Raw genomic sequence first — 106,171 nt, forward strand, 5'->3', positions numbered from 1 at the left:
TTGTTTAGCTAATGGCGTTACAACTGTGAAAGTACCAAGAATTGGACTATCCCCCTTATTAATAGCAGAAGCAAGTGCACCTAGTGAAGATGGATCTGCATTGACATGCTTAGTTTCACTCATGCGACCAGATAATTGCTTTCCTAATACTATATTACCATATACAGCATAGTTCATTTCATTTTCGTTTTTAATATTCAATGTATATACATTAGCAGAGGTAGCACCCGCTTCTATAAGCACAGATTTAATATCTTTTTTTGCATCGCCTGCAAAAAGTGCTTTAGGATTATTTTGATACATTGTAACACCTTCAGGTAATTTAACACCTTGATATGTTACAGTTTGACTTTTATTCAAAACGGACTTAATGTTTGCTGCAGAACCTATTGCTGGAACAGATACTAATACAGCAGCTGCAGTAGCAAGTAATACTAATTTTTTCATATGTCTCCTCTAATGAAATGTTAATGTCACAAACTCTCAACATTTATAGTAACAACACAGTAGTAAAGAACCGCCTTTAGTGGAGCGGTTCTTTATCATTATCTTAGCAACGTATATGCCTGACTAAATTATTTTTTTTGTGCCTTAGCCCAGCTATCGCGTAAACCAACAATACGGTTCATTACGATATGATTTGGTGTACTATCTTTATCAGTTACAAAGTAACCTTGGCGCAAGAATTGGAAATGGTCTCCTGGTACAGTATTAGCAAGACATGCTTCCCCTTTACTATGGAATACTTGTAAGGAGTCATGGTTGAAATCGCCCAAGAAGTCTTTACCATCGGAATCTTCTTTAAGTAAATAATCATATAAGCGAGATTCAATATCTACTGCAGTAGATGCTTCAACCCAGTGCAATGTACCTTTTACCTTACGAGTGCAACCGCTGCCGCTCTTAGTTTCTGGATCATATGTACAGTGTATTTCTGTAATATTGCCATTTTCATCTTTGATAACATCAGTACATGTAATGAAGTATGCACCTTTTAAGCGTACTTCTTTACCTGGTGCCAAGCGGAAGAATTTCTTAACTGGCTCTTCCATAAAGTCATTGCGTTCAATGTAGATTTCACGACCGAATACAACTTCACGATTACCCAACTCTTCATTTTCTGGATTATTTTCAACTGTGCATAGTTCAGTTTGACCTTCTGGATAGTTCGTAATAACAACTTTCACAGGATCAATAACTACCATAGGGCGTGTAGCTTTGAGTTTCAAATCTTCACGGATACAGAACTCAAGCAAAGCAATATCAACAACGCTATCTGCTTTAGCGACGCCAATACGATCACAGAAATCACGAATCGCTTCTGGCGTGTAACCACGACGACGCAAGCCAGAAATAGTAGGCATACGAGGATCATCCCAGCCAGCTACGAGACCAGCTTCCACAAGTGCACGTAATTTACGTTTGGACATAACCATTTTAGTTACATTTAAACGAGCAAATTCAATTTGTTGCGGAATTTCAGTATCATCCCAATCCTCAAGTACCCAATCATACAATGGACGATGAACTTCAAACTCTAAAGTACAGATAGAGTGTGTAACACGTTCGATAGCATCTTCAATAGGATGAGCAAAGTCATACATAGGGTAAATCTTCCACTCATTGCCTGTGTTATGATGTTCTGCATTTACAATACGATAAAGAACAGGGTCACGCATAACGATATTAGGATGGCCCATGTCGATTTTTGCACGCAATACCTTTTCACCATCAGCGTATTGACCATCTTTCATTTCTTCGAAGAGTTTCAAGTTTTCTTCTACGCTACGATCGCGGTATGGGCTATTAACACCAGGTGTAGAGAAATCGCCACGGGTTTGTTTAATTTCATCAGCCGTTTGATCATCTACATACGCTTTGCCAAGAGTAATTAATTTCTTAGCATATTCGTACATTTGACCAAAATAGTCAGATGCATAACGTGGTTCATCAGCCCAATCAAAGCCGAGCCATTTTACATCTTCCATGATGGAGTTTACGTATTCAACATCTTCTTTTGCAGGATTCGTATCATCAAAACGAAGATTTGTTAAGCCATTGTACTGTTTGCCAATACCAAAGTTAAGACAAATAGATTTAGCATGACCAATATGTAAGTAACCATTTGGTTCTGGCGGGAAGCGAGTTAACACACGACCACCGTATTTGCCAGTTTCGTTATCTTTGTTGATGATAGCTTCGATAAAGTTAACAGACACAACTTCTTCAGGAGCTACAGTTTTTTCAATATCTTTATGTTCCAACGTTCTAACCTCCATAGGATAAATATTCTTTTATTTTACCATATTTTGCATAATACCGCATATCTTTTGAGGTCTTGTGATATTAGTCGAAATCAGCTAAGTCTATACCAGCTTTTTTAAGCTCTTCTAAGGCAGACTCTACATCCATTTCTGGTTTCTTATAGTTAACTTCTTCATTAACACAGGTCTTTAATGGTTTCTTATGAACGCCAGCAATAATATTGTCAGCCGTCAAAATAGACATATCATAACGCGTACGATCAGTATAAGAACCAATATGTGGTACGATAAGACAGTTCTCAACATCCAATAATGGATGATCTGCTGGCAATGGCTCTGGATCAGTTACGTCAAGTGCTGCGTAATCGATTTCACCTGTTTTTAGGGCATTAATCAAAGCATCTGTATCAACGATAGGTCCACGGCCAACATTAACAAACAATGCAGTATTCTTCATTTTTTTGAAGAATGCTTCATCACACATGTGATATGTTTCATCTGTTAGTGGAGCCATCACACAAACTACATCACTAGTAGCTAACAAGTCATCTAATTCCATATACGTAGTTTTATGAATCTTGTCATCAATACGCTGATTACGATTATGGTATACCACAGTCATACCGAATGCACGGGCACGACGAGAAATAGATACACCAATAGCCCCCATCCCAATAATACCAAGGGTACGGCGACTCAAATCAAAACCTTTAATATTAGATGGTCTTTGAGCCCAACGTCCTTCTTTTACGAAATTAGCATTTTCCAGAATACGACGACTAGCAGTGGCAATCAATGTAAAAGCAAGCTCTGCTACGGTTTCATTAAGAACACCTGGCGTATTGCCATAAGGAATACCTGCTGCCGTTAATTCATCAATTTTTACATTATCATAACCCACAGCTGCTTGAGCAATAACCTTTAAATTAGGTGCATTTTTTACAAGATCACCGTCTACATCTAAAGGGCGAACACACCACAAACCATCCGCATCAACGAGCCATTCCTTTAAGGTCTCACGAGGCATTACAGTCTTTTCAGTCCATTGGCGCACATCTACGTGCTCTTTTAAATAAGCAATTGCATCTTTACGGACTAAACCGTTTACAACAACTAGAGGTTTTTTTTCCATATGTATAAGTCCTCCAAAAGCGTCTTATAATACACGCACAAGAATTTCGCGTTAAAGTTAATATTATATATTTCTACTATATACTTATATTTTATACTAGAAAGCTGGCGTAATACAACAAAAAGGAGTAAGGCCTAGGCCTTACTCCCTTTATGTAGCTTTAAATTTGAATTATTTCAAATCTGCTGTACAGTTAGGACATTTAACTGCATCAATGTGAATTTCTGTTTTACAGAATGGACATTCTTTAGTTGTAGGTGCTTCAGCAGCTTCTTCTTCTTTCGCGTTTTTCATCATTTTAGCTAATGCGCGAACCATCAAGAATACAACGAACGCCAAGATTAAGAATTGAATCAAATCAGTAATAAATGTACCGTATGGCAATACAGAACCAACTGCACGAGCTGTATTAATATCAGCACCAGACATAAATGCATCTTTAGATGCAGCATTTAATGGCAAGTACAAGTTACTGAAATCAATACCGCCTGTGAACAAGCTGATAATAGGCATGAACAAGTTGCTTACAACGGAGTTAACCAACGCTGTGAAAGCAGCCCCAATAATCATACCAATAGCAAGGTCCATCATGTTACCTTTGAATGCAAAAGCTTTAAAATCGTTCAAAAAATCTTTCATGTTCTCACTACTCCTAGATACACTTAATTGAGAATGCGTTAATAACTGTACTAATCATAAAGGAAAGATGAAGAGATGTCAAGAATTTTCGATGTAGTCTTTCGAATTTATTTAATATAGTTTTTCATAATCCTATCTATTATTGTAACAAACCAGTAATCATGCGTATTTTTCGCACCATATTGATATATGCTTCTTCAAAAATTCTATTTAAAATACGTAAAAAATAGAGCCTAATCCTACATCGGTTAAACTCTATTAATTAGAAAAAATAATTTATAGTCCTATATATTATATATACTATTATATGTTTATACCTAAGGAAATAGCTTTAGCCCGTTCTATAACTGAAATAAATGCCGGCGGTATCATTTCGGCCTCTAAGAATTGACTAATACGACGCCCTACAATAACGCCTTTATTAGCATAGAACCAGGAGAAATAATAGACATGTAAATCATCTAATTTGCGATCTGAAATATTTGATAAACATCGTTGTCTAATTTGCTTTTTCGTAATTCCTAGCTTGGCATAACCTCGTCGGGCCATATCCTTTGTCACCATTGGTCTAGCATCATCGATTATATCCTTGATAATAGCATCTATAATGGAACGTTTACGCAAGGATAATAGATGAGTAACAAAGTCCATTTCAAAACATATTTCATCCGTATAGAATATATTGCTATGTGCTTTAGAATATTTCCCTTCTACATCGCGATCATAGAGAGCGACTGTAGGTATGGCAAATCGATTAAACAGTTTTTGTAGTTTACTAATAGAGGACTCACCACGTGCATTGATAAGACATATGCCAAAGTAATCAAAATCTACACCTAATTTTTTCCCAAAGCCAGCAAAACTGCCATACTCTGTTTCACCCTCTACAAGAATGATACACCGTGCATAGAGCGCCTGTTTAGCCTCAGGGAAATGCATAATCAAGTGCTTTTCTACTTCCTTAGGAAAATTAAAGGTCACTCCACAAGCTGTACAAACCATATTGTTCTCATCACGGTATAGACGAATTATATGACGATAGTCGTCAACTAGCGCATCCGTACTATGAGTAACTACAAAGAGCTGCCCTAAAAGTCCATCAATGTTAAATATATCTCTTAGCAACGCCAAAAATTCTTCGTTTTCATTCGTTGCAATTTGGCGATAATAATTTAGCACGGCTCGTTGCAAGTACGGACTTAAGTGTAACTCTGGCTCATCGACACTAATAAAAATAGGTAAATACTTACGACCTTTTTCATCATATACGAGAAGAGATTCTAAATTTGTTGTTGCACTATTAATCTTCATATAAATTTGCGCCAAAATCTTAAGAGCCACCGCCATAATTAAACGCACATTATCAGCAGAGTATTTATGTTCCATTGCGGATGAAGTGGATAACACTTCTATGAGGTGTTGAATATTGAGCATACAATAGGGATCTAAATCCTTACGCAAACTGACGATTTTACGTTGTAAATCATCAGTTACCACTTCCAATCTAGACACATAGTCTTCTAATAGTTTTCCTAGCTCTACATAAACTGAGGATGGAATAGTAAACAACTCTTGTTCAGAAGTATCTCGATGACACATATATAAAGCATGACGAATCATAGAAAGCGCCATAGGCTCAATACCTTTATCAGTCATGCTATACAGGCGTGGATATACCTCTTGTACCACTTGTTCTAATCGTAACCGATAAATTGGCCCCTCATTAGGGGTAAACATACTTTTATAATTTAATTCACCAAGTGATAGTTCAAAATCTATGCGAATCGGTTTATGTACATCTGTAAAATCATGTTCATTAAAACCGTGACACTCCATGACAATTTCTAAGAGATCTAAAAAATTAGACTTACCTACTGCATTTTCACCAACGAAATAATTAATATCATTGTGAAAGCTCAAGGTCACATCAGCCAAGTTGCGATAGTTTTCAATATGCATCCATTTTATATACATAGCCCCTCCTCCTGTAGCTACTTTCAAAATGAAAGAGCCCTAGTATATTTTTAATAACAACCCGATACATCATTATCTTAGATATTTTTCGCACCTATATGTAAAAAGGTGCCAATCACGAATGTGATCAGCACCCCCACTGTCATACAACGTTTGATATTGTATATATTCGACATTTATTTAATTTTATCCTCTATAACCTTGCCTTCACGCAAAGTACCACTTTGCTCTTTAAGGCGTGCTAGCATAACAGAGGACACAAACATGGCAATACCAGCCCCAACGGTTTCAATGGATAAGGTTTCACCAAAGAACAGGAATCCATAGAAGGAACTAATGAATACGCCAACATATTGTAGAAATTGAGCCACTACAGCGTTAGTTGTAACAAAGGCACCAGTCAAGAAGAACTGAGCCACTACACTAATACCACCAATCGCCAAGATGATAAGCCAATCTGTACCTTGAGGCATAACGAGTTTGTCAGTTGTAACAAGCCCTGCAATCATACCAGTAATCATAAAATACGCCATAATTTCGAAATTACTATGTTTACCTCGCTTAGATATAAGGCGAATCGTTGTATACGCAGCCGCAGATAAAGCAGCCCCTAAAATAGCTACTAAGGCAAACCAAGTAAAGCCAGTAAAGCTAAATGGATTTACCATAACCATTACAGCTACAAAGATCAAAAGAAGCCATTTTCCAGCCCCTTTAGGTACCCGTTCTTTAAGAAATAAGGCGCTAAATATCAATACAAATATACCTGATGTTTGAAATAAAATCGTTGCATCAGATAACTTTAAATGCACTAAGGCAATAAAGTTACAAACCATTCCAAAGCCGCCGTATAAACCGCGCATTAGTAGATGTCCTCTATCTTCTTTAGAGAATCGGATGCCTTGGGTATACATAACGATAAGAACCGCTACAGTACCAAATAAGCCACGGAAAAAGGCAATTTCCCCAGAAGGAATATTAGAGCCAAGCATCTTTACGAATAAATTCATCGTACTCAACAAAAGAGCCGATAACAATGCGTACATAAGGCCTTTTTTAGCCATACTACCTCCCTATACACTTCTACTATAATGTTACTACATAGTTACTGTCCTGTATTATCTATATAAGCAATCCGATATACAGGAGATACATAGTTTACAAAGCCAAAATATATGCCGCCCTTCTAATGAAAGGCGGCATCATATTATTTAGAGAATGTATCTACAAAATCAAGAATTTCTTGTTTCATATCCTCTTTATCGATTGCTTTTGTAAAACGCAATGGTTTAGATTTCAAAGCTTCCAATTGTTTAGGGAATGCTACACCCGTTACAGCAGAAATATTATCTAAGCTTTCATACGGTGTGTCACCCACTTTGATATCTAAAGCCTCGCAAATGGCTGTAGGGAATTTAAATGGATGTGCAGTAGACGCAATAATTGTATGGCGTGCACCATCTTCAGGATGTTTTTCTAATTCCTTCATGTATGCACCCATAGCTACCGCCGTATGAGGGTCCATTACATAACCATAGGAGTTGTACACTTGTTCAATGATGGCTTTTGTTTCTTCATCATCAACGTAGGCACCTGCGAAATTAGCTTTAACACGACAGAACTCTTCTTCGTTGACAGTCAATTTACCGGTTGCTTTAAGATCTTTCATCCAACCAGCGGTACGTTCACTATCTTCACCAGAGATATAGTACAAGAAACGTTCAAAGTTGGAGGATTCAAGAATATCCATGGACGGAGAAATCGTTGTATAGAATGGGCGGTTCATATCGTATGTGCCAGTTTCAAAGAAATCAGTAAGCACATTGTTTTGGTTGGATGCACAAATCAATTTACCAATAGGAATACCCATTTTTTTAGCATAGTAAGCAGCCAAGATATTACCAAAGTTACCTGTTGGCACTACTACGTTGAAAGCTTCGTCTTCGTGAATAGCACCTTGTGCTACGAGCTCAGCATAGGCATTTACATAGTACACCACTTGAGGTGCTAAGCGGCCGATGTTAATGGAGTTCGCACTAGAGAACATAACACCTTTTGCAGCAACCTCTTCTGCTGTAACCTTATCAACGAATAAGCGTTTCAAGAATTGTTGAGCATCGTCAAAGTTACCATGAATAGCTGTTACATTAACGTTCTCCCCTTCTTGCTTCTGCATTTGTTCTGCTTGCATAGGACTTACCCCATCTGTTGGGTAGAATACTTGAATATGTGTACCAGGTACATCTTTAAAGCCTTCAAGGGCTGCTTTACCAGTATCACCAGATGTAGCCGTTAAGATAAGAACCTCTTTTTTCTCACCTTCTGCTTCTTTTGCCGCCACTAATAGATATGGGAATAAGGACAATGCCATATCTTTGAAAGCTTGTGTACGGCCGTGGAATAATTCCAATACAGAAACCTTTTCTAATAAGGAATGTAACGGCGCAATATCACGAGTACTGAAATTAGCATCAGAGTATGCAGAATTGATCATTTCATTTAAATGAGCTTCAGAGAAGCATGGGAACAACTTAGATAATACAATAGCTGCTACCTCTTGATAGTTTTTATCTTTCACATCATTGTAAGTTAAGCAGTTTGTAGGAAATAAAGATGGTACATATAGACCACCATCCTCTGCTAAGCCGTGCAATAATGCATATGTTTCATTTACCGCAACGGTACCGCGGGTGCTAGTATAATTCATGGAATACCTCATTCATAACTACAATGGATTTTACGAGTTTAATAGATTTATTATAGCATAAAAGCGCCCCTAAAAGGAGCGCTTCTATAGAGTTTATATGATATTTTCACTCAAATTATATGCTGCTAACAAAACTGAGCATCACAAACCATATAAATCATGCATAAACTAGCTATGCGGATTATAATTCGCCTTCTGCAATAGCATCCAATGTATCAAGGGATGGAATGAAGAAGAGCATGCCTGTAATAGGTTTGGAATAATCAAGCAATTTATCATTTTGCGTAAACATATTAGTAAGCATTGTTTTAGTTACATCCCAGTAACGAGCATAGCCAATAAAGTATGTACCACGTACACCTTGACCCGGTTGAGCAAACGGTACATTCATGCGCACGATTTTATGTTCTTTATCATCGCGATTATCTTGTGACACTACATTATGAGCTGCTGGATCTTTTTCATCATCTTCTAACTCAATATCGCTGAATTTACGACGGCCAATGAACTTTTCTTGCATTTCTGTAGGAAGCGCACGCCACGCATCAAGATCGTGTTCATATTTTTGAGCAAATGCATAAGAACCATTAGTGAATTCAGGATCTTCATCACCAATAACGCCCCACTCTACAGCTTCTTGACCAACAGGGTTTTCAGTACCATCTACAAAATCAATGATGGCGCGACCTTGTTCATAATGGAAGCCATGAGTTTCATCTACTACAGATGTAATAGGACGTAAGAACTCCATAATTTGATCCACTACAGTATATTTAACGGACTCATCATTGGAACGTACATGCAAGAATAAATCAGCTGCTACAGCTGGTACATCTTGTTTATCACCTTTAATACCTTGGAAGTCTTCTAACTCTTTTGGTACAGGTGCATTAGGGAATAAATAATCCCATGCTTTACGGCTGAAACCAAAAGCAATGCCCAAACCTTCACCATTTGCACGAATGCTAACAGAGCGTTTAATAGCTTGAATGCGGTCCGCCATATCTTGAATCACTTCGAGTTCAGCGTCACGATCTTTACGATTTAATAATAATGTTGTAAAATTTACACTTTGTCCAGCATCTTTATACACATCTTGTGTTCTAGAAACATCTACTGCCATTGGGTGCCTCCTAATGAGAAAAATTATTATATAGTAATCATAAGCTATTAAGCCCGTATTGTCTATAAGATATAAAATATTCCAATAATTAATCCTGTTATCCTACAAACACAGTGTTTTATTCCATTTCATATTCTCTTACTCACCTATATTTCTATATATTTTTTTATAAAATGATGTCAAAATGATGTCAAAAATATATACATTATATGTGACGATCCATTTCTTCACCATATAGTCTTTCCATTCCTTGACGAGTTACAAGCCAATTTTTGCCCGACTTTCTAGCTTCATCATCGGTAAATTGTTTATTTGCATATCTTTTTAAACAGCATTGCTTGATAGAATCAGCTGGTACATTCCATCTTTCACCAGCCTCTTGTGTAGTCATAACGTCATCTAGTTTCATTACAGTACTCCCAATATTACTAATAGATTATAGACGGATAAAACAAAGGCAATAACAAGAAAAACCCGCACCAAAGTGCGGGTTTATTTTGGTGGACCACCAGGGGTTCGAACCCTGGACACCCTGATTAAGAGTCAGGTGCTCTGCCAGCTGAGCTAGTGGTCCATGACACGACTAATTATATGCCTATTTTATAGGAATGTAAAGAATATTTATTACATTCCTATAAAACATATACATCAATATCGTCCTAGCCAATCCTTCATCGTATTACAAGCCTCCGTAGGGAGAATATCACTAGTTCCTACGCAGTCAGTACCACTATATAGTTGAAGAACACTATGCGTACGACTTACCTCTTTAATAATAATGTTTGTCACATCAGCCTTTGGCACATTAAATTGCAATCCATAACGTCCCTTGTAGGTAATGACAGCAGATTTTGTATCGTATTCTATATGGACTTGAAGCATCTTGCCACCAGGCCAACATTCTTCAATATGTTCCTTTGATCTTGGTTTTAGAAAATCAAAAAATCCCATATTATCCTCCAATGCGCCACATAGGACGTTCTGGTTGTTCCATACCTACGCCATCATGACGTTCTTGCTTTCGTTGCAATGCACGTTCAATATGCAAAGCTAAATCTTCCTCGGTCGCACCATTGCGCACAAGAGATACAAGATCAGCCTCATCATCACGCAACAAGCATAAACGCATTTGCCCATCCGATGTAAGACGAACGCGATTACATGTATCGCAGTAGCTATGAGACATAGAAAAGATGAATCCTACAGCCTTTCCACTTGGTAGCGCTAAATACGTAGCAGGGCCAAAGCCATAAACGGAATGTACTTCTGTAAGCGGACCTCCACTAACACGTTCTAATTGAGCCTTCCATTCATCAAAGGTTGGACCATGGAACGCATCGCCTTGGAATGGCATATATTCAATAAAACGCCATACAACAGGCCACTTTTCTACATACTGTAATAAAGATTTAACTTCATCATCAGACCAATGGCGAGATAATACGGTATTAATCTTTACTGATTTAAAATTCTCGCTAATAGCACTGCGAATACCATCTAATACGGAATCTAGCTGCCCCTCTTTACCTACACAAGTGGCAAAGGCATCACTTTCAAGAGAATCTAGACTGATATTCACTCGATTCAAACCAAGTTTTTTCAATCGTTGTGCTCGAGATGCAAGCAAGCTACCATTAGTAGTCATAGATATATCTTCAAACCAACCAGTATCCTTGATACGAGTTAAAAGCTCTTCAATATGAGGATATAGTAATGGCTCGCCACCAGTTAAACGTACCGCTTTCACGCCGATACGATGGAAGGCACCTAAAATAGTCATCCATTCATCAACTGATAATAATTGTGTCTGACTTTGAGGTGTAATTTCAGCAGGTCGACAATAGGGACAACAAAAATTACACGCATCTGTCAATGACAGACGTACATATTCAATTGTACGGCCCCATGCGTCTTTCATAACACACCTCGTTTATCCGACTAAGTTATTTGATAATAGATACTTCATCACCTACGTGAATCGTACCATTTTTAAGGACTTTGCCAAAGATGCCTTGTGTAGGCATGATACAAGATCCTACTTGTTTCATGATTTCACAGCCATGATGACATTCCTTACCAATTTGAGTAATTTCAAGAATTACATCCTTACCAACTCGTAATTGTGTGCCTACAGCCAATTCGTAAAGCACCATACCTTCAACAGTGATATTTTCTGCAAAATCACCAGGTTTTACATCCGCTCCTTGGGCACGCATATGATCGATGCTTGCAATACCAAGCAAGCTGATTTGACGATGCCAATTGCCTGCGTGCGCATCACCTTCCATACCATGATCTACGATAAGATTAGCGGATTCAATATTATGTTTCTTTTGCCCTTTTCTCTCACTAATGGAGATAGCAATAATTTTTCCGTCTGCCATGTAACCCTTCCCTTCTTATGGGAACATACCATATATACATAACTTTATTTCAACATGTAATTGCAGTCATTTTTATAATTTTCATGTTACTGAAAGCATCACAAAATTATTCTACAATTATCTATCTATTATAGCATAGTATTCACACAAATTTCCTGTGAATTTAATCACTAAAAAAGAACTCTGCTCCAAGGAACAGAGTTCTTTTTTAGTAATTTTTATCGACGACCCATTTCTTTAATTTCGTCACCACGATTAACACCATTAAGTAGTAAATTAAGCAATATTGCCATAATACTACCGAAAGTGATGCCAGATTTTAAAATAATTTGTGCCCACGCAGGGAAATTAGCATAAAAGTTTGGCGCTGCAATTGGAATCATAGCTACACCAATACTGATAGCTACGAGCATTAAATTATGATTGCCTTCAAAGCTAACCTTGCCTAAGGAACGAATACCGCTAGCAACGATCATGCCGAACATGGCAATACCAGCACCACCCAACACGGCATTCGGAATGCTAGCTACGATAGCCGCTAATTTAGGGAATAACCCCAATAAAATCAAGATTACACCCGATGCAGCTACAACAAAGCGGCTCTTAACACCTGTTACGGCAATAAGACCAACGTTTTGAGCGAATGCTGTATAAGGGAAGCTATTAAGAATACCACCAATAATTGTAGATACCCCATCAGCACGAATAATAGAAGCAAGTTCTTTACGACCAATTGGCTTATCTACGATTTCACCAATAGCGATACTATCACCAGTTGTTTCTACCATAACTACGAGCATTACGATAATCATGGAAAGTACAGACGCCCAATCAAAGGTTGGTAACCCGAAATAGAAAGGCTCAATAAACGCAATCCAGTGGGAATGACCAACTTCATCAAAGTTTGTAACACCCATGGCAAACGCAATCGCTGTACCTGCAATCAAACCAATTAGTACAGAAAGATTACTAAAGAATCCTTTGGCAAATTTATAAACAAATACGACGATTAAGAAGGTAAGAAATCCTAGTCCAATATTGGTAAAACTACCAAATTGAGGATTACCTACACCGCCACCCATCCAATTAATAGCAACTGGCATCAAGTTAATACCGATAATGGTAATAATTGTACCTGTAACTACAGGTGGGAATAAGCGAATAAGACGACTGAAGAATGGCGCTATCAAAAAGGTAAATAAACCGGCTACGATAATAGCACCATAAATAGCAGTCATACCATGCTGAGCGCCAATCATGGCCATAGGTCCAACAGAAGCAAAGGTAACACCTTGGATCATCGGAATACGTCCACCAATTTTACCAAAACCTAATGTTTGGATTAATGTGGCAATACCGCAGGTAAATAAGTCCGCCGTAATTAATCGAATCAAATCTTCCATAGGTAAGTTCATGGCCTGTGCCACAATAATAGGTACAGCAACGGCACCTGCATACATGGCCAGTACGTGTTGTAAACCAAAGGCAAAGAGCTGTGGTATTGGCAACATACTATCGACCGTATTCATTTGTTTTTGATCTGTCATAATGTCTCCTACATCAAACCTCGAAATAACACCCATTCATTTTACACTATCGTTCGGATTTTAACAATAGAAAAAAGAGAACTCATTATTTTTAAAAGAAATAATAAGTTCTCTTTTAAATTTTTCCGAACATTAGGTTTTTAAAATCCTCAATAGTTCGAATTCACTTAAAGTATTATTTAAAAGTATTATTTATTAGTATATACAGTCGTATATCTTGTTATTTTAATCTGCTATTTTAATCTGCTATTTTGAGCTGGCTATACATATAACGCTATAATTGCCGCTTCTTTATCATCTAAACCTGTTTCAATAGCCTTCATTTTTGTGGTTATATCAGCTACAAATGCTTCGTCTTTAATACCGGATAAATTAATACGTACGTTTAGGAATGCCGCCTTTACTGCAGCACGAGCATTGATTGCAGCAATAATACCATCAGTAATAAGATTTTGATTACCTTTTTTAGATGCTAACGCTGCTAAATCAAAGATTTGATAAGCTAACTCGCCGATTTCAAAGGGAACCATCGCAGCATCTTTATAAGCTTGTTGAATAGCGGCAATACGTTTAGACTTTTCTTCATCTGTATTCTTTGGCAAACCTAAGGCATTCATAAAGATATTAAATACATCTGCATCAGCTTGAGATAATTCGAGCATGCGATTACGAATAGATTCCGCTTTAGCTTGAAGATCTTTCATTTCAGATTGAACATCTTCATATCCCTTTTTACTAAAGGTTAAATTCGCCACCATTTCAGCTAATGCTGCACCAGTTGCAGCCGTTAAGGCCGCAATGGCCCCACCACCTGGAGTTGGTTCTTTAGATGCAGTAGCTGCTACAAAATCTACAACACGTTGTTCTACTAAATTCATAACAAGACCTCATGTAAAAGCGATAACAAGCTATCCTTGTTATCGCTTTGTCATTTCTATAAAAATATACAGGTAACACAATATATAAACTAGTGAAAGTAGACACTACCAATCGGCAGTAAAAAAATTGTCTACTACAAGGAATTTATATTAGAATAAACCTTTAATCGTACCATCTGCTTCGATATCCATATTAAGAGCGGCAGGACGTTTAGGAAGACCAGGCATAACCATTACATCGCCCGTACGGCATACGATAAAGCCTGCTCCATTAGCAACACGAATATCGGATACGGTGATAGTAAATCCTTTTGGCGCACCTAATAAAGCTGGATTATCAGATAAGGAGTATTGTGTTTTTGCCATACATACAGGTAAACGATCAAGGCCCCAATCAGCTAATTGTTTAATTTGCTTTTTAGCTTTATCTGTAAAGATAACGCCATCGCCACCATAAATGGTTTTAACGATTTTATTTACCTTTTCTTCTAAGCTATCTTCTAAAGCATATACAAATTTAGGTGTTGGTTTAGAACCTTCAAGCAATTCAACGACTTTTTTAGCCATATCAATGCCGCCTTCGCCGCCTTTTTCCCAACATTCATTGAGCTCTACAGGTACACCAAAGTCATCACAGAGACGAGTCAATTCAGCAATCTCTGCATCGGTATCGGTAGCAAATTTATTAATTGCTACCAATACAGGCACATTGAAGTAACGCATGTTTTCAATAGCTTTTTGCAAATTGCTGAAACCTTTCGTAACGGCCTCAACATTTTCAGTGCTAAGTTCTTGTTTAGGCACACCACCATGCATTTTAAGAGCACGCAATGTAGCTACGATTACAATTGTATCAGGGAAAATTTCACCGTAACGACATTTAATGTCGAGGAACTTTTCAGCCCCTAAGTCAGCACCGAAACCAGCTTCAGTAACTACGATATCGCCTAATTTAAGGCCAAGCTTTGTAGCTACGATGGAGTTACAACCATGAGCGATGTTAGCAAATGGACCACCGTGAACGATAGCTGGTGTATGTTCTAATGTTTGTACTAAATTCGGCTTTATGGCATCTTTCATAAGAAGGGCCATCGCACCTTGGCAACCAAGTTGATGAACATAAACAGGCTCACCTGCTAAATTACAGCCGATAACGATACGACCAAAGCGTTCTTTTAAATCTTCTAGATCTTTAGCCAAGCAAAGAATAGCCATGATTTCAGAAGCAACAGTAATCATGAAGTGATCTTCTCGTGGGAAACCGCACACTTTGCCACCAAGTGCTACAGTTACGTTGCGAAGTGCACGGTCATTCATATCTAAAACACGAGTCCAAGAAAGTTGACGCAAATCGATTTGCAATTCATTACCTTGATGGATGTGATTGTCGATCATCGCGGACAATAAATTATTAGCTGCTGTAATAGCGTGCATATCACCTGTAAAATGAAGATTAATATCATCCATCGGTACAACTTGAGCGTAACCGCCACCTGCTGCACCACCCTTAATGCCAAATACAGGACCTAAGGATGGCTCACGCAATGTGGCAATCGCATTTTTGCCAATTTTTTGTAAGCCTTGTACAAGACCAATGCTCGTTGTAGACTTCCCTTCACCTGCTGGCGTCGGTGTAATAGCCGTAACGAGCACTAATTTACCATCAGCTTTAGATTCTAAGCGACGAATAGCATCAAAAGAAATCTTCGCTTTATAATGACCATATTGTTCAATATCATCAGGTGTTAAACCACATTTATCGGCAATAACCTGAATCTTCTCCATCTCATTCTGTTGGGCAATCTCAATATCGCTTAACATAAAGCCTCCTCGGCACCATGGCCATCTATCAACTATATAACAACTATAAACATATTATCTAATATTTACTATTTAATGTTAATTGTCTACTGCAGATGTATATTTGTACAACTACAGTAATCTATTATATATGAAAGTATTACGTATGTCTAATATTAATCCTTAACAATTTTAGCAATATATCTAATAGATCTAAGATGCCTAAGACGTATAGAAAATCTAATACGTCAAATACGTATAATACGTATAATACATCTAAAACATCTAATAGCTAAATTATATTATCTAATACGTTTATCACTACCTATTGCACATATGAGAAAGAGCCCTAATGCAGCATACATTAGAGCTCTTTCTAAAAAACTTATATTATCTCATTAAAATGGGAATAAGATTGGTAATAATACGAGTGCTACTATACTAGATACAACAATAAGTGGTAAACCAGCTTTCACATAATCCATGAAGCTATAACCAGCAATGTTGTATACCATAGTATTCGCAGGCATACCAATTGGGGTAGCATACGCTAAGGAGCTAGCAATTACGATAGCTGCAAGCACCGCTTTTGGATCGAATCCCAATTGAGATGCTAAGCTAAGACCGATTGGTACCAATAATGCACAGGTAGCAGTATTAGACATGAAGTTCGTCATGAATACACCAAGCACAAAGATTACTACTAGAACAACAATTGGAGATGGACTAGCACCAAGGCTGTTTACGATAAGATCTGCAATTACAGAACCAGTACCTGTTTTAACCATTGCGTCCCCAAGGGCCATAGAGCCAGCGAAGAGCATGATTGTTTTCATATCTATAGATCTAACAGCTGCACTTTCACTAATAACATTAGTAGCAACTAATACAAGAGCACCTATCCAGGCACTTACATAAAGTTTTACACCTAATTGTTTTTCAAAGATCATAGCAACAACTGTCAAAATTAATACAATTGCAGCAGTCCATTTTTTCCAAGACGGTACATGGCTATAATCGTCATTGCCTTCAAAGGCTCCATCTGGTTGATGACTTGGAGCATCTGGTAAGAAACGTTTACCAATTGTAGCATAGAATATAGTACCTACGATAAGGATTGGTAAGCCTACTAGACCATAATCAAAGAAACCAAAGGAGCCTAAGCCTGCCTGTTGTAAACCTGCTTGCGCAATCATATTACCAGGCGCACCGATAAGAGAAATATTACCACCCATAGCTGCAGCAAATACAAGAGGCATCAATAATTTAGTTTGTTTAAAACCACTCTTTTTACAAATACCGATAATTACAGGAATCAGTACAGCAGCTGTACCAGTATTAGATAAGAAACCAGATAAAATACCTGTAATCATCATAACTGCAACAAGTAAAGATGTTTCAGTTTTAGCAAACTTATGAACTACATTACCTACACCTACAGCAACACCTGTTGCAAAGAAGGCTTCACCAATAACAAACATGCCCATAAATAGTAAAACGTTTGGATCTACAAAACCGGCAAATGCTTCTTTAGCAGATAAAACTCCACTTAGATGCAAGCCTACAGCTACGATCATAGCGGTAATAGACAATGGAATTTTCTCCCACGCAAACATGACGATGGCAAATACCAAGAAGCCAAGAGTTATCATTACACTCGTATCCATATATACCTCCTAATACGTGTAATATACCTAAAAAAGGGTGCAAAAAAGGAGGATTGTACAAAATCCGTATAATCCTCCTATTTAGTTACATTTCACAATGCAATTATTTAATGAAGCCTACGTGTTTATAGAGTTCTTCTAACACCTCTTCTTTTTTCGCATTGTATTCTACTTTTTTATTTTCAAAGTAGTTATTGCCATCTGCATCAATAGATACGATAAGCGGACCAAATTCTTTTACCTTAAAAGTCCACAAAGTCTCACACATACCTAATTCACGCCAATTAGCAGATTCTACTTTTTCGACTTCTGTAGCAGCAAGAACTGCATTGCCTGCAGGGAATACACAGTGTAGTGCGCCAAAGTCTTTACATGCACGTGCTGTTTCAGGGCCCATCCCACCTTTACCTACAATGAGACGGACACCGGTCTTCTTAACAAAGTCATATTCGAATTTTTCCATTCTCATAGATGTAGTAGGTCCTACAGATACTACTTCAAATTCATTATCGCTTATAGTACGAATAATTGGGCCCGCGTGAAGGATAGCACCATCTTTAACGTCAACTGGTAACGTTTGACCTTCTTCCACCACACGACGATGCCCCATATCACGACAAGTTGTAATATGCCCAGTCAAATAAATCACATCGCCGGGCTTAATGCCTGCTAAATCAGATTGTTGAATAGGTGTAGTTAATATTTTCTTAGCCATTATAATGTCACTCCTTTATGAGATTTAACTGTGCAATTACCATCCTTGTCAAATACGAGATCGCCGCGACGATGATTCCAACAACCTACACTGACAGCACAAGAAATAACAGATGGATGACGTGTACCATGTTCAATGTTAACACCTAATACAGTTTTATCCCCACCCATACCTTGAGGTCCAATACCAATCTTATTAATTCCATCCTCTAACAATTGTTCCATATAAGCCGCTTTTTCATTAGGTGCTTTTGAAGATACAGGACGCATTAATGCTTTTTTAGATAAATCAGCCGCAGTATCAATAGTTGTAGCAATACCTACACCTACCAATAGTGGAGGACACGCATTCAATCCATAGCTTGTCATCAAATCAAGAACAAACTTAGCAACACCTTCATAGCCTTCGCCTGGCATCAATGTTTTACCTGACCCTGGCAAGGAGCAACCGCCGCCAGCCATGTAAGGGAAGATTTCTACATCATCGCGATCAGGAATGATATCCCAGTGAATATAAGGTGCAGTGAGGCCAATATTTTTACCAGTATTAAATTCATCAAAGGTTTCTACACAATTCAATCGTAATGGAGCTTCTTGTGTAGCCTTATAGGTTGCTTCTCTTAGAATATCTTCTAATTCTCCTAGTAATGGATAATTAGATCCAACCTTTACCCAAAATTGTAAGACCCCTGTATCCTGACAAGAAGGACGATTAAGCTGAGCTGCTAAATCCATATTATGTTGCATTGTCTCATAAATAGATTTGGCCATAGGATTTTTTTCATCCTGCGCCAATTCATGAATTTTTTCTTGTACATCATCAGGCAATACCTTTGCCATATAAGAAATGAAATTAGCTATCTTATTAGTCATTTCTTGTACTTGTTGTTCCTTCGTACTCATCGCAAACCTCCAAAAGGACTTCATTATTTAAGACTCAATAACTTCTATTTCGGAACCTTAGTTCCTTTCGATGATTTCATTGTACTCTTTTTTCAGAATATAACTATCCAATTTACAAGTTGTTTTTGCTTGTAAAAAAACAGTAATTTCATACAAAACCATCTATATGATTATATTTTCACCCCTCTAAAATATACAATTACACCTATCTAGAAATACAAAAAAGAGCACTACCTATCAAAAGGAAGTGCTCTTTCATCATTTATTTTTATATGCTTATCAAATATACAAAATCACCTATACCTAATGATTGTATATCTACCTTAATTTTAATTTTCAAAATCATAAAATTATAACTAACTACAAAGTATTATAACAATGAAAATTATGATTGTAAATTTCTTATAACCAGCTCAAGTTGTTCTCTAACAGCCTTTAACTTTTGATTAGCCTCCTCTAATCTATCCTTATTGATAGATTCATCTTGGTAGGGTAAACAAGTTTGTAAAATATCTATAATATCTTCTTCCTTTGTAGAAATAATTTCCTTCCAATCATGTAATTTTGTCTTACGTCCCATCTCTTTTGCTTGCTTTCTATATTCAGATGGTGTTGTATGGAAATGTTTCTTGAAAGCTACATTAAAGGCTTTAATATCTGCGAAACCACAGCTACTTGCAATATGTGCCACTCCATCTTCAGAGTTAACCAAACGAACTGTAGCCTCTCGTAATCTCAACCGCAATAAATACTCTAAAAAGGAAACCCCTAATTGGCGTTTAAAAAACTGAGATGTATAGTTCACATTATAACCGCCAATTTTAGCAATATCTTCTAACTCAATCTTTTGCTGATAGTTTTCATCAATATAAGCAATCATTTTATCAAAGGTAGCTACAGTCATATCAACAGGCTTTGTATGTACAGGGGTAGTCTTAACCGTATCAATTTCACGATATATATCACTAATCAAGGCTAAATAGTGACTCTCCAACCGTAATTGACAATCAGGCCTTTCACCATTCACCATTAGTAACATCATTTGCGCTGCATGATGACGTAAGGACGTAAATAATTGATTATACCGATTAGTTTTATCTGAGCGCAATACAAATTGGTACATTCCAAAGTTAGGATCAAAATATTGGAAAAACTCCTTACTTACATGAATAACAAGAGCAGTCGTATCCTCCTCTAAGGCCAACGTAGCATGACCTACTTGAGGAGAAATAATAATTGTATCAAGAGGCTCCATAGTAAAAACCTCACTATTACAACTCATATCAATTCTACCCTTTAACAAAATTAGGATTTCCACACCACTGTGCCAGTTGTAATGATATGTACTAACCTTATATATATCACTATTAAAATCTATATGATTATGTTTATAGGTATAGTGAAAGTAATCCATAACAACGTAACACCCCTTATAAAGTCAAACAAGTACCTATCAATTATTTACATAAAAAATGCATCCCTTAGAAATTCAAGGGATGCATTTATTATGATATATATATTTAACTAAGGTCAACAGTAACTTAATTTTTATCTATTAAGCCTGCTAAAATGTTGATATACACATTACTGTTACTATTACACTTAATTAAAAATTACATAAGAGCTGTAATTGCTGCTGCTAAACCGAAGAAGATACCTGGTGCATTGGCTAATGCTACTGGAATATCTCTATGTTCTTTAAACAAACCATATAACACCCATAATGTACAGTTGATAGCTGCTACTAAAGGTTGGATCCAATCACCAGTACCTGGATGTGCTAAGTTGTTCATAATTTGTGGGAAGTAAGATACATACATAGCTACAGCTGTAACTGTTGCAACTTTACCTACGTTTTCCATAAATTTTACTTGATTCATTATATCCTCCAAAATGATTAATTTACGATTGTTTGTAATACCTGATGAAGTATATTCTACTCATTTTAAGGAATCTAACTATCCAAATTAAAAGATAATTTTTCTAGTAAACCTTACATAAAACGATGATTTTCTTTTGATTTATTATATTTTGATTTCACGACAATCTATAAATCCGCCCCCATAAAAGGTACAAAAAAAGCACTACTTATCAACAGTAGTGCTTTTTAGGTAACTATTTGATGATTTTTTATATAGAAAATCACCCAATTCTAACGTTTATATATGTATCAAAAATATTTGCTAATATTTTGCTAATGCGCCCTAGGCTATGAAGATATATATTCTATCAAAATATACGGAATTAATTATAAGTCTTTTACAACATCAGCTAACTTCTCTTTCAAATATTCTAACTTTTTACTCATGAATTCTAACTCATCCTTCGCTCGTGAATCATCTTCATAGGATAAGAATGAGTGCAGTAGATTTAGAACATCTTGATTTTCTACAGAAATAATTTCCTTCCAGTCTTGCAATGTCGTTTTACGCCCAATATTCTTTACTTGTTTGCGATACTCTGTTGGTGTTATGCGGAAATGCTTTTTAAAAGCCACATTAAAAGCTTTAACATCGGCAAAGCCACAATCACTCGCAATTCGTGCCACAGCCGTATCGGTGTTAATTAAACAAAGGGTAGCCTCTCGAAGTCTCAAACGCAAAACATATTCAACAAAAGAAATACCCATTTGCTTTTTAAAGAACTGAGATGTATAGGCAACATTATAGCCCCCAATTTTTGCAATATCTTCCAACTCTATTTTCTGCTCATAATGCTCATCAATATAGGCAATCATTTTATCGAACGTTGCTGGTTTCATATCACCAGGTCTAGCATTTTCATGAATCTTTTTAATGGGATCAAACTCTCTAAATACATCCCCAGCCAATGCTAAGTAATGATGCTCTATCCACATTCGATGTACCGGGCTTTCACCTTTAGTCATCAACAACATCGTCATAGCTGCATGATGCCGTAAGGTTGTAAAGAATTGATTATGACGAGTACTATTATCTGAACGCAATACAAATTGATAGGCACCAAAATCTGGATCATACTGTTGGTAAAATTCATTTCCTACATGCATGACAAAGGCAATGACATCCTCTTCCAAAGCTAATGTGGCATGTCCCACTTGAGGAGAGATAATGACCACATCAAGTGGTTCCATCGTAAATGCCTCACCATTACAACTCATTTCCATTTGGCCTTTTAATAAAATAAGAATCTCCGTCTCACTATGCCAGTTGTAATGATATGTGCCAACTCTATATATGTTACTGCTAAACTCTATGTAATTATGTTTATATGAATAGTCGAAATAATCCATAATTTCTGAAGTCCTTTAATATAACTGCTTTTGCAGCTTTTGTTCTTGTGCTCTACCTACCGCCAACAAATCCTTTTCTGCTGAAGTCCAATCACCAAATAAAATTTTATCTACCACAGTTCCAATTGATTCAGTACACAGTTTTGAGTTATATACTTGTTCTAAATCACGTTTATACACTTGAATACTTTCAAAGACTCCACTCTGTTCTAGTTCAGTAATATTAGCGACCAAGGATTTTACAATTCCATCATGATGCTCTTTAGGTGTCGCTCTAGCTTGCAACGGATCTACTAGAAGCATTTCTAGATAACGTAATTGTGTCGTCAAATAAGATAACTCTGGCTTGGTGGCAATCAAACAAAAGTCGACGGTATAGCCTTTAGATTTTAATAATGTAGCTGTATTAATTGGTACTGCAGCTGAACGTAATGTGCCTTCAATAATTAAATTGTATTTTAAAGAGCTTAATTTATCAATTACAGCCTCTACCATCTTACCTGCAAACATTTTTGTGTAATCTACACTATCAACACCATATTTTTCTTGAAGTGCTCTAAAATGTGGGTGCTGCGCACGATAAGTGTCGCCATCTATAACAATATAGTCGCCCTTCGACTCCACCATTTTCACACGATGAATAGTTGTTTTTCCTGCCCCACTTTGACCACCTAAGATGACAGCATGAGGTGCACTAGATATATTCTTATTAAACATTAACAAATCAATGGTACGTTCTAAGGCCTTATCAAAATCGTCAGAGCTATAGGCCTCAATATCGAGTACATCACTATTCTCCTTAAAACATTTTTCATCACTTACTCCGTGAGAGATTTGTGCTAATGACTCTTTAATATTGCTTTCAAGTTCTGCCATATCTGACTTTAGAGCTTCTAACTCATTGATAGATGTAGCTAAATATAACTCTGTATTTACGATATGAGAATATGCCTTTATTACCTCTATGCAGTCACTAGTACCACTTCTGTCTACTAACTTACAAAGACGAGCTAGTGTTTCTGCACTTTGTTCTTTTAGAACCTCTATTTTTAACGTTAAATTATACTGTTCAACGACGTTCATACATTAGACCTCTCTCAACGCATAAAAAATGCATCCCTTATAATCCAAGGGATGCATTTATTATGATATATTTATTTAACTACGGTCAACAGCATCTTGAAGTTTTCTCGAGCATCTAAACTATGCGGCACTTCAGATGGCAGGTAGTAATCCTAATAGATACACATCAAAGGTATCGCCCGGATGTACTTCATGTACCCCACGAGGAATACATGCGAGGGCGTTCACAGTATATAAACCTAGCATACTACTACTGTTAAAATGACGATTTGCCACAAAACGTGGTGCACCACCGCCAAAGATTACTTTGCCTTGTACATACCGATCAAAAGCATTGCGTTTAAAGATTTCTGAATCCATTACGCAGGCTACTACTGGTGTGGTCCAGTTTTTTAAGCCTTTATATCGTTTCAATGTTGGCGCTACGATTAGATGCCATCCATTGAATGCAGCCCCTGGATTACCAGATAGACCAAAGATGATTTGACCTTTCGGCGTTACTGCACCATAGGATGCAGCACCTGGACGCATTTGAATGCGTGCATAAATGGATTTAGCTCCTAGTTTTTCATAAATAAGAGGCATTGTATCAAACAGCCCTACTGATACACCGCCAGAGCTAATGATAATATCGGCATCTTCACTGAGCTGTAACACATGATTAATTTCAGACTCTAATTCCTCTGGAGCATCACTGACATGATAGTGCGTAATCTTATGAAAGCCTAAATCTTCCAAGAGTCCACAAATCATAGCTCGATTAGAGTTGTAAATCTTGCCAGGTGTTAAACTTTCACCAGGTTCAATCACCTCATGTCCTGATGTAAGAACTAACACGCGAGGCATCGCATTTACAGTTATTTCAGTAAACCCTAGACCAGTCAAAATAGTTTGTACTGTAGAGGTTACCTCTGTACCACGTGGAATCACAGTAGTTCCAGCACTACATTCCTCGCCTTGTGGAATAATATGATCGCCACATGTATATTTACCTTGAATGGTAATTGTTGTGCCTGGTTCTCCGGAACCAACCACCTGTTCTTGCATAATAACGGTATCACATGTATCTGGTACGGGCGCACCAGTCATTATGCGTACCGCATGGCCAGTTTCGACAGAATGTTCCCATACGACCCCGGCACCTATAATACCGTCAACAATATACTCATTACAATCTGCTTTGTAGGTAATGGCATACCCATCCATGGCAGATTTAGGAAAGGCTGGTACATCTGTAGGGGCAATAATATCCTCTGCCAACACATATCCTTTAGCAGCCTTAACATCAATGGTTTCTACTTTATGAACTTGCGTATCTAAGGCTTTCTCCCATAATTGAAGGGCCTCCTCAACAGTAACGACGGCCATTTAAACACCTCATCATTTCCTGTATGTGACGTACTAATCCTGGTACGTCTTGGTCTAACTTGCTAATTTCGATTATAGCTACTCGATCGATAGAATCTGAGATAAGCTCTTCTGTATGGCCTTCTTGCGTAACCTCTATAATAGGGGCAATGCCTTGGGACCTTGTTTCTAGTATAACTATATCCACAGGCATAAACTGTGATATTTCATACAGATTTGATTGTTCTTTAGTGCGTATACGAATCGCTGTTTCATTAGGACCTGCAATAGCCACCGCATCAGCACCAGCTTTATAAGAAAGGTCTGTATCGGTTCCTTCATGATCCATTTGAAAGCCATGTTTATCACTCTTTACAACGCCTACAGAAAATCCCGCTCGTTGTAACTCATCTACAAGACGGGTTACTACCGTAGTCTTACCTGTTTTACGTTTTGATGCTACTACACTAATAAGCGGCACACGACGGAACTCATTTTCTGCTAATGCACGAGCCCATTGGTAGTCATCATAATGATTTACATTACTTAGCTCCCAATCATAATCACTGGCATCAATAGATTCAACATGACCAATCGTATCAAGGGCATGCTGCAACGATACGTCTTTACCGGCTAGAATAGATGGAAGTAATGATACAATATGAAGTCTATAAATTCCCGCCATAGGTTCTGGCTTACCTCTAGAACCAGTAGGAACTATAACATTCCAATTGTTATGATTCACTTGATATAACCAATCATAATATAAATCCATAGGCATAAATGGCATATCTACAGCCATCACCGCATAGGCAGGACTCATTCCAACAGCTAGAGCACTATAAAGTCCCCCTAGAGGACCACGTCGCTCAATAGAATCCCGAACAATAGAAACTTTTTTCTTCTCATCGTTCGATAACGTATCAATGATATGAGTCTGAATGGCATGTCCTAACTGATCATCATCACCAATGGAGATGATAATATCATCCACATCCGCTTCTAATCCCTTACGAAGTGCATGAGATATGAGGCTTTCACCATTAACCCAAGGTAATAATGCCTTAGGTTGCCCCATGCGAGAACTCAAACCACCAGCCAAAATTATTAAACCTAATTTATCCACGACGTCCTAAACCTCGTTTAACACCTTGGTAGATGAATAGTAAAACAACAATATTTAAAATCCCATCTGGCACCATATAAGAGGCATTATAAATCATGGAGTAAATCCATGGATTTTGACCTTGCGGAGCATAACTAGCAAAGACAACTGCACCACTCGTAACAGAAGCAGCCCAGCGGAATACAATGGCCACAATGGATCCAGAGATAAGTCCAGACATAGAATCCTTGAAGTAACCACAAACACCGATAGCACCATATGCTACCAAGTAATCTAAAATAATACTTAAATAGTGAATCGATGATTTAAAACCTAAGATAAAATGTAAAATACCATATACAACACCTGCAAAGATACCTCTTGTTCCGCCCCAGCGATACGCATAAATCATGAGCGGTACTAAAGCTGCTGCTTTAATAGAGCCACCTTGTGGCATGTGGAAAATCGTGATAAATGACAATACTTGTGCAATAGCAATTGCTACGCCAGCTTCAGCAAGCATGCGTGTTTTTGACTGGTCCATTTCAATCGACCTCCTCTTTAGTATAACTTTTAAAACTGTAGTTTTATTTATACATCCTACTTGTATTGTACTACAGTTCTCACATGACACCAAACAAAATATTCGGAACGTATTGAAAATTTTACGAGTCTCTTGTATAATGGTACAGGTTCATTATGTAATACTCGAAGGAGATATAGAAACTATGATTAATACAACGAACATCTTTGATTACGAAGACGTGCAATTGATTCCTAATAAATGTATCGTCACTAGCCGTAGCGAATGTGATACACATGTAAAATTAGGTAAACGCACATTCCGTTTACCAGTGGTTCCTGCAAACATGCAAACTATCATTGACGAAGAGTTGGCTGAAAAATTAGCACGTGAAGGCTATTTCTATATCATGCATCGTTTCCAACCTGAACGTCGTATGGACTTTGTAAAACGCATGCACGACCTTAACTTATATTCTTCTATTTCTATCGGTGTAAAAGCTGAAGAATTTGCTTTAGTTGATGAATTCAAAAAAGCAAACTTAACACCAGAATATATCACAATCGATATTGCACATGGTCACTCCAATGCAGTAATCGAAATGATTCAATACATTAAAAAGAATTTACCTGAAACTTTCATTATCGCAGGTAATGTGGGTACGCCTGAAGCAGTTCGTGAACTTGAAAATGCTGGTGCTGACGCTACTAAAGTAGGTATCGGTCCTGGTAAAGTTTGTATTACTAAATTAAAAACTGGCTTCGGTACTGGTGGTTGGCAATTAGCTGCTGTACGCTGGTGTGCAAAAGCAGCTACTAAACCTATCATCGCTGACGGCGGTATTCGCGACCACGGCGACATTGCTAAATCCATTCGCTTTGGCGCTACTATGGTTATGATTGGTTCCCTCTTTGCAGGTCACGAAGAATCCCCAGGGGAAGAAAAAATCGTTGACGGTAAAGCAGTAAAAGAATACTTTGGTTCCGCATCTGAGTTCCAAAAAGGGGAACGCAAAAACGTAGAAGGTAAAAAAATCTTCATCGACTCCAAAGGTTCTATCTTTGATACATTAGTTGAAATGGAACAAGATTTACAATCTGCTATCTCTTATGCTGGTGGTACTACTTTACAAGCAATTCGCAAAGTAGACTACGTACTTGTTAAAAACTCCATCTTCAACGGCGATCGCTAATATAATAGGTAAAAGCCACAGGATTTATCCTGTGGCTTTTTTGTATCCCCTCTACATCCACTATAAGGAATGACATATGTTTAATTGAGTATTACTATGTTAAGAAATAAGCCCCAAAGACAGATTGTCTCTGAGGCTATTATTTAAATTTATGCTTCAGCTTCTTTTGATTTGTCCATTAACATATAAGCGTATTTACTAATACCTGCACTCACTACAAGTAATGCTGTTAATACGATAAATGCAACAGTAAGACTTGTGCCATGAGCAATGAAACCAATCAATGCTGGTCCCATCAAAATTCCCATATAACCAAGCATAGTAGACGTTGCCACAGCTTGTGTCATAGGAATAACATTTTGTTCCCCCATAGCAGAGAATAGATTTGGTACTACCATAGCTAAAGAAATACCAAGTAATAAATAAGTATACATGGAGCCATATCCTGGTAAAAATACGATAAGCCCCATTGCAATAGCACCTAACAAATAACCACCAACAACAACTTGTTTAGATGTCAAATGTTTACCAATTGTATTCCCAAGCAAACGGCCAATACACATGGTACCATTAAATAACATAACGCCCATAACGGCTTCTTCGATAACGATACCTTTATCTTCGAATAAGTATAATGCACTCCAATCCCCTACTGCACCTTCAACTAAGTAAGATACAAAGGACAAGAGACCAAAGATAATAGCAATTGGATGGAAAGATAATGGACTTTTCGATTTCTTAGTAACCTTTGCATTTGGATCACTACCAAAGGTTAGCATAAATTGACTGACTATAACCATGGCAATGAACAATACGATGAGAAGTCCCCAAATACTTTCATTAACAGGTAGGGACAATATTTTTAAAAGAATAAGCAAAACGCCAGCACCGGCAAAGCCACCTAAGCTCCACCCACCATGATAGGCACCCATTAAGTGCTTTTTACTCACCTTTTCAGTTAGGATAGCTTGTAAATTAGCAGAAGCACCACTAAGGCCGACGCCTATGCCAAAGAAGAATAAAGCCGCTGTGGTCGTAGCAATAGTAGAGCACATGGTGACAATGGCAAGAGATAACATACCAATAAAACTAGCCAATAAAACGACTTTTTTGCATCCAAAGGTCTCTACAAGCTTACCTGCTATAGCCATGGACAAACAAGAACCTAAACCAAGCACTAAAATCATAGAACCTAATACATCTTCACCAATACTAAGCTTCGCTTTTAAATATGGTACAAAACCAGCCCATAAAGCTGTATACATACCGGGGATAAAAAATGCCCCAAAGGCACCACGAATATTTGCTGTTGAAATAGAAACTTGATTGTTCATTACATCCTTTCTGGCTTCTAGAACCGTCCGGCGAAGAAAGGCCCTTTTTATCCGCAATCCGCTAAAACTTGCACCATTGCAGGAAACCATTTTAATTACATATGATTTAATCTTGGAATATAATAACCCTCTTTACGTTACATGTAAAGAGGGTTTTCTAAATTTAAACTAAACTTAAAAAGCGATACAAAATATATCTGGTTAAATATAACTAATTAGTCTTTTAAATGACATTTAGTAAAGGATCCATATTCCCACACAGCTAGTAAGCAAGGCCACAAGAACAGGTACAGCTGTGCGTTTAAGTAAGTCTACTGACTTAATATGCGCCACGCCTGCTACACCGACCATTACTGGACTAATAGGGCTAAGGAATAAGCCTAGACTCGCACCGTTTTGCATACCAAGCATAGTAGTAATTGGATCAAGGCCTAGATGAGCTACGATATTGGGTACTAGTGGAACTAATGTAAATAATGGTGCCACATTGCTGCCGGTCACCATGCTAAGACCCAACATACCGCCCCCTAGAACAGAGGTAAGTCCAATGGAGTTAAGAGATAGTGTTTGAAGGGCACTAACTAAGGATTCAATAATTCCTAAGCTCACTAAGCCTAGTGCAAAAATCTGTCCCCCTATAATTAGTGTTACAGCATAGGAAAATTGATTTCCCATCCCCTCAAAGAATATAGTCGTACTCTTAAGGACTGTCCGTAAATTACGGTGTCGAATCAGTTCCGCTAACAAGGCAATACCAAACGCAAGCATCATAGCCAACGTTACATTCATCTTCACCCCAGGTAAACCATATTGACTAAATCCCAAGATAAAACACAATGGTAATAATGGGAATAGCATATACGGCTTAGGGCCTATTGGCGCCTCTGGAATACTTTCACAAGCATCTATAGCCTTAGGTTCCTCCACCCGATCACGATATTTCTGCCAGAAAAAGTGTGCTATAGCTGTCACAATAGCGACTAAGAAATACAGACGCAACTGGTAGCCTACAAAATAGTTTGGCACAGGCATATTCAAGGTCTTTGCAATGAGTAAGGTAGATACCGCACCAGGTCCTACGTCCATAAGATGACCCGTAGCAATAACCGCTGCAGCCCCCACGGGACTCACGCCAAGGCGAAGCAATACGGGATACATAGTAACCATCATAAGAAGGGCAAGACTCAATGGATTAGGTACACAAATAGACAGTCCCATATTAAGAAGAAACATTAGGGCCAGTACAATATATGGGCGATTCACACGATATAGGGGTCGGATAAATGTATGTGCCAATCTTGTCCCTGCCCCTATGTACTCCATATATTTTGCATAACCAGCACAGGTCATAATCATGAGACCTAAATTCACGATATTCTCGGACGTAGTAATTCGCACAATATCCATCGCATCAAATACCAAGACACCAGTAGATTGAGACCCAACGAGTATAGCATCAATCCAATTTGCTTCATACGCAATAAACATCATGAGGATTCCCATACCAATTAAAATAGGCTGTGGTTGATAGCGCTTCATTAACAATATACCTGTAATAGCAATAATAGTGATACATATAACTATATTCATAAATAAGCACCTCTCAACTAGAGAATATATATTAGATTTATATTAGACTTATATCAGACTTACATTACACTTCTATTATAGCTATATTATACCTATATCATACACCAAATATAAATAAAAATACAAAATCATAACCAACCGTAGAACGGGTGGTTTGCTCTGACCCTATAAGGGTCTTTCTTTAGTGGTGGCCCTCTAAAGAGGGCATTGAATGATCTGATAACCACTCTATTACCACTGGCTGCCCCCTACTTTGGGGCTTTTATTTTACCTATTTTACTGGCTCACCCATAAACGGGTCGGTATATTCTTTAAAGTTTAATATATCTTGCGCTATATCCTCTTGTAGTTGATTGCGAATGTACTCTTTTATCGCTCCATCATATCGTCCTACCGTATCCACATAATATCCTCTACACCAGAAATGTCTATTTCTATACTTATATTTTAAATTTTCGTGTTTATCGAATATCATGAGGCTACTTTTTTAATAGCCCATAAAACTTGATACGCTTAAATGTGGTAGTATAGTTACTAGCATATGAATATGATCCGGACAGCATTCCGCTTCTATAATCTCTACATTTTTTCTCTTACATAAATCTCTTAAAATTTTACCTACATCAGCTTTTATCCGACCATAAATTATTTGTCTTCTATACTTTGGAGCAAAACAATATGATATTTACATCTCCATTTACTATGTGATAAACTCTTTACGTCATTCATTGACATTGAACCTCCTATATTAAAATATTGTGGTTGCCAGACCAACTTCATTTTATCACTAGGAGGTTCTTTCCTTTTCTCTAAGAATTTTTACTGACCCCCAGTTTAACTGGGGGTTTAGTCATGCCTATTCGGCGTACAATAAAAAAAAGGGTGTAACGATAATTGAATAAATAATAAAGAGCCTGTAACGATGTAAAACAATCATTATAGGCTCTAATTTTATCAAGCGAATTAATAGCTACTATTTAGTTTTGTATAATCTGTTCGACCAACAGTTTACTATTTTCAAGTAACTTTTCAATATCTAATATATCAGCATCATCTACATGAACACCAACACTTACAGTTACAGTAGTATTAAAATGCCTTGATAGTTTTATCGCAGCGTCCTTGGCTAATACATCATCTTTATGTCCTAATACAGCCATGACAGATGTGGTAATTGTAGTCTTTCCTGGATTAATGATACTTTCAGACGGAGTAGCAATAGCTACTGCACCTATATGATATCTATTACCACCACCAATCGTAACAGATATATCCTGCCCAACAAATGTGACTATAGCTTGAATACAATATGGTGTAACCCCATAAGTATATCGTTTTACTTTCATCTCATCATAACTATTCATAATACTCCTCAGCTTTTTATCATATTACGCCCAGTCCAAGAAACAAAATCTTTTGTCTCGAACCCAAACTGCATTAAAATTTTTCCAACAATATGATTGATTTGTTTTTCAACCGAATTAGAATCATTATAAAAAGTTAATAATGGAGGAATAATTGAGCATCCGTATTCAGATAGTGTAGTTAAATTACGCAAATGAATACGACTAAACGGCATTTCTCTCGGTACAAGCACAATCTTTCTATTCTCTTTTAAGCAAACATCTGCAGCTCTCAATAATAGATTATCTGCAAATCCACAAGCCATTCCAGCAATACTTTTCATACTGCAAGGAACTACAATCATCCCATCGGTCTTATACGATCCGCTAGAAATAGTGGCAGCCATATTTTTATTATCATGAACTACATCTGCCAATGCCTCCATTTCTTCTACGGTAATAGAACTCTCATATTGCAAAGTGATCTTTGCACCCTCAGTCATGACCAAATGAATTTCCATTCCAGATATTTGACGCAACGCTTTAAGTACATAATAGCCAAGTATTACGCCACTCGCACCTGATACACCAACTATTAAACGCATACAATCACCTCATAGCACTAACCCTTACTTACCAAAGGCCAATAAATTTCCACCATGGTAATTGAATTGCACAAGTAATAACAAATAATACTAACGTATATGGTAAACCAAATCGTATGGTTTCTTTTTCACTATACATACCATTATCTTCACCTTCACCCACTAATATTGCTAAATTATGGAATGGTAAAATAAAGTGAGCATTAATGGCTGTATATGCAATCATTACCGGAATAATTGGAGAAATTCCAAGTGTTTCCGTGAAAGCAAGCATTGCTGGAATAACAATTCCCATAACTGCAACTACACTACCAAAGCACATATGAATAGCAATAGAGATAACAGTTATAAATGCACCGAGAATGAACATATTTTCAGGAACGGCAGATGGCAACAATGTTTGTGCTAACCATGTGTTCATCCCAGTTTGGCCCCCAACACGACCAATTGCAACAGCAGCTGTTAAGAATAGTAATGTTTGTACAGGCACAGCAGACCAACTAGCAGGTGTTAAAATATCACCAATCTTTGGCATAGCCATCATTACAGCGATAAACAATGTTACCCAACCAATATCAATTCCATGAATACTATCAGTCATCCATAAAATAATTGCTAAGATAACCCAAAATGCAGTACGAATTTCTTTACCTGTCATCGCACCTAATGATTCGCGCTTTTCCAAAATAGCTTGTTGATTAATAGAAACCTCTTTTGTAGGTTTAAACATCGTCATAAGCATAAACATAGTTATGATACTAGTTAGAATCATTGGGATACCCATTACTTTAAACCACTCAATCCAACCCACCTCTGTTGGTAGGCAGTACTGTGCAGCCAATGGATTAATAGACGCATCCCCAGTTAAAAAAATCATTGAAACCGGAATAGATGCCGTAAACACTGTAAATCCAATTTTCACAGCATCATCTCTAGGCATATCAGCACTTTTAATAACCACAGCCATAACAGACATAATTAAAAATGCCCGTGGCCAAGGATGTGGAATTAGTAACGACAATATAAAAGTTAATGCAAATATAGAAATAATAATACTGTTGTAATTAGTTACATATTTAGAGATATACCAATAGGCGATTCTTTCCCCTAGCCCTGACTCACGTACTGCTGTAGCAATGAGATATGCACCAATAATAAGATACATCATTGATGTAGTCCAAGTAGAAAAAATCAACGTTTTAGGTGCTACATCAAACACTGCTAAACCTAATAGGTATAGCCCAGAAACATAACCTGGTTGAGCAACACCAAACGCCCAAAATATAACGGTTCCCAAAGATAATGCCAAACAAGCATGACCTTGTGGACTTAATCCGGCTAATGGTACAAACCAAATTAAAAGCCCTAATAAAATCCCTAAACAGAATCCTATAATCCGTTTATATTTCCCCATATAATCACCTTCTTAACTTATCCTTTATGATTAGGAACCCAATGTGTGGGATCTACATCCATAAATTTAGCACGTTGGAATCGTTTCTTTTCACTATATGGCACAGTAGCATCAAAAATTGTTTTGCATGCAATACCATGATCACGAATAGTATAACTACAAGATGGATCATTAGACGGGTCTAATGGATGACAACGAACGCCTGGGATATTTATAATATCAATGTCCCCTTGCATTCTAGTAATCATAGCCCACATAACATCATTCATATCAAAGATATCAACATCTTCATCGACAAGAATAACTTGTTTTAATTCAGAAAATGCAGAAAATGCTAGCAAAGCCGCTTGCCTTTGGCGACCTTCATCAGATGGTACCGATTTTTTAAACTGCATTACTGCCAAGAACTTTCCACCGCCAGGGCTTGCAGCATAAACATTTAATAATCGACCAGGCATAGCGCGTTCAACCATATCCATAATAGAAGCTTCTGTTGGAATCCCCGCCATATTAACGTGTTCTTCAGATGGGCCAATACAAGTTTGCATTATTGGATTTTTACGTGTTGTAACAGCTTTTACTTTGATAATAGGAACCTCCGGATTTGCAGGTCCTGTATAACCAGGGAACTCTGGCATTGCTTTTCCTGTATTAGTATTAATATCTTCACGTAACCGTTTTCCTACCAAGAGTTCACCTTCAATAACATACTCAGCATTCGCTATACAATTCTCTTTAATTGTTAAGCATGGTGTTAGTTCAACAGCCTTTCCTCGAATGGCACCCGCAACAGCTAATTCATTATATCCAATAGGTGTTGTAGGTGGTTCAAAGCACGCACCTATTTCAATTGCAGGGTCTACACCAATACTAATAGAAATTGGTAGTGGCTTACCGAGAGCTTCCGCTTTTTCTCTAAAAGCACCTAGATGACGTGCACCTGGAGTAAAGAACATTGTGATTTCATCTTTCGACTGTAAACAAAGTCTGTGAATCGTCACATCAGAGTCACCATTTTCCGTATCTGATGCATAACACATCCCTAACGTAATATAAGGGCCCGCATCTTCTGGTGTATTAGTAGGTGCTGGTAATATTTTTCTAATATCAAAATCTGGATCTGTTGCCAAATGAACAACCTCTTGGCATTGAGCTTTTGAAGAATCAATTACAATTGGTTGTATTGGATTTTTTACAGAATCTCGAAGTAGTTGACCTAGTTTATCTGGTGTTGTACCAAGTAGTAATGCTACGCGAGCACGGTCAGATAACATACCAATTACAACTTTAGAATTAGGGTGACCCTTTACATTGTTAAACATCATGGCTGGACCTAATTTTGTTGGCCGTGCTACAGTACCACCGACACCAATATGGCGATAAACCCCCGCTAACTCAGCTGAAGGGTCAACCTCTACATCTGTACTAATTAATTGTCCAGGTGTGTTTTCCAATAACTTTAGTGCAGAACGTAAATCAATAACAGAGTTTCCCATAAAAAATAACCTCCTAACATACTGAAATAATTCATATTCATAACAGCTATTTATTGCTTGCCATAAGAATACGCTTTATAGTTGCTATACAGTCAAGAGGCTATTTATACAATTTTTTATTTTCTTTTAAATGGGGCCTGTAAAAGGCAAAAATCTTCTGTTCTATCTTGCTGATAAAATGTTGTATCTAACAAACATACATCAATAATATTTCCTGTCAATTCATAGTTGTTATCATTCATCCATTGAAGCAAATATTGTGCATCTGAAATATCATATGGCATACCAAATTTATAAAGACAAATATACTCCCCTGCAGGAATTGTAATTAAATTATCTAAATTTTCCGTATTCACGGGAACAAATATACAACTACCACTCTTAAATCGACCATCAGATTCACATGCTGTATCACTCGATTCACAGCCTAAACACTCCTTAGTTTCAAGTGTCAAAATAGTTCCAAACCCTGCAGCTGGTCTAATTCGTAGAGGCTCTAATTGTCTCCATAAATTCATCAATGTAAGATGTAATTTTTCTTTTGTCACATTTTCAGGAAATTCCTGATAAATCACTTTTCTCAATGGATAATATTTTATAAATGGTTCTGTTAAATTCATTTCATAGCCATCAACCGCATCATTAAGTATAGCTATTTGCTGATTTAGCGCTTCTCTAATATCATTCAACTCTGCAATCTGTTGATTAACCTTAGTTTTATATGCTGAATAAAACTCAAGAACTTTTTTAGGATTTGTATTTAGTAATACTTCTTTTATACTATCTAAACTTAAACCTAAAGATTTTAGAAAAACAATTTTTCGCAAAAAAGGAATTTGAGCTCTACTATAATAGCGATACCCCTTTTCATCAACTTCAACAGGTTTAAAAAGATCAATATGGTCATAATGTATTAATGTCTGTCGACTCAAACTATGGAGTCTGGCCATAGAACTAATTGATATTAAAGAATCCATAATAGTCTACCTCGCTAGAATAACTATAACACATCCCTATCTATAGATTAATATAACCTGTATAGTTACTATACAGGCTATATTAATACTTCATTTCTCTCAATAAAGCTATAATTCTACTTATTTTCCTTCAACCATGCAATGGCATATTCTGCATATACGGCTGATGCAGCAGATAGTACAGAATCATCCATATTAAATCTGTTATTATGATGATCGTAGGTAGCCTCTACATCAGGATTTTGAATGCCAATAAAGGCAAAGCATCCTGGTTTATCTTGTAAATACCATGCAAAATCTTCTCCTGGCATTACTTTACGCATTTTGGAAAGCTTGTCTTTACCTAATGTATCAATAACGACACGTTCCGCCAATTCACTGGATGCAGGATCATTAATAGTAGGTGGTACTTTTTTTACATACTCCAATGTAGCAGTAGCACCATAGGCCTCTGCCGTATGTTCTACTACACGGCGAATAGAGTCTACATAATATTCTTCTTGATCAGGATCAAAGAATCGAATGGTACCACCCATTTTAGCTTCCCCAGGAATAACATTCCATTCCGAACCGGAGTGAATATTCCCAATAGTGAGCACTAAAGAATCTAATGCACTAACATTGCGAGACACTACGGTTTGCAAATTCATAACGATGGCACTAGCTACCACAATGGCATCAATCGCTTGATGCGGCTGTGCACCATGGCCTTGCTTACCTTTTACATTGATAGTAATTTGGCTACTTGCAGCCATCCGCGGCCCTTCTTCAACAGATACGAGACCTGCTGGCAAATCGATCCACACATGACCGCCAAAGATGGCATCCACCTTATCGTACCAGTCACCAAATTTAATGAAATCTGGTGCCCCTGCCCCTGTCTCCTCAGCAGGTTGGAATGCTAAATACACATCGCCTTCGATGCGGTCTTTCATAGACATTAACATCTTTGCAGCACCCAGCAAAATAGCCATATGACCATCATGACCACAGGCGTGCATTTTGCCTTCAGTTTCTGATTTATAGTCAACTGTATTATGTTCGTGAACAGGTAAAGCATCGATATCGGCGCGCAACGCGATAGCCTTGCCAGGTTTATCACCGTGGATGATACCAACTAAGCCGATGCCACGCTCTGTATCAACATGAACCTCTACGCCTATAGATTCTAATTCTTTAGCCAGTGTCTTAGTTGTTTCAAACTCTTCATTACTGAGCTCTGGATGTTTATGGAAATATCTACGCCAATCTTGAACGTAGCCTTTATATTGTTCGATTAAATCGCGACTATGCATGGTATCGCCTCCTTATAAAATCCCATAATCAAGGGGAATAACAGGGTAAAAGTAAAAGAAAACGACAGGCATAGCCATGTCGTTTTCTTTATGTCTTATCGGTTGCGTAATACTGCTTGTACCGCTAAGGATACAACAGCTGTTGCAACTGCCACAGCAGCAGTAATTTTTGCTGTTGTGAAAAGTTCTTCTTTTGTAGGTTTTGCTTTACCGGCAATATCCAAAGTTTTTGCTACAGCAGGAACCAATACTTCGTTACGTAAGGATTCTGTATTCATATTTACTCCTCCAATATAAACTGTTTCTTCTAGGGTAACACGAATGAGAACTAAAGTCTATATATTCATCGACTTATTTCAATGATTATACGGTTACGCAACTATTTTAAATGATATTTATGAAAGTTATCCTTAAAATTATTTTGCTGCTAACTCTTCAATAGCTTCAGCTACAATAGTGATGGCTTTTTCCAATTGGTCTTGAGGAATATTAAGAGCTGGTAAAAGACGTACTTTATTTTTAGCAGACAAGCATACAACACCCTTTTCAAGACATTTTGCAATGACTGCTTTTGGATCTACTGTAGTTTCAATACCAAGCATAAGGCCCATGCCGCTCACACCTAGAATACCAGGTTTGCCTGCTAAGGTAGCTTTTACATACTCCCCTTTTGCTTTTACAGAATCTAAGAATTCTGGTGTTAAACGATTAATGATAGTAATGCCTGCTGCCGCACAGATTGGATTGCCACCAAAGGTTGTAGCATGGGCACCAGCATTTAACACATATTGCATCTTTTCATTGAATAGTGTAGCCCCCATAGGAAGGCCACCTGCTAAACCTTTTGCAGTAGATACTACATCTGGCTCGATGCCAAATTGTTGATATGCATACAAACTACCAGTACGGCCATTACCAGTTTGTACTTCATCGATTAACACGAGTTGATCGTGTTCATGAGCATATTTTGTTACTGCTTGTACGAACTCTTTATCTAGTGGCATAACACCACCTTCACCTTGAATAGGTTCCATCATAATGGCACAAACTGCAGGATTATCAAGAGCTTTTAAGGCCGCATCAATATCGTTGGCTGGTGTATGAATAAAGCCTTCTGTAAACGGGAAGAAATGTTGATGGAATACATCTTGCCCCGTAGCAGATAAGGTAGTGATGGTACGACCATGGAAGCTATTCACTAAGGTAACGATGACATGACGACCTTCGCCATACTTATCATGACTATATTTACGAGCTGCTTTGATGGCACATTCATTGGACTCTGCACCAGAGTTGGAGAAGAATACCTTCTTCATACCCGTTTTAGCGCACAATTGTTTTGCCAATTCAATTTGTGGTAAAGAATAGTACAAATTTGAAATGTGGTTCAACGCATGAGATTGTTTTGTCACAGCCTCTGTCCATTCATCGTCATCGACACCAAAAGCTGTTACGCCGATACCAGATCCAAGATCGATGTATTCTTTACCATTTACATCCCATAAAAGGGAACCTTTACCTTTTTCAAAACATACATTGAACCGGCCATACGTATTGGCTATATATTCTTTATCTTGTTGTTCAAAATCGATTGTATTACTCATTACATCCTCCGAACGTACGGCCTAGCCGTCGTCTATCTATGTGAAAGGTAGCGATAGTAATAAACAATTACCATCGCTATACCTACTATATTACTTTACAAACATGGTGCCAAGACCTTCATCAGTCAATAGCTCAATAAGAATAGCATGTGGGATTTCACCATTGATGATAAATACCTTTTGAGCTCCTGATTTAATGGCCTCTAAACAGCAATCCACTTTTGGGATCATACCGCCAGCAATAATACCCTCTGCTTTTAATTGATCCGCCTCTGCCATTGTAATCTTTGAAATTAAAGATTCCGGATCATGCACATCTTTTAGTACACCATCAATGTTAGTCATGGCCACCATTGTTTCCGCCTTAAGGGCACCGGCAATTTTTGCGGCTACCGTATCAGCATTAATATTATATGTCTTGCCATCAGACCCCATACCAATGGAAGAAATGACAGGAATATAACCTCTACTGATAACGTCATCGATAATACTTGTATCAATCGTATCGATAGAACCTACATAACCAAGCTCATCATTTTGTTTATGAACTTGAATCATATTACCATCCACACCACAGAGGCCAACAGCCTTACCACCAAGGTCTGTTAAATCTGCTACGAGACCTTTATTAACCTTACCGGCTAATACCATTTGTACTACATCCATTGTCGCTTCATCTGTGACACGCAAGCCATTTGCAAAATGAGATTCAATTTTCATAGCATCTAGTGTGCTATTAATAGCTGGACCACCGCCATGAACGAGCACAACTTTTACCCCTACCAATTGAAGTAGCATTAAATCCTTCATAACGGATTTTTTTAATTCTTCATCAATCATAGCATTGCCGCCATATTTAACGACAACATATTGATCTGTATATTGTTTAATATATGGAACGGCCGCAGTTAAGATATGCGCCCGCATTGCATTTGTTACGTCCTTCATAATTTCCTCTCTAACCTAGTGCTAGACCTGTATCCTCAGGCAAACCTAAAGCAATGTTCATACATTGAACGGCAGCACCAGATGCACCTTTGCCTAAATTATCGAAAATAGCATGAACCATAATGCGTTCATCGTTGCCAGTCACATAGATTTTCATGCTATCTGTGTTACTCAATTGATTGGCATTTAACATGCCTGTATTACTGTTCTCAGTAAATGGTACGACAGTAATAATCGGGCTACCTTTATAAAAGTTTTCCAATGCCTGTTGCACTTTATCAATGCTTATTGGCTTTTGACATAAACGACTGTGAATGCCTACCGTTACTTCCATGCCGGAATAATAATCATCCACGATAGGAATAAAAATAGGCGCTTCACTTAGGTCACAAACATGTTGTACCTCCGGCAGATGCTTATGTTTTTGACCAAGCCCATATTGACGTGGGGCGTAAAGGAAATAATCTTTAGGTTCACTTTCATATTGGCCAATCATCTTTTTACCACCACCGCTATAGCCTGTTAAGGATGTGATAGTGAAAGGATACTCTGTTGGTACAAGACCAGCTTTTACAAGAGGTGCAATACAAGCAATCATACCGCTCGCATGACAGCCAGGGTTAGCAATATGTTTTTCAGTAGCAATGGCTGTTTTATAATCCGCACCGAGCTCTGGGAACCCATAGGCCCAATCATCAGCCGTTCTAAAGGCAGTCGATGTATCAATGACCTTACATGGTAATTCACCGATAGCGGCCATGATTTCTTTAGATGCCGCATCAGGCAAGCAGAGAAATACAATATCGGCCTCTTTAACGACCTCTTTTATAGCCTCTACGTTTTTACGATCCTCATCAGCTGTAGCCAATAATTCTATATCTTTTCTATCAGATAACCGTTCATGAATTCTTAAACCTGTTGTACCTTCATGACCAACAATAAATACTTTATAGGGTGCCATAGTAAACCTCAATTCTCACCTATTGGTGACTCATATCTATTTATATAGCCTCACAGCCGCTATAAATAGGAAACAAACTATACGATTCATCACCTTCTAGGGAGATGAAATTATTTTAATGGATAATCGCTAAAGGTAGCAACCATAACTGCTTTAATGGTATGAAGACGATTTTCTGCTTCTTGGAATGCTAAGGAGTTTGGACCTTCGAATACCTCTTCCGTTACCTCGATACCATTCATGCCGAACCGTTCAAAGATATCTTTACCTACTTGTGTTTCTGTATTATGGAACGCTGGCAAGCAGTGACAGAATTTAGTATTTGGATTACCTGTTAATGCCATCATTTCTGCATTAACTTGGAATGGTTTAAAGGTATTGATACGTTCTTCCCACATATCGTATGTATCCCCCATGGTTACCCATACGCCTGTGTAAATAACATCTAAACCTTTAACACCTTCAGCTACATCGTCTGTACATGTAATAGTAGCTCCTGTTTCTTTCGCCACTTTTAAACATTCTTCATAAAATGGACCTGCTGGCCAATATTGTTTAGGACCGATAAGTCTAAAATCCATCCCCATTTTAACGGCACCACTCATCAATGCGTTACACATATTAGATTGACCATGACCCACATAAGCGAAGGAAATTTCATTTAATGGTTTGTTGATATTCTCTTGTAAGGTTAAGAAATTAGCTAATGTTTGTGTAGGGTGATCCATATCGGTAAGACCATTCCAAATTGGCACGCCAGAGTATTCTGCCAATGTATCGACGTCTTCTTGGTCAAAGCCTCTAAACTCGATAGCATCATACATTGAGCCAAGCACACGAGCCGTATCCTTCAAGGATTCTTTCTTATTCATTTGAGAACCTGTAGGTCCAAGATATGTGGTATGAGCACCTTGGTCAGCGGCGCCTACTTCAAAGGCACAACGTGTCCGTGTGGAATCCTTTTCGAAGATAAGGACAAAATTTTTGCCTTCTAGTGTTTTAATTTCTTTTCCCGCTTTTTTATCTGCTTTCAATTTTGCCGCTAAGTCCAAGAAATATTTAATTTCTTCTGGCGTGTATTGAAGCATTGTTTTAAATGATGTATGTTGTAAACTTTTCATGATAACCTCTTATTTCAAACTACTTTTTTTCTTGCAAAAATTCGGCGGCAATAGCAGCCATCATTGTTATACCAGGTTCCAGAATGCTTTCATCAATGGTGAAAGCCTCATTATGCAAGGCCGGATTACCTTCAAATCCAGTACCTAACCATAGGAAAGCACCTTTTATTTTATGAAGATACGCAGAGAAGTCCTCTGCTGCCATAGAAGGAAATTCAGGATGAACCACCGCTTGTTTGCCAAGATATTTTTCTACAATAGATGTGGCATAATCGATGGCATCTGGATCATTGATAGTTGCGCCATGACCGCGTTTATAATCTAGAACACTTTCCGTTTTAAACATCATGTCGATAGCTTGTAAACTTTCACCAAGACGTCGTTCTATATAATCCCGTTTTGCTGGTTCATAAGTACGACAAGTACCTTCTAGATATACATCGCCACAGCCTACATTGTATCTGTCGCCCCCCTTGATAACACCGATGGTACATACTAGATTTTCCATTGGATTCGTTTCACGAGCCACAATAGATTCTACGTTTACAATCCAGTTTGCGGCTGCTACGATGGCATCTACCCCATTATGAGGCTCCGCTCCATGGGTCGATTTCCCTTTAATATGGACGAGGAAGTGATCCGATGCAGCCATCAAATTACCTTTTTTTAGACCTACCGTACCAACCGGTAATTGTGGCCATACATGAAGGCCATATATTTCATCTACATCATCAAGAATGCCGCTATCTACAATACCTTGTGCACCTGGGAATAATGCTTCCTCTTCGGAAGGCTGGAATACGAGCTTTACGGTGCCATGCAATTGGTCTTTAATAGACTGTAAAATGGCTGCTGCACCAAGCAAAATCGCTATGTGGCTATCGTGTCCACAAGCGTGCATAACACCTTTATTTTGGGAGGCAAATGGTAAACCTGTTTCCTCATGAATGGGTAATGCATCTATATCGGCACGCAATGCAATAACAGGACCTGTATGAGCTCCTTCGATCTTGCCGATTACCGCATAATCAGAAATATCATTTACAAAAGGAATCCCTAGTTCGTTGAGAACCTTTTGAATAAATAAAGACGTATTTTGCTCTTCACCAGATAACTCTGGATGACTATGAATATGTCGACGCCATTCTACAACTTGTTCTTTATATTGTGCGGCATATTTCTTGATCAAATCTTGTAATGTATTCATTACTCTATCTCCTTTATACACTATATGTATATTTTATACATTATTATCGTATTTTTATAACTTATGTACGTATTATAATACTATCAGTCGTTTTATTCAAGTTTTATACAAATTTTCTGTATTTTTATTTGTTATGCTATGAATTAATTTTTATCATAGTCCTTAGAACTGTAATTTACATGAACTTAATTTAGCATATAAAATATCTAATAAATATATAATTATCATTTATATGTTTACCTATTTAAACTATAAATGAGAGAAAACTATTTGTATAAACACACAAAAAAGACACCTTCCAAGGAAGGTGTCTTTTGCTTATATATTCTTATATTCTTGTGCTTCTATTTCTCTATAACCGACTCATCTAGCTGTGTACCGTCTGATAAGAAAGCTTTTACTATTAATTTATTCGGTATAACAGTCATCGTCATATAGTTATTCTTATCTCGATCTGGTGCCACATATACATCTAAAGGATGTTCTTTCCACTTAGGGCGACGAGCATCTCCGGCAATACCAGTCAGAATATATAATGGTCCCGAAGCATCTCGATCAAAGTTACGTACATGCCCTCTATTACGATAAGAATGTAAATGAGCTGACAACACTAAATCTACATTAAACTCATCAAAGATAGGCATAAACAATACGCCCTCTTCGTTGAATCCTACATCACGACTTGCGCCAGGGCGGTCAAAGGCATATTGGAATGGATCCCGATGCATGAGAACCACGGTCCACTTTTTAGTATTAGCTGCTAAATCTTGGCGTAGCCACTGAATCTGTACATCGTATAAATCAGGATGATGCGTATCATGGTTATCCTCATGATTGCTTTCATATAACATTGTATCTAATACAACGTAATGAACATCACCGAAGTCATAGGAATAATAACGACGATTAAAAATTTCATTTCCATTAGGCGGTACTGCGAAGTAATTCAAATACGCATAAGGCTCACGCATTTTCCAATCTAATGTATACATCTCATGGTTGCCTAAGGTCGTTGCTAACGGCACATTAGCACTCAACGGTCTAATAGAATTTAACCAAGTACGCCATTGATAGTCTTGTTCCCCATTATCTACAAGGTCACCCATACTAATATACAGGACTGTCCTTGGATTGCGATGTGCTGAGTCCTTTACAATCTCTTCCCATTGAGAATAATCCCCCGACTGAGAGTCTGGATATATGAGCACATCATAGACACTAGCACCAGCCGTTTCCAGGGAGTACCAATCACTACGGCGATCACTGCCATACCCAACGCGATATTCATATTTAGTATTAGGTGTTAACCCTGTCAAAGTGCCCTCATGAATATAGGTGGTACTGCCGTCATCAGTAAAAACTTTATCCGTTGCCCCTATCGATTGAGTATTTTCAGAACCTGTAAAACGATACTCTATTACCGCATCAGCTTCGCTGCTATCTGATTGCCACATAATAGTACGACTCGTGCTGTTATCTTGAGCTACAATTTGTCGAATGTAACGGCCTTCAGAATTAAGGAGCGGTTTTATCTCTTGACCACTCACAACAGCTGCAGTCCGAGCAATTCGACTGTATATAGTATCCCTATATACATAGCTACCTACAGTAGCACCAACCACGGTAATAATAGCTAGTAAGGAAATAATTAATCTTTTTTTGTTCATATAATTCCTTTATTAACTAAACTATTTGACTAATATTTAATAAGTAGTAGCACCCCAAAATCGACTAAATTCCGTCCAAATAATTTCCGTATCAACTTGAGATAATTCAACCTGTAGTCTGTATGTTATGCCAACTTTGCAGCGTTTTTTTAACCCCTTTTCATCAGCACTACAAACCTTAGTGGAGCCTTTATCAAAAGACCATTCTAGGTCATCTAACGATTGAACTTGGGTAGAAATAAGATTTTTAAAATTTGAAAAGTCCTCAAGAAAATGCTTACACGCTACCTCGAATATATCCAATCTATCTACATTGCTCAATTCACAATACCTCTATCAAAAGATTTATCTATTATTTTTCGTAATATTGTTTCATTTGTGTATAGCCATTAACGATGACTTCAATTTCACCTGTTCTAGGATGGAAGATAAGACCGTGAATAGGTACGTCTTTCGGAATCAAAGGATTCATACGCAATTCGTCTACTGTGTCTTCTACATTTTCAGCAGGGTGTGTAAATCCATCTGCCCAGCGTTCCATTTCTTTACGGACCATATGAATCGCTTCTGGTGCAATACCACGAGCCAACATTTTTTCTGTTAAATCTTTTGCCGTAGTTTTTGCCATACCACATTCGTGGTGACCAATGATAAAGATTTCGTTAACGCCTAGCTCATAAATACAAACAAGTAAACTACGTACAACGCCATCAAAGGGACCTGTAATACAGTTCCCTGCAGTCTTTACAATTTTCGCTTCACCGCGGCCAATATCCATGGAATCTTCTAAGAAGTTAACAAGACGTGTATCCATGCATGTAACGATTGCCATTTCACGACTAGGCATCTTACTGCATTTAGTATCTGTTTCTACATAACCTGTATTTTGATCTTCTACATATTCTCTATTATGGGCTAAAATATCATCTAATAAACTCATAGTACCTCCTATATAAAAAAACCTTGGCATACAACCAAGGTCTCTATATCAATAATGGTCGATATAAATATTATATCATATTCAGTTGTACCCATTCTAAATCACTACCAGTTTTAGATCATTATCCTCCAAAAATAGATTTAGAATAATTAGAGTTAAAACTTATTTATCAGGTGTAGATAGTGCTTCGATAGCAACGCTACCACCGCGTACAACTTCAATACGATTAACAAACATATCTTTAAATAGAGCAATCATGTCGTTATTTTTAGATACTGTTTTTACACATTGTACGAGAACAGATTTGCGGTTATAATCGACTACTAACAAGTCAAAGGTTTGAGCAATGCGGAAGATTTCTTGTTTATCTGCTTCTTTGCAGCTGTTGACCTTAATAAACAATAGTTCTTTCTTTGTAATCGGCATATCCGTAAAGTCGATAACCTTAATTACCTCTACACTACGATTAAGCTGTTTAATGATTTGTTCGTATGTCAAATCGTCGCATGTGAGCTCAATGGTCATACGAGACATGGTATGATCTTCTGTCTCCCCTACAGTCAATGTATCTAGGTTATAATTTTTACCTGCGAAGAGGCCTGAAATTTTAGCCAATACGCCGATTTGGTTTTCTACATACGCTGAAATACAGCGTTTTTCCATATGTAATTCCATAGCCCCTCCTATTTTTTATCCTTTAATAACATATCGCTTAAAGACTTGCCCGCTGGTACCATTGGCAAAACATTAAGTTCTGTAGGAATGATAAATTCAAGTAAGGTTGGTCCATCTTTGAAAGTATCTGCCAATTGGAACCCTTTTTCGATATCCTCTACCTTCGTGATACGCATAGCTTTAGCACCATAAGCTTCTGCCAATTGTACAAAGTTTGGAACGTATTCAAACTCATCATTATCGATCATATCACGTGTCACAATAGAGCTTTCATCCATCAACAAATTAGTACAAGCATATCGTTTGTCGTAGAACAATTGTTGCCATTGGCGTACATTACCAAGGAAGCCATTATTCAAAATGATGAGAGTTACTGGTAAACGGTAATGCATAGCTGTGGCAAATTCCTGGATATTCATTTGTACGCCACCATCACCACAGATAGCAAATACTCGTTTATCAGGGTTGCCAATTTGAGCCCCTAACGCAGCTGGGAACCCATAGCCCATCGTTCCAAGGCCACCAGATGTCAACATTTGGTGTTGTCCTTTAATTTCGAGGAACTGAGTAGTCCACAATTGATTTTGTCCTACATCAGTAGCAACAATAGGTCGTGCATAGTGGTTATTAATATAATCAATAACAATTTGAGGTGTTAAGCCCTCTTCACCAGCTTGTGTAACAGGGCGCTCAGCCTTAAGTTGTTGTAATTGCGCAGACCATTCACCAAGATCATGAGGTTCAATATATTCCAATAATTTTTCAATAGCTAATTTAGCATCTGCTACGATTGGAATATCTACCTTAATATTTTTAGAAATAGATGCTGCATCCACATCAATATGGATAATCTTACAATTTTGTGCAAAGGTACTTAATTTGCCTGTAATACGATCGTTAAAGCGTGTACCAATAGAAATCATTACATCACAATCAGTGAGTGCCACATTCGGTGCATAGCCACCATGAATACCAATATTGCCGAGATATAAAGGATGTCGACTATCGATAGCACCTTTACCCATCAATGTAGTTACAACAGGAATGCCTGTTTTTTCTACTAGCTTCATCATGAGATCGTTAGCACCACTAATGCTAACGCCACCGCCTAATAAGAATAGTGGTCGTTTAGCCTTGCTGATAATAGAGCATGCTTTTTTTACTTGTCCTACGTGAACTGTTGTATTTGGTTTATAGCCACGAATATTAACCTCTGTTGGATACTCATCAGAGCCCATAGCCTTTTGAATGTTTTTAGGAACATCCACCACTACAGGACCAGGACGACCAGTACGGGCAATATAAAAGGCTTCTTTCAAAATACGCCCTAGCTCTTTACGATCACGAACGGTAACAGCATATTTACAGATATTACGCACAATACCAACCGTATCCACCTCTTGGAATGCGTCATTGCCCATGAGGCCCAAGTCTACTTGACCTGTAATACAAACAAGGGGCACACTATCAGCGTATGCTGTAGCAATACCTGTCACAAGGTTTGTCGCACCTGGTCCAGAGGTTACCATGCACACCCCTACTTTACCTGTACTGCGAGCATAACCATCTGCTGCATGAGCCAATGCTTGCTCATGACGTGGCAAAATTACTTTTACCTTATCTTGTTTATATAATTCATCCATGATATCGATGGTTGCTGCCCCAGGATAGTTGAATAGTATATCTACCTGCTCCTCTTGAAGGGCCTTAACCACATATGCTGCGCCTGAAATCATAGGTGCCTCCTTAACTATGTAAAAAATGCATATCGCATTCTCAATATTCTCATTCGATATATCCAAAAAATTGAATATCTTATATAGATGTGTTATACTCAGTAGTGTACCACATGTTGTGGTACATGAGTATGTAATAAATCTCAAATTATAGAAATATATATTAATTTTGTCTGGAAAGGACTGTAAAACCATGAAAGAAATCTTAGGTTTCCACTTAAACGGTTGCCCTTATTGTGCAAATGCATTCCGTGCTATCGATGAACTTGTTGCAGAAAACCCTGCATATGCAGACATTCATATCAACTGGGTTGAAGATCAAGACGCTCATGAGCTCTTCAAAACTCACCCTTATGAGTACTATCCAAACTTATGGTTCGACCTCGACAAACAATATGAGGCTCAACCTGGTGAAAGCTATGACCAAACAAAAGCATTAATCAAAGCTGTATTGGACAAAGCAATCGCATAAGATTATTACATGAAAACGTGATAAAACCATTAAAAAGAGGCTAGCATGGCTAGCCTCTTTTTTTGTCTTTCCATTCAAGATACATATGTCTAATGACTTGGATCGGCGATACCAGTAACATCCTTGGTCCACCATAACGCATAATTTCACGGATTTTTTCACGATAATTAGGTGCATAGCAATGGGTTTTACATACACTACAGAATGTTTTAGTTTCCATATGAGGACATGCATCAATGCGATGCTCCGCATATTCCCAAACCTTTTCGCAATCCTCACATAGCTGCCCCTTAGGAGTATGGTGCTTATTATGACAATAGATGCCAATAATTTGGTACATAGTTTTTAGTTCTAACTTACGTTTTTCATCAACTGTCATACGGCTCTCCTATTTCACAGACCATAATACCCAAGCCACTTTATCAACCGTTTTATTATGGATTTCTCCATTAATGGCTAATTGTTCAATGAGATTTCTAATTTCTACTTTCATATCTTCAATATCGCCCCATGTATTATTATGAAGTCGCATAGCAAAGTAATTAACCGCTTTATCAAGACTCATAACCTCTGTTTCAGGCACTGTTTTATAAATCACTTTTACATTATGCCCTATTTCATGAATAACATCTAAACATGCTTTCATCTTACCATCCCATGGGAATGAATCGCGACCAAAGAAATGTTCAGATAACATATCTACCGTTTCATCGCTGCGTTCACTAAAAGCGATCCACAAGCATTTATCCTTACTTGATTCATGCATGGCGCGAATGTTTTCTACATCAAACATGATCGGACAGAAAATACTATATGTTAAATCAAAGGTTTTATCCCATTTTAGTTCACGGCGAGTTTCATCGGACCAAGGCGCAATATACAAGCTAAGATCTAAACCTTCTGACTCTGCTAATTGTTTAGCACCACGAATCATACCATCAGATAAATCTATACCTGTTGCCTTATAGCCTTCACGAGCCAATCCTAATGCATAGTCACATACACCACAGCCAATATCAAGGGTACAACCGTCTTTAGGGGGCAAAAGATTTTCATTCTTCAAGAAGGATAAAAACTCTGTAACCTGCGCCTTACGATCGTCCCGATTGTGCATTTCTACAAAGTAATTAGATCGATTATTCCACGCATCTTGCTCATCACGCCAAGTTTTGTCGACGGTGAGTTCTTGTATTCTATTTGTCATTCTATCTCCTCTGTATCACTACATCAAAACTATGCAATGATACAATTTAGTACTTTATTAATCTTAATTAGATAATCTATATGTTATTCATCACGTCCTATATGCCTAGTGTTCCAGCTAGGATGTTCAGATTTTCACAAGGACATTTTTATTGTACATCATTCTCAAAATAAAATGTGTTACTCAAATCACATTTACACGCTATTTCAATACTATCAAATATAAAATCCTATATGGAGCTTTTAGCTGTACCACATCCCCTATATATCATCATAAAAAAACCTCCACTCATTGGAGTAGAGGTTTTCTAAATCATTTATATCAACAATATGCTCATTACTTCGTAGCTGTTCAGATCCAGTAATGAAAGCTTCACGTAGACCCTAATTTCTTCTCTAATAATTTTCTTGTTTCCCTCTTGAGTAAAGGCTTTTTAATGCCGAAAAATACGGCAATGGTGGGAATCAACATATACACCCTTACTCCATTTAGTAGTTCGTGCATGTATTTCTATTCGTTTCTCTCCTATTACTAGAGTTAATATAGCTGTTTCATATATTATTTATATTTATTATAATAAAGAAAAGGAGGCTTTGAAAGTATGGGAAAATATATGATAATCCTTATGTTTCTATTGGTCGCTATTGCTGTAGTTTTTGCTACTTATAACTTATCTATAATTAGATCTATGCCTCCTGAAGAGCGTTATAAACTTCTTTACTTTAAGGATGATCAAGTCTCTATAGGCATTGGCTTAGCAAGAAGAACATTTAAATTAAGCGATATTCGTGAGGTACGTTTTTCTAAAGGAAAACAATTCCGTAGTATGGGTAGCTGGGCCGGCAGAATGCAAATTTGTAAACTAAATGGTAAAACAAGCCGTTGGATAGAATTTGATGGTACTGTCTATTACAAAAAGATGGTATATATAACTAATGAAGAAATCATTGATAAATCAATAGACTTACTGATGAATGAATTTCAAGCACGAGGAATTCGTTGTACTAAATATAGATGCTAACATATAATTTTCTGAACTATACATCAACCTAAAGAATAAAGACACATAAAAAGGCTTCTCGAAATTTCGAGAAGCCTTTTATTTGGTGCGCCTAGCAGGAATCGAACCTGCGCACCCGGTTCCGGAGACCGGCGCTCTATCCCCTGAGCTATAGGCGCATGAATACCTAAAAATTATATCATATAACGCTATGGTTCGGTAGTATAAAGTATATACAAGCACTAGGTACGTATCGAAAAACCCCTAATATTAAGTTGTCCGTCAACTAATATTAGAGGTTACGTTTATTACATATTCACTTTAATTAGTTCTAGCAACGCATCACAGCTACGACTTACATCGTCATAGGTTTCATCAAAATTCCGAGTATACCAAGGATCCTTTACATCACGGCTTTCACCAACAAAAGACATAGCCTTGAATACCTTAGAATCTAAATCATCGCCAATAATTTGTTTTAAATTACGTCCATTATTTTCATCCATGATAATGAGGTAATCGAAGTTGTGATAGTCATCAACAGTTACTTGGCGAGCCTTACGACAAGTATAAGGAATACCCATTTCATCTAGCTTTTGCTTAGTCCCATAATGAGTATCGTTGCCTATCTCCTCACGAGATGTAGCGGCAGACTCAACGTAAATAGAATCGCTAAGTCCAGCTTTCGCAACGATATGCCTCATATAAAATTCTGCCATCGTTGAACGACAAATATTACCGTGACATATGAATAAAACCTTAACCATCATAACTCCTCTAGTAACTCAACAATCGATAAGTTATTAACGCACAAAGTTCGTAGATACTTTTTTCTCTTTATCTGTATCTGGATATGGCACACCTTGCTCCTTAGCTACAGCAAAGCTACGCATCATCCAAATCATATTTCTCGCCAAGTTGCGCATTGTTTGCATACCTTCTTCATCTTGCTTAGCATCTTCTGCTACTAGACCATGGCTAATATTCCAATATGTAGAGCCTGCAATTGGCATTTGAGAAATACCAAAGTATTTATTGAGTACATCAAAGGAAGCCGTTGTACCACCGCGACGAGCCACGGCGATAGATGCACCTGGCTTAAAGGCAAATGGATTTGGCTTTACACTTTCTGCACTAAAGAACACGCGATCTAAGAAGGATAAAATACGGCCACTCGGATGAGCATAATATACAGGTGTTGCAAAGATAAAGCCATCTGCATCCTTCGCTTTTTCTACAAAGGCATTTACATCATCATCCTTGAATACACATTCTCCATGTTCAAAACAATAACCGCATTGAATACAATCGCGAATAGGTTTATTGCCTAGCTGAATGACCTCTGTATCTACATTGGCTTCACTAAATACCTTTTGTACCTCTTGTATAGCTTGCATTGTTGTGCCATTTACATGGCTACTACCATTTACGATTAGAACTTTCATATTATATCCTCCAAACTCTTACTTAAGAAGTTACATATTAACTAGCCTTTATATACTATCACAGAAATACAAAATTGTTAAAGTCTGTCCATCACAGCAAGCCAGTTAATGTTTGCCTATTTGCCGATAAAGAATAATTCACATAGACACTTTTATATAAAAAACTCTGTAGCACCTTACCCACAAGCAACTACAGAGTTTTTATCTATTTAATTAAAAGTTATGTCTAACGCCTGCATCGATACGCCATGTATTATCTATGGTAGCACCAAAGTTTTTAGTGAGTGTGCCATATAGATATGTACTAGGACGAACGTTCCAAGAACCGCCGATTTCCGCATCAAGCCAAGTATCCTTCAAGTCAACTGTGGTTTGAACTGTTGGGTTACCTGGTGCAGAATATGTAGTATTTACCTTACCAGAGAATTCATGAGCTAGTGCTAATTTAGCAAAGATATTGGATTTTTCTGTTTCTTTACCAATACCAATGCCGATTCTACCTACAGCAGAGTTCACAGCATCAGATTTAACATGCATAGATCCGCCGCCTACAATAGTTGCATCATAGGATACACCATTTAAATGACCTAGAATAAATTCTACACTAGGGTCGATATAGAAACCATTTTGTTTTTTAATGCGTTTGCCATATTCAGCACTCAAGGATGTACCAAATGTATGGTAGTTACCATTCAAACGTTGACCACTCATAGAGTTAAGGCTATAGTCGTTGGATAATCTATTACCACGAGCAATGATATCTATATACCGACCATCATCATGTTGCTTTGTACCATATAAGGCTATACCGCCAAGCTTACCGTCGCCACTGCCGTTGGCATAAGAGTTACTAGATGTACTGTAATCTAGGGCACCGCCGAAAATCCAGCCATTGGAGGCTTTATGATCATATCCAATTTGTACGCCATTGTACGTCATATGTGCATCAGCACCATCTGTAATCTTAGATTTACCACCTATATATTTAGCCCATACTCCTTTATCTGTATTAGCTAGACGAAGATCACCTAAACGGCGTTGTAAATCATTAGTATTATTTTTCCACGCCATAACTGTTGAAGTAAGGGCAGATTTTGTGCCACCTACGAGCGACGATTCACTAGCACGAACAACTTTTGTTGTATCATCTACAACGAGATGACCTTGAGAATCAAAATGATCTGCCCCTAGGTCTGCAACAGCACCAGGTGTAGTAACGCCTTCATTAATTTGAACTGTTGTGCTAAGTTTCTTATCATTGCCTGTGTATTGTAATTTCTTAGCTAATGCTTGAATATCCTTTTTGTAGCTTGCATCGTCGATGGTATTACCGGAATGGTCGCCTAACATTGTAATATGGCTATTATCCGCCGCATGTTCAACGACGATTTGGCCTTTTTCAGCTTCGCTTGCTGGTACGCCAGATTTATAAATGGCATTCACATAGCCGCTATAATTTTGAATCGTAATAGGACGAGCATCGATAGGATGAATATTCCCTGCTGCAGTTGGATTAACACCACCTACAAGATTGCGAACCTTACTCCCCTTATATAAGTACGCTGCATTATCACCAGATTTACGTTCTTTCTTAGGTGTAGGACGCTCTATACCAATCCACTCATTATTCCAAGTTGCGCCATTTTGTAGGTAAATATCGGCACCAGAGTTATGAGGATTTTTATTGCTTTCTGCATATTCATTTAATACAGCACCTGTGAGACTAGAATTTGGTGTTGTGAAAGCTAGACCTACATTCGTCGGCTCTTCATTATGGTTTGGATCACGTCCATAATCCTTGTCGATTAAGCCCACATTGCCAACAGCAACTAATTCTTTAGAGCCTGGGTGTTTACCATCGGAACCAGCATTTACGTACACATCGCCTTCTTCCGCTACTACAGAATAGGTATCAGATGTTTCTAACGGATGTGTAATGATACGACCCCCACCATCAACGATAATATGGCCTCGTTGATTAGCTTGTAAGCCTACACCGATAGCATCAATATCTACATTACCTTTAACGTGAATATTGGTATCCCCAAAATCTCGGTCCGGATTATCCTTGCTGAGACGTGGCACCTTCCCACCGTAACCAGCATAAACAGCACTCATATAATAATGACCTAATTCTCGCTTCGATGCTGGTGCATCATTCTTTAATCGTACAATAAGGTCTTTATCTACCGTTAGTTGTGAACCAAAGCCATTATAGATGCCTGTAACGTTCTTACTTTTACCGGCCTCTGTTAAACTTTTACCATGTACATTAACTGTTAATGTATCCTCTATGTGTTTAACCTCAGGTTGCGTTTGTACTGGTGACCCCATTGTTAACCCCAGTAACTCCTCTGCTTTATCGCTAGAAACATTAATTTCTGTAGCCATTGCAGAATAAGATATACCTGTTAATACTAGTGCAGTCATCACGGCTGATACATGACGTCTAATCTTCATAATTCTCTCCTTCTTATATCATGCTTATAATACTCTCACTAAATCACATAAAATTTATAACACCTAAAAAGCACAAAAAGACCCCCTTAGTCCAACTAAGGAGGTCTTCTATTAACTCACACACTCGGTAAGTACTAAAATTACTAATTATTATTCTTCAGGAGAAATAAGGAAGGACAATGCACTAAAGTATTTATTTTGTTCCCCTTTATTTTGTGTAGGGAATGCAACTTCAACACCTACTACATTTAAGCCATCTGCTGTAACAGCTACAGTAGCTTTACCATTTTCATCTGCTTTAGCTTCACCAGTTAAATCATTTACTAAATCTTTGATAAGAGGTGCATTCGCATATGGTTTACCATCTTTAAACACTTGGATTTCATATGTATCACCTTTTCTTAATGTCAATGGATTAACAGAAGGTACAATTTGAATAAATGCATTCTTATCTACAAATGGTTTTGCTTGTGCATTCCAGTAATGAACATCATATTTGATAGCATGTGTACTCTTAACCGCACCAGGAACTTCGGTGATTGGTTTATGAATTGTTTTACCATCTTTAGTCTTAGTCCAGTAGCCATAATCAAAATTAGTTACAGTTACACCAAGGTCTGCTGGTGGAATAATAGCTACATTTTTTTCATGCTTCACAACTTGTACAGGAATTTGTTTGCCTTGTACATCATATCCAGTAATATTTTTTACCATATCTGCACTATAAGCATTATCTACAGGACCCTCACCTAATACAAGTACTTTTTCATCTGTACGGTTAGCGAAGAACACACCATGTGCATCAACAGAAGAGCATACACTACCTGCAGCTAAACCTACAGCAAATAAAGAAGCTAGAATTTTCTTATTCATAAGAACCTCCATAATCAATAACTAATTTCAACAAACTTGATATTATTATACATCGTCATGGATATTCCGTATATACCGATACCCCTATCAGCAAGACTTTATGCAAAGTAAGTATATACAAGGTTCTATATAGCAATTAATCATAAATGATAAAATTATCATCTATTTTTCATATGAATATAATAAATAGGAATATCCTCTTTGTTATATGTAATAAAAACGACGCCCCCATAGGAGCGTCGTTTTATATCACTAAGGATATTATTTTTTGTTTTTAGCAGCTTTCGCACGTGCGTTACGATCAAGGATTGTTTTACGCATACGAATGCTTTCAGGTGTTACTTCAACAAGTTCATCATCGTTAATCCATTCAAGAGCTTGTTCCAAGGAGAAGATGCGAGGTGGAGTCAAGCGTACTGCTTCGTCAGAGGAGCTGGAACGCATGTTAGTAACGTGTTTTTTCTTACATGGGTTAACATCCATATCAAGTTCACGAGTATTTTCACCGATAACTTGGCCTGCGTACACGTCTTGGTTAGGACCAACGAACAATGTACCGCGATCTTGAACAGAGTTCAAGCCATATGGAGTAGTTTCGCCATTTTCAAATGCTACCAAGGCACCGCGTGTACGGGAAGGAATTTCGCCTTTGTATGGTGCATAACCATGGAATACATGGTTCATGATACCATTACCTTTTGTAGCTGTTAAGAATTGTGCACGGAAACCGATCAAACCACGTGCAGGAATTACGAATTCCATACGAAGGTAACCAGCTAACTCAACCATGTTAGTCAATTCAGCTTTACGTTGACCAAGATTTTCCATTACAGTACCCATGAATTCTTGAGGTACGTCGATAGTCAATGCTTCTAATGGTTCGCACAATTTGTCGTTAATAGTTTTGAAAATTACGCGAGGTTTACCTACTTGTAATTCATAGCCTTCACGACGCATAGTTTCGATCAATACAGCCAAATGCAATTCGCCACGGCCAGATACTTTGAAAGCATCTGCAGAATCAGTTTCTTCTACCTTCATAGAAACGTTAGTTTCTACTTCGCGGAACAAACGATCGCGCAAGTGACGGGATGTAACGAATTCACCTTCACGGCCTGCGAATGGAGAGTTGTTTACAGAGAATACCATGGACAATGTTGGTTCGTCGATGGAGATGGATGGCAATGCTTCAGGATTTTCAGCATCTGCTACTGTTTCGCCGATATTGATATCGTCGATACCAGCGAACGCAATGATATCACCCATTTCAGCTTCGTCAGTTTCAACACGGTTCAAGCCATTGTATGTATATACACGACCGATTTTCGCTTTACGAGTGCTTTCACCAGTCATGATAGCTACTTGTTGGTTAGGTTTCATTTTACCGCGAACGATACGGCCTACTGCGATTTTACCGATGAAGTTATCGTAATCAAGTGTAGTAACCATGAATTGAAGAGGACCTTCCAAATCACCTTGTGGTGCAGGAATTTCTTCGATCAATGTTTCAAACAATGGTTCCATATTTACAGCTTCGTCATCCCAGTTAGTTTTAGCCACACCAGCACGAGCAGATGCGTATACTACAGGGAAATCTAGTTGGTCATCATCAGCTTCAAGTTCCATGAACAATTCAAGAACTTCATCTTCAACCTCTTTAACGCGTTGGTCAGGACGGTCGATTTTGTTGATAACTACGATTGGTTTCAATTTTTGTTCTAAAGCTTTACGCAAAACGTATTTAGTTTGAGGCATTGGACCTTCATAAGCATCTACGAGAAGCAATACGCCGTCAACCATGTTAAGTACACGTTCTACTTCGCCACCGAAGTCAGCATGGCCTGGAGTATCAACGATGTTGATTTTAATGCCATCATGCATAACAGCAGTGTTTTTAGACAAAATAGTAATACCGCGTTCACGTTCCAAGTCGTTGGAGTCCATTACGCGTTCTGCTACTTTTTCATTTTCACGGAACACATGGCTTTGTTTTAATAACGCGTCCACCAAAGTAGTTTTACCATGGTCAACGTGGGCGATAATCGCTACATTTCGAAGATTTTCGCGAATCATAAGATCCTCCCTTTAATTCTTTCAGTATATTCTATATCATATAACGCTTGTGAAAGTCGCTATATAGGTATATTCCCAAAATTGGCAACACTTAATTATAACGTAGTCTATAGAAAAAAGTCAAAGAAGTATAGGATTTCTAATCATGGCAATTTCTACATTTGATTATACTTTTGAGTCATCTTAAGGCCAAATTAGCTACATAAGCATATGGTATTAAAAAAGATTTCTTATGATACCTTGCCTCAAATAAGATAAGAGGAACGTCACATAAGAAATCTTGTATTAATATTTAGTTTGTATTAATCTTCACCAATCATACGTACTTCTGGCTCCAGATGTACACCATGTTGATCATATACGCGTTTTTGTACTTCTTTAATAAGATCAAGTACATCTTTAGCTTTAGCATTGCCAGTGTTGATAACAAAACCAGCATGCTTATGAGATACTTGTGCGTCACCAACAGATAACCCTTTAAGACCTGTTTGTTCAATCAAAGTACCTGCAAAATACCCTGGTGGGCGCTTAAAGGTTGAACCCGCGCTAGCATACTCTAAAGGTTGTTTAGATTCACGCTTTTCTGTGAGCTCATCCATGCGAGCCTTAATAGCATCCTTGTCGCCAGGTTGTAACGTCATAATAATCTCTCCAATAACCTCATGGTTATCGTGGAATACGCTATGACGATATCCAAAATCTAAGTGAGATGCATCGTACTCCTTAATATTGCCCTCGAAGTCTACAGCTAGTACTGAAGTGACCACATGGCTCATTTCCCCGTCATAAGCACCTGCATTCATAAATACAGCACCACCAAGTGTACCTGGAATACCAATGGCAAATTCAAGGCCAGATAGTCCGTTTTCCCAAGCAAATTCAGAAGCATCTTTTAACATATAACCAGAACCAATGCATAATACATTATCATTGCAATCCATGATTTGTGTCATATGTCGAACCGATACGACAGCACCGCGAATACCACCATCCTTCACCAAAATATTGGAGCCGCAACCGATAACAGTTACAGGCACTTTGAGTTCATGAATGGTGCGTAGCGTAAAGCTCAACTCATCCATCGTTGTAGGTTCAATAAATAAGTCAGCAGGACCACCAATTTTAAATGTCGTATGATGACAAAGCAGTTCCTGTTCTCGTACACGTGTACTAGGTAATTTCTCTAATAAGGCTTCTTTTAAGGCCTTAATGTTTTGGTTGTTGTTGTTCGCCATGATCTAACACTTTCATCCCCTCAGTGATTGGTTCGCTAATGATTTTATAAATATCATTAGAGATTTGGCTCCAACGCATTTGTGCTTGTAAATAAGCAGCCGCTGCAGCATTTTCTTGAATTTGAGGCATCATTTCCTCTTGTTTCTTTTGCAATTCATCAGCTTCTGGTGCACCAGACAACTTCGCGTATTCCCATTGCATTTGTTGTGCCATAAATGTGCGTACCAACGCCGCTGCTACTGCGTCAGCTTTCAAAGCTTCTTGAGCTGCCATTAACTCTTTGTACTCTTCGGATTCACGCATAGCGTGAGCTAAATCATGAGCTTTATCGTAGTTCATAATATCCTCCTCTAACAACACCTGTCAAAATACTACCTCTCATGTAGATTGGGTAGGATTTCTAACATATATTTATTGTATATATCTCAATGGTGAAAGTATATTTATTTAGGTTGAATCCAGTTGCCTTCGGCTTTAAGATCTGGATAATCAAGTTGGCGCATAGCTTCATACGCAATAATGGCTACCGCATTAGATAAGTTTAAAGAACGCGCCTCATCTACCATTGGTATGCGAATGCATGTTTCTTCAACACCTTCTAATAAGCTTTCAGGCAAGCCTCTTGATTCAGGGCCAAATACGAGCATATCTCCGATTTCATACTTTACCTCGGAGTGGGTATGCTTTGCTTTTGTAGTAGCGTAGAAATATCTGCGATCAGGATATTTCGCATACAACTCTTGAATATTTTCATGTACCTGTACATCTACCAAATGCCAATAATCGAGACCAGCTCGTTTCACGTGCTTATCGTCGATAGAAAAGCCTAGTGGTTTGATTAGGTGCAATGTCATGTGATTAGCGGCGCATAAACGCGCTATATTTCCTGTATTGCCAGGGATTTCTGGCTCATAAAGTACTATTTCCATTTTCGTTCCCCTATTCTTTATATCTATATTATTCTACAAAGGAACGCACAAAATGTCCACTTTTACCGCCTTCTTTTTCTACGAGATAAGTAGGGCCCATAATCATCCCTTTATCGATGGCCTTACACATATCATATACAGTGAGTAACCCGACTTGAACGGCCGTAAGAGCTTCCATTTCAACGCCAGTTTTCCCTGTCGTTTTAACGGTGGCACGAACCTTGACAGCCTTATTATGATTTTCGTCAGTACAAGCAGGGCTTTCACCATCTACTAAGGTGCAATGTACCTCAACCTTTGTGAGTGCCAATGGATGGCATAGAGGAATTAAATTACTTGTTTGCTTAGCCCCCATAATAGCGGCCAATTGCGCTACACTAAGGACATCGCCCTTTTTCATAGTGCCTGCTGCAATGCGCTCATAAATGGCATCATTGATAGCTATAAAACCCTCTGCGACGGCTGTACGAGAGGTAATATCCTTATCGGATACGTCTACCATCCAAGCATTGCCGTCTTGGTCAAAATGTGTTAAATCCATAATATATCCTTACTAATTCTGCATAAATTATCATCAATAGTTTTATTTTCATTTATTATATTATACAATAGAATTAAGATTTATATGTATAAGGAAGGAAGTGTTCCTATGAAAACAAAACTAACTTATTTCGGTCACGCTTGCTTTATGCTCACACGCGGTGATGTATCCATGATTTTCGACCCATTCTTAACAGGTAATACATGGGACAAAGCTAAAAAAGAAGATATTAAATGCCAATATATCTTTGTTAGCCACGGTCACGATGACCATTATGGCGATACAGAATTCATCGCTAAAGCAAATGATGCACTCGTTATCTCTACTGCAGAGGTAGCTGCTAAAGCAGCAGCTGCTGGTTGTCGTACACACGCTATGCATTTAGGCGGTAAATTTGACTTTGAATTCGGTTCTGTTCGCATAGTACCAGCCTTCCACGGCGCAGGTATCCCTGGTGGTCATGCAGCAGGTTGTATCGTAGACTTCTACGGAGATATTGTATACTTCGCAGGTGATACAGCACTCTTTAGCGATATGAAGTTGTTGAATCGCTTTGGCGATATTGACTACGCTTTACTTCCTATCGGCGATAACTTCACGATGGGCGTTGAAGATGCGGCTCTTGCTGCTTCTTATGTAAAAGCGCGTATCTCCATTCCAATTCACTACAAAACATGGCCTGTTATCGACCGTGAACCAGGTGTATTTACAAGCTTAGTTGAAGGCAAATATAATCAAACAGCGCTTATCATCGATCCAGGTTCCTCTATCGAACTTAATAGCTAATGTAATAGAATTTTGATTACATAGAAATGACGCAATTCCAATGAATTGCGTCATTTTTTATATTCTTTTAAAGATAAGCCCTATTACAAATTCAAGATATATTCATATAGAAAATAAGGTCTATACCTCTTGATTTGCCATGGAGAAGCCCCCACGATTAGACATGCGTACGAATTCGTCTATATCCTGTGTTTCATCTACACCTACATAGCCTAACTCTCTAACCATACCATATGGATTATGAAGGGACAGTTGAGGATTTTCCCCTGTAAGAACCCATAGTATCTTATAGCCTTTTGGAGCTTCGCGTAAACGTTCCTCTCCTTTACCATCTGTAAAGTATACTAGCAAATCGACACGATTCTGATTGGCTAGTGAAAACACTGGAGAAAAAGCGGTAGCACCGCGCACATCAAGGCGCGGTTTCACATCTTTTACAGACTCCATCGTATAGGTGCGGCGCACCTCGTTATCACATTCTACAACAGTAATACGATGATTATAGGCGTGTACAATTTGCAGTACTTGCTCTAATGCGTTCGTAAACTCTGTATCCGTAATACTACCACTCATATCAAGAGCGACCCATACATTGGCCTTATATTGGCGCAAGGTACCAGATAACTCTAAGCGTTCAGGCTGACGACGATTGCGACGCATCGTCGTTTTTTTATACCCACTCGCGACCTTCCCCATCAGCTTTTTAAGGTAGAAATACCATGGCAAAGCACGGCGCGTCTTCTGGAATGTATCGATAAGACTTTTAACATACCCTTCCATGTCCCCTTTTGAGGCCTCATTGATATAGCGTTCTGTAATTTGGTCCATCGTATCTGTATCAATGGAATCAGATTCGTCCCAAATATCATGGCTAGTTTGAGGATCAAACTCCATAGCCACAGCCGTATCAGAATTGTCTACTGGTACAAAGAGTTCAGGTTTTTCCTTCATTGCCTTATCAATGGCTTTCGCATAGTACTCAATGGTGCGGAATCGTTTGAGCATCAAGCCAAAACGTTCATTTACATTGGCTACAGTAACCGCATCACGATCCACATGTTCTAAATAGTCGTTTACTACCATGTCCATAGCCATATGTACAGCAGTTTTATTGAAGCTTTGACTCAACGCTTTTACCCGCATCAAGTGTGCGGAAATGATATGAAGAATTTCACGCTTAATACCATCCTTCATTACATCAGGCGGTTGGCGTAGTAAGATAAAGGGATTTACATATAATACATAACCACCTTGCTTTAGGTTAATACCAAAGGCACTGGTCATGTCAAAGCGAATGCGATGGCCCATTTGTAAATAGAAATAGCCAAAGAATTGGTCCTCTTCAATTAACAAGCTATTCACATCATGTAGAATATTCCATAACCGTTGCTCATAAGCAGGTGTCATGACAGCTTGTTGCATAACAGCAAGGTCTGTACCTTCTATCTGCATCTCATCTAAAGCACGGCCTATAGTTCCTATATGACTATCTGACATATTGTGATTCATCATATCTGCTGCTATGCGTTGTGGTTCCATGCTATGATGTTGTGCTTCATAACTATCCACATAGGCTTCGTAAGCGGCATAGATTTGCGTATATAAGGCCTCTGACTCACGATGAATGCGCTCTCGCTTTGCATGCCATCGATCAAAAGCATCGATAGCCTTTTCATCATAGGACCCTGTTTTCTCCCACCCATCTATATGGGTGAGTAAATCAGAGGCATCGCGAATATCGTCCTTATCTAAATTTCGTTGCATCATTCCACCTCCTTTTTCTTTCCAAACTATATGTTAATTACCTTATGTTATTTATACATTATTAGGTAAAACCATGATTACCTATCTAAATAGACTTACTTTTGTGCTTCAAAGAAAGTATCTACGAATAAGTCATCTTCAATGGCATAGGCGTAAACACGTTCGTATGTATTACGTAAGTCTTTCATAACTGCTACGCGTAAATCACCAGGATACAATGTAAGGAATTTAATGAAATGATGAACTTCTTCGGCATTACTATTTCGATTTAAACGATGCAACATATTTTTAGCCGCTACATATAAACGAGTTGGGCTTTCACCTTTAACCTGTTCAGCCATAGACATAATAGCACCTGGTTTTTGAACCGCCGCCAATACATCATCAAAGGTAATAAGTGGTTCTTGATCGGACTCAACAAAGTTTACGAAAGCCTCCGCAATGAGTTTACCTACGTTACCGCGGATAACATTCATGAATACTTCGCGACTATATGCTGAGCCTTCTTGATTTTTATAAATTGTATATAACCCAGATACGCGTTCAAAGGAACGTGGTGTAGCATCAATGTCATCCTCATGACGTTGATTTAAGTATTCTGGATAGGAAGAAATAAATTCGATAACCTTTTCCTCAATGCCCGCGCCGATAGCCCAATCAATCCATTGCATGTAATCAGCATTCATATAGAGCCATACAAAACGGTTTTGTTGTGCCGGGTCCATATCAATTGTTTGGTAGTCAAAGGAATCCTCAGGGTTCATAGCGGCGATAATGCGCACTTGGTCGCTTAAAGAGAAGCCATTAATTTCACGATTCAAGATAAGGTTCATTAACTCTTGTTGCACCGCATGTTCTGCACGATTAATTTCGTCGATAAACAGCAATACTTGGCGCCCTTTATCTACAGCTTGTGCCACATGTTCCAATGTATGATGCACAGCATACACCGTAGTCTTTACGGAATGCGTATTACCATGACCATCTGTATGTGTTACAGACTCTACAGTTGGCAAACCACCAATTTCACCTTCTTTTAAGAGGTTACCATCGATTGTTACCAATTCCCAGTCATGCTCAACGGCTACACGCGCCGCAAGAGATGTTTTACCAATCCCCGTTTCACCAACGAGCAAAGGTACTTGATTAGCAGCAAGCACTAACTCTACGCTTGCCATTGTATCTATAAAGTTCATTGTATCTCCGTTCTAATATTTCAAATATTCACTAACTGCAATTTTCTTAACAGCTCGAGTTCCATAAGCATCTATAAGTGACAATAGATCGATAGGCCATTTAGATTGACGACCTCCGATAGCTTTATTGTTGATCAATTCACGAATATAGTCCTCATCAACTGTATCACTAGTGATAGCGCTAATAATGATTGATTTAATTTCGTCTACAGTGACGCCTAAATTATTTGGTATATATCCTAGTGTAGCAGCACTTACACTGAATAGGTGTAATGCCAAATCTTTAGTAAGCTTTGTGATTTGTCGCATTGCTTGTGGATCTTGTTTTACTGCTGCTTCTAGAACCGCTACGCTAGGCTCATCAATATAACGCAAGGCCAAGTAATTTTCTTTAACAGCTTGCAATTGTACGGATTCGCTGGGCTCCTTAATGTATTGCAACGCATCATAGTTGGCCTTTACAGCTTCCAGCTGTAGTTCTTCTGATGGATTTGAGATATAGCGTATAGCCCATCCAGATTGAGCGAGTGCTTGCTTAACAATCGTATCAGATGGATTATCGATATATTCTAAAACAGCCCAGTCCTTTTCTACCAATGACTGTAATAAATCCTCTGTAGGATTTTCCACGAATTGTATGGCTCGTGGTGATTGTGAAAGCGCCGTTTCAATAACATTTCGGGTAGGTTCTTTAATATATTGCAACAACATGCCATTTTGGGCTACGCAAGTAAGTTGCATTGCTTCTGTAGGATTAGGAATATTCCTAATTCCATGTGGATTATTGGTCAGCGCCGTTATATATTGTTCTTCTGTCATACTAACCTTCATTTCTATTTAAAAAGGCCATACGAACACGTATGACCTATACTGAATTCTATTTTATTGTATCACATTTTTTCGATATAATTATATTTCTTTCGTATACTTACTACACCGTTAACGCATCTAAATCAGAATTATTCCCAATTACTAATAATTTATCATCTTCACCGAGAATGGTAATTGGGTTTGGTGGAACTTCTAAATCTTCACCGCGTCTTATGCCTACTGCATTAAGATTATATTTCTCACGCAAATTAGAATCCTTTAAGTTAGACCCTACCAAGAATGTTGGCACCTTAATTTCTATGAGACTAATATTTTTAGATAGTTGTAAATAATCCATCACATGGTCTCTAGTTAAAAACTGTACAAGGCGTAATGCCATATCGTATTCAGGGTAAATCACTTGATCTACACCTATTTTATGAAGCATTTTGCCTTGTATATTATTTTCAGCCTTGGCCACAATTTTAGGTGCATTTAATTCTTTAAGAAGCATAGCTGTCATTAAATTAGCTTGAAGATTTCCACCTATAGCTACAATAACCATATCAAACTGGCTTAGGGCCAATTCTTTGATTGCCTCTTCATCGGTTGTATCTGCAACTATAGCATGTGTTATAAATGGCGAAATTTTCTGTACAACTTCTGGATCAATATCTACACCTAATACCTCATGATCCATGGAAGCTAACATCTTGGCAACAGTGCCACCAAATTGACCAAGACCTATTACTGCTATCGTTTTATGTTTCATATATGCCTCCTTTTATATTCAATCTAATCTATTTTTATAACAATACACGCTCTTCTGCATAGCTAATTGGTTTAGTCGGTGCCGTTCTTAGCGCCCAAGTACCAATAACAGTCATAACCCCTACACGACCTGTAAACATGACAAGCATTAACACCCATTTACTACTTTCAGATAAATCAGGTGTAATACCCGTTGTAAGACCTACGGTCCCAAAGGCAGAAGTTACCTCAAAAAGCAGTCGAATAAAGTCATATGGCTCATCCCAAGCCAAATAACAAGTAGCAAGTAAAACAAGAAGGATAGATAAAAAGATTATCCCATTTGCCTTAAGAACAGTAACCAACGAAATACGACGTTCAAAAACCTCTGTATCAGGACGGTTATTAAATAATGTACGCGATGCTAGAAAAGCGACGGCAATAGTACTAATCTTAACACCGCCCCCTGTAGAGTTAGGACCTGCCCCAATAAACATAAAAATGATGGTAATAAACAGTGTAATTGGATGTAAATCATTATAATCTACAGTTGCAATCCCCGCTGTACGAGGTGTAATCGATTGAAACAGAGATGCCATGACCTTGTTCCATATAGGTAAAGGGCCAAACGTTTTGGGATTCGCCCACTCAACCCCTAAGAAAATAATCGTCCCTAAAAGGATGAGCGCCGTTGTACCAACTAACATTATTTTTGTATGTAGTTTTAAATCTACAAAGCGTCGTAGCTTGCGATGCGACCAAATATCAAAAGTCGGGAGATAACCAAAACCACCTATTACAATAAGGGCCATTGTATTCATATTAAATAATACATCACCCACCATAGCATAAGGTAAATCATTATCAAAGAATATAAATCCTGCATTACAAAAGCTGGAAATAGATTGCATAATCCCCGTATATAAAGCAGCATCCCCAATATAGGGATATAGCTGAATGGTATAGATAATACCACCAATTATTTCGACACAAAAGGTATAAATGGTTAGCTTCTTCGTAATGTGTAAAAGCCCTTTCATACCATCTTGCCCTACATCCTCTGACAAAAGCACGCGATTTTTCAGACCTACCCGTCGCCCTAATACTAGAGCAATAATGGTGGTAAAAGAAACAATCCCTAAACCACCTAATTGGATAAGGATTACCATGATAATTTTGCCAAACAAGGACCAATGATGATAGGTATCTACTGTTGACAATCCTGTTACAGAAACACAAGATACTGCGGTAAAAGCTGCATCTACAAGCGTTGTACTATGGCCTTGAGCATGTGATATGGGCAACATGAGTAATATCGTCCCTATAGTCATGGTAGCAAAAAAGCTAAGGGCTAATAGGCGATAAGGATTTTGTTGCATATATTGCTGAACTTGATTTTTTGAAGTATTTTTCCACATAACTATAGTCCTATCCTATTAGTTCCTGCACTGACTTTAACGTTGGTAGTGGACTGCGCCCGCCTATGCCTTGTGTATTTAAAGAAGCTACTGCAGATGCAAAAATAGCAGCCTTCTCTAAATCGGAATGCGCACAAGCTTTTAGCAACTCTACAGCATGTATAGATGCACGGTCATGCTTAGTCGTCGAAGTTGTGTCTTGCCCCATCATATGATTAATTGTATGCACTAAATTAGCTAAAAAAGCCCCATGGAAGCTATCCCCAGCCCCCGTTGTATCTACTACGGTAGCTTGAGTAAATGGTTCACATCGATAAAATGTTCCATCAGGCCATACAAAATAACTGCCATTAGCACCATCTGTAACACCTGCAATACATGCACCTCGTTCATGAATGATACGACAAGCATCTTCTAGATTAGTTGTGCCCGTATATTTTTCTGCATAATCACGAGCTACGATAACGATGTGACTGGCTTCTGTAATAGGCTTCATGTCTGCATCGTAACGCTGAGCACCACCATCTAAAGAAATAATAGTGCCTACCTCTTTTGCAACGGCCATAGCAGAGCGCATGAGTTGGCGATGTCGACCATTGATATGCAGAATATAGGCAGATTCTATGAGCTGCTTATGGGTATCTAAAAACTCAGGCTCAGTTGCAGTAGACCGTTCAAAAAATATAGCACGCTCACCAGTACTCTGTTTTACGAGGATTGTTGCCACACCGCTCTTAGCACCGCGTTCAACTTGAATTGCCTCTGTATTAACATTGTATTTTTCAAAGTCATCTAATATATGACGACCTACCATGTCATCACCAATGCTATCAATCATAGCGGTACGGGCACCATATTTTTCTGCCACCGCTAGTGCTGTAGCCACTGGCCCACCACCATCCGTAGTAGACGATACGACTTGTTGTACCTCACGGCCTGTAGGATAATGATCGACGACGATAAATCGATCTAATGTACTGGCACCTATGCCAACAATATCTATATGTTTTTGAGGAAATGTACTCATACTAATCTCCTAACTCCGAAAACATAACTATTCATACAACAATATTACTTCTTATAGTTACAGAATACCTTTCACCTTATAAAAAGTAAACCCCAGACCATGGTCTGGGGCTACTTTGTAGTACAAAGTGTACTGTATGTCACGTAGTTTGTTTTATTTAGTATATGTTGTATGTGAGAAAGGTTGTTAGATATAAGGTGTAATATAACAGGTTAAGACATCATACGTTCCATCATATATTCAATTTCATCAGCACTCAAATTGTACATAGCCTGTACCATTCGCTCTGCTGACTCACCAGATGCACCGCTTTTCGCAATTTCTGCTTTTGCCTTAGCTATAAGGGCTTCCTTACGTTGTGCTTCGGAGTCTTCATCTGTTGGTACGGAAATATTAGCTTTACCTTGACCAATACCACGTACCTCTTGGTTAGGATTATCTTTAGACGTTGTTTTCGTATCTTGGGCAGCCACCGCTTCCATAGCGAAGGAGTTTTTACCAGTCATGATATACTCTACAGCTTCTAAAGTACTTTGTGTAAGATTTACTGTCCAGAATTCACCAGCTGCAGTCAATTTATAAAGTAACCCATTGTAAGCTACGAGGCCACGTTCTTCCCATAATTCATAGAGCCAGTTTAATTCTTCTAGTCTTGGATCTAGTGTTACCAAACTCATAATATTGAGGAACCCTTGTTCAAGTTGGCTTACAACTTGATTTACAATGGGTTGTAATTCACTTTGTTTCATAAGAGCCATGAATGGTTTTTCACCGCGGCTAACCATATCTTCGTATGGCTTTAATGCACGATGTAACATCATGCCGTACCCATCAACGTTACCACCGGCACCGCTACCAAATGGGAACATAGGCACGCCCGCTTTAGCTAAAATATTATACAAGCTACGTTCACGATTATTAGCACTCCAGTGAGCAGCGCTTAATCGGCGATAGGAGCGCTCATCAAGGTACTTGCGACCGAATTCGAACATATCCCCTTGCATAGCCGTTGTCGCAGCAGCTGGCACCTTACCTTTTGCAATATCTTTATTAAGATCACTGCCATCAAATACGTTTAATTGATATAGGTCAGCACCATCTACGCCAGAGCTTACTAAATCAGCTAGATCTTGTTCCCAAACCTCCATAGTTTGACCAGGCAAACCATAGATTAAGTCGATAACAACAGAGCATTGACCATAGGCTTTCAACGCAGCCAACCGTTCTAATACGGTTTCTTTCGTATCTAGACGGCCTACCATTTGACGAACTTCTGTGTTGAAAGATTGTACACCAATAGACATGCGGTTTACGCCGTTTGCCATCCAAACATCGAGATTTTCAGGAATCAAATCGTGAATACGACCTTCTAAGGTAAGCTCGTAGTCATTAGCTAGTGGCAAATACTCTTTAATGGCTTTCAGCAATCTTTCGGAGTTTGCGGGAGATAACGATGTTGGCGTACCACCACCGATAAATACGGCGTGGATTAACCCATCTTTTAGTCTTGGACGCTCACTAGCGAGTTGTAATTCACTAACAAGACCATCAATATATTGGTCCTCTACGTTTTGACTCGTACCGTTTTGGAAGAAGCCACAATATGTGCATTTAGTCTTACAAAACGGAATGTGAATATAGGCGCAGTGCATTTCACCCTTTTTAGGTGTGCCATTCATTAAGGTATCCCAAACGGCTTGTGTTTCCTTTGGAGAAACTAAGGTACCATTTAGCCCTGCATGAACAACCCGTTTATGAGGGAATGCACCACTCATCGGATTATCGCATTCTAAACCTAGTTGTAGATTCCGTTGCTTCTCCGGAATGGATTCAAAGAAACTTGCTAAACTCATACTCCAATCCCCTTTCAGTTTAGGCTTGCAACTTTGCAAGTACAGATTTTGTAAATTCTTTTGCATTTGCAAAGTCTTGTTCATCTGGATGCGTTTCAGCCGCTTTATGTAAGGCATCGCGTTCAGGGCTTTGACCATGAGCAGATCCAGGTGGGAACATTTTATACATCATTTCGATGACTTTCGGATCAATTTTACCTTGGCATACGAATCCATCTACAAGGGACTCTTTATTTTGTAGTAATTCAGATGCTTTTTCAATACTTTCACGAGCATGATCAGAATCTGCATACATACCTAATGTAGCAAAGAATACGATGTTAGGATTTGTTAAGGTTTCAATCAATTTTGCAGCCTCTTTATTTGCTGTACCACGGTCTACCCAGAAACCTACGAAAACAGTGTCATAATCAGCTAAATTCTCAGGCGCCTCTTTTACAGGAACGCAAGGCGTACCTTCAGGCATAACGGAAGCCATTGCGTCCGCTACGCTTTTAGTATTTCCCGTGAGGGATGAATATAAAATAATGGATTTCATAATTATCTCCTTTAATTCATAGATAGGTCTATCACATAGATACTTCTATTCATCTTCATCATCAGATGATTCGTGACCTCTAAACTCAACTGGTATATTGACATCAATATCTGCTCCAGTTGGATTTTGATATGGTGTTGCCGCTACTACTGCAGACATAGCCGCATCATTAAAGATTTCATTTGTAGACGATCTAATACTTTGACCAATAAGGTTGCCATTTGTATCTAATGTAACTTGTACAGTTACATCACCTTGTAACTTTCTTTTTAAAGCCATTGAAGGCATTTGTGCATTATTTTGCACTCTTACACGGAATCCCTCCGTATCAAAGGCAGCTTTCACCGTACCATGACCATCACCTTTACCAGGGCCGTCACCGTTACCATTCCCCTGACCTTGACCATCGCCATTACCAGTGCCAACACCTGTACCGTTACCACCGCCAGAGCCGCCACCTGTACCAGGGCCGGAACCACCTGCAGAATTATCACCAAAGGTATTACCTTTATGTTCGCCGCCTTTCGGGGGTACATCTACTGCATCAGGAATATCTGTTACAGTAGATGGATCTATATTCGCTACAACAGCCTTTGTTCTTGCCGCCACTTCATCTGCTGACAACGGTTTTGGGAATAGGTCAGACCTGTTCCCGCCACCTCCACCAGCATGACCGCTGCCGCCATCATCGAGTACACTTTGTGTGAGGTCGATCTCATACGTTTCCATATCTTGAATTGCTGGAACTACTACGAAAAAGATTACGGCAACAAAGAGAGCAATAAGATGAACTATGGCGGATATAATGGCTGCTTTTTTCCATGATATGCCTAGTCCCATAGTTATCCTTTCTGTTCGGCTGCAATGGCCAAGCGTTTAACGCCAGATTGTTTTAACATATCCATAATCGCTACAACTTGACCATGAGCAGCGCGTTTGTCAGCTTGTAAAATAACGCTAGCATTTGGATTTTCTTGAATACGCTGTTTAACCATGGCTTCAGCATCATCAATGCTCATTGGCTTATTATCAATTGTAATATGTCCTTCTGCATCTAATGTAAGTACTACAGGTAATTGAGCTGGTGCAGAGGCACTTGTAGCTTGTGGTAATTGCACGGATAACGCCTTTTGAGCAACTGTTTGCAAGCTGTTCATCATGAAGAATACCAACAAGAAGAAAATAATATCAATCATTGGGATAATCATGAATTCAGGCTTTGTTTTCATACGAAAGCTTTGTAGGTTCATAATTAATTCCACCCTTCTCGCTTAGCACTAACGATGTTCACACACATACCTTCGATTTGATTAATAATGGAATCTAAACGATGGCTAAAGAATGTGTACACAATAAATGCCATAATGGCTACACACAAACCAGAGGCTGTGGCAATAAGGGCTTCACCAACGCCACCAGTAATAGCGGATGCACCAGCACCAGCATCGAGAATACTAAAGGAACCAATCATACCTGTAACAGTACCAAGTAAGCCTAATAGTGGGGAGATTGTAACAGTAGCGCTTAGGTAATCCATATATTTACGGAAACCAACCGCATCAACACCCATTTGATCAGCGAAGGCCGTTTTCATTGCTTCTTCGCTAGAAGCATTATGTAGACCAGCTTCTGCAATGCGACTTGCAATAGATGGGTTTTCTTTGATTACTTTATCAATTTCGTCCCACTTTTGTAATTTTGCTAGTTCATTGACTGCATGAGTAACAACGAAGGTTTTACCCGCATATTTGCGATAGTAGAAAGCGCGTTCTGTAGCGATAGCGATAACCATGAAAGACAAGAGTAATAATGGATACATTACATACCCGCCACTATGAAACAAGTGAATGACATAATTTAAATTTTCCATTTTAGTAACCTTTCTGCCTGTTTACAGACTGAGCATTAGAACCTGTAGGTCCCTTGAATTCTTGTATAATCGCCTAACTTAAAGCTTTCACTACCATATAAAGTATCTCGTTTATTAGTGCCCTTCGCATCAAATGTATAGAATGCTTCAAGGAGTAAATCCTTGCGTGGTACATAGCCCGCACCAAATGTGAAGCTACGAATACCATCGAGATAACGATCTGGTACAGCACCAGTACCATTACCGCCAAAGAATGAACCATGTTCAAAGTATTTATAGTCGATAAATGCATTCCAAGATTTTGGAACATCTAGATCAGCACGACCAATGTCTAAGCGAGCCATCCAGAAGTGAGGTGTACCACCCATTTGATGACCTTTAATAGCAAAGTCCGCAGTGCCCCGTTCATGTTGATATACCGTATTACCATTTAAGTAACGCCCTAGGTTAGAACGGTTTTGACCGTAATCAACGGTAACAGAAGCATTAGCACCTAATTGATATTTAGCGCCGATACCGAATACTTGAGCCACATTTGAGAAGTTATATTCATCATTACCGTTACCATTTGCATTTAAATAGGTATGTGTTTTACCACCGAAGGAACGTAAGTACCAGGCTTGTAACCCAAGACGAGAGCCTATTTGTTTCTTGTATTGAACAAAGGCCGCTTTATCAATAGCCGGTACAGTATCTTTTTCAAGAACTACACCTTCTGTACGAATCAAATTACCGATGATCTTGCCTATTGCTTCACGAGGTAATTTATTTTCAGACTCTGCATCATGTACAACTTTTTCAAGATTGTATAAATAGTTGTACATTGCTGGTGTCATGCCCCAACCATAATCAGAACTACCTTCACCCCAGTCGTTAGAGGCCATTGTAAAGTTCTTTTTATAAATCGCATCTTTAGCATCATAATCGCTAAATACATAGCTACCACTATCGTATTTATACGTTTTAGCACCTAAATAACCAGTGAACTCATAATCACTAGATGGTTGTCCATAGTAATCATAGGATTGTTTGAAAGTACCATCTGGCTGTTTAACCCAAACAACATCGAGCTCACTATTGTTATAATTACTCCAGTTATCTGTAGCATTATATTTAGCTATTTCTGCTACGGATTGATTGATCTCGTCACCATGTTTTTCAACATAGGCCTTAGGATTTACTAAAGCATCTTTATTATCGGTTGATACGATAAGACCTTTAGCCTTTTCTTTTAAGTATTCAGGGTATAAGGAGGAATTCACATTATACATAATATCCCCTGTCTTATAGAGTTTTTCTCCTGTATGCTTATTAGTGATTTCATACATTGCATAACCACCAGATGGAATATCGAGGGAGAATTTCTTCCCAGCCATATCTGTAGGATATGCTTTTGTAAGAATATCTTGTAAATGGCCCATGATTTGAGCTTGTTTTTGTTGAGTCTCTCTTAGCTTAGCATCAGCTTTAGCCATTTCTTGATCGCGGTTTGGATTGCTCCAGCTAAGATCTAATGACTCCTTATAAGCTTCATATTCATCTTGTAAGCCTTTAAGCTGTTGATAGAAGTAGATGCTATCTGTCTTACCTTTGTAAGTAGAATCATAGATACCATTAGGACTATCTGGTGCTGCTGCATCCTCTGTAGATTTTTTCTCACCATCAGAGCCAGTTTTTGTAGCACTGTTGATATCATATGGATATTCATCACGATTGATACCAATCAATTCAGCCGCTGTTGGCGGTCTATAAATAACTTCATGTACTGCATGAGTATAAGCCGAATCAGTAATACCTGTACTATGTTTGAACGTACCAACACCAATACGAACTTGTGAGTCATGACCATTCCAAACGGCACGAACGCCATCATAAGATTGACCAAACCAGTAACCACTAGCCCCCATAGGTTCTGTTAAGCGACCTACCGATACATCCCATTTTTTAACGCGTCTTGTGAGATCAACTGTGTCGATTCGTTGATAGTTAAAGCCTTTAGAATCGGATTGTGTCCAGCTTGTATCAACACCGCTCATACCAGTTGCACTACCGATAACTTTAAGATTTGTGAACTCATTAAGGCGAGCATCGAAGCCTAAGCGCAAGCGTTGTTCAAAGCTATGACGATTGGCATCGTACATATTAGCTTTTGCAGAGCCAATAGCGGAATTTTCTCTAAATGGAGATTGTGGTCTATTAGAGCCATCATGTGCCATCCAACGTGCTCTGTAGTCGCCAACTAATGTAACACCACGTTCTTTAGTAGTGTCGAAATCAGAACGAATAAAGTCAGTTAAGCGAACCACGTCAGATACGTTTTGTACACCGGATTCAGCATTTGTAACTTCCCCATTAGTACCCGTTACATTTGAACCTGCTATGCTACCTTTTGCACCATCTTTAGTCTTACCGATAGCTGTCGTTTTACTACTGTCTCCACCACCAAATTTAAGGTTAACCCCTACACGATACACGCGTTCTTGCGTAGCACGGTCATCATCGCGATGGTTAAAGATATTATTGATGCCAAAGTACATCATGGCATTTTTGTTAAATCGTTTTTGAACCATTACGTTCCAAATGCCAAATGTTTTCTTTTCATAGCTTTGCTTCTTATATACGCCTGCATCACCAGATAAGATATCTGGCCAGTAGTTGCCACCATTATTAAGAGTATTACTATCAAGCATATTGATATAATAATCGCCCCAAATGGAACCATTCCAACCGGATTTAGGGTTGTCATAAGTAATGCCAATATCAATCTTATGCATTGGTTTATCCAACAATTGGCGAGGCATTGTTGGATCACTCTTATTGATGGCATGCAAGTATGTATACCCGAGCTTACCGGACCAATACTTACCGAATTTTTGTTGTACCTCTGCTTGAAGGCCCGTAATTTCAGCTTTACCAATATTTTTAAAGCTATAAATCATGTCTGGTGCACGTTGGTACTTAGCATCACCCTTGAGGTATGGAGCAAAGTCCATAAAGTCCCCTGTGAAGTATACAGACATATAGTTTTTGATGCGGTTATGGAATACGCCTACACGAGCATAAGTATTCTTATTTTCACCTTCTAAGCTCATGTCAAAGTTAACAGATTTCTCAGGTTTCAAATTAGGATTGCCGGCCCAGTACCAACCAAGTTTTGCAACCCCAATCCCAACAGGATTAGAAGCATACATTTCCCAGTTGTACCACAATTCGCCCATACCTGGTTCTGTATATCCAGTACCTACATTAGCTTTAAACCTGCGATGTGTATTGCCTTTAACGTTATAGGTCATCCCTAAGGACGCAGATAAATTAGAACCAAATAAGCTGCTGTTATCAAAGCGAAGAATTGGGGATAATGTTAAATTCTTATTTACCTGCCATGTATCAGAAACATAAGCATTTAACTTGCGAATTGTACCGCTACCAGTTGTTAAGCGTTGATCACGGCTACGATATTCTTCTAAAAAGGCTTTACCATTTAGCTTAGGTGCTTTTTTACGCATTTCCGGATCATTGGACTCGCCGTATTTAAAGTAATCACCTACAATATTGGCACGTGTTGCAGATAATACAGGATTTTCTGCTTTCAAACGATCTTCTAAAGCCTTATAACGAGCTTTAAACTCATCTGTTACAGGTTGATTATTAGGAGATGTACTAGACCAATCACTTAATCTACTTTCAGACAAACCATAGTTTATATAGTCATCATAAGTTATACCTGGTTTTTGAGCATCTGTTTCTGCACCATAATATTCATAATCCATATCCCATTGCGGCATACCACCACCGGAATTAATGAATTTATAGTCGTGAATATGAGAGTAAACTTTAATGCTATTGTCGCCTTTACGTCGTACAAGACGATCGAGTTTATCAACTAGCAAGCTCTTATCGTAATCCCAAGGATCAATGTACATGGTACTTGTATTAGGAGAACTCTTTAAGCGGCTACCAGAGCCTTCTTCACGAGCGTAGCTTACACCGTAGCTAAGCAAATGATTTTTGTTGAGCTGTGTATTGGCATTAGCTCGAATATCCAATTGACGGTGATCGATATTATCGATATAACGCAACTCATTGGAGCCTTCATAGGCGGAGCGACCTGTATAGCTAATGAGGGCTACATCATTTTCTTTAATGCGGGAGTAGTTAGTTTCAACAGTCCAATCGCTTTTGCCTGCTCGGGAGGACCATTGTAAATTAGCCGTATTGCGGTCTGCGGTACGTTTGAAATGTTGTTGAGGTTCTAAGTCAGAGTCGGAGTGCTTAACATCGCGTACAAGGTCTTCTGTGTAGCGGTTAAGACGCATTTCAAATTTATTCTTATCATTAGCTTCGTAGGTTGCTACAAGACCGATATCAGCCGCATCACCATAATAACGAAGCACATTTGGCTTGAAATTATGTTTTGCATAATCAAAGGCCATTCCAGAATCTCGACGTTTAACGGATGCTAAAACAGGCATAAGATCACGTTTACTGCCTGACAAACCAACCTTTAACTTACCCATTTGACCAGAGTCAGCACGAATAAAGAAGTTTTGGAATGGGAATGTATCACCATCACTCTTACGACGCATACCTTCTGCGTTCAATTGTAAGGTCGGTTTCTTCTGTGCTTTTTTTGTGATGATGTTAACAACCCCACCAATAGCATCGGAACCGTATTTTGCACTGGCTACCCCTTGGATAACTTCTATGCGTTCAACATTTTCTGTACCTAACCGTTGAACTTCATCTGCTGCACCGGAGTACTTATCAAAATCGCCTAATACTGGTTGACCATCTACTAAAATAAGTGTGTGGCGCGCTTCTGCACCACGAATAGATACACCTACACGTCCCATAGCGTCTACAGTTCTAGATACGCCTGTTTGTGTAAAAATAATGTCTTCGACGGACTTCGCCTGCTTCTTCTCAATATCTTTCTTGGTAATGATTTGCACTTGCTGTGAGTTCAATTTTGCTTCTTCTTCTGCCCATGTTCCTTTAACATGAACAACATCTGTAGTAACGGTTGCATTCTCAGCCCATACTACAAGAGGCGCGCTAAGCCACAAGGCAACTGCACTAGATAGAATTATAGTACGCTTTGTATGTCCCCACCGGTCCATTGTGCCCTCCTCAAATTTTAACTAATTATATGTTTTGTATCTCTCACTCTCAAATAAAAAGATACACTCTACCAACATATAATGACATTGAATATCATTTACATTTTAATGTTAGCAAAGTGTATCTTGCATATCTACTCCGAAAAGACCAAAAATATACGTTTCGGACAATATTAAATTGTTATACTTTACGATAAGCACTTGGAGTGACACCAGTAGCCTCTTTAAAGGCACTAGTAAACTTACTGCCATTCTCATAGCCTACGGCATTAGCGATTTCAAGAATAGATTGATCGGTTTCTTGAAGTAACCGCCTAGCTGCATTAATACGACATTCTTTTAAGTATTGATGTATCGTCGTACCATATACACCCTTAAAACATCGTTTTAATGTAGATGTAGGTACATCAAATTGTTCAGATAATGTCTCAATTGTAATGCGCTTCATAAACTGAGTAGATACATATTCGTTAACAGCTTTCACAATATCAACCTGCTGTTTCCGATAGGTCGTTCTCTTTTCATTATTACTTGTAGAAATTACCGATAATAACAAAAAGATTTCAATAACCTTCAATTTAAAATAGTGCCCCTTTATTTGATCAGGCACTTTATATAAGCTAGAAAAAATCTGTCTAACCGATTCAGTTTCTTCCATCATCATACCGTACTCGGAATGCTCACAAAATCGTTCAGCTAGGCTTGTTAAATTAATACGTGACTCAGTAACAAGCGAATCCAATACAGGTTGCGCTTTTTCTACATCTACGAGTAATACAATTCCCTTAAAAAGTTTTGTAGGGAAATAATTTTTATGTTGGTAGTCAGCATGAGTATGCCAACCTAATGACATATCTCCTGGCCCCATATATAAATATTCCCCAGATGTAAACTTACACTCGATGCGCCCCTCTTCACAATGATTTATGGCAAATGTCTTGGTATGTGATTTAGCATAAAATTGAACCGACTCTTCTTTCACATCCAGAAATAATAGATCGATACCGTCAAACACCGTATGTCTCGACATAGTAAGTCCTGCACGTGAAATTGCATGATTATGTGGATTCATACTATCACCATATACACAAATACTATATAAATTATCACTTACACAGTTATCATAGTATACTTATTGATATTCATTGTCAAATTAAATTTTGTAATAATTCATTTTTTCTTTAAAAATATAAATTTATAACAAAAATAGCCTCGCAAGCTAAACAAATGTAGTTTAACTTACGAGGCATATTTAAAATAATCTGCAATAACTCATTATTCTTTTGTTTTTACAATAAAGACTAATGCTATAACATGACCAATCCATACAAAGGCCATAACACCAAGTGCAATGGGCATATCTTGACTGAAATACGCACCAATCGCCATTATTGTAGTCACAGATAAGAGAATAGACAACTTTGTCCGCAACGTTAACGCTTTATCGCGTTCATAAGCACCAACAGTCTTTTGATACAAATTAGATTCTAAGAACATGTTATGAAAACGTTCAGATCCTCTAGCTAAGCAAAATAAGGTAAGCATATAAAAAGGTACTGTTGGCAATAGTGGTAATACGATACCCGCTGTACCGAGAGCAAAACTTATGGCCCCTACGGTGAGGAATATATATCGTATTACAACATTACTATGTTGCTCAGTTGTTTTCATTACTCCTCTTCTACGTAGTTAATAACTTTACCTTTTGTTTTAATAAAGTTTGGAATAATAAGTACAAGAGCTGCAATCGCTACGATGCCATAGATACCTGCCATGCCAATCCATTCGAATGCATGACCTAGTACAAGACCCATTACAGCAAAGTCAGCATCACCAAATGTTGTATTTTGGAAACCTAATTGACCAAGAACTGGCAATGCCAATGCTGGCAAGAAAGTAATAGCCAAACCATTAAGGAATGCGCCTACTGCAGCACCACGACGGCCGCCTGTAGCATTACCATAGATACCTGCTGTTGCACCGCAGAAGAAATGAGGTACAAGACCAGGGATGATTAATACACCACCTACAGCGCCAAGGATGAGCATACCGATGATACCGCCGATAAAGGAGCTAATGAAACCCAATACTACGGCTGTTGGAGCATATGTAAAGAATACTGCACAGTCTACTGCAGGGATGGCATTAGGGATAATTTTTGTTGCAATACCTTGGAATGCAGGAATCAAATCACCTAAGATCATACGTACACCAGAGTATACGATTGTTACACCTACAGCAAAGTTCATAGCGCTCATAACAGCATATAAGTAAGGACTCATATCACCAGATAAAGTAGCTACAAACTCAGAACCAGCCGCAAAGGCTGCAATCAAGTAGAATACGATCATAGTCAATGCTGTAGATAAAGTAGAGTCACGCAAGAAACCCCATTTTTCTGGAATTTCAATGTCTTCTGTACTATCGTCTGCTTTACCTACATATTTGGCAACCCAAGCGGATAAATAATAACCTAAACTACCAAAGTGACCGATAGCAATTTCATCGCCTTCTGTAACCTTAGATGTATAGCTTTGGCCAATTGCTGGAGAAATAGCAGACCAAGCGCCCATCAAGAAACCACCTACAAGGATGAGTTCCATACCGGACAAACCTGCAGTACCGAGTACGGCAGACATAAGACAAGCCATAAATAAGCTATGGTGACCTGTTAAGAACACATATTTGAACTTGGTGAAACGAGCAATACATAAGTTCATCAATAAGCCTACTACGAGAATAGACATCGTTTCAACGCCAAGTACCTTTTGTGCTACAGCCACGATAGCTTCGTTGTTTGGTACTACACCAGTAATATGGAAGCCATGCTCAATCATCTTACCTAGTGGATCAAGATTGTTAACGATAACACCTGCACCAGCTGCGAGCATCAAGTATCCAAGAATAGGTTTTAATGTACCAGTCATTACCTTATGAAACGGGCGTTTCAAGGCAATCAAACCTATACATGACATAATACCAATCAAAAGTGCTGGTTGAGACAGCACATCACGTAAGAACTCTAATACCATTTCCATGGCACTACCTCCTATATATAGTTGTTACATTATTGAGCTGCTTGTTTCAATGCATCAAGAATATCTTCAGTGATTTTCTTTTTATTAATATAGCTGCGAACAATAGCGACATTCTTGTCTTCAAATTGTTCAGCTAACTCTTTTACAGTTACAATAAGGTCCGCTTTACGACCTTGTGCGGCATTAAAATCAATAGATTCAACTTGTGCATCAATACCATTTTCAGCACAGATTTCTTCAATTTTCATTTTTAGCATCAAGCTAGAACCAATGCCATTACCGCATACAGTTAATACAGAAATCATACTTGCCTCCTACTAAACGTATTCTTGATCTTCTAAATGCTCTGCCAAGAATGCTTGTACATCTTCAATACTTTCAAAATCAGCAGCCGCATCTAAAAACTCATCATCCTCAAATAATGTAGCAATATCTGTCAACAACTGAATATGTTCATCCTTGTTTGGAGCACATAAAAACAACGCAACAGAAACAGGATCATTGTCAGGACTACCAAAATTCAATGGTTTTTCTAAGGTTACCAATGCAGTACCTACACGTTTTGCCCCATTTTCCGGACGAGCATGTGGCATAGCAAGACCTGGTGCCAATACAATATATGGCCCCATTTCACGCACTACCTCTACCATAGCCTCCGTATAAGATGGGTCAGTAAAACCAGCATCAACCATGAGTTGTCCACCGTGACGAATTACCTCTTCCCACGTTTCTGCAGGATAATGAAAAGATACATTATCCTCAGATAGTAAATCTTGTAACAAGCTAACACCTCCTGAATTTACTTACGTACATACTTTTATTATATCCATTCTGTGAATTTTTTCATATAACAAAATAGGAATAAGGCTATAAAAACGAATATAACAAACATTTTACTGTTTATTTTTATAATGTATTACCAAAAATTCTATAAATGAATATCTAATTATTATCATGAATTTTTATTAATACAATAATCCTATCTTAAATTTTATTCTTTTCCTGTAGCAACAATAATTTCTATAGAATTTTATACACTGTACACAATACCCATACGTGTATGTATATTGTATATATATAGAAAATTCTCTATACTTAGATAAGGTTATATTACCTATAAAATAGAATAAGGAGATTTTATGCAAACATCTATAAAAGCATTAATACTATGTGTAATACTATGTATTTCATTGGTAACGGCATTGCAATTCGGATCTACGTTTATTCCTTTGGATCAAATCATTCAGGCTCTTATGTCTATGGCTGATCCTAATGCAAAGGCAACAATGACAGATACCATAATTACGGATATACGATTACCGCGGCTCATCTACTCAGTCTTAACCGGTATAGGCTTATCCCTCGTTGGTTTACTAATGCAGACTGTCACGCGAAATGCACTCGCTGACCCCTATGTACTAGGTGTTTCATCAGGTGCTAGTACAGGCGCTGTGTTTGCTATTATCATGGGAGGTCTACCGCTATTAGGTGCCTATAACACACCTATTTTTGCGGCTCTAGGTGCAGCCCTCTCTATTATCTTGGTATTGCTCTGTGTTGGTAAAAGTAATAGTCCTGTAAAGCTTATCCTCATCGGTATGGGCATGACTGGTATATTCTCTGCTCTAACTATGATGATTATTTACGGGGCAAAACACGAGGCTCAAGTACGAAGTGCTATGTTCTGGTTATTAGGTAGCTTTGCCGGTATACAATGGGGTGACCTACCGCTAACCACCATAATTGTGGCGTTATTTATGCTATATATTTACCTGTTTAACCAAGACTTAGACGTACTGCTACTAGGTAATCATGAAGCAGCTCAAATGGGCTTATCAGTAAAACAGTTACAGTTGAGCATCGTCATTATATCCTCTATTGTTATTGCCACATTAGTATCCAAAGTCGGTGTAGTTGGATTTATTGGTCTTATTATTCCCCATTTAGCGAGAATCATAGGCGGTCCAAAGCACAAACACACCTTACTATTTAGTACACTCATAGGCAGTATTGTGATGATTTGGTCCGATGTATTATCTAGGGCCCTCTATAGTCCAGAAGAAATCCCTATCGGGGTGCTCACATCCCTACTAGGGGCTCCATTATTTATTTGGATTATCATGAATCGTTACAAGCACAATGGTTAGTGTATATTATATTTATGGGAGATACTATGTATCAAATTAATCAGTTGTCCTTCTCCTATGAGAAGAAAGAAGTGTTAAAGAATATTTCTGTAACATTTCCTAGTAATAAAATAACAGCCATCATCGGCCCGAATGGATGTGGTAAGTCCACATTACTGAGTCATCTTTACCGACTACTACCATCAAAAGATAAAATTATATTGAAGCAAAGACCTTTAGAGTCTTATAAAGGTCGTGAGTTTGCTCAATTAGTAGCCGTTCTAACACAATCTAGAGATGCTATGATCGATGATTTTCTCGTAAAAGACATAGTTCTTATGGGTCGCTATCCATACAAACAACACTTCGGCACATATAGCTCAGAAGATGTAAAAATCGCAGAGCATTATATGCATGAAGTAGGTATTACTCATTTAGCAGATGAAGAAATTCATCATTTATCAGGTGGCGAAAAGCAACGTGTATTCATCGCCAAAGCATTAACACAAAAGCCTCAAATTCTACTCTTAGATGAGCCTACGAACCATCTAGATATGAAATATAAAATAGCACTGATGAAACAATTGCGAGCGTTTAAAGGCACAACTATCGTAGTCTTACATGACTTGAATTTAGCCGCTCAATATTGCGATCATGTGGTTATTATGAACAAAGGAACCATCCTAAAGGAAGGTTCTCCTACCGAGGTGTTAACACCTGAAATTCTTGAACCTATATTTGAAGTTCCTTTCAAAACATCTTGGGATGAAGGGCGCTATCATTTATATTATTAATTCAAAAGAAAGGGCTTACTATGTTCCAAAAATTAAGAAAATCAAAAAAATTGTTATTAGTCGCTATGGCATGCGCAACCTTTGCTATTGCTGGTTGTGGTTCTGATACAACTAAGAACGCTGCTGATAATGGCAATGTAGTAACATGGAGTGAAACATTTGACGGTACTAAAACTGACTTTGCTGTAAAATCCTCTCCTACCCATGCAGTATCCATGTCCCAAGCAACTACAGAAATGATGCTCCAACTAGGTCTTGAAGATAAGATGGCTGGTACAGCTTTCAAAGAAGAAGAAATCTATCCACCTCTACAAGCGGCCTATGACAAGGTAAAAGTATTATCTGACAAATGGCCTTCCTACGAAGTATTCATGTCCGTAAAGCCTGACTTTGCAACAGGCTGGCCTGACTCCTTCAGCAAACGCGCCATTCCTGCTGACAAAATGATTGCTCAAAAAGTTAATATTTGGCTTCCGGAATCTATGTTATCTACAAAAGCGGATTTAGAAACTAACTTCAACGACATGATTAAATTAGGTGAAATCTTCGGAGTTAAACCTAAAGCTGAAGAATGGGTTGCTAGTCAACGTAAAACGTTAGAAGCTATCCAAGCTAAATTAAAAGACTTGCCTCGTAAACGGGTCTTCATTTATGACTCTGAAGATGGCCAACCATTCACAGCCTTCGAAGGTTACACTACAAACATCTTGAAACTTATCGGTGCTGATAACGTAATGAGCGGTTTAGGCGTTGATAAAACATGGGCTAAAGGTTCTTGGGAAACTGTAATTGCTCAAAATCCTGATTACATTATTATCGCTGACTATGGTAACTCCATTCGCAACGATGATGATTTCCAACAAAAAATTGAAAAAATCAAATCTAACCCTCAACTTCAAGATATCACTGCTGTAAAAGAAGGTCATTTCATTCGTGTAAAACTATCTGAGATCACACCTGGTGTTCGTACAGTAGATGCTTTAAAACGTTTAGCTGAAGAAATTCACGGCGTAAAAATCGACTAACGATTTACTCAATCATAAAAGTATTCTATTAACTAGTAGAATAAGTTAATAAAACTATATAGTATTAGATCGTATTTGTCCTAGGTAGTTAAATATACTGTGACATATACTATACGTAACGGAAAAGGTCCCAATTCATTGAATTGGGACCTTCTTCGTACTGCTTGTATTGCACACAGCATATTGTTAGAGAGTAGAGATGTGTTGTAGTTGAAAGATTTAAATAATGGGTTATTGTAACATAGATTAAAAGTTTATTATGTTGTATATGCTGTGACAATGCCTTATTTATGCATTTCTAGTACATTGTTGCCTATAGCGTTTATCATTATTGGCCTTGATGGCCATAATTAATGGTTTGAGTGAAAGAAACTCTTCATCACTAAGTCGAATAGTTCTACCAATACGTTTAATCGGATTACGTGGGCGCCCGGCACCGCGTCTAGTTCCACCCCATGCCATATACATACCTCACTTTTCACTTGAAAAACTCCTTCTACCGATAGTATAACCTCCGTTACATAAGTATGCAATAGTTATTCATTATAAACAGTCCTAAAATAACTATTAAACAAGTAATAAACTGTATTTATTAATAAAACGCATAATAAAGAAAAGCACATATTTATAAGCATTTCTCTATATTCAACTTGAAATCTAACATTAACGTTGCCAAATATAGATAAATCGCTTTTATAGAATATAGTATTTAAAACCTAGTGTATGCCTACATTCTTTGGTAATAGGTTCATGATAAACTACAAAAAATATTAAAATCTAATTGATAAATTGTATAACTCAATGAATCCAATTCTTAAACAAGAGAACTAAAAAAAGACTGCTCTCGCAGTCTTTTTTTAGTTTTATATAGTTATTTATTAACCAAATAGTAAATGACCTATTTCATAAGCAATAGCCGCTACAATACCAGATAATGGAATTGTTACAAACCAAGCCAACACCATCGATCTTGCTACGCCCCAGTTAACAGCTTTAAGACGTTTAGAGGAACCGACACCAAGTAAAGAACCACTTACAACGTGTGTCGTACTTACAGGTAAATGTAAGAATGTAGCTGTAAAAATAGTAATAGCAGAGTTTAAGTCAGCAGCAAAACCATTAATTGTTTCTAGTTTGAAAATCTTAGTTCCCATAGTAGAGATGATTTTCCAACCACCCACAGCTGTACCCATGGCCATAGCCGTAGCACAACAAAGTTTAACCCATAATGGTACATCCAATGTATCAATGAAGCCACCGCTAAGCAAGGTTAAGGTAATAATCCCCATCGCCTTTTGCGCATCATTAGAGCCATGAGAGAAAGCCATCATGACGGCAGACACAATTTGCATGGATCTAAATCTATCATTTAGTACAATTGGAGAGAATCTACCAAAGATAAGCAACAATACTTTCATCACAATATAGCCACCAATCATGGCTACAATTGGAGATAAAATAAGGGATAAGAAAATTTTTAAAATACCTGCCTCATTTAAGGCATCAAAGCCTACGGACCAGCCTACAGCACCGATGATACCACCGATAAGCGCATGAGATGAGGAACTAGGAATCCCCCAATACCAAGTAAGCAAGTTCCATGTGATGGCACCGATGAGAGCAGCCGAAATGATTCCACTATTGATAAGAGATGCAGACATTACGATGTCGCCACCGATTGTCTTTGCAACCCCTGTACTAACCATGGCTCCTAAGAAATTGAGTGCTGCCGTCATCATAATAGCCTTTTTAGGCTCAATAGCACGGGTCGAAACAGATGTGGCAATGGCGTTCGCCGTATCGTGGAAGCCATTGATATAGTCGAAGGCTAATGCTAAAAATACTACTAGCCATACTAAATAATGAGACTCAAGCATATTTCAATACTACCCGGCGGAATGTACCTACCAAATCTTCGCAACCATCGATTACATCCTCCATGGCGCTAAGGATTTCCTTCCATTTGATAATTTCAATAGGATCTGTACACTCAGTGAAGAGCTTAGCCATTTCTTCGTGGTAAATATTATCCGCTTCAGACTCAAGTTTCAAAACTTGATGTACACGGCCTTCTACCTTTACATGGTCCTTTTTAAGGCTACCCATATAACCAATAGATTTGTTAATATGCTTAACGCATTTTACAACGATTTCACTCATACGGATAGCACCATCACTTGGATTACCAACATGGTACATAACCATTTTATCCATAATTTCTTTAATATTATCCAATGTAGTATCCAATTGGTCGATTAGAAGCTGAATATCTTCGCGATCCATTGGGGTAATGAATGTTTTACGCAAACGTTCTACAGTTTCGGTTACTAATTCATCGGCAGCTTTTTCCTTTGTATCAATTTCAAGAAAAGCCTCTTCTTTAGAGATTTCGCCTTTAAACACACGCTCCATCATCTCTGCACTTTCATATGTAAGAGCAGCATGATTTTCTAAAATACTGAAAAATTTTTCTTCTTTTCCTTTTAATTTAAAAGCCATGAAGATCCTCCTGAAACAGTATTGATTGCTTCTATAAATATAATTTAATTATAGCACACTAACCATAATTCCTAAACAATTTACCAATCTCTATATTCCAACCCCTATGCGTATATGGCATATATACTATTCATCAGCATGAATGCATCAACAACATTTAGATATCATCCAGGTAGTCCCCTAAATATTCTAAATAAAAAAGCAGATAGCTGATTGAAATATCAACTATCTGCCTTTTATCTTAAGCCATATATGTGCTTTTATAGTATGTATCAACTAACTATAATTTACTGTTAATTGTTACGGTTAACTATTTTTAGCTATTAGTTATTAGTTTCCGCTGCTGCTTTAGCTGCTTCTGCGGCCTTTTTCAAGTTAGGCACAGATGTTGGGCATGTAGCTGGTGTGCAAGCACCATTAGGGCCCAAATCTTCAGAGCGGTTCACAAATGTTGTATGTAACATGTGATGTGCTTTATGGCTCATAGGTTTGCCATCAAAGAACTCAGCATATAATTTTTGAATATCTGGATTATCACAAGAAGCTTTTACTGTTACTTCTGCATCACGAGTATACAAGGAAGCAATACGAGCTTCACGAGCTTTGTCAGCCATCGGTAATTTAACGCGTGGTTGACCACCACCACCGATACAGCCACCACGGCACGCCATTACTTCAATGAAGTCATAATGGATATTTTCTGCACGCATGCGTTCGATGAACTTACGCAAGTTGCCTGTACCATGAACAGCCGCCACATGTAATGTTTTGTCCCCAATGACTACGTCTGCTTCACGAGCACCGTCCATACCACGAATTGCTTCGAATGGGATCAATGTTTGAGGTGCATCTTCACCAGTTGCTAATTTGTAAGCTGCACGCATAGCTGCTTCCATAACGCCACCAGTGTTACCGAAGATGATACCACCACCAGATGCTTCACCCATCAATGGATCAAATGCAGAATCTTCTAATTCATCAAAGTTGATTTCTTCTGCACGTAACCATTTTGCAAGTTCACGTGTAGTAATACAGTAGTCTGTATCGCGCATTTCTGGTACATCCCAGTATTCAGCAGAGGAGTTCATTTCGTCACGACGAATTTCGAATTTCTTAGCTGTACAAGGTGTTACTGCAACAGCAACGATTTGTTTTGCATCAAGGCCCATTTTTTCAACAAAGTATGTTTTTTGCGTAGGCGCTTGCATAGCGATTGGACTCTTAGCAGTAGACAAGTTTGGCAAGAATTCTGGATAGAATGTTTCAGCAAACTTTACCCAAGCAGGGCAACAAGATGTGAATTGAGGCAATACGGAATCACTATTGATAACGCGTTCCAACAACTCAGATGCTTCCTCCATGATAGTCATGTCCGCACCAAAGTTTGTATCTAAAATATAGTCACCACCTAATTTACGAAGAGCAGCTACCATTTTACCTTCTACGAATGTACCTGCATCAAGTCCAAACTCTTCACCTAAGCCAACACGTACAGCAGGTGCAGTTTGGAAGATAACAATTTTATTAGGGTCAGCAATAGCCGCTTTTACTTCATCAATTTCAGAGCGTTCATTGATGGAATCAAATGGACAAATAGATGCACATTGACCGCAATGAATACAAATTGGATGATCCCCATTTGTTGTTAAATCATAATAATCAAATACGCCCATGTCTACAGCACAAGCTTTACGACATAAGGAGCAGTTTTTACATTTGGATAAATCTTGAACTAAAGCAATATTGCCGTCTTCGATCGGTACGCGACGGTCTAAAAATTGGTACTTACTCATGAGTTCCTCCTACTTAGGTAACGTTGTTATCGTTAATCGATGAAATTATACTATAAATTGTGACTTTTATCAATAAATTTACATGTAATTCCTTTGCATAACAGATATTAAAAAATCGCATGCTATAAGGAATTATAGGCGTTCTTCCAATTCCATCCACCGTTCTGTGAGCGCATCTATTTGGGATTGAGTCTCTTCTCGCTCAGCCATCAAGGATTGCATCTTCTCATAATCAGTAGCAACTTGACTAATCATGACATCGAGGCCCTTTACTAAATGCTCTAATTTAGGCAATTCCTCCATGATACTAGCATACTCCGCTTCTTCCGCTTTATTTAGCCCCTTCTTTGGTGCTTCTTTGAAAGTATCTCCCCCAGAAGTTGTAATGCTACTATCACTACCATCTGCTGAGTTGCCTAACGATGAATCATCACTGGCAGTACTAGGTGCAACCCCTTCAGCTTTTTCTTCTTTAGAAGTAACAGATATACCTGTATTAGCCATATAGAATGGGCGCTTTCCAACGCTACTTTCATCTAAAGAATCCTTGTAATCAGAATAGGAGCCATGAACAATCTCAATATGACCATCACCACTGAACACAAAAAGTTTGTCCACAACGCGGTCTAAGAAATAACGATCGTGGCATACGGTGATAATGACACCACTAAAGGAATCGAGGAAGTCCTCTAGTACCTCTAATGTAGGAATATCAAGATCATTGGTCGGTTCGTCTAGTAACAACACATTAGGAGCGCTCATAAGCAATTTCAATAGATACAACCGACGTCGTTCGCCACCAGAAAGTTTGCGAATAGGCACACCATGTAACTCAGGTGTAAATAGGAATCGTTCAAGAATCTGACCAGCACTCAATGTAGAGCCATCACCAAGCACCATATAGGAATGGTCTTCCCGAATATAATCGAGAACACGCATATCTTCATCAAACTCAGGCAGTTCTTGTTTGAAATGTGCAATGCGAACTGTCTCGCCTTTACCAATCGTACCGCTTGTAGGTTCATAGGTTCCATCAAGAATGTTCATAAAGGTGGACTTGCCAACCCCATTAGGACCTACGATACCGATACGATCATGACGCACTACATGATAGGTAAAATCCTTAATCATAGGGCGCTCGCCAAAGTAGAATGCCAAATGTTCAATATCAAAGATGGTTTTCCCTAAACGCGTTTTTAAAGCAATAGGATCCATTTGATCCGGGCGTCGGGTCTTCTCCATATTCTTAAGTTTTTCATAGCGATCTAAACGAGCCTTTTGTTTTGTCGTTCTCGCCAACGCACCACGGCGTACCCATTCGATTTCTCGTTTTAAGAACTGACGACGCTTTTCTTCTGTAGCCGCCTCACGAGCCTCTCGATCAGCCTTTAAGGCAATAAACTCTTCGTAGTTGCCATCGTATTGGTACATACGTCGATTCGATAATTCCAAAATACCATTACATACAGAGTCAAGGAAATATCTATCATGGGTACTGATTAATAGTCCTCCTTGGCGAGCACTTAAATAAGACTCTAGCCAATCGATGCTATCTTCATCTAAATGGTTTGTCGGTTCGTCTAGCAATAATAGATCACAAGGATATAATAATGCCTGCCCTAATGCAAGGCGACGCTTTTGACCACCAGATAACATAGCCACTTTTTGTTCTACATCAGGAAAACCTAACTTAGATAAAATAATACGAGCCTCTTGCTCCACTTGCCAGCCATCTTGTTGGTCCATCTGCTCCAAGGCATTCATATAGTTCCGTGATACTTTAGCATCCTCGCCACCAGCCTCTTGCATTTCGCGATATTCACGACTAATGCGCTCAAAGGATTGTACCATTCGTAAACGAGGATGATCACCATCAAGAACAGCTTCTAGTAATGTTGAATCCGCATCAAACTCAGGTGTTTGTGCTAGATAATGTATACTAGCCTTACCATTTCGCTCAATGGTCCCCTTATCTGGCTCCATTTGTCCTGCCAAAATTTTTAAGAAGGTAGACTTACCTGTCCCATTAATGCCCACAAGACCTAGCCGTTTTTCGGTGGTAAAAGTAATATTTACCTCCTTAAACAGCAGTCGTGTGCCATATGATTTTTCTATGTTTTGTAAACTAATAACGTTCATCGTATGCTCCTATTGTGTCATTCTGATATTTATTATACTACACATTACCATTGACAGTAACAGGCCCCCTCAGTAGAATAAACGTAACGTATATATTCATGAGGAGGTCCACATGGCAGCAGATATCGTTTTAGACTTTTATGAAACTATCAATTTTGAACTTATCGATATCGATGGGTATGATACATTATTTACAGAGCTCTTGGAAGATGGCACCTATGCAACTGTGTCCGATGATGACGGTCATTTGCCAGAGGATTTAGAAACACCAATCGTATTCAATGTATACGACGATAATGACTCCTTCCAATGGAGTGTGACCCTCGATGATTCTTACCAACTAAAAGACTTGTTGGACAGTGCTGAAAGCACAGATGCATTCTTGGAAACACTTCAAAACATTCGACAAGAACATATTGAACAATACCAATAAAACAAAAGCGATGACCTATATAAGATCATCGCTTTTTTAATTTTATGATAGAACATATAACGTTGATATAGCATATAACGTTTATTGAACCAACATCGTTAATGAAACATATCGAGCTATATAGCTTTTACAATCACTATAATTCTGTAAATACTAAACTATTAACTGATAGATTGCTCTGCTTTCACTAATTCTACCGGCATCTCAGCATCTAAGATGGCTATAAGACTATTTACGATATTAGCCGCACCATCCACATGCCATTCACGAGCGCGCTCAGACATTTGTTGAAGTCTCGGAGAGTTAATAAGAAGTGCGGTCACAACGTCTTCCAAGTTATGAATATCACGAGCCCAACGAGCACAACCTCGTTGTTCTAACAGCTCTGCATTGGCCTCTTCTTGCCCTGGGATGGCATTAAAGAATACCATAGGCAAACCAATAGTAACCGCTTCCATACATGTTAACGCACCAGGCTTTGTAACTAGCAAGGAAGACGACTTCATAAGTTCCGAAATATTCGTAGTATATCCGTATACAATGGTCTTAGTTCGCATAGATTCACTAAGGGTAACTAAGGATTCATAAAGAGATGTATTTTGACCGGCTACGACAGTAATTTCATCAATACCATTTACTTCATCTAAATGTTTTAATGCCGTTTCTAGAGAACCTAACCCTAGGCCCCCACCCATAACGAGCACTTTTACCGGTTTCTCTAAGCTATATTCTTCAATAGCATCACGGAAGAAGGAGCGACGCACAGGAATACCTGATACATGGATACGTGATTCATCGATACCCGCTGCTACCATTTCATCTACCATCGATTCAGTAGCTACATAGTATGTATCAATTTGAGGGTATAGCCAAAATTGATGACTACTAAAGTCCGTCATGATAGCCACTAATGGTACATCGATATGTCCTTGGCGTTTTAAGATAGACGCTGCACCACATGGGAATGGATGCGTAAATACCATTACATCTGGCTCTTCTTGTTGTACCAATTTGAGCATGCGGCTTTTCAATAGGTATGATAATGCAGTTTGCATAATCGTACCTCGTTTTTCCCCTTTTGATACGCGGTAAATCATATCATATAGCATCGGGAATACGTCAATCATCTTGATGTATGTGCCCTTGATCAAATGCTCTACAGACATGGTTTCTGTATCAAGAAAGTCCACATGAGTTATCGATGCTTGTGGTTCTTTCTCTTTCCAATATTCTTCTATGGCTCTGGCGGCCTGCATATGTCCCGTCCCAATAGAAGCGGACACGATGAGAACCTTCCGTGATCTTTCGTTATTCATAGTACACCCTTTCTCTGTGCATTATACCATAAATAGACGAAAAAAAGAGACCTCGAAAGGTCTCTTTCCAATCCATTAGGGATTATTTTTTGCGTTTTTTAGCTTTTGCAGCGTTAACTTGTTCTTTCAAACCTTTACCAGCTTTGAATGCAGGGGATTTGGAAGCTGCGATAGTGATAGTTTTACCGTTTTGTGGGTTACGGCCTTCACGAGCTGCGCGTTCACGAACTTCGAATGTACCGAAGCCGATAACTTGTACTTTACCGCCAGCAGCTAATTCTTCAGCAACTGTGTCAAATACAGCTTTTACCGCTTTTTCAGCGTCTTTTTTAGTTAATTCAGTTTTTTGTGCAACACTTGCGATTAATTCTGTTTTGTTCATGACAGAACCTCCTTAAAAATACTATACCTAAGAAGCATGCAAACCTCTAGGCTACTTTTCCTGCACTTTAGCCTCCTCCCAAAAAGCATCCAGCTCAGCTAATGAAAAGTCTTCCCATGAGCGATCGCTTTGGTTAACACAAGCTTCTACATGTAAAAAACGCTGTCGGAACTTTGTGTTTGTGCGATTTAGTGCATTTTCACCGCTTATTTTATACCATCTTAATAGATTAATCAAGGAAAAAAGCACGTCTCCCGCTTCTTTTTCCATATTTTCTCTATCTTTTTGGGCAATAGCCTCCTTAAATTCATCCATTTCTTCCGAAACTTTCGCCCAAACCGGATCGAGCTCATCCCAGTCAAAACCTAGCTTTGCAGCCTTTTCTTGCAACTTATAAGCCGCCACTAAAGCAGGTAAACTTTTAGATACACCATCTAATACAGATTTTTGTATATTTTTCTTTTCTTGTGCCTTTAATTCATCCCAACTGTATGATTTTTCATTATTTTCAGGGTCAAAAACATGGGGATGACGACGAATCATCTTCTGAGTCACATCATTAATTACATCTTCTAATGTAAACTGACCAGCTTCTTCAGCCAATTGACTGTGAAAGACAACTTGTAATAATACATCACCTAGTTCTTCACGAAGATTTGGCATATCTTTATTATCGATAGCATCTACTACCTCATAGGTTTCTTCAATGAAGTATCGACGCAATGATTCATGAGTCTGTTTTTGATCCCAAGGGCAACCATTAGGAGCTCGCAAGGCTTTTACTACATCTACTAATGGTTGTACCGATACAGGCTTATCAGTATTGTTCTTCATATAGTTTAGCCTCCTCCTTATCTCGGCGAGCTTGTAAGCGCTTGCCTATAACAGGGAAATGATACATATCAGCTTTTACAACGGCCTTTGTTAACCATAAGGATAAACCATATACAAATACAGCCACAATAATAGCCGCTGCCACTGCACCACCATTGCCGAATAACTCTACGGTAGTCACATACACTACCTGTGTAGCACCGCCCATAGCCATGGCAGACACTACAATTTTTAATAGCTCTAACTTATTAAGTACAGATCCTACATATTTTTTAACAAATATATAGTTTATGAGTGCCGCAATGGCAAAATTCAAATTCGTTGCCCATGCAGCACCATTAATGCCAAGTTCAATAGTACCTGTCAATTGATAGTCCAAGAATGTCTTAGCCAATAGACCGATAAAAATGGCTACCATAGGAATAACAGTTCTACCTAACCCTTGCAAAATGCCTGCTGTAATCTGTTGCCAACCTAAGAATATAATACTCAAGCTAATAACAGCAATAACAGGACCAGCATGAGGCGTTGCGTATATCAATTTAGATATAGGTGTCGCCAATACACAGAGCCCAATGCAGGCCGGTATAGTGAACATATTAGCAATCTTAATGGCTGTCCCAGCACGCTGTACAATGCGGTGCACATCGCCTTGAGCATGTGCCTCAGATACAGCTGGTACAAGGCTAGCCGCTAAGGATGTAGTCAAAATGATAGGCAAACCAATCAACGATGTAGCCATCCCTGTGAGATAACCAAATTGTGTTGTCGCTTCATTGAGGTAATACCCAATATCCATCAATCGCTTTGGTACGATAAATGTATCGATAAGAGATACCATGGGCAACATAATATTGGCCATTGAAACTGGTATAGCCAAGCTAAATAGTCGTTTGACTACAGAGCTATTGCTTTCACCAATAGCATTTGGATTCTGCTGCGCCAACATTTGCGCCCGTACACGACGCTGACGATAGTAAAAGTAAATCAATACAATCAACCCAGCTAATACACCGGGGAATGTAGCGAACGTTGCACCGCCTGCCGCCAAGTGTAGACCTCTATCAATGAAATAATAAGCTAAGCCCACCATAGAGGATACGCGGAAGATTTGTTCAAAGACTTGGCTAGTCCCAGTAGGAACCATGTATTGGAAGCCTTGGAAGTAACCTCTAAAACAACTCAAAATCGTAACAATAAAGATTGCTGGAGATAATAGCTGAATGGCAAGCAATGCACGAGGATCTGTAATAATATGAGAATCTATGAGCCACTGCGCACTACCGTATAAAGCAACACTAAATACAAGGCCTAACAGTGTTAATACCTTTAAAGATACGGAAAATACTTGTTGTACGCCACGCATATCATCATTAGCTAGCTTTTCCGCAATCATAATAGATATGGCCACAGGAATGCCAGCCGCGGAAATACTAACGATAATTTGATAAATCGGATAGGCCATCATATATAGGCCAATCCCTTCACCACCGAGAACACGTGCAATAAGGACTTTACTGAAAGCACCAATAACCTTAACGATAATCCCAGCTAAGGTTAAAATCATAGCACCCTTTAAAAATCGATTCATAGGCCCTCCTTAGACGATGACTTGTGGCTCAAAGCCTTCATCACCGCTTCCGTAATGGTCAAAATAGAACCTTTCATGCCATTGAGGCTCACATATAATGTAGCCGGCTTAGTATCTGCAAATTTCATCTTCTTCCAGAGATCTTCCCGTACAGCCCCCATATCCCAGTCAGCCATCTTGGAATCGTCATGCCAATGAATGGTAAGTTGTTGATCTCTACGTACAATACTTTTAATGCCCAGTAAACGCGCTTGTTCTTTAATTTGAGCAATGCGCAACAAACGGTCTACCGGATCTGTTGGCGTACCGAAACGATCGATGAGTTCATCAGTCATATCATCAAGCTGTTCTTTCGATTTAATATGTAATAATCGTTGATATACGGAAATCTTACGGGCACTATCCTTGATATACGCATCGTCAATAAAGGCATCTACCTCTAAGTCGATTGCTGGGTCAATGGATACTTCCCGTTCCACCTCTTTATTTTGAGCCTTAGCAATGGCTTCTTCTAACATACTTACGTACATACCAAAGCCGACAGATGCGATATTACCATGTTGTTGTGAACCTAAAAGGTTACCAGCACCGCGAATTTCTAAATCTCGCATAGCCAATTTAAAGCCAGCACCGAGTTCAGTGAACTCTTCAATAGCTTTTAAGCGCTTTTCAGCAGCCTCTGAGAGCATTTTATCAGGGCGATACATAAAGTATGCATAGGCACGTCTACGAGAACGTCCTACACGGCCACGCATTTGATATAGCTGAGATAAACCTAAGCGGTCCGCATCATAAATGATGATTGTATTCGCATTTGGTATATCTAGACCAGTTTCGATGATACTGGTAGACAATAATACATCATAATGGCCTTCATAGAAATCAGTCATGATTTCCTCAATTTGACGACCTGTCATTTGACCATGAGCAATAGCGTAACGTAAACCAGGCAATGCCTCTTCTAATAATTCACCCATGTGATTAATGGATGCTACGCGGTTATATACAAAGTAAACCTGACCACCACGCGCCAATTCGCGCTTGATCGCATCGGCCACGAGGTTCATATCATATTCCACTACATAGGTTTGAACAGGCAACCGTTCTTCTGGTGGCGTATTGATAACGGACATTTCACGAACACCAACGAGAGACATATGTAATGTCCGAGGAATTGGGGTCGCACTTAAAGTGAGTACATCAATATTATTGGCCCACTCTTTCCATTTTTCCTTTTGAGCTACCCCGAAACGTTGCTCCTCGTCTACAACGAGCATACCTAAATCTTTAAAGACAACCTTTTTATTGAGCAAGGAATGTGTGCCGATAAGAACATCAATGGATCCATCTTCAACGCCTTTTAGAACTTGTTTTTTCTCCGCTGTACTGCGGAAACGATTGAGTACATCTACCTTGACACCAAATGGAGCAAATCGGTTCCAGAAGGTTTGGAAATGTTGCTGTGCCAAAACAGTAGTTGGAACAAGTACCGCTACTTGTTTGCCGCTCATAACAGCCTTAAAGATGGCACGCATGGCCACTTCTGTTTTACCAAATCCTACATCGCCAGCAAGCAAACGGTCCATAGGAACTGGTTTTTCCATGGATTCCTTAATTTCTGCTGTAGCTTGTAATTGGTCTTCCGTTTCCTCATAAGGGAATGCATCTTCAAATTCCTGCTGCCATGGTTGGTCAGGCAAGAATGCAAAGCCTTGCGTTATTTCACGCTGTGCATAGAGCTCTACAAGCTTATCTGCTAAATCATCAATAGATTTCTTTGCCTTTGTAACAACCTTAGCCCAGTCACGGCCACCCATTTTATTGATGCGCGGCACATCACCTTCATTACCAATATACTTTTGTAATTGATCTAAGTTGTTGGCAGGTAAGAATAATTTATCTGATCCCGCATAGTCAATTTCAATATAATCCCGATGAATCCCCTCTGTTTCGATCGTTTTAAGGCCAATATACTTACCAATACCGTGCATACTATGTACAACATAGTCACCAGGCGTTAAATCCGTAAAGTAATTAATTTCTTGGCCTTTTTTAGGCTTGTTGCGTAGCTTCCGCTTTTGTTGTCCGTAAATATTACCTTCTACGACAACTACTAAATGGCTATTTGGTAATTCAAAGCCATCGGTCAATAAGCCTTGTAAAATAACTACCGTATTAGGCTTTGCAATCCATTCCGCACTATGAACAAAATCAATACCTTCCCCTTCAAGGGCACGTTCAATGCCTTCTCTTCGTTGCTGATTATTTAATACCAATACAACTTGATGGTTTAAGCGATGCCATTGTTTAATCTCATCGGTTAATAGAGGAATTTGACGCTCAAAGCTCGTCATCGTCTTACCTTGAATACCAATTGGGGTAAATCCAGCTAAGCCAATAGAACGTTGTTGCATAAATGTAAAAGCTACTTGATTCGTTGCTTCTACAGTACGTTGCAACTCACTCCAGTCACAATGATTTTTACGATGTGTTGGATCTTCCTTAAGGAATTTCTTTAATGCTTCCTGTATACGGCCAGGCTCATCATAAATGAGAGTCCCTTCTTTCACATACGATAATAAGGTGCAATCTGCATCACTTTTACCAAGGAAGAAAGGTGTTACTGTATAAGAATCAATTTGTTCAATGGAACGTTGGTTCTCTACCGAGAAGAACCGTAACGTATCAATTTCATCGCCAAAGAACTCTATACGTATGGGATGTTCACTATTAACAGGATATATGTCTAAAATATCCCCGCGCACGGCAAAATGACCACGTTGTTCCACCTGGTCTACACGTTCATATCCAATTGTAACGAGCTGTTCAAGAGCTGTATCGCGTTCAATCGTATCATTCAAAGAGAAATGTAATGACTGTCCTTTTAAATATTGAGGAGATACCACATACTGTGTAACCTCTTCAGCATTCGCTATGACTACAGCTGGTTCCTGCCATGCAAGCAATGCTAAGGCACGCATTTGAGCCCCTTGGTCCTCAAGGCTACGAGCAATCGTTGTAAAGTCCACATGATCTGTGATAGGAAATGATAGGACTGGAATATTAGGCCAGAAAAAGGCTAAATCTCGTTCCCACATCTCTTTATGGTCCTTATCATGGACTACGATAACTACAGGCTTTGTAAGGCCCGTAGAAAAAGCTTGGTTTAAGAGGAAACTCTTTTGAGATCCACTAAGACCATATATGACTGACTTTCCTTTCCGCTGAAATGCGTTTAGCCCATCCACAAAGGATGGGTTCTGTGAAAGCAGCTGTGTTAATGTATTATCCATACTGCACCATATAGTATTACTATGATTATTTAAATTAATAGTTCTAACCTATTTATTATAACATTTTTGGGCAAAAAAAATAGCACCTCAAAAGGTGCAATAAAGTTGGTGCGGGAGAAGGGACTTGAACCCCCACGCCGTAAGGCGCCAGATCCTAAGTCTGGTGCGTCTGCCAATTCCGCCACTCCCGCGTCTCAACTGAAATAATAATATCATGTATAGAATTCATCGTCAATCATTTTTTTAGAATTAACTTAAATTTCATGTATCCCCTAAAAATAAAAAGAGACTGACCCAGAATCCGAACTACTAGAATCCTGGGTCAGCCTCTTTTTTAGGATGATGATGAATAAATGCATGCCCTACATTTACCATAAAATATATTAACAGTCATAACACATGTCATGCTGGTAATACCAAGAAGGTATTATTCACCATGACCATGCCAACGACATTAAGGTCTTTCGAATACCATTTAAATCATCTCTGATAAAAATCGTATAGAACTAAAAAATCCTTTTTACGGGTACGTAAAAAGGAGCTACTAACTTCTCCTCCCTATCTCTCGTAGGTCAAATGGTGAATGTTGAATAGGCAGTTCTCCTGACTCGGCGTCATCGCTCATCTAGCCTTCCCAGTTTCCCAGTGACTTAATTTAGACTCGCTCGACCATACAGTGGCGGGACCGTGCTGGCATTTAACCAGCTTCTCTATTATGCTTTTCAGCACCTATTCCCAAATATGATGTTTTCTATGAGTTAATATTAACACCACTATCGTATTAAGTCAATTTATTTTTGTAATTTTATTTATTCATCTCTTATTCATCTATTGCCATATATGATATTTTTAATTACAATATAAAGGTATCTAAAAATAGGAGGAATCTATGTATATCGGAGATTTCATTAAAGAATATCGCGAAGCTAATGGTGTATCCATCGAAGACTTTGCGAACAAAGCAAGCTTAACAGTTACTGAAATTGAAGCATTAGAAAAAAACATCCAAAAAGATGGTACTGTAGTGCCTGTTGCAATGCGCCAGATCAAAGATATTGCAGCAGCTATGAATGTGCCAATGCCTGTAGTCATGGCTCAGATTCCTTCTGATCAAGAATTAGTTGTCCATGTGGTTGCTGAATCCGATCAGCCACATGCGAAGTAATAAGGAGAATACATGAAGCGTAGTTTATTAATTGCAGCGGCTTTTACAATCTTAGGTATCCTCCCCTCTCAAGCAGTTAATATTGCTGATTTAGAGAATGCCAGAGGTTATGCCTACTTATATCGTATGAATGGCCAAAATTATTACGCAGAACAACACGTTAAGGTCATAGCAGGCGAAGGTAATAAATTTGAAATTGTAGCCCGTACATATAGTCATCAAGGTGCTCAGTATTATATGACAGAGTATATAAACCATTATTACTTTGATCAAGATGCCGATACGATTCAATGGGTTCAAGAACAACGTAATATCATCGATGCCCGTACAGGCAGAGTATTACGTGAGGAAAAACGACCTAAAGCTAAATTAATTACCTTAAAACCAGATACGTATGGTTATATGCAAGCTATCTACTGGAGAGATCTTGCTGTAGCTGCAGGACAGCTAAAATAAGGTAAAGCACTTAAGCCATAATCTAATTAGATTTAAATTATGAAAACTAAAAGACTCTACACAATTATGTGTAGAGTCTTTTTAATAGATAAATGGTTTTGTTAAAATAAAAAAGCACCACATTACTGTGATGCTTTCATTTGGTGACCCAGAAGGGATTCGAACCCCTGGCCTTTTGATTCGTAGTCAAACGCTCTATCCAGCTGAGCTACTGAGTCATGTACTTGGTACTCACTTATATTAACATAACGCTTACATCTATGCAAGCATTTTTTTAATATTTTTTGAGTAATTTTATGGACATGCGGTCCGAAGACCGCAATCCAAATTTGGCAGGGGCAGTAGGACTTGAACCCACAACCAACGGTTTTGGAGACCGCTACTCTACCAATTGAGCTATACCCCTATGTTCATCAAGCTGTGCTTGATACTTGATTAGTTTAACAAAAATTAGGTCCCATGTCAAGAAACAAAGCCCTTTAAAATAATGAAATAATAGTGAATTTAAAAGGAAAAAGAGCCCTTTCTCAAGGGCTCTTATGTCTACCTAACTTTTACCTTTATATATACGGGAGATGGTATATATAATTAGAGAGTTTTGTATATGTATTGTTTTGTTTATACACAGGGAGAGTATTGTTGTGTATTTAAGTGTTGTTTTATGTGTTGTATTGTTTTGTGTTGTGTTGTTTGTATTATTTGTAAAAGGGACAGGTAAAAGTTATTTGCAGTAGACCTCCATTTCCTTAGTTGATCTCAATCAACTATTGCTAGTATAAAGATTATATGTGAAAACATAGTGAAAGTTATATGAGATATAAATGAAACGAGTAAATTTTGGTACATATTTAGACAATACTAATATAGGTATAAACCCAGTATTTATCTATATTTAAAGCTTTATATGTGAATTTCAGATAAACCTATGCATGAATAGAATATGTAGTAGATAGTGATTATTAAAATTTAAAATTAAAGTAATATTAATTACATAAAGATGATTAATTAGTAAAGTTGATTAAAGAATAACATGTATAATGATCTATTAAAGCAGTTAAACATAAACTATTATGTATAGGTATAGCACTAAAAAGAGTAAAATTAGGGCTATATGGTGGATATTTGATCATTAAGAGGTAAATCTCCATTGAATAATATAGTGGTTATTTAGGGATAAATATTAAAAGATAGATATGAATGAATAATGTATATGTTACATAAATTGGGATGAGGTTTATATGTATTTACATGTATTTGGAGCTACTCAACTGGTTTACGGTTCGGTAACATTGGCACGTTGTGCCGCGTTACCGTATGGATAGAGTTGGATACTACCACTAGCCGCGGCTTCCTATCACACTCGCCCATGGCAGTAGTTAAGGCTATAATCTAAAATAAAGAATATACCTTAAGGGCTTCGTCGAACCTGATGCAATGGACGTATGCGTCGCTGCGCTCCTTTACGCCCTATTGCCCTAGGCTTCCCACGCCGCCTGTATTATTGAATACACATAGATATTACTTGTACAACCTTGGCTGGAAACGGCTCTAGAAGGAATTAGAATGTACTCGTTAGAGCACAAAAATAGAGGGCCAACCCTTTAGGGTTGACCCTCTATTTTATGCTTAATCAGCAGCTTCCTATCCTCCCAGGCCGTCTCCAGCCAAGTACTTTCGGCGTTTATGAGCTTAACTACTGTGTTCGAGATGGGAACAGGTGGATCCTCATAGCCATCGCCACTGAATCTGTCAGAGTTTGTACTCTGAAAACCACATAGAAGTTATATATATTTGTTGCACATTCTGCTTAATGTTTATTTAAGTAAAGCCCTCGATCTATTAGTACCAGTCAGCTCCAAACCTCACGGCTCTTCCACACCTGGCCTATCAACCATGTCGTCTACATGGGATCTTACTAGCTTATGCTATGAGAAACCTCATCTCAAGGCTGGTTTCACGCTTAGATGCTTTCAGCGTTTATCCGTCCCGAACGTAGCTACCCAACTGTACCCTTGGCAGGATAATTGGTACACCAGCGGTTCGTCCACTCCGGTCCTCTCGTACTAGGAGCAGCCCCCTTCAAGTTTCTTGCGCCCGCGATGGATAGGGACCGAACTGTCTCACGACGTTCTGAACCCAGCTCACGTACCACTTTAATCGGCGAACAGCCGAACCCTTGGGACCTACTTCAGCCCCAGGATGTGATGAGCCGACATCGAGGTGCCAAACCTCCCCGTCGATATGGACTCTTGGGAGAGATTAGCCTGTTATCCCCAGGGTAGCTTTTATCCGTTGAGCGATGGCCCTTCCACTCGGCACCACCGGATCACTAAGCCCGACTTTCGTCCCTGCTCGACCTGTCCGTCTCGCAGTCAAGCTCCCTTCTGCCTTTACACTCTTCGAGCGATTTCCGTCCGCTCTGAGGGAACCTTTGGGCGCCTCCGTTACTCTTTAGGAGGCGACCGCCCCAGTCAAACTGCCCGCCTAAGACTGTCCGGCCGGTCGTTACTCGGCCCGTTAGAAATCAATTAATGAAAGGGTGGTATCCCAACAACGACTCCTCTAAAACTGGCGTCCTAGATTCTAAGTCTCCCACCTATCCTGTACATTCATTAACTAAGTTCAATCTTAGGTTGCAGTAAAGCTCCATGGGGTCTTTCTGTCCAGTCGCGGGTAACCTGCATCTTCACAGGTACTTCAATTTCACCGGGTCCCTCGTTGAGACAGTGCGCAAGTCGTTACACCTTTCGTGCGGGTCGGAACTTACCCGACAAGGAATTTCGCTACCTTAGGACCGTTATAGTTACGGCCGCCGTTTACTGGGGCTTCAATTCAGAGCTTCGACCGAAGTCTAACCCCTCCTCTTAACCTTCCAGCACCGGGCAGGTGTCAGCACCTATACATCAGCTTTCGCTTTAGCAGGCACCTGTGTTTGTGGTAAACAGTCGCTTGCGCCTCTCTTGTGCCACTCATTCATGCTCCATGCGTTGCTGCACTTCACACTACATGAGTCCTCCTTTTCCCGAAGTTACGGAGGCATTTTGCCGAGTTCCTTAACGAGGGTTTTCCCGCGCACCTTAGGATTCTCTCCCCGCCTACCTGTGTCGGTTTTGGTACGGGCGATGTGTCTCTACCTAGAAGCTTTTCTCGACAGTGTAGGATCAATCACTTCGTTACTATCGCTAGTAACTCGTCATCACATCTCAGCTTTTAGAGCTACGGATTTGCCTATAGCTCAACCTACATGCTTAAACACGCACTTCCAATCGCGTGCTGACCTACCTTACTGTGTCACTCCATCGATCAAACGATTCACACCGGTACAGGAATTTCAACCTGTTGTCCATCGCCTACGCTTTTCCGCCTCGGCTTAGGTCCCGACTTACCCTGAGACGACGATCGTTGCTCAGGAACCCTTAGGCTTTCGGTGGAATGGATTCTCACCATTCTTTTCGCTACTCATACCGACATTCTCACTTCTCATCAGTCCACAACTCCTTACGGTACTGCTTCAACCCAATGAGAACGCTCCCCTACCCATATACATTGCTGCATATGACACGACTTCGGTTTTACACTTTAGCCCCGGACATTTTCGGCGCAGAGTCTCTCGACCAGTGAGCTATTACGCACTCTTTAAATGGTGGCTGCTTCTAAGCCAACATCCTGGTTGTTTTGGAAATTCCACATCCTTCGCCACTTAGTGTAACATTTGGGACCTTAGTCGGTGTTCTGGGCTGTTTCCCTCTTGACAATGGACCTTATCATTCACTGTCTGACTCCCGAGTATAAGTATAGCCATTCGTAGTTTGACTAGGTTCGGTAACCGGTATGGCCCCTAGCCCGATCAGTGCTCTACCGCCTATACTCTCAACCTCGAGGCTAGCCCTAAAGCTATTTCGGGGAGAACCAGCTATCTCCGTGTTCGATTGGCATTTCACCCCTATCCACAACTCATCCCAAAGCTTTTCAACGCTCACGAGTTCGGTCCTCCACACAATTTTACCTGTGCTTCAACCTGGCCATGGATAGATCACTACGGTTTCGGGTCTACTATTACTAACTAAACGCCCTGTTCAGACTCGCTTTCGCTGCGGCTCCGTGTTTTCCACTTAACCTCGCTAGCAACAGTAACTCGTCGGTTCATTCTTCAATAGGCACGCCGTCGTCCTGATATATATACAGACTTCGACTGTTTGTAGACATACGGTTTCAGGTTCTCTTTCACTCCCCGCCAGGGGTTCTTTTCACCTTTCCCTCACGGTACTATGCGCTATCGGTCGATATCAGTATTTTGGCTTGGAGGGTGGTCCCCCCTGCTTCCCACAAGGTTTCACGTGTCTCGTGGTACTCTGGATACAGTCCCATGTATGCAAGGTTTCGATTACAGGGCTTTCACCTTCTGCGGCTGAGCTTTCCAACTCGATTCTTCTACCTCATTTACACTTGATGACTGTCCTCAACCCCGGTGCGGTTGCCCGCTCCGGTTTGGCCTCTTTCCCGTTCGCTCGCCGCTACTAAGAAAATCTCGTTTGATTACTTTTCCTCCGGGTAATTAGATGTTTCAGTTCCCCGGGTGCCCTCCTCATAGTCTAAGCTATGGGTGACAGTGCATAACCACTGCCGGGTTCCCCCATTCGGAAATCTACGGGTCAAAGGTTGCTTGCACCTCTCCGTAGCTTATCGCAGCTTACCGCGTCCTTCTTCGGCTGATATCGCCAAGGCATCCACCGTACGCCCTTAAAATCTTTACTTA

General features: G+C 38.7%; 92 protein-coding genes, 5 tRNA genes, 2 rRNA genes, 1 pseudogene and 1 riboswitch (1 of these 101 running past the window's edge). Of the genes and pseudogenes, 10 read left to right on the top strand and 90 right to left on the bottom strand.

Features of this window, described 5'->3' with window-relative positions:
• The 26 genes from VRHSUH10_RS03505 to thiT all read right to left on the bottom strand — a co-directional run.
• Window positions 1-447, bottom strand: partial view of a hypothetical protein gene (locus tag VRHSUH10_RS03505; protein WP_105089460.1) — the 5' portion only. 189 nt of this gene lie to the left of the window's left edge; the window shows 447 of its 636 coding nt (coding positions 1-447); it begins with the start codon at window positions 445-447; its stop codon lies off the left edge, out of view.
• 128 nt (window positions 448-575) lie between these two features.
• On the bottom strand, window positions 576-2,264 hold the full coding sequence (locus VRHSUH10_RS03510) for a glutamine--tRNA ligase/YqeY domain fusion protein (protein ID WP_105089461.1): 1,689 nt from the start codon (window positions 2,262-2,264) through the stop codon (window positions 576-578).
• A gap of 82 nt (window positions 2,265-2,346) precedes the next feature.
• Entirely contained in the window at window positions 2,347-3,396 is a 1,050-nt protein-coding gene (locus VRHSUH10_RS03515) for a D-glycerate dehydrogenase (RefSeq protein ID WP_105089462.1), read from the bottom strand.
• Window positions 3,397-3,567: 171 nt separating this feature from the next.
• Complete coding sequence (gene mscL / locus VRHSUH10_RS03520) at window positions 3,568-4,035, bottom strand: large conductance mechanosensitive channel protein MscL (RefSeq protein ID WP_105089463.1); 468 nt, start codon at window positions 4,033-4,035, stop codon at window positions 3,568-3,570.
• 303 nt (window positions 4,036-4,338) lie between these two features.
• Window positions 4,339-6,009 (bottom strand): ATP-dependent endonuclease, encoded by a 1,671-nt coding sequence (locus tag VRHSUH10_RS03525; RefSeq protein ID WP_105089464.1) that lies wholly within the window; start codon window positions 6,007-6,009, stop codon window positions 4,339-4,341.
• 176 nt (window positions 6,010-6,185) lie between these two features.
• The gene (locus VRHSUH10_RS03530; RefSeq protein WP_105089465.1) at window positions 6,186-7,073 is read right to left on the bottom strand and encodes a DMT family transporter; all 888 of its coding nucleotides are present in this window, start codon (window positions 7,071-7,073) and stop codon (window positions 6,186-6,188) included.
• A 143-nt stretch (window positions 7,074-7,216) separates the two neighbouring features.
• Entirely contained in the window at window positions 7,217-8,716 is a 1,500-nt protein-coding gene (gene thrC, locus VRHSUH10_RS03535; protein WP_105089466.1) for a threonine synthase, read from the bottom strand.
• 181 nt (window positions 8,717-8,897) lie between these two features.
• Entirely contained in the window at window positions 8,898-9,839 is a 942-nt protein-coding gene (locus VRHSUH10_RS03540) for a Dyp-type peroxidase (protein WP_105089467.1), read from the bottom strand.
• Between the two features lie 205 nt (window positions 9,840-10,044).
• A complete protein-coding gene (locus VRHSUH10_RS03545; protein WP_105089468.1) occupies window positions 10,045-10,248 on the bottom strand; it encodes a helix-turn-helix domain-containing protein in 204 nt (67 codons plus the stop codon).
• An 89-nt stretch (window positions 10,249-10,337) separates the two neighbouring features.
• Window positions 10,338-10,413, bottom strand: a tRNA-Lys gene (locus VRHSUH10_RS03550).
• A gap of 74 nt (window positions 10,414-10,487) precedes the next feature.
• Window positions 10,488-10,790, bottom strand: a complete 303-nt coding sequence (locus VRHSUH10_RS03555) for a hypothetical protein (RefSeq protein ID WP_105089469.1) — start codon at window positions 10,788-10,790, stop codon at window positions 10,488-10,490.
• A gap of 1 nt (window position 10,791) precedes the next feature.
• A complete protein-coding gene (moaA, locus tag VRHSUH10_RS03560; RefSeq protein ID WP_105089470.1) occupies window positions 10,792-11,757 on the bottom strand; it encodes a GTP 3',8-cyclase MoaA in 966 nt (321 codons plus the stop codon).
• 25 nt (window positions 11,758-11,782) lie between these two features.
• A complete protein-coding gene (locus tag VRHSUH10_RS03565) occupies window positions 11,783-12,223 on the bottom strand; it encodes an MOSC domain-containing protein (RefSeq protein WP_105089471.1) in 441 nt (146 codons plus the stop codon).
• Between the two features lie 218 nt (window positions 12,224-12,441).
• The gene (locus VRHSUH10_RS03570; RefSeq protein WP_105089472.1) at window positions 12,442-13,770 is read right to left on the bottom strand and encodes a nucleobase:cation symporter-2 family protein; all 1,329 of its coding nucleotides are present in this window, start codon (window positions 13,768-13,770) and stop codon (window positions 12,442-12,444) included.
• Between the two features lie 260 nt (window positions 13,771-14,030).
• Window positions 14,031-14,648 (bottom strand): cyclodeaminase/cyclohydrolase family protein, encoded by a 618-nt coding sequence (locus tag VRHSUH10_RS03575; RefSeq protein WP_105089473.1) that lies wholly within the window; start codon window positions 14,646-14,648, stop codon window positions 14,031-14,033.
• 150 nt (window positions 14,649-14,798) lie between these two features.
• Window positions 14,799-16,469 (bottom strand): formate--tetrahydrofolate ligase, encoded by a 1,671-nt coding sequence (locus VRHSUH10_RS03580; protein WP_105089474.1) that lies wholly within the window; start codon window positions 16,467-16,469, stop codon window positions 14,799-14,801.
• Window positions 16,470-16,846: 377 nt separating this feature from the next.
• Complete coding sequence (locus tag VRHSUH10_RS03585) at window positions 16,847-18,115, bottom strand: SLC13 family permease (RefSeq protein ID WP_105081995.1); 1,269 nt, start codon at window positions 18,113-18,115, stop codon at window positions 16,847-16,849.
• 103 nt (window positions 18,116-18,218) lie between these two features.
• Entirely contained in the window at window positions 18,219-18,830 is a 612-nt protein-coding gene (gene ttdB, locus VRHSUH10_RS03590; protein WP_105089475.1) for a L(+)-tartrate dehydratase subunit beta, read from the bottom strand.
• On the bottom strand, window positions 18,830-19,732 hold the full coding sequence (gene ttdA / locus VRHSUH10_RS03595; RefSeq protein WP_105085995.1) for a L(+)-tartrate dehydratase subunit alpha: 903 nt from the start codon (window positions 19,730-19,732) through the stop codon (window positions 18,830-18,832). The genes ttdB and ttdA overlap by 1 nt, the downstream gene beginning before the upstream one ends.
• A gap of 385 nt (window positions 19,733-20,117) precedes the next feature.
• Window positions 20,118-21,146 carry an AraC family transcriptional regulator gene (locus VRHSUH10_RS03600; protein ID WP_105089476.1) on the bottom strand — a complete coding sequence of 343 codons (1,029 nt, stop codon included), beginning with the start codon at window positions 21,144-21,146 and terminating at the stop codon, window positions 20,118-20,120.
• A 199-nt stretch (window positions 21,147-21,345) separates the two neighbouring features.
• A complete protein-coding gene (locus VRHSUH10_RS03605) occupies window positions 21,346-21,612 on the bottom strand; it encodes a SemiSWEET family transporter (protein WP_105089477.1) in 267 nt (88 codons plus the stop codon).
• A gap of 368 nt (window positions 21,613-21,980) precedes the next feature.
• Window positions 21,981-23,003: an AraC family transcriptional regulator gene (locus VRHSUH10_RS03610; protein WP_105089478.1), complete on the bottom strand. Its 1,023-nt coding sequence runs from the start codon at window positions 23,001-23,003 to the stop codon at window positions 21,981-21,983.
• A gap of 15 nt (window positions 23,004-23,018) precedes the next feature.
• Window positions 23,019-24,086, bottom strand: a complete 1,068-nt coding sequence (locus VRHSUH10_RS03615; protein ID WP_105089479.1) for a zeta toxin family protein — start codon at window positions 24,084-24,086, stop codon at window positions 23,019-23,021.
• A gap of 132 nt (window positions 24,087-24,218) precedes the next feature.
• A complete protein-coding gene (locus VRHSUH10_RS03625; RefSeq protein ID WP_105089480.1) occupies window positions 24,219-25,454 on the bottom strand; it encodes a molybdopterin molybdotransferase MoeA in 1,236 nt (411 codons plus the stop codon).
• Window positions 25,435-26,559 carry a molybdopterin-guanine dinucleotide biosynthesis protein B gene (gene mobB / locus VRHSUH10_RS03630; RefSeq protein ID WP_105089481.1) on the bottom strand — a complete coding sequence of 375 codons (1,125 nt, stop codon included), beginning with the start codon at window positions 26,557-26,559 and terminating at the stop codon, window positions 25,435-25,437. The genes VRHSUH10_RS03625 and mobB overlap by 20 nt, the downstream gene beginning before the upstream one ends.
• Complete coding sequence (thiT, locus tag VRHSUH10_RS03635; protein ID WP_105089482.1) at window positions 26,552-27,082, bottom strand: energy-coupled thiamine transporter ThiT; 531 nt, start codon at window positions 27,080-27,082, stop codon at window positions 26,552-26,554. The genes mobB and thiT overlap by 8 nt, the downstream gene beginning before the upstream one ends.
• Window positions 27,083-27,266: 184 nt before the next feature.
• On the opposite strand from thiT, the gene VRHSUH10_RS03640 reads away from it, so the two are divergent.
• A complete protein-coding gene (locus VRHSUH10_RS03640; RefSeq protein ID WP_105089483.1) occupies window positions 27,267-28,253 on the top strand; it encodes a GMP reductase in 987 nt (328 codons plus the stop codon).
• Between the two features lie 149 nt (window positions 28,254-28,402).
• On the opposite strand, the gene VRHSUH10_RS03645 is transcribed toward VRHSUH10_RS03640, so the two are convergent.
• The 20 genes and pseudogenes from VRHSUH10_RS03645 to ilvB form a co-directional block, all read right to left on the bottom strand.
• A complete protein-coding gene (locus VRHSUH10_RS03645) occupies window positions 28,403-29,587 on the bottom strand; it encodes an MFS transporter (RefSeq protein WP_105089484.1) in 1,185 nt (394 codons plus the stop codon).
• Between the two features lie 234 nt (window positions 29,588-29,821).
• Window positions 29,822-31,177, bottom strand: coding sequence for a C4-dicarboxylate transporter DcuC (gene dcuC / locus VRHSUH10_RS03650; RefSeq protein ID WP_105089485.1), 1,356 nt, complete (start codon window positions 31,175-31,177; stop codon window positions 29,822-29,824).
• A gap of 271 nt (window positions 31,178-31,448) precedes the next feature.
• A pseudogene (gene tnpA, locus VRHSUH10_RS03655) lies at window positions 31,449-31,906 on the bottom strand (IS200/IS605 family transposase).
• A 248-nt stretch (window positions 31,907-32,154) separates the two neighbouring features.
• Window positions 32,155-32,541: a hypothetical protein gene (locus VRHSUH10_RS03660; protein WP_105089486.1), complete on the bottom strand. Its 387-nt coding sequence runs from the start codon at window positions 32,539-32,541 to the stop codon at window positions 32,155-32,157.
• Between the two features lie 8 nt (window positions 32,542-32,549).
• Entirely contained in the window at window positions 32,550-33,125 is a 576-nt protein-coding gene (locus VRHSUH10_RS03665; protein ID WP_105089487.1) for a UbiX family flavin prenyltransferase, read from the bottom strand.
• 28 nt (window positions 33,126-33,153) lie between these two features.
• On the bottom strand, window positions 33,154-34,539 hold the full coding sequence (locus VRHSUH10_RS03670) for an SLC13 family permease (RefSeq protein WP_105089488.1): 1,386 nt from the start codon (window positions 34,537-34,539) through the stop codon (window positions 33,154-33,156).
• Between the two features lie 17 nt (window positions 34,540-34,556).
• Window positions 34,557-36,035 carry a UbiD family decarboxylase gene (locus VRHSUH10_RS03675; RefSeq protein WP_105089489.1) on the bottom strand — a complete coding sequence of 493 codons (1,479 nt, stop codon included), beginning with the start codon at window positions 36,033-36,035 and terminating at the stop codon, window positions 34,557-34,559.
• Between the two features lie 116 nt (window positions 36,036-36,151).
• Window positions 36,152-37,012, bottom strand: coding sequence for a MerR family transcriptional regulator (locus VRHSUH10_RS03680; protein ID WP_105089490.1), 861 nt, complete (start codon window positions 37,010-37,012; stop codon window positions 36,152-36,154).
• 116 nt (window positions 37,013-37,128) lie between these two features.
• Complete coding sequence (locus VRHSUH10_RS03685) at window positions 37,129-38,307, bottom strand: M20 family metallopeptidase (protein WP_105089491.1); 1,179 nt, start codon at window positions 38,305-38,307, stop codon at window positions 37,129-37,131.
• Between the two features lie 95 nt (window positions 38,308-38,402).
• Window positions 38,403-38,585, bottom strand: coding sequence for a hypothetical protein (locus tag VRHSUH10_RS03690; RefSeq protein WP_105089492.1), 183 nt, complete (start codon window positions 38,583-38,585; stop codon window positions 38,403-38,405).
• A 138-nt stretch (window positions 38,586-38,723) separates the two neighbouring features.
• A complete protein-coding gene (locus tag VRHSUH10_RS03695) occupies window positions 38,724-39,911 on the bottom strand; it encodes an aspartate aminotransferase family protein (protein WP_105089493.1) in 1,188 nt (395 codons plus the stop codon).
• Window positions 39,912-40,001: 90 nt separating this feature from the next.
• Entirely contained in the window at window positions 40,002-40,859 is an 858-nt protein-coding gene (gene argB, locus VRHSUH10_RS03700) for an acetylglutamate kinase (protein WP_105089494.1), read from the bottom strand.
• Window positions 40,860-40,869: 10 nt separating this feature from the next.
• Window positions 40,870-41,820, bottom strand: coding sequence for an N-acetyl-gamma-glutamyl-phosphate reductase (argC, locus tag VRHSUH10_RS03705; protein WP_105089495.1), 951 nt, complete (start codon window positions 41,818-41,820; stop codon window positions 40,870-40,872).
• A gap of 110 nt (window positions 41,821-41,930) precedes the next feature.
• Window positions 41,931-42,941: an ornithine carbamoyltransferase gene (gene argF / locus VRHSUH10_RS03710; protein WP_105089496.1), complete on the bottom strand. Its 1,011-nt coding sequence runs from the start codon at window positions 42,939-42,941 to the stop codon at window positions 41,931-41,933.
• Window positions 42,942-42,960: 19 nt separating this feature from the next.
• Window positions 42,961-44,148, bottom strand: a complete 1,188-nt coding sequence (locus VRHSUH10_RS03715; RefSeq protein WP_105089497.1) for a M20 family metallopeptidase — start codon at window positions 44,146-44,148, stop codon at window positions 42,961-42,963.
• 344 nt (window positions 44,149-44,492) lie between these two features.
• A complete protein-coding gene (locus VRHSUH10_RS03720; RefSeq protein WP_105089498.1) occupies window positions 44,493-45,815 on the bottom strand; it encodes a metallophosphoesterase family protein in 1,323 nt (440 codons plus the stop codon).
• Window positions 45,816-45,851: 36 nt separating this feature from the next.
• A complete protein-coding gene (locus tag VRHSUH10_RS03725; protein WP_233187065.1) occupies window positions 45,852-46,136 on the bottom strand; it encodes a hypothetical protein in 285 nt (94 codons plus the stop codon).
• Window positions 46,137-46,167: 31 nt separating this feature from the next.
• Window positions 46,168-46,755 carry a carbonic anhydrase gene (locus VRHSUH10_RS03730; protein WP_105089499.1) on the bottom strand — a complete coding sequence of 196 codons (588 nt, stop codon included), beginning with the start codon at window positions 46,753-46,755 and terminating at the stop codon, window positions 46,168-46,170.
• Window positions 46,756-46,917: 162 nt separating this feature from the next.
• Window positions 46,918-47,430, bottom strand: coding sequence for an acetolactate synthase small subunit (gene ilvN, locus VRHSUH10_RS03735; RefSeq protein ID WP_105089500.1), 513 nt, complete (start codon window positions 47,428-47,430; stop codon window positions 46,918-46,920).
• 8 nt (window positions 47,431-47,438) lie between these two features.
• The gene (ilvB, locus tag VRHSUH10_RS03740) at window positions 47,439-49,166 is read right to left on the bottom strand and encodes a biosynthetic-type acetolactate synthase large subunit (protein ID WP_105089501.1); all 1,728 of its coding nucleotides are present in this window, start codon (window positions 49,164-49,166) and stop codon (window positions 47,439-47,441) included.
• A gap of 193 nt (window positions 49,167-49,359) precedes the next feature.
• On the opposite strand from ilvB, the gene VRHSUH10_RS03745 reads away from it, so the two are divergent.
• The gene (locus VRHSUH10_RS03745; protein ID WP_005385785.1) at window positions 49,360-49,638 is read left to right on the top strand and encodes a hypothetical protein; all 279 of its coding nucleotides are present in this window, start codon (window positions 49,360-49,362) and stop codon (window positions 49,636-49,638) included.
• A 49-nt stretch (window positions 49,639-49,687) separates the two neighbouring features.
• Here the strand turns inward: VRHSUH10_RS03745 and VRHSUH10_RS03750 are convergent, their stop codons facing one another.
• A complete protein-coding gene (locus VRHSUH10_RS03750) occupies window positions 49,688-50,017 on the bottom strand; it encodes a nitrous oxide-stimulated promoter family protein (protein ID WP_060924050.1) in 330 nt (109 codons plus the stop codon).
• A gap of 9 nt (window positions 50,018-50,026) precedes the next feature.
• Window positions 50,027-50,842, bottom strand: a complete 816-nt coding sequence (locus VRHSUH10_RS03755) for a class I SAM-dependent methyltransferase (protein ID WP_105089502.1) — start codon at window positions 50,840-50,842, stop codon at window positions 50,027-50,029.
• Window positions 50,843-51,443: 601 nt separating this feature from the next.
• Between VRHSUH10_RS03755 and VRHSUH10_RS03765 the strand changes: the two genes are divergently transcribed.
• Window positions 51,444-51,863: a hypothetical protein gene (locus VRHSUH10_RS03765; RefSeq protein WP_105089503.1), complete on the top strand. Its 420-nt coding sequence runs from the start codon at window positions 51,444-51,446 to the stop codon at window positions 51,861-51,863.
• Window positions 51,864-51,946: 83 nt separating this feature from the next.
• Here the strand turns inward: VRHSUH10_RS03765 and VRHSUH10_RS03770 are convergent.
• The 10 genes from VRHSUH10_RS03770 to moaC all read right to left on the bottom strand — a co-directional run bounded on the left by VRHSUH10_RS03770 (window position 51,947) and on the right by moaC (window position 61,399).
• Window positions 51,947-52,021: transfer RNA gene (locus tag VRHSUH10_RS03770), tRNA-Arg, on the bottom strand.
• Window positions 52,022-52,150: 129 nt separating this feature from the next.
• A complete protein-coding gene (locus VRHSUH10_RS03775; RefSeq protein WP_105089504.1) occupies window positions 52,151-52,609 on the bottom strand; it encodes a low molecular weight protein-tyrosine-phosphatase in 459 nt (152 codons plus the stop codon).
• A gap of 36 nt (window positions 52,610-52,645) precedes the next feature.
• Window positions 52,646-53,287 (bottom strand): flavodoxin family protein, encoded by a 642-nt coding sequence (locus tag VRHSUH10_RS03780; protein ID WP_105089505.1) that lies wholly within the window; start codon window positions 53,285-53,287, stop codon window positions 52,646-52,648.
• A gap of 213 nt (window positions 53,288-53,500) precedes the next feature.
• The gene (locus tag VRHSUH10_RS03785; protein WP_105089506.1) at window positions 53,501-55,747 is read right to left on the bottom strand and encodes an autotransporter outer membrane beta-barrel domain-containing protein; all 2,247 of its coding nucleotides are present in this window, start codon (window positions 55,745-55,747) and stop codon (window positions 53,501-53,503) included.
• Window positions 55,748-55,897: 150 nt separating this feature from the next.
• The gene (locus VRHSUH10_RS03790) at window positions 55,898-56,620 is read right to left on the bottom strand and encodes a DUF4198 domain-containing protein (protein WP_105089507.1); all 723 of its coding nucleotides are present in this window, start codon (window positions 56,618-56,620) and stop codon (window positions 55,898-55,900) included.
• A gap of 261 nt (window positions 56,621-56,881) precedes the next feature.
• The gene (typA, locus tag VRHSUH10_RS03795) at window positions 56,882-58,693 is read right to left on the bottom strand and encodes a translational GTPase TypA (RefSeq protein ID WP_005385769.1); all 1,812 of its coding nucleotides are present in this window, start codon (window positions 58,691-58,693) and stop codon (window positions 56,882-56,884) included.
• A gap of 302 nt (window positions 58,694-58,995) precedes the next feature.
• Window positions 58,996-59,928, bottom strand: a complete 933-nt coding sequence (murB, locus tag VRHSUH10_RS03800) for a UDP-N-acetylmuramate dehydrogenase (RefSeq protein ID WP_105089508.1) — start codon at window positions 59,926-59,928, stop codon at window positions 58,996-58,998.
• Entirely contained in the window at window positions 59,900-60,268 is a 369-nt protein-coding gene (locus VRHSUH10_RS03805) for a YlbF family regulator (protein ID WP_105089509.1), read from the bottom strand. Before VRHSUH10_RS03805 ends, murB begins: the two co-directional genes overlap by 29 nt.
• 104 nt (window positions 60,269-60,372) lie before the next feature.
• Window positions 60,373-60,858: a tRNA (uridine(34)/cytosine(34)/5-carboxymethylaminomethyluridine(34)-2'-O)-methyltransferase TrmL gene (gene trmL, locus VRHSUH10_RS03810; protein ID WP_005385766.1), complete on the bottom strand. Its 486-nt coding sequence runs from the start codon at window positions 60,856-60,858 to the stop codon at window positions 60,373-60,375.
• Window positions 60,859-60,886: 28 nt separating this feature from the next.
• Window positions 60,887-61,399 carry a cyclic pyranopterin monophosphate synthase MoaC gene (gene moaC, locus VRHSUH10_RS03815; RefSeq protein WP_105089510.1) on the bottom strand — a complete coding sequence of 171 codons (513 nt, stop codon included), beginning with the start codon at window positions 61,397-61,399 and terminating at the stop codon, window positions 60,887-60,889.
• A 108-nt stretch (window positions 61,400-61,507) separates the two neighbouring features.
• Here moaC and VRHSUH10_RS03820 point away from each other — a divergent pair, with 108 nt between their 5' ends.
• Entirely contained in the window at window positions 61,508-62,185 is a 678-nt protein-coding gene (locus VRHSUH10_RS03820) for a metal-dependent hydrolase (RefSeq protein ID WP_105089511.1), read from the top strand.
• A 120-nt stretch (window positions 62,186-62,305) separates the two neighbouring features.
• On the opposite strand, the gene VRHSUH10_RS03825 is transcribed toward VRHSUH10_RS03820, so the two are convergent.
• The 17 genes from VRHSUH10_RS03825 to VRHSUH10_RS03905 form a co-directional block, all read right to left on the bottom strand.
• A complete protein-coding gene (locus tag VRHSUH10_RS03825) occupies window positions 62,306-63,949 on the bottom strand; it encodes a VWA-like domain-containing protein (protein WP_105089549.1) in 1,644 nt (547 codons plus the stop codon).
• A gap of 95 nt (window positions 63,950-64,044) precedes the next feature.
• Window positions 64,045-65,145 (bottom strand): ATP-binding protein, encoded by a 1,101-nt coding sequence (locus tag VRHSUH10_RS03830; RefSeq protein ID WP_105089512.1) that lies wholly within the window; start codon window positions 65,143-65,145, stop codon window positions 64,045-64,047.
• Between the two features lie 12 nt (window positions 65,146-65,157).
• Window positions 65,158-65,964, bottom strand: coding sequence for a DUF4116 domain-containing protein (locus VRHSUH10_RS03835; RefSeq protein WP_105089513.1), 807 nt, complete (start codon window positions 65,962-65,964; stop codon window positions 65,158-65,160).
• 112 nt (window positions 65,965-66,076) lie between these two features.
• The gene (locus tag VRHSUH10_RS03840) at window positions 66,077-66,727 is read right to left on the bottom strand and encodes a TrkA family potassium uptake protein (protein WP_105089514.1); all 651 of its coding nucleotides are present in this window, start codon (window positions 66,725-66,727) and stop codon (window positions 66,077-66,079) included.
• Between the two features lie 34 nt (window positions 66,728-66,761).
• A complete protein-coding gene (locus tag VRHSUH10_RS03845) occupies window positions 66,762-68,123 on the bottom strand; it encodes a TrkH family potassium uptake protein (RefSeq protein WP_105089515.1) in 1,362 nt (453 codons plus the stop codon).
• A gap of 10 nt (window positions 68,124-68,133) precedes the next feature.
• Complete coding sequence (locus VRHSUH10_RS03850; RefSeq protein ID WP_105089516.1) at window positions 68,134-69,150, bottom strand: carbohydrate kinase family protein; 1,017 nt, start codon at window positions 69,148-69,150, stop codon at window positions 68,134-68,136.
• A 212-nt stretch (window positions 69,151-69,362) separates the two neighbouring features.
• A complete protein-coding gene (gene hutW / locus VRHSUH10_RS03855; RefSeq protein ID WP_105089517.1) occupies window positions 69,363-71,003 on the bottom strand; it encodes a heme anaerobic degradation radical SAM methyltransferase ChuW/HutW in 1,641 nt (546 codons plus the stop codon).
• 19 nt (window positions 71,004-71,022) lie between these two features.
• Window positions 71,023-71,541 carry a flavodoxin family protein gene (locus tag VRHSUH10_RS03860; RefSeq protein WP_105089518.1) on the bottom strand — a complete coding sequence of 173 codons (519 nt, stop codon included), beginning with the start codon at window positions 71,539-71,541 and terminating at the stop codon, window positions 71,023-71,025.
• Between the two features lie 45 nt (window positions 71,542-71,586).
• Window positions 71,587-72,381 carry an energy transducer TonB gene (locus VRHSUH10_RS03865; protein WP_105089519.1) on the bottom strand — a complete coding sequence of 265 codons (795 nt, stop codon included), beginning with the start codon at window positions 72,379-72,381 and terminating at the stop codon, window positions 71,587-71,589.
• Between the two features lie 2 nt (window positions 72,382-72,383).
• Window positions 72,384-72,791 (bottom strand): biopolymer transporter ExbD, encoded by a 408-nt coding sequence (locus VRHSUH10_RS03870; RefSeq protein ID WP_004698605.1) that lies wholly within the window; start codon window positions 72,789-72,791, stop codon window positions 72,384-72,386.
• 2 nt (window positions 72,792-72,793) lie between these two features.
• On the bottom strand, window positions 72,794-73,411 hold the full coding sequence (locus tag VRHSUH10_RS03875) for a MotA/TolQ/ExbB proton channel family protein (protein WP_009351131.1): 618 nt from the start codon (window positions 73,409-73,411) through the stop codon (window positions 72,794-72,796).
• A 35-nt stretch (window positions 73,412-73,446) separates the two neighbouring features.
• Complete coding sequence (locus VRHSUH10_RS03880; RefSeq protein WP_105089520.1) at window positions 73,447-78,531, bottom strand: TonB-dependent receptor domain-containing protein; 5,085 nt, start codon at window positions 78,529-78,531, stop codon at window positions 73,447-73,449.
• Window positions 78,532-78,712: 181 nt separating this feature from the next.
• Complete coding sequence (locus VRHSUH10_RS03885) at window positions 78,713-79,603, bottom strand: AraC family transcriptional regulator (protein ID WP_105089521.1); 891 nt, start codon at window positions 79,601-79,603, stop codon at window positions 78,713-78,715.
• A gap of 203 nt (window positions 79,604-79,806) precedes the next feature.
• On the bottom strand, window positions 79,807-80,202 hold the full coding sequence (locus VRHSUH10_RS03890; protein ID WP_105089522.1) for a YbaN family protein: 396 nt from the start codon (window positions 80,200-80,202) through the stop codon (window positions 79,807-79,809).
• Complete coding sequence (locus VRHSUH10_RS03895) at window positions 80,202-81,569, bottom strand: PTS ascorbate transporter subunit IIC (RefSeq protein ID WP_105089523.1); 1,368 nt, start codon at window positions 81,567-81,569, stop codon at window positions 80,202-80,204. Before VRHSUH10_RS03895 ends, VRHSUH10_RS03890 begins: the two co-directional genes overlap by 1 nt.
• A gap of 29 nt (window positions 81,570-81,598) precedes the next feature.
• Complete coding sequence (locus VRHSUH10_RS03900; RefSeq protein ID WP_005385725.1) at window positions 81,599-81,874, bottom strand: PTS sugar transporter subunit IIB; 276 nt, start codon at window positions 81,872-81,874, stop codon at window positions 81,599-81,601.
• Window positions 81,875-81,886: 12 nt separating this feature from the next.
• Window positions 81,887-82,351: a PTS sugar transporter subunit IIA gene (locus VRHSUH10_RS03905; RefSeq protein ID WP_005385724.1), complete on the bottom strand. Its 465-nt coding sequence runs from the start codon at window positions 82,349-82,351 to the stop codon at window positions 81,887-81,889.
• A 357-nt stretch (window positions 82,352-82,708) separates the two neighbouring features.
• Between VRHSUH10_RS03905 and VRHSUH10_RS03910 the strand changes: the two genes are divergently transcribed.
• From VRHSUH10_RS03910 to VRHSUH10_RS03920, 3 genes are read left to right on the top strand one after another with little or no spacing between them, the layout of a single operon-like run.
• A complete protein-coding gene (locus VRHSUH10_RS03910) occupies window positions 82,709-83,716 on the top strand; it encodes an iron ABC transporter permease (protein WP_105089524.1) in 1,008 nt (335 codons plus the stop codon).
• 26 nt (window positions 83,717-83,742) lie between these two features.
• Window positions 83,743-84,489: an ABC transporter ATP-binding protein gene (locus VRHSUH10_RS03915; RefSeq protein ID WP_105089525.1), complete on the top strand. Its 747-nt coding sequence runs from the start codon at window positions 83,743-83,745 to the stop codon at window positions 84,487-84,489.
• 20 nt (window positions 84,490-84,509) lie between these two features.
• Window positions 84,510-85,514 (top strand): ABC transporter substrate-binding protein, encoded by a 1,005-nt coding sequence (locus VRHSUH10_RS03920; protein WP_105089526.1) that lies wholly within the window; start codon window positions 84,510-84,512, stop codon window positions 85,512-85,514.
• A gap of 288 nt (window positions 85,515-85,802) precedes the next feature.
• On the opposite strand, the gene VRHSUH10_RS09505 is transcribed toward VRHSUH10_RS03920, so the two are convergent.
• The 5 genes from VRHSUH10_RS09505 to VRHSUH10_RS03940 form a co-directional block, all read right to left on the bottom strand.
• On the bottom strand, window positions 85,803-85,976 hold the full coding sequence (locus VRHSUH10_RS09505; RefSeq protein WP_199176261.1) for a hypothetical protein: 174 nt from the start codon (window positions 85,974-85,976) through the stop codon (window positions 85,803-85,805).
• 416 nt (window positions 85,977-86,392) lie between these two features.
• Complete coding sequence (locus VRHSUH10_RS03925; protein WP_105089527.1) at window positions 86,393-87,391, bottom strand: inorganic phosphate transporter; 999 nt, start codon at window positions 87,389-87,391, stop codon at window positions 86,393-86,395.
• Complete coding sequence (locus VRHSUH10_RS03930) at window positions 87,384-88,013, bottom strand: DUF47 domain-containing protein (protein WP_105089528.1); 630 nt, start codon at window positions 88,011-88,013, stop codon at window positions 87,384-87,386. Before VRHSUH10_RS03930 ends, VRHSUH10_RS03925 begins: the two co-directional genes overlap by 8 nt.
• A gap of 323 nt (window positions 88,014-88,336) precedes the next feature.
• Window positions 88,337-89,806, bottom strand: a complete 1,470-nt coding sequence (locus VRHSUH10_RS03935; RefSeq protein WP_105089529.1) for a [FeFe] hydrogenase, group A — start codon at window positions 89,804-89,806, stop codon at window positions 88,337-88,339.
• A gap of 132 nt (window positions 89,807-89,938) precedes the next feature.
• Window positions 89,939-91,945, bottom strand: a complete 2,007-nt coding sequence (locus VRHSUH10_RS03940) for an ABC-F family ATP-binding cassette domain-containing protein (protein ID WP_105089530.1) — start codon at window positions 91,943-91,945, stop codon at window positions 89,939-89,941.
• A 112-nt stretch (window positions 91,946-92,057) separates the two neighbouring features.
• On the opposite strand from VRHSUH10_RS03940, the gene VRHSUH10_RS03945 reads away from it, so the two are divergent.
• Window positions 92,058-92,378 carry a hypothetical protein gene (locus VRHSUH10_RS03945; RefSeq protein ID WP_105089531.1) on the top strand — a complete coding sequence of 107 codons (321 nt, stop codon included), beginning with the start codon at window positions 92,058-92,060 and terminating at the stop codon, window positions 92,376-92,378.
• A 161-nt stretch (window positions 92,379-92,539) separates the two neighbouring features.
• Here the strand turns inward: VRHSUH10_RS03945 and VRHSUH10_RS03950 are convergent, their stop codons facing one another.
• The 6 genes from VRHSUH10_RS03950 to VRHSUH10_RS03975 all read right to left on the bottom strand — a co-directional run bounded on the left by VRHSUH10_RS03950 (window position 92,540) and on the right by VRHSUH10_RS03975 (window position 99,985).
• A complete protein-coding gene (locus VRHSUH10_RS03950) occupies window positions 92,540-93,694 on the bottom strand; it encodes a glycosyltransferase (RefSeq protein WP_105089532.1) in 1,155 nt (384 codons plus the stop codon).
• Between the two features lie 82 nt (window positions 93,695-93,776).
• Window positions 93,777-94,076 (bottom strand): HU family DNA-binding protein, encoded by a 300-nt coding sequence (locus VRHSUH10_RS03955; protein ID WP_005385694.1) that lies wholly within the window; start codon window positions 94,074-94,076, stop codon window positions 93,777-93,779.
• A 51-nt stretch (window positions 94,077-94,127) separates the two neighbouring features.
• Window positions 94,128-94,910 (bottom strand): nucleoside triphosphate pyrophosphohydrolase, encoded by a 783-nt coding sequence (gene mazG / locus VRHSUH10_RS03960; RefSeq protein ID WP_105089533.1) that lies wholly within the window; start codon window positions 94,908-94,910, stop codon window positions 94,128-94,130.
• Window positions 94,894-96,501: a polysaccharide biosynthesis protein gene (locus VRHSUH10_RS03965; RefSeq protein ID WP_105089534.1), complete on the bottom strand. Its 1,608-nt coding sequence runs from the start codon at window positions 96,499-96,501 to the stop codon at window positions 94,894-94,896. The genes mazG and VRHSUH10_RS03965 overlap by 17 nt, the downstream gene beginning before the upstream one ends.
• A complete protein-coding gene (gene mfd / locus VRHSUH10_RS03970) occupies window positions 96,498-99,794 on the bottom strand; it encodes a transcription-repair coupling factor (protein ID WP_105089535.1) in 3,297 nt (1,098 codons plus the stop codon). The genes VRHSUH10_RS03965 and mfd overlap by 4 nt, the downstream gene beginning before the upstream one ends.
• Window positions 99,795-99,900: 106 nt before the next feature.
• Window positions 99,901-99,985: transfer RNA gene (locus tag VRHSUH10_RS03975), tRNA-Leu, on the bottom strand.
• Window positions 99,986-100,369: 384 nt separating this feature from the next.
• Window positions 100,370-100,542, bottom strand: a riboswitch (cobalamin riboswitch).
• A 141-nt stretch (window positions 100,543-100,683) separates the two neighbouring features.
• On the opposite strand from VRHSUH10_RS03975, the gene VRHSUH10_RS03980 reads away from it, so the two are divergent.
• Both VRHSUH10_RS03980 and VRHSUH10_RS03985 read left to right on the top strand, forming a co-directional pair.
• On the top strand, window positions 100,684-100,959 hold the full coding sequence (locus tag VRHSUH10_RS03980; protein ID WP_105089536.1) for a helix-turn-helix domain-containing protein: 276 nt from the start codon (window positions 100,684-100,686) through the stop codon (window positions 100,957-100,959).
• Between the two features lie 12 nt (window positions 100,960-100,971).
• The gene (locus tag VRHSUH10_RS03985; protein WP_105089537.1) at window positions 100,972-101,415 is read left to right on the top strand and encodes a hypothetical protein; all 444 of its coding nucleotides are present in this window, start codon (window positions 100,972-100,974) and stop codon (window positions 101,413-101,415) included.
• A 141-nt stretch (window positions 101,416-101,556) separates the two neighbouring features.
• On the opposite strand, the gene VRHSUH10_RS03990 is transcribed toward VRHSUH10_RS03985, so the two are convergent.
• The 4 genes from VRHSUH10_RS03990 to VRHSUH10_RS04005 all read right to left on the bottom strand — a co-directional run bounded on the left by VRHSUH10_RS03990 (window position 101,557) and on the right by VRHSUH10_RS04005 (window position 106,169).
• Window positions 101,557-101,633, bottom strand: a tRNA-Arg gene (locus tag VRHSUH10_RS03990).
• 112 nt (window positions 101,634-101,745) lie between these two features.
• Window positions 101,746-101,821 (bottom strand) — tRNA-Trp (locus tag VRHSUH10_RS03995).
• Between the two features lie 1,222 nt (window positions 101,822-103,043).
• Window positions 103,044-103,160, bottom strand: a 5S ribosomal RNA gene (gene rrf / locus VRHSUH10_RS04000).
• 74 nt (window positions 103,161-103,234) lie between these two features.
• Window positions 103,235-106,169 (bottom strand): 23S ribosomal RNA (locus tag VRHSUH10_RS04005).
• Between the last annotated feature and the right edge of the window lie 2 nt (window positions 106,170-106,171).

The organism is Veillonella sp. T11011-6 (genome assembly GCF_002959755.1).
Lineage (GTDB): Bacteria > Bacillota > Negativicutes > Veillonellales > Veillonellaceae > Veillonella.

Bases quoted from the DNA above. Each gene is read 5' to 3' on its own strand.
- VRHSUH10_RS03515 (WP_105089462.1), bottom strand. From the start codon at position 3,396: ATGGAAAAAAAACCTCTAGTTGTTGTAAACGGTTTAGTCCGTAAAGAT.
- mscL (WP_105089463.1), bottom strand. From the start codon at position 4,035: ATGAAAGATTTTTTGAACGATTTTAAAGCTTTTGCATTCAAAGGTAAC.
- VRHSUH10_RS03525 (WP_105089464.1), bottom strand. From the start codon at position 6,009: ATGTATATAAAATGGATGCATATTGAAAACTATCGCAACTTGGCTGAT.
- VRHSUH10_RS03530 (WP_105089465.1), bottom strand. From the start codon at position 7,073: ATGGCTAAAAAAGGCCTTATGTACGCATTGTTATCGGCTCTTTTGTTG.
- thrC (WP_105089466.1), bottom strand. From the start codon at position 8,716: ATGAATTATACTAGCACCCGCGGTACCGTTGCGGTAAATGAAACATAT.
- VRHSUH10_RS03540 (WP_105089467.1), bottom strand. From the start codon at position 9,839: ATGGCAGTAGATGTTTCTAGAACACAAGATGTGTATAAAGATGCTGGA.
- VRHSUH10_RS03545 (WP_105089468.1), bottom strand. From the start codon at position 10,248: ATGAAACTAGATGACGTTATGACTACACAAGAGGCTGGTGAAAGATGG.
- VRHSUH10_RS03555 (WP_105089469.1), bottom strand. From the start codon at position 10,790: ATGGGATTTTTTGATTTTCTAAAACCAAGATCAAAGGAACATATTGAA.
- moaA (WP_105089470.1), bottom strand. From the start codon at position 11,757: ATGAAAGACGCATGGGGCCGTACAATTGAATATGTACGTCTGTCATTG.
- VRHSUH10_RS03565 (WP_105089471.1), bottom strand. From the start codon at position 12,223: ATGGCAGACGGAAAAATTATTGCTATCTCCATTAGTGAGAGAAAAGGG.
- VRHSUH10_RS03570 (WP_105089472.1), bottom strand. From the start codon at position 13,770: ATGACAGATCAAAAACAAATGAATACGGTCGATAGTATGTTGCCAATA.
- VRHSUH10_RS03575 (WP_105089473.1), bottom strand. From the start codon at position 14,648: ATGAATTTAGTAGAACAACGTGTTGTAGATTTTGTAGCAGCTACTGCA.
- VRHSUH10_RS03580 (WP_105089474.1), bottom strand. From the start codon at position 16,469: ATGTTAAGCGATATTGAGATTGCCCAACAGAATGAGATGGAGAAGATT.
- VRHSUH10_RS03585 (WP_105081995.1), bottom strand. From the start codon at position 18,115: ATGGATACGAGTGTAATGATAACTCTTGGCTTCTTGGTATTTGCCATC.
- ttdB (WP_105089475.1), bottom strand. From the start codon at position 18,830: ATGGCTAAGAAAATATTAACTACACCTATTCAACAATCTGATTTAGCA.
- ttdA (WP_105085995.1), bottom strand. From the start codon at position 19,732: ATGAGTACGAAGGAACAACAAGTACAAGAAATGACTAATAAGATAGCT.
- VRHSUH10_RS03600 (WP_105089476.1), bottom strand. From the start codon at position 21,146: ATGGATTACTTTCACTATACCTATAAACATAATCATATAGATTTTAAT.
- VRHSUH10_RS03605 (WP_105089477.1), bottom strand. From the start codon at position 21,612: ATGAATCAAGTAAAATTTATGGAAAACGTAGGTAAAGTTGCAACAGTT.
- VRHSUH10_RS03610 (WP_105089478.1), bottom strand. From the start codon at position 23,003: ATGGATTATTTCGACTATTCATATAAACATAATTACATAGAGTTTAGC.
- VRHSUH10_RS03615 (WP_105089479.1), bottom strand. From the start codon at position 24,086: ATGAACGTCGTTGAACAGTATAATTTAACGTTAAAAATAGAGGTTCTA.
- VRHSUH10_RS03625 (WP_105089480.1), bottom strand. From the start codon at position 25,454: ATGGCCGTCGTTACTGTTGAGGAGGCCCTTCAATTATGGGAGAAAGCC.
- thiT (WP_105089482.1), bottom strand. From the start codon at position 27,082: ATGGACCAGTCAAAAACACGCATGCTTGCTGAAGCTGGCGTAGCAATT.
- VRHSUH10_RS03640 (WP_105089483.1), top strand. From the start codon at position 27,267: ATGATTAATACAACGAACATCTTTGATTACGAAGACGTGCAATTGATT.
- VRHSUH10_RS03645 (WP_105089484.1), bottom strand. From the start codon at position 29,587: ATGAACAATCAAGTTTCTATTTCAACAGCAAATATTCGTGGTGCCTTT.
- dcuC (WP_105089485.1), bottom strand. From the start codon at position 31,177: ATGAATATAGTTATATGTATCACTATTATTGCTATTACAGGTATATTG.
- VRHSUH10_RS03660 (WP_105089486.1), bottom strand. From the start codon at position 32,541: ATGAATAGTTATGATGAGATGAAAGTAAAACGATATACTTATGGGGTT.
- VRHSUH10_RS03665 (WP_105089487.1), bottom strand. From the start codon at position 33,125: ATGCGTTTAATAGTTGGTGTATCAGGTGCGAGTGGCGTAATACTTGGC.
- VRHSUH10_RS03670 (WP_105089488.1), bottom strand. From the start codon at position 34,539: ATGGGGAAATATAAACGGATTATAGGATTCTGTTTAGGGATTTTATTA.
- VRHSUH10_RS03675 (WP_105089489.1), bottom strand. From the start codon at position 36,035: ATGGGAAACTCTGTTATTGATTTACGTTCTGCACTAAAGTTATTGGAA.
- VRHSUH10_RS03680 (WP_105089490.1), bottom strand. From the start codon at position 37,012: ATGGATTCTTTAATATCAATTAGTTCTATGGCCAGACTCCATAGTTTG.
- VRHSUH10_RS03685 (WP_105089491.1), bottom strand. From the start codon at position 38,307: ATGCATAGTCGCGATTTAATCGAACAATATAAAGGCTACGTTCAAGAT.
- VRHSUH10_RS03690 (WP_105089492.1), bottom strand. From the start codon at position 38,585: ATGAATACAGAATCCTTACGTAACGAAGTATTGGTTCCTGCTGTAGCA.
- VRHSUH10_RS03695 (WP_105089493.1), bottom strand. From the start codon at position 39,911: ATGAGTAATACAATCGATTTTGAACAACAAGATAAAGAATATATAGCC.
- argB (WP_105089494.1), bottom strand. From the start codon at position 40,859: ATGAAGGACGTAACAAATGCAATGCGGGCGCATATCTTAACTGCGGCC.
- argC (WP_105089495.1), bottom strand. From the start codon at position 41,820: ATGGCACCCTATAAAGTATTTATTGTTGGTCATGAAGGTACAACAGGT.
- argF (WP_105089496.1), bottom strand. From the start codon at position 42,941: ATGAAAAGTTTACAACATACATCATTTAAAACAATGCTTCAATACACG.
- VRHSUH10_RS03715 (WP_105089497.1), bottom strand. From the start codon at position 44,148: ATGAATACATTACAAGATTTGATCAAGAAATATGCCGCACAATATAAA.
- VRHSUH10_RS03720 (WP_105089498.1), bottom strand. From the start codon at position 45,815: ATGAACAAAAAAAGATTAATTATTTCCTTACTAGCTATTATTACCGTG.
- VRHSUH10_RS03730 (WP_105089499.1), bottom strand. From the start codon at position 46,755: ATGAGTTTATTAGATGATATTTTAGCCCATAATAGAGAATATGTAGAA.
- ilvN (WP_105089500.1), bottom strand. From the start codon at position 47,430: ATGGAATTACATATGGAAAAACGCTGTATTTCAGCGTATGTAGAAAAC.
- ilvB (WP_105089501.1), bottom strand. From the start codon at position 49,166: ATGATTTCAGGCGCAGCATATGTGGTTAAGGCCCTTCAAGAGGAGCAG.
- VRHSUH10_RS03745 (WP_005385785.1), top strand. From the start codon at position 49,360: ATGAAAGAAATCTTAGGTTTCCACTTAAACGGTTGCCCTTATTGTGCA.
- VRHSUH10_RS03750 (WP_060924050.1), bottom strand. From the start codon at position 50,017: ATGACAGTTGATGAAAAACGTAAGTTAGAACTAAAAACTATGTACCAA.
- VRHSUH10_RS03755 (WP_105089502.1), bottom strand. From the start codon at position 50,842: ATGACAAATAGAATACAAGAACTCACCGTCGACAAAACTTGGCGTGAT.
- VRHSUH10_RS03765 (WP_105089503.1), top strand. From the start codon at position 51,444: ATGGGAAAATATATGATAATCCTTATGTTTCTATTGGTCGCTATTGCT.
- VRHSUH10_RS03775 (WP_105089504.1), bottom strand. From the start codon at position 52,609: ATGGTTAAGGTTTTATTCATATGTCACGGTAATATTTGTCGTTCAACG.
- VRHSUH10_RS03780 (WP_105089505.1), bottom strand. From the start codon at position 53,287: ATGAAAGTTCTAATCGTAAATGGTAGTAGCCATGTAAATGGCACAACA.
- VRHSUH10_RS03785 (WP_105089506.1), bottom strand. From the start codon at position 55,747: ATGAAGATTAGACGTCATGTATCAGCCGTGATGACTGCACTAGTATTA.
- VRHSUH10_RS03790 (WP_105089507.1), bottom strand. From the start codon at position 56,620: ATGAATAAGAAAATTCTAGCTTCTTTATTTGCTGTAGGTTTAGCTGCA.
- typA (WP_005385769.1), bottom strand. From the start codon at position 58,693: ATGATTCGCGAAAATCTTCGAAATGTAGCGATTATCGCCCACGTTGAC.
- murB (WP_105089508.1), bottom strand. From the start codon at position 59,928: ATGGCGAACAACAACAACCAAAACATTAAGGCCTTAAAAGAAGCCTTA.
- VRHSUH10_RS03805 (WP_105089509.1), bottom strand. From the start codon at position 60,268: ATGAACTACGATAAAGCTCATGATTTAGCTCACGCTATGCGTGAATCC.
- trmL (WP_005385766.1), bottom strand. From the start codon at position 60,858: ATGGAAATAGTACTTTATGAGCCAGAAATCCCTGGCAATACAGGAAAT.
- moaC (WP_105089510.1), bottom strand. From the start codon at position 61,399: ATGGATTTAACACATTTTGACCAAGACGGCAATGCTTGGATGGTAGAC.
- VRHSUH10_RS03820 (WP_105089511.1), top strand. From the start codon at position 61,508: ATGAAAACAAAACTAACTTATTTCGGTCACGCTTGCTTTATGCTCACA.
- VRHSUH10_RS03825 (WP_105089549.1), bottom strand. From the start codon at position 63,949: ATGCAACGAAATTTAGATAAGGACGATATTCGCGATGCCTCTGATTTA.
- VRHSUH10_RS03830 (WP_105089512.1), bottom strand. From the start codon at position 65,145: ATGAACTTTATAGATACAATGGCAAGCGTAGAGTTAGTGCTTGCTGCT.
- VRHSUH10_RS03835 (WP_105089513.1), bottom strand. From the start codon at position 65,964: ATGACAGAAGAACAATATATAACGGCGCTGACCAATAATCCACATGGA.
- VRHSUH10_RS03840 (WP_105089514.1), bottom strand. From the start codon at position 66,727: ATGAAACATAAAACGATAGCAGTAATAGGTCTTGGTCAATTTGGTGGC.
- VRHSUH10_RS03845 (WP_105089515.1), bottom strand. From the start codon at position 68,123: ATGTGGAAAAATACTTCAAAAAATCAAGTTCAGCAATATATGCAACAA.
- VRHSUH10_RS03850 (WP_105089516.1), bottom strand. From the start codon at position 69,150: ATGAGTACATTTCCTCAAAAACATATAGATATTGTTGGCATAGGTGCC.
- hutW (WP_105089517.1), bottom strand. From the start codon at position 71,003: ATGAGTTTAGCAAGTTTCTTTGAATCCATTCCGGAGAAGCAACGGAAT.
- VRHSUH10_RS03860 (WP_105089518.1), bottom strand. From the start codon at position 71,541: ATGAAATCCATTATTTTATATTCATCCCTCACGGGAAATACTAAAAGC.
- VRHSUH10_RS03865 (WP_105089519.1), bottom strand. From the start codon at position 72,381: ATGGGACTAGGCATATCATGGAAAAAAGCAGCCATTATATCCGCCATA.
- VRHSUH10_RS03870 (WP_004698605.1), bottom strand. From the start codon at position 72,791: ATGAACCTACAAAGCTTTCGTATGAAAACAAAGCCTGAATTCATGATT.
- VRHSUH10_RS03875 (WP_009351131.1), bottom strand. From the start codon at position 73,411: ATGGAAAATTTAAATTATGTCATTCACTTGTTTCATAGTGGCGGGTAT.
- VRHSUH10_RS03880 (WP_105089520.1), bottom strand. From the start codon at position 78,531: ATGGACCGGTGGGGACATACAAAGCGTACTATAATTCTATCTAGTGCA.
- VRHSUH10_RS03885 (WP_105089521.1), bottom strand. From the start codon at position 79,603: ATGAATCCACATAATCATGCAATTTCACGTGCAGGACTTACTATGTCG.
- VRHSUH10_RS03890 (WP_105089522.1), bottom strand. From the start codon at position 80,202: ATGAAAACAACTGAGCAACATAGTAATGTTGTAATACGATATATATTC.
- VRHSUH10_RS03895 (WP_105089523.1), bottom strand. From the start codon at position 81,569: ATGGAAATGGTATTAGAGTTCTTACGTGATGTGCTGTCTCAACCAGCA.
- VRHSUH10_RS03900 (WP_005385725.1), bottom strand. From the start codon at position 81,874: ATGATTTCTGTATTAACTGTATGCGGTAATGGCATTGGTTCTAGCTTG.
- VRHSUH10_RS03910 (WP_105089524.1), top strand. From the start codon at position 82,709: ATGCAAACATCTATAAAAGCATTAATACTATGTGTAATACTATGTATT.
- VRHSUH10_RS03915 (WP_105089525.1), top strand. From the start codon at position 83,743: ATGTATCAAATTAATCAGTTGTCCTTCTCCTATGAGAAGAAAGAAGTG.
- VRHSUH10_RS03920 (WP_105089526.1), top strand. From the start codon at position 84,510: ATGTTCCAAAAATTAAGAAAATCAAAAAAATTGTTATTAGTCGCTATG.
- VRHSUH10_RS09505 (WP_199176261.1), bottom strand. From the start codon at position 85,976: ATGGCATGGGGTGGAACTAGACGCGGTGCCGGGCGCCCACGTAATCCG.
- VRHSUH10_RS03925 (WP_105089527.1), bottom strand. From the start codon at position 87,391: ATGCTTGAGTCTCATTATTTAGTATGGCTAGTAGTATTTTTAGCATTA.
- VRHSUH10_RS03930 (WP_105089528.1), bottom strand. From the start codon at position 88,013: ATGGCTTTTAAATTAAAAGGAAAAGAAGAAAAATTTTTCAGTATTTTA.
- VRHSUH10_RS03935 (WP_105089529.1), bottom strand. From the start codon at position 89,806: ATGAGTAAGTACCAATTTTTAGACCGTCGCGTACCGATCGAAGACGGC.
- VRHSUH10_RS03940 (WP_105089530.1), bottom strand. From the start codon at position 91,945: ATGAACGTTATTAGTTTACAAAACATAGAAAAATCATATGGCACACGA.
- VRHSUH10_RS03945 (WP_105089531.1), top strand. From the start codon at position 92,058: ATGGCAGCAGATATCGTTTTAGACTTTTATGAAACTATCAATTTTGAA.
- VRHSUH10_RS03950 (WP_105089532.1), bottom strand. From the start codon at position 93,694: ATGAATAACGAAAGATCACGGAAGGTTCTCATCGTGTCCGCTTCTATT.
- VRHSUH10_RS03955 (WP_005385694.1), bottom strand. From the start codon at position 94,076: ATGAACAAAACAGAATTAATCGCAAGTGTTGCACAAAAAACTGAATTA.
- mazG (WP_105089533.1), bottom strand. From the start codon at position 94,910: ATGAAGAACAATACTGATAAGCCTGTATCGGTACAACCATTAGTAGAT.
- VRHSUH10_RS03965 (WP_105089534.1), bottom strand. From the start codon at position 96,501: ATGAATCGATTTTTAAAGGGTGCTATGATTTTAACCTTAGCTGGGATT.
- mfd (WP_105089535.1), bottom strand. From the start codon at position 99,794: ATGGATAATACATTAACACAGCTGCTTTCACAGAACCCATCCTTTGTG.
- VRHSUH10_RS03980 (WP_105089536.1), top strand. From the start codon at position 100,684: ATGTATATCGGAGATTTCATTAAAGAATATCGCGAAGCTAATGGTGTA.
- VRHSUH10_RS03985 (WP_105089537.1), top strand. From the start codon at position 100,972: ATGAAGCGTAGTTTATTAATTGCAGCGGCTTTTACAATCTTAGGTATC.